Here is a 113,840-nt window from a genome sequence, read left to right on the forward strand (position 1 = left end):
CGACGACGATGATATCGACGCCCGCTTCGATCAGCGCCTCGGTGCGCTCGAAGCCGCCCTCGCCAACCGTGGTCGCCGCAGCGACGCGCAGGCGGCCTTGCGAATCCTTGCTGGCCAAGGGATGCGCGACCGCCTTTTCCATGTCCTTGACGGTGATCAGGCCGACGCAGCGATATTGATCGTCGACGACCAGGAGTTTTTCGATGCGATGCTTGTGCAGCATCCGCTTGGCTTCGTCCTGGCTGACGCCCTCGCGCACCGTGACCAGATTTTCATGGGTCATCAGTTCGGAGACCTGCTGCGACGGGTCGGTTGCAAAGCGGACGTCGCGGTTGGTCAGGATACCGACCAGCTTGCCGGGGATGCCCTTGCTGGCGCCGGTCACCACCGGAATCCCCGAAAAGCCATGCTGGCTCATCAGCGCCAGCGCGTCGGCGAGCTGGGCGTCGGGGCCGATCGTCAGCGGATTGACCACCATGCCGGATTCGTATTTTTTGACCTGACGGACTTGGGCGGCCTGGCCGTCGACGTCGAAATTGCGGTGGATCACGCCGATGCCGCCGGCCTGCGCCATCGCGATCGCCATCCGCGCCTCGGTCACGGTGTCCATCGCCGAGGCGATAATCGGAATATTGAGCGGAATTGCGCGGGTGATGCGGGAGCGGATATCGGCCTCTGACGGCAGGATGTCCGACGCGCCTGGTTTCAGCAGAACGTCATCGAACGTAAAGGCTTCTCGAAATCCCTGAAATCCGTTCACTAACGCCATTGCCAACTCCGTTCAGCGGCTGATCTGCCGCGCTGGACCTCATGCAATGGGCGGATCGTTCGGCGCCGCGAAGGCGTCGCCGTCGAATCAAGGCCCATCGATGGGGTTGGCGGTGGTCGATAGCATGAGGATATGACGAATCAAAGCGTTTGATCGCCCAGCACCGCGATTTGAGCGGTCCACGCCGGATCAGGCGCGGACCGCTCGTGATGCAATCAATCGCTGGCGTCGGTCGACAGCGCGATCGCCTGCTGCGCGTCGAGCGCGGCGATCCGCTCTAATAATGCCGCGCGGATCGCCGCGTAGCTGCTCGACCCCATCACCAGCCGCCGCGGCGCCGGGGTGACATCGACGCATTCGATCATGGCCTGCGCCATCTTTCGGGCATCGCCCGGCAGCGTGAACGCGCCGCTGGCGATCGCGCGGCGAACCTCGCCGGCCGGTGTGGCGTCATAGATCTCCATCTCGGGTGGCCGCACCAGGCCCCGGCCGAAATCGGTCTTCGACGCCCCCGGTTCGGCAATGGTGAAGCTGATGTTGAAGGGCGCGACCTCTTGGGCCACCGCCTCGACGAAGCCTTCGATCCCCCATTTGGTCGCGTGGTAGAGGCTGAAATTCGGATAGGCGATCTGCCCGCCCTCCGACGACACCTGCAGCACGCGGCCGCCGCCCTGCTGGCGCAGATGCGGCAGCGCCGCGCGGATCACCTGGATGGAACCGATCAGGTTGGTGTCGATCTGGCGCCGGATCTGCGCGTCACTGAGTTCCTCCGCGGCGCCGAACAGGCCATAGCCGGCATTATTGACGACGACGTCGATGCGGCCGAGCTCCGCAAAGGCGCGATCCAGCGTGGCGCGAACCGCCTCGGTGTCGGTGACGTCGAGCTTGGCGATCCACAGCCGATCGCCGTGCTGCGCCTTGAGGTCGTCCAGCGCGCCGTCCCTGCGCAGAGTTGCAGCCACTCGATCGCCGCGGGTCAGCAAGATCTCGGTCATCGCCCGGCCGAAGCCGGAGGACGTCCCGGTGATGAACCAGGTCTTCTGCATTGGAACCTCCAAATTAGCCGCCGGCGGCGGCGTCATCATGGGATATGGGAGGTCCAACTCATGCTATAATGACGTCATTCTTGCATGAACTGATGAGAAACAGCCATGAATGATCGGCCGGATCTGAACGACCTCACGGCCTTCGCGGCCATCGTGGCGCATCGCAGTTTTCGCCGGGCGGCGGACGAGCTCGGCCTGTCACCGTCGAGCCTCAGCCACATGATGCGCGCGCTGGAAGCCAAAATCGGCGTCCGCTTGCTCAACCGCACGACCCGCAGCGTTTCGCCCACCGAGGCCGGCGAGCGGCTGTGCGCGCGGCTGCAACCGGTGCTGCGCGAACTCGATGCCGCGCTCGGCGAGGTCGACGCCTTCCGCGACCGGCCGAGCGGCACGCTGCGCATCAACGCCAACGAGCCCGCCGCGCGGCTGTTGGTCGCCACGGTGGTGCCGAGCTTTCTGGGGCGCTATCCGCAGATGGCGCTCGATCTCGTCACCGAAGGCCGGCTGGTCGACATCGTCGCCGAGGGGTTCGACGCCGGAATTCGGCTGGGCGAAGCCGTGCCGCAGGACATGATCGCGGTGCCGATCGGCGGCGAGGCCCGCTTCGTGACCGTCGCCTCGCCGGACTATCTGCAACATCACGCGGCCCCGTCCACGCCCGACGATCTGCGCCATCACCCCTGCATTCGCGTACGGATGCCGAGCGGCAAATTATATCGCTGGGAGTTCGAAAAGCGCGGCCAGGACATGGCGCTGGAGGTCACCGGCCCGCTGATCCTCGACAATATGGAACTGATGGCGCAGGCCGCGGTGGCCGGCATCGGCATCGCTTATGTGCCGCAGCAGGCAGCGCAGCGCTTTCTCGACAGCGGCGCGCTGGTCATCGTGCTCGACGACTGGTGCCCGCCGATCCCCGGCCTGTGCCTGTATTATCCCGGCCATCGCCACGTGCCGGCGGGCCTGCGCGCCTTTATCGACGTGGTGAAAGAGCTGAGCTAACCCGGTCGATCTCGCGAACCGCCCGCGCTGGACGCCTCCACATCCGCTTCGCCTGCCATCGGCACCGCGACCAGCGCATAGGCCCTCGGCGCCACAGCATGGGGATTTGGCCGGCCGCCGGCTTTCCGTGATAGTCGCCGCCGATCCGGGGTGTTACAGCGCGAGTCCCGCCCCCCGCTGCAAAATCATAACATCGCATGACCAAACAACGCCTGATCCCGCTGATCGTCGCCGCAGCCCTGTTCATGGAAAACATGGACGCCACGGTGATCGCGACCTCGCTGCCGGCGATCGCCGCCGATATCGGCACCAGCCCGCTCACCCTGAAACTGGCAATCACCTCCTATCTGCTGTCGCTGGCGGTGTTTATTCCGGCGTCGGGCTGGACCGCCGACCGCTTCGGCGCCCGCACCGTGTTCTCGGTCGCGATCGCCGTGTTCCTGGTCGGCTCGATCGGCTGCGCGCTGTCGTCCTCGCTCACCGATTTCGTCATCGCGCGAATCGTCCAGGGCATCGGCGGCGCGATGATGACGCCGGTCGGACGATTGGTGCTGATGCGCTCGGTCGACAAGAGCGCGCTGGTCGGCGCGATGGCGTGGATGACGATGCCGGCGCTGATCGGGCCGGTGATCGGCCCGCCGCTCGGCGGCTTCATCACCACCTATTTCTCCTGGCACTGGATCTTCCTGATCAACATCCCGATCGGCCTGCTCGGGATCTTCCTGGCGCTGCGCTATATCGACCCGATCCGCAGCGAAGTGCGCCAACGCTTCGACCTGGTGGGGCTGGTGCTGGCGGGAATTGGCCTGGCCGGGATTGCCTTCGGCCTGTCGGTCGCCGGCCTCAATCTGCTGCCCTGGCCGGTAGTCGCGGCCCTGATCGGCGTCGGCAGCGTCTCGATGACGCTGTACGTGTTCCACGCCCGGCGCACCGCCTCGCCGGTGCTGGATTTCTCCTTGCTGCGGCTGGCGACGCTGCGCGCCGCGGTGATCGGCGGCTTCCTGTTCCGGTTCGGGATCGGCGCGCTGCCGTTCCTGCTGCCGCTGCTGATGCAGATCGGCTTCGGGCTGACCCCGTTCCAGTCCGGCATGGTGACGTTCGGCTCCGCCGCCGGGGCGATGGGTATGAAGACGCTGGCGGCGCGGATCATCCGCACCTTCGGCTTCCGCAACATCCTGACCATCAATGCCGTGGTCAGCTCGGTGTTTCTCGCCTCCTGCGCGTTGTTCACCCCGGCGACGCCGCTGCTGCTGATCCTGATCATCCTGGTGGTCGGCGGCTTCTTCCGCTCGCTGCAATTCACCGCGATCAACACCGTGGCCTATGCGGAAATATCCGACGCCCAGATGAGCCGCGCCACCACGCTGCTCAGCGTCAATCAGCAATTGGCGATCTCCGCCGGCGTCGCGATCGGCGCGTTCTCGGTGGAATCGACGATGGCGTGGCATCACGCGACCGAGCTGAGCGCCCGCGATTTCAGCCCGGCCTTCATCGTCGTGGCGATCTTCGCGGCGATCTCGGCCTATTTCTTCTGGCAGATGCCCGACGATGCCGGACACGAGATTTCAGGCCGCAAGGCGCTCGAGATGTCGAGCCGCAAGGGCGCCGCCACGGCGGCCACCAAGGCGGCCAGCGAAGGCACCCAGGACGCCCGCGATCAAAGGCTGTGAAATCGCCGCGACCGCGGCGTGCCGCCGCGGATCAGGAGCTCGGCGGGTCGGTGTCGGCGCCGCGGGCCACGCCGCGAAATCCCATCGCCAGCACGTAACGCTCCGAGGAATCCTTGCGGCTGGCGGCCGGCTTGACGTGTTTGACCGAGGTGAAGTCGCGCTTGAGCTGCATCATCAGGGTGGCGTCGGCGCCGCTTTGGAACACCTTGGCGACGAAGGTGCCGCCCGGCTTCAGCACGTCGGCGGCGAAGGCCGCAGCCTCCTCGACCAGCCCGATGATGCGCAATTGGTCGGTCTTGCGGTGGCCGGTGGTATTGGCGGCCATGTCGCTCAGCACCACGTCGGCCTTGCCGCCCATCATCGCCAGCAGCTTGGCGGGTGCGCCGGTCTGCAGGAAATCCAGCTGCGCGAAGTCGACGCCGGGGATTTCCGGCATTTCCAACAGATCGATCGCCACCACCTGGCCACGGCCGTCGGCGGCGCCGATCCGCTTGGCGGCGATCTGGCTCCAGCCGCCGGGCGCGGCGCCGAGATCGACCACCGAGATGCCCGGTTTCAGGAAGTGGTGTTTGTCGTCGATCTCGATCAGCTTATAGGCCGCGCGCGAGCGCAGGCCGTCGCGTTTGGCCTTTTGCACGTAAGGGTCGTTGAGCTGGCGCTCGAGCCAGAGCTTCGACGACAGTTTCAGCCTGCCGGCGCTCTTGACCGTGACGCGCAGCCGTCCGGTGGTGTCTTTTGCCATGATCTCTTGCTTGTGAACGGGAACCGGCGCGAGGCTTAGCACAGACGCAAGCCCAGCGGGCGGCTTTAAGCGTCCCCCATCACCCCGTCTTCGCGCATCATTTCCACCAGCATGCCCTCGCGCAGCCCGCGGTCGGCAACCCGCAGCCGCGGCAGCGGGAACGCGGCACGGACGGCGTCGAGAATGGCGCAGCCCGCCAGCACCAGATCGGCGCGTTCGCTGCCGATGCATTGGTTCTGGGCGCGGTCGTGATAGCTCATGCCGAGCAGCCGGGCGATGGTGGCGTCGAGTTCGGCGGCGCTCATCCAGACCCCGTCGATCCGGCGGCGGTCGTAGCGCACCAGATCGAGATGCAGCCCGGCCAGCGTCGTCACCGTGCCGGAGGTGCCGAGCAGGTGCATCCCGGCCAGATCGCCACCATGCCGGGCGGCGAACGGCGCGACATGGGTGGTCACCGCGTCGACCATGGCCGCATAGGAGTCGGTGGTCACCACCCTGCCGCCGAACCGTTCGGCCAGCGTCACCACCCCGAGCGGGATCGACATCCAGGCCGCGATCCGCACCGTGCCGTCGGGATCACGCGCGATCCGCACCAATTCGCTGGAGCCGCCGCCGATATCGAACAGGATCGCGCCGCGCCCATTGTGATCGATCAGCGGCGAACAGCCGATCACCGCCAGCTTGGCCTCGGTCTCGCGATCGATCACTTCGAGCGCGATCCCGGTGGCGTGCTGCACATTGTGACAGAACTCGTCGGCATTGGAGGCCGAGCGGCAGGCCTCGGTGGCGATCAGCCGCAGCCGCCGCGCCCGGCGCGAGCGGATCTTGTCGCGGCAGATGCCGAGCGCGGAGATGGCGCGCGCCAGCGCTGCATCGGAGATCCTGCCGGTCGCGGCCATGCCCTCGCCGAGCCGGATGATCCGCGAAAACGAATCGACCACGCGAAAGCCGTCGCTGGTCGGGCGAGCGATCAGCAACCGGCAATTATTAGTGCCGAGGTCGAGCGCCGCATAGACACCGGTGCCGATCGGCGCCGCCATCGGCTGCTCATCCTCAGCGATCGTCACAATCGCTTGTTGCGGATCTTCGCGCGGCGCCAGGTCGCCGCGAAGCCGCGTATCGTCTTTCATCAAAATCTGTCTTTCGGTGGCCGGCGGCCGACGTCAAAAATCCATTCACGGAAAGTTTAGCAGCGCATCGGCGCGGCGCAAGTCATCGCACACGCCGCATGCCCAATCGTCCGTTGTCGTCGCGGTGCTGCTGCGTTATCTGGAGACAACAGTAAAAACCGCCGAATGACACGGCTTTTCGTAGAATTCCCAGCTTTTGGATTTGACCATGCAGGATCACACCTCGGCTTCGTCCTTGGATAACGCCATCGCGCTGCAAAAATTCGGCGTCGGACAACCGGTTCGGCGCAAAGAAGATGATACGCTGGTGCGCGGCAAGGGCAAATACACCGATGATTTCAACCTGCCCGGCCAGCTCTACGCCGCGATCACCCGCAGCCCGCACGCCCATGGGGTGATCCGCGGCATCGACACTGCGGCCGCTTTGGCGATGCCCGGCGTGCGCGGGGTGTGGACCGGCGCCGATCTGGCGGCGGCAAATTACGGCCCGTTCACCTGCGGGTTGCCGCTGAAGAGCCGCGACGGCTCGCCCTTGAAGCAGACCAATCGGCTGCCGCTGATGACCGACAAGGTGCGATTTGTCGGCGATCCGGTCGCCTTCGTGGTCGCCGACACCATGGCGCAGGCCCGCGACGCCGCCGAGGCGGTCGAGCTCGACATCGAGCCGCTACCGGCGGTGACCGACGCCGCCGAAGCCGCACAGCCCGGCGCGCCGCAGCTCTATGACCACATCGAAAACAACGTCGCGCTGGATTATCACTTTGGCGACGCCGACGCGGTCAACGCCGCTTTCGCTGCGGCGGCCCATGTCACAAAACTCGACATCACCAACACCCGCGTCGCGGTGGTGCCGATGGAGCCGCGCGCGGCGCTGGCCGCCTATGACAAGGCCTCCGAGCGCTTCACCATCCAGGTCCCGACCCAGGGCGTGTCCGGCAACCGCAACAATCTGGCCAAGAATCTCGGCGTGGCCAACGACAAGGTGCATTTGCTCACCGCCAATGTCGGCGGTTCGTTCGGCATGAAGAACGTCAACTATCCGGAATATATGTGCCTGCTATTCGCCGCCAAGGCGCTTGGCAAGCCGGTGAAATGGACCGACGAACGCTCCACCGCATTTCTGTCCGACAGCCACGGCCGCGGCCAGCAGATCCATGCCGAGCTGGCGCTCGATGCCAACGGCAAATTCATGGCGGTTCGGATTTCCGGCTATGGCAATCTCGGCGCCTATATCACCGGCGTATCGCCCTCGCCCTTGTCGCTCAACACCGGCAAGAACATCGCCAGCGTGTATCGCACGCCGCAGCTTTCGGTCGACATCAAATGCGTCGTCACCAACACCTCGCTGATGGGCGCCTATCGCGGCGCCGGCCGTCCCGAGGCCAATTACTTCATGGAGCGATTGATCGACCGCGCCGCCGAGGAAATGAAGATCGACCGGCTGACGCTGCGCAAGCGCAACTTCATCAAATCATCGCAGATGCCGTTCCGGGCGGCGTCGGGCGTGACCTATGACAGCGGCGATTTCGCCGGCGTGTTCGCCAAGGCGCTGGAATTGGCCGACCATGCCGGCTTCGCCAAGCGCAAGAAGGACAGCCGCAAGGCTGGCAAGCTGCGCGGCATCGCGATCGGCTCCTATCTCGAGGTCACCGCCCCGCCCAGCCCCGAACTCGGCAAGATCGAATTCGAAGCCGATGGCGGCGTCAAGCTGATCACCGGCACGCTGGATTACGGCCAGGGTCACGCCAGCGCCTTCGCCCAGGTGCTGTGCGCCGAGCTCGGCGTGCCGTTCGACAGCGTCCGGCTCGAACAGGGCGACAGCGACCTGGTGCATGCGGGCAGCGGCACCGGCGGCTCGCGCTCGATCACCGCCACCGGCCAGGCGATCGTGGAATCCGCCGCGCTGGTGATCGCCAAGGGCAAGACCGCCGCGGCGCATCTGCTGGAAACAGCCGAGGCCGACATCGAATTCGCCGGCGGCCGCTTCACCGTCGCCGGCACCGACCGCAGCATCGACATTATCGAACTCGCCAAGCGGATGCGCGAGGGCAAGATGCCGGACGGCGTGCCGTCGTCGCTCGACGTCGACCACACCGCCACCGATATTCCCTCGACCTTTCCCAATGGCTGCCACGTCGCCGAGGTCGAGATCGATCCCGACACCGGCGTCACTTGCGTGGTGCGCTACACCGGGGTCAATGATTTCGGCACCATCGTAAACCCGATGATCGTCGCCGGCCAATTGCATGGCGGCGTCGCCCAGGGCATCGGCCAGGCCTTGATGGAAAAGGTCAGCTACGACGAATCCGGCCAGCCGATCACCGGCTCGTTCATGGACTATGCGATGCCGCGCGCCGAAGACATTCCGATGATGGCGATCGGCGATCATCCGGTGAAGGCCTTGTCCAACCCGCTCGGCACCAAGGGCTGCGGCGAAGCCGGCTGCGCCGGCAGCCTGTCCACCGTGGTCAACGCCGTGATCGACGCGCTGTCGGATTACGGCATCAACCACATCGACATGCCGCTGACCTCGGAACGGGTCTGGCGCGCGATCCAGGACGCCAAGCAAAAGGTGGCGTGAGGGGCGGCATCCGTGCAGCTCCGTCATTGCGAGCCGAGGCCGGCGCGTAGCGCCGGACGACAGCGAAGCAATCCAGGGGCGTCATGTGCCGCCCTGGATTGCTTCGTCGCTACGCTCCTCGCAATGACGACATCGTGTGGCTGCGCGTAACTCGACCGTCAGGCCGCCGCCAATCGCAAACGCCGCGGTCCCTTACGCCGCCGCCTGCTCGCGCGGCTGGACGATCGCCACGTGATGGCAATGCGCCACCGCGCTGCCCTCACCGTTGACGATCAGCGCGTCGAGTTCGACGAAGCGGTGACCCTTCTTGTCGTAATTGCCGACCACTTTGGCCCGCGCGCTGAGCTGGTCGTCGCAGCTCGCGGCCGACAACAGCTGCATCCGCGAGCCGACGTGAATCCAAGGCCCCAGGATCGCATTGTCGACCAGCACCTTGTTCATGATCCGTTGCAGCATGCCGGGATGCACAAGGTTGTCCGTGGCGAACAGCGCGTCGTCCTCGCGCACTTCCCACAGATAATCGCGCGCCGCCTGCCCGGCCCAGTCGCGCGGCGCGGTGCCGAGCCATTGGCCGAGCTCAAAGGAGGAGGAATCGACCGGCCGCCTGGTCGCCACCGGCGCGGTCGCGATGTAATCGGCGACGCGAATCTGCGGCGCCTGCCCCGGCAATGACGCTGATCCGCTGGCGCAGACCTCGCGCCGGCTCTCGACGCCGAGAACGAGCCCGTCGCCCACTTCAGCGCCGGTGACCAGCGCCTCCTCGCCGTCATAGACCGGCTTGACGAAGCGCGCCTCGATCAGCCCGCGCTCCAGGAACGCCCGGCCCCAGCGCTTGACCGGCAGGTGCATCATATAGGCCATCACGTCGACCCCAGGCACCAGCCCGCCGGAAAAGCCGAAGCGCCGCGCCACGGTATCGTCATGCATCTTGTTTTCGGACTGTTTGGCGGTGTTGTAGGCGCTGACGCGATAGGGTTCGAGCCGGACGGTCATGGTTTCTCCCTGAAGACTGCCAATGTTGTTGATCTTGCCGCAAGATGGTACGCAACGGCGCCAGCTTGAGCAATTGGGTGGACCTCATGGTGAGGAAGCGCGTCTGCGCTGTCTCGAACCATGAGGATGCCTGCCTCATCCTGCGAGACGCGACCCGACCGGCCGCCCTCCGGAGACCCTGTCGCAGCAACAACGGAACGCGCTCCTTGAATCCACCCCGCATCTACGTCGACGCCGACGCCTGCCCGGTCAAGGACGAGATCTACAAGGTCGCGGATCGCCACCGGCTGCCGGTCAGCGTGGTCGCCGGCAATTTCATCCGGGTTCCGCAGCATCCCTTGATCGAACGGATCGCCGCCGGTTCCGGCATGGACGCCGCCGACGACTGGATCGCCGAGCGGGCCGGCCCCGGCGACATCGTCGTCACCTCGGATGTTCCCCTGGCCAGCCGCTGCGTCAAGGCCGGCGCCGAGGTGCTGGCGCCGAACGGCAAGCCGTTTTCCGAACAATCGATCGGCATGACGCTTGCGGTTCGCAACCTGATGACCGATCTAAGGTCCTCGGGCGAAGTCACTGGCGGACCGCGATCTTTCGCGCCGCGCGACCGCTCCGCGTTCCTCTCGGCCCTCGACACAACGATCCGCCGCATCCTGCGCGGACGCGCGAACACCATCGCGCAACAACCAGATTGAATTGAGCAATTATGGCGCCTCCGCTGATCCAGTTGAAGGATATCTCGCTGACATTCGGCGGCACGCCGCTCTTGGGCGGCGTCGAATTGTCGGTGTCGGCCGGCGAGCGGGTCTGCCTGATCGGCCGCAACGGTTCCGGCAAATCGACGCTGCTGAAGATCGTCGCCGGGCTGGTCGAGCCCGACAAGGGCACCCGCTTCGTGCAGCCCGGCGCCACCATCCGCTATCTGCCGCAGGAGCCGGATTTTTCCGGCTTCTCGACGACGCTGGCCTATGTCGAGGCCGGGCTGCATGCCGGCGACGAGCATTACCAGGCGGCCTATCTGCTGGAACAGCTCGGCCTGCGTGGCGACGAGGATCCGTCGAATCTGTCCGGCGGCGAGGCCCGGCGCACCGCGCTGGCGCGGATGCTGGCGCCCGATCCCGATATTCTGCTGCTCGACGAGCCGACCAACCATCTCGATCTGACCACGATCGAATGGCTGGAAGGCGATCTGGCGGCGCGGCGTTGCGCGCTGGTGATCATCAGCCATGACCGCCGCTTCCTGTCCAACCTGTCGCGCGCCACCGCCTGGCTCGACCGCGGCCAGATCAGGCAGGTCGATCGCGGCTTCTCGGCCTTCGAGCAATGGCGCGACGACATTCTGGCCGAGGAAGAGCGCGACCAGCACAAGCTCGACCGCAAGATCGTCGCCGAGGAGCACTGGCTGCGCTACGGCGTCTCCGGCCGCCGGAAGCGCAACGTCAAGCGGCTCGGCAATCTGTTCGAATTGCGCGAGCAGCGCCGCGACTATCGCGGCGCCGCGGGCTCGGCCAACCTCGCCGCCTCCGAGGCGGACAAATCCGGCAAGCTGATCATCGAGGCCAAGGGCATCGGCCGGGTCTATGGCGAGCGCAAGATCGTCGACGATTTCTCGATCCGGGTGCAGCGCGGTGACCGCATCGGCATTGTCGGCCCCAACGGCGCCGGCAAGACCACGCTGATCAACATGCTGACCGGCGCGGCGCCGCCGGATTCCGGCACCATCCGCTTCGGCGCCAATATCGAAATGGCGACGCTGGACCAGAGCCGCGACAGCCTCGACCCGCGCTCGACGCTGTCCGACGCCCTGACCGGCGGCGGCAGCGACAGCGTCATGGTCAATGGCAAGCCCAAACACGTCATCAGCTACATGAAGGACTTCCTGTTCTCGCAGGAACAGGCCCGCACCACGCTGGAAGTGCTCTCCGGCGGCGAGCGCGGCCGCCTGATGCTGGCCCGCGCGCTGGCGAAGCCGTCGAACTTCCTGGTGCTGGACGAGCCGACCAACGACCTCGACCTCGAGACCCTCGACGTTCTGGAAGAGATGCTCAGCGATTACGACGGCACCGTGATCCTGATCAGCCATGACCGCGACTTCCTCGACCGCGTCGTCACTTCGGTGATCGCCCCGGAAGGCGACGGCAAATGGATCGAATATGCCGGCGGCTATACCGACATGCTCAACCAGCGCGGCGCCGATCTGAAACGCGAGGCAGTCAAGACCGCCGCCACCGACAGCGCCAAGGCGCAGAAGGCGGGCGCTCCGCCGCCGCCGAAGAAGAAGCTCAATTTCAAGGACAAGCACGCGCTGGAGACGCTGCCGAAGACCATGGCGCATCTGCAGGCCGAGATCGCCAAGCAGCAGCGCCATCTCGACGATCCCAATCTGTACAAGAAGGATCGCAAGAAATTCGACACCGCCTCCACTGCGCTGGCCAAGGCGCAAAAGGAATTGCAGGATTGCGAGGAACGCTGGCTCGAACTGGAATTGCTGCGCGAGGAAATCGAAAACGCGTGAGCTATTTGCCGAGAAGCGGTGAGACAACGTGTCCCGGGCGCGGTGCAGCACGCAGTGCTGCTCCGCAGAACCGGGACCCCGGTTTTGCCACCGACAAAGCGGGACCCCGGATCAGCAGCGCACCACGCCGCCACGGCGGCGCGCTGCGCTGCATCCGGGGAACGCCGCGGCGTACCGCGTATTTTCAATTGCAAGCTTGTTGAGGATGACCCCGCATGACCACTCCCCTCGCCGCCAAGATCGCCCGCGACATCGGCACGCCTTGCGTGGTGATCGACATGGACCGGGTCGAGGCCAATATCGCGCGGGTTCAGGCGCTGTGTGACGCCGCCGGCGTCGCCAACCGGCCGCATATCAAGACCCACAAATCGCCGCTGCTGGCGCAGATGCAGATCGCCGCCGGCGCCCGTGGCATCACCTGCCAGAAGCTCGGCGAGGCCGAGGTGATGGTGGATGCTGGCATCGACGACATCCTGATCAGCTACAATCTGCTCGGCGAGCAGAAGATGGCGCGGCTCGGCGCGCTGCAGGCCCGCGCCAATATCATTGTGGCGGCCGACAATTCGGTGGTGATCGCCGGCCTGCCGCAGGCCGCCGCGATCGCCGGGCGCCCGCTTTCGGTGGTGGTCGAATGCGACACCGGCCGCAAGCGCGCCGGCGTCGAAACCCCGGCCGAGGCGATCCAGCTGGCGCGCGAGATCGCCGCCGCACCGGGCCTCTCCTTCGCCGGCTTCATGCTGTATCCGACCGAGGCCGGCTGGCCCGAGGCGCAGCGCTTCTTCGACGAAGCATTGGCCGGCATCCGCGCCGAGGGGCTCGACGCCGCCATCGTCTCCACCGGAGGCTCGCCCAACCTGCCCAATGTCGGAAGCCTCAAAGGCGCCACCGAACATCGCCCCGGCACTTATATCTATAACGACCGCATGCAGGTCAAAGCCGGCGTCGCCAGCTGGGACGATTGCGCGCTGAACGTCTATTCAAGCGTGGTCAGCCGCGCCGGGCCGCAGCGCGGCATTCTCGACGCCGGCTCCAAGACGCTGACCTCCGATAGCGGCGGCGGGCTCGACGGCTTCGGGCTGATCCTCGAGCACCCCGAGGCCAGCATCGCGCGCTTCGCCGAGGAGCACGGCTTCCTTGATCTGGCCCGCAGCAACACCCGCCCCAATGTCGGCGACGTGGTGCGCATCGTGCCCAACCATGTCTGCGTCGTCGTCAACATGGTCGACGAGGTGGTGATGGTGCGCGGCGACGAGATCGTTGGAATTCTGCCCGTCGCGGCGCGGGGCAAGCTGCGCTAACGCAGCCGAACGGCTTACGCCGCGATCAGATCGTCGTCGGCCGCGAAGGCGGCGTCGGCGATCAGCTCGTCGCAGAACAGGCTGGCCTCTTCGCGCGCCGATTCGGTGGCGAAGCGGCGCAGCAGCACCAGCAGCGGGCCGGCGGATTCGGCGCTGGTCTCGCAGCGCGTCAGCACCCGCTCGACCATGCGCCGGCGCAGCCTTGCGGCGCCGTTGACGGTGCCGATGAAGCCGGCCTCATGGACCACCTCGAGCGCGGCGCGGAACGCCGGGAATGTGGTTTCCGGCAGCCCGGCGCGCGCCAATAACGCGGTCAGGCTGGCGCCGCCGCGATCATAGAGCAGCGCCGAGACCCTGGTCTGCGGCAGGCCCGACAATTCCACCAGCGATTGTTCGAACAGCTCCATATTGCCCGACAGCAGCGCGCGCAGGATCAGCCCGGCATTGAGCTGCTCGGTGGCGCGCAGATGCCGCATCAGATCGACCATGTCGTCGCCGCGCGAGCGCGCCGCGACATTGACGGTGGAACGGTCGAGCGCCTCGCCGACCGCGCGCGCGGCGCGGTCCGGGCTGAGCCAGCGCCGCGCCACCACGAATTGCGCCAGCGTGTCGGAGAGTTTGGCGATCAGCGCCAGCCGCGTCGCGGGCGGCAGATCTTCCAGCACCAGCATCGACTCGCGGATCGCCGCCAGATGGCCGTGGCGCTCGACGATGCGGTCCCAGGAAAACGGCGCGAGCTCGGCGTGCGGATTTTCGATCAGTTCGAGCGCCGCCGCCGGCGAGCCGACTTCGGCGATCGCCGCGCAGACCGAAGCCGGCAGCCGGGCGCGGCGCGCGATCGCGCATTGCGTGGCGCATTCGCCGGTGGCGACGATGTCGACCAGATCGGCGTCGATCAGCAGCGGGGAATGTTCGAGCACCGGCAGCGCCACCTGGGCCTGGTCGGTCGACAGCGCGCGGACGATCGCGGCGGGGGCGTCGACGCTGCGGGCGAACACTTCGGCCATCGCCTGGCGCACCAGCGGCGAGCGATCGTCGAGCAGCATCAGCAGCGCGCCCTCGGCGGCGGCGCGATCGTCTTCCGACAGATCCGACACCAGCCAGGCCCGCGCCAATGAACGGGTGGCTTCCGCCCGCTCGCTGGCGGGCGCGGTCCGAACCCAATTAATGAACTGCCGAACGATCATGTTTAAGCCGGCTTACGCAACGTGGAACGACACCGTGACGCGATGCCACTGTCAGACAAAATAAACCATGACGCTTAACAAAGGGTTCACCATAACCGATTGGCTTTGTTGACGTTTCGTTAACGCCAAAAAGTGCGTAGCAAGATCCGAAGAACTACGCGCCTCTGTGCAGCCCGCCGGCGCGGCCGCAAATGATACGATTGGCTACCAATGCAGCCCGTTCCCGGATGCTGCAAAACGCGCCGCACTGGCGGCGTGGTGCGCTGCTAAGCCGGGGCCCGCTGTCTTGTTGAGGCCGACAGCGGGGTCCCGGTTCTGCGAAGCAGCGCTTCGCGCTGCATCGCGCCCGGGACACGGTGCCGCTGGCTCCGCGTGAATGAGACTTGCGACGAACGATGGCCCGTGCCCCGGATGCTGCGCAACACGCCGCGCTGGCGGCGTGGTGCGCAGCTGAGCCGGGGCCCCGCTATCTTGTTGAGGCCGAAAGCGGGGTCCCGGTTCTGCGAAGCAGTGCTTCGCGCTGCATCGCGCCCGGGACACGAAGTCAGCCGACTACGCGCAACGGGATCAGCCGCTGAAGGCGCCGCTGCGGTCGCTGAACAGGTCGGGCGTGGTGGGCGGGCGCACGGTCGGCGCGGTCTGCAGCGCGCCCACGGCGTTGGTCTTGACCCACAGGTCGCGGACCGCGGCCGACACCGGCTCGGAGCGGTCGCCGCCGAGAAACAGCGTGCGGAAGATCGGCTCGCTTTGCTGCGCGACAGTCGGCGACGCCGGGCTCGGCGATGCCGCAAATTGCAGCGCCGTGGTCTCGGTCGCGGATCGCGGCGCGCTCGACGATGACGCCATCCGGACATTGCGGATATCGGGGAAGCTCGACAGATAGGCGGCGTTGTCGATCGGCGCCGCCGCCGCGCTGCCCGCGCCGCCGACGGCGGCCATCGCGGTCTGGGTGGCGGAGGATTGCGACGCGGCCTCGTAGCGCCGCGACAATTCGACATAGACGCCGGAGACGCTGCGCGCGGCGCCGCTGCGATCGTAGAAAATCGACTGGTTCGCCGCCGCGGCGCTGGGAAACAGCGCGGCGCCCGAGACGTTGGGCGTATCGACGGCTGCATTGATCAGCTTCGAGGCGCCGCCGACGCCCATGAAATGCGCCATATAGAGTTCGGCGTCGTTCGGCCGGCGGCCGATATTGCCGATCAGCTTGAAACTGTTGGACTGGGTCAGCACCCCGGCCATCGCGGAGGCGGCGGCCGGATCGTCGCGCAGCTTCATGATCTCGGCCTTGGCCGCCGGATCGGCGACCGAATAGCTGCCCGAGGCCGATTTCTGGATCGCGGCGGCATATTGGCCATAGCCGAGCGCGGCCCCGGCTTCCTTGACGGTGCCGAGCCAGGTCTGGTCGATGAACTGAAACAGCCCGCCCGCCGACGAGGTCGAGGCCTTCGCCGAGGGATCGAAATTGGATTCCATCTTGGCGGTGGTCAGCAGATATTCGAAGCTGGTGCCGGTCTGGCCAGCCGCCTGCTGGATCGCGCCGGCGATCTGCGTCCGCGCCGAATCGGGCGAAACGGTTCGGTTCGTGATCATCTCGACCGACATCTGTGGGTGCCCCGCTCCCCGCGAAACGCGCCTTGCGGCCTCAAGGGCACCGAGCGCCCAAGCTTTGGTCATCCTGGACGATCATGGTTAATCCGGCGTTAACGATTGCGCCAAGCCGCGACGCGCCATGCTCGTGCCGGACTGCTCATTAGCACCGCCTTAACCCTTGGTTGTTTCAATCGCCAACTGCATCCGGCGATTCACCCGCCCCGGCCCGAGACATCGCCCAGAAATTCGCCAGAGGCCATCTGCCATGTCCGCCATTGCGACCAATCCGACGAAACCAGCCGCGACGAGTCTGCCCGCCATCATCGCCGGCACGGCTTCAACTCCAACGACCGGCACCAAGCCGGCGAATGCGACGGCAGGCCAGCCGACCGACAGCGTCGAATTGTCGGACCGCGCCAAGGCGATCCTCGCCAAATCCGCCGCCGACAAGGCCGCCACCGCCGATCTGTCGCTAACCTTCGACGAGATCCTGCAGAAGCGCAGCGACGCGCTGAGCAGCAAGCTGACCAAGGCGTTTCAGGGCCTCAACGTCAATCTCGACGAGGCCGTCCGGCTGCAGGTCGACAAATTCGGCAATGTCACCACCGAAGGGCCGTGGAAGAAGAAGATCGAGAAACTGTTCGCCGACGACCCGGAACTCGCCAAGGAGTTCAAGGCGGTCGCCGGACTGAACGCGCTGAAAGCGGCTAATACCGCGCTCGAACTCTACAACAAGGAAAAAGGTTCGGTCGCCGGCAGCAAGGAGCAGCAGCAGGCCTGGACCCAATACAACATCCGCTCGATCAACATCCAGACGCTGTCGGGCGTGATGAGCCTGAAGGACGGCAGCCTGCGCTCGGCCGCGGTGGATTATATCGACACCATCGCCAAACCGCACGGCGACGGCAGCGTGGCGTCGCAAAAGGACATCGCCAACCGGCTGGCGTGAGCACCGCCGGTCGGCGTGAAGCCCGGCCACGGTCCCGCGTCATTCCGGGGCGCGAGCCCGCAGCGCGTTTACGCGCGTCTTCGTCGCGCTAGAGCAATTCCGGTTCTGATAGAATCAGAACCGGAGCTCTAGATTCTTGCTTTGACGCGTTTTCTTCACGCGAACCGGTATCCACTTCGCTCGAAAACGCGCTATGGGGCGAGCGAACCCGGAATCTTGCACAGCATGATGGGCAGCGATCGACCGCGAGATTCCGCGTTCGCTCACGGCTTCCCCTTCGCGCCCCGGAATGACCGCCGAGGCGATCGCTTACTTCTGATACATCTTCGCCGGATCGAACAAGCGCTCGGCATCGACCGGCGTCAGCAGCGGATGGCCAGCGGCATCGCGGTCGACGCGGCGATAGAAGCAGGATTTGCGCCCGGTGTGGCAGGCGGCGCCGACCTGCTCGACCCGGATCCACAGCGCGTCCTGATCGCAATCCATCCGCATCTCGACCACGCGCTGGACCTGGCCGGAGCTCTCGCCCTTGCGCCACAATCGGTCGCGCGAGCGGCTGAAATACCAGGCCTCGCCGCTGTCGATGGTCTTGCGCAGCGCCTCGTCGTTCATATGCGCGACCATCAGCACCTCGCCGCTGGCCACATCGGTGGTGACGCAGGTGATCAAGCCGCTGGCGTCGAATTTCGGACGCAGGTCGAGGCCTTCCTCGATCTCGGCGACGGCGTCTGCTGAGAGTTTTGAATCGGACACGGCAAATCCTCGGACAGACCTGATGCTGCAAATCGTGTGGCGAACATCCCTCCCCGCAAGGGGGAGGGAAAGAGCGGCGTCACGCGAACCGCGTCAGCGATGCCCCCGGACCATCGACATGAAGCGGGCCTGCTCGGCCGGATTGTCGCGGAACATGCCGGTGTAGCGGCTGGTGAAGGTCATCGCGCCCTGCTTGCCGATGCCGCGCACCGACATGCAGGTATGCTCGGCCTCGATCATCACCGCGACACCGCGCGGCTTCAGGACCTCGTCGACCGCCGCGGCGATCTGCGCGGTGAGATGCTCCTGGGTCTGCAGCCTTCGGCCGAAAATATCGACCAGCCGCGCCAGTTTCGACAGGCCGACGACGCGCTCGACCGGCGTATAGGCGATATGGGCCTTGCCGTAGAACGGCATCACGTGATGCTCGCAATGCGAGGTGAATTCGATGTCGCGCACCAGCACGAAATCGTCATAGCCGGCGGTCTCGCCGAAGGTGCGGTTGAGCACCTCGGCCGGGCATTGGTGATAGCCCTGGAACAATTCGTCGTAGGCCTCGACCACGCGGCGCGGCGTATCCACCAGGCCCTCGCGTTCGACATTCTCGCCGATATAGGCCAGCAGCGTCTGCACCGCCTGCTCGGCCTCGCTGCGCGACGGGCGCGGCTGGTCGGGCGTAACGGCAGCGGCGAGGAATTCCGACGGATCGAGCTCCGCGGGCTGGAATCCGGCTAATTTGGCGTCAGAGGCCTTGCCATCGGACGATTTTGTTTCGGGAGAGAGGCCCGCGCGAAGCGGCTTGATCACTGCGTCCATCTTTACTCCGTTCGACCGGCCTTGCGAGACCGGAGTGTCACCGGGCAGACGGGGCAGCCATCGCCACCGGTCGCCTGACGCTTGTTAACGCTGCATCCGGCCGGGCTGTATTTCGCCCGGCACCCCACCTATATAAGACGACCAACCGGAACCGCCAAGGGTGGGGTCCGGATCGGCCGAATTGGCTCAAACACCGTGAGTCCCATGCTGAACGACATCTATAACGCGCGCATCATCGAATTGGCCGGCAATATCCCGCGTCTCGGGCGGCTGCCGGACCCCGATGCCACCGCCACCGCCCATTCAAAACTCTGTGGCTCGACCGTGAAGATCGACCTCAAGATGGACGGGCCGGTGGTGACCGATTTCGCCCATGAGGTGAAAGCCTGCGCGCTCGGCCAGGCCTCGTCCTCGATCATGGCGCGGCATGTGGTCGGCTCCACCGCCAGCGAATTGCGCGAGTTGCGCGAGGCGGTGCGGCGGATGCTGAAAGAGAACGCCGCCCCGCCCGACGGCAAATGGAGCGAGATCGCGATGCTGGAGCCGGTACGCGACTACAAGGCGCGCCACGCCTCTACGTTGCTGACCTTCGACGCCGTGGTCGATGCGATCGACCAGATCGAGGCCAAGGAATCCGAGAAGGAATGCGACAAGGCCGCCGGGGAAGACGCATCGCCGCAGGCGGCCGCGCGGGGCTGAGCCCGCTTGGGCGCGGACCGACCCCACCGCGCAATGAACCGCGCGGCGCCATTCCGGCCGCCAGATATGCAGATACGAACGCCTCGCCTTGTGAGGCGTGGTCGTGCTAGGAAGGCTGATCACCGCTCCGCCCTCGGCAAACGTCGGTGACTGAGAGCCCGGTCATGCTCCCGCCCACCAGGACTGGAGCGGCAGTGGAAAATTTCATCCGGGACGAGAACATCAAGCTCTATCGCCTCGCGCTGCTATCAAGCACCGACGACGGGCAGAAAGACGTGCTGCTGACCTTGCTGGGCATCCTGATGGCCAACGTCCCCGCCGCCGGGGCGGCAGCGGCAACCCCGGATTGGTCCGAAGCCCTGCCGACAGCGCAACCGCCAAGCCGGCAATGCGATGTCTGCCAGCGCGACATGAGCTATCTGGCCGAATTGCCGGCGACCCTCGCCCACGGCGTCACCTGCGTGTTTCGCTGCATGAATTGCAACGCCGTGGTTTCCACCGCGAAACCGCGCTGCAGCTGCGTCGACGAATGTCTCTCGCAGACCTATTGCGTTACGCCGGCGCACGCCGCCACGATCACCTGATCGGTTCGGCTTCGCCCGCAATCGCGCCGCGTCGGCATCGGGCCTCCATCGAGCGCCGCGGCGAACCGGCTAGCGCAGGATAACTTATCTTCGAATCGTCATCCCGCTCCAGCATCTTGTTTGAGCATGATCTTTTCCGAAAACCGGGATCCACTTTTCGGGATCATGCTCTAGCGCTGCGCCTGAACGGTCGGCGCCAGACCGGACGGCAACGCCTCCGCCGTCTGGGTGGGGGCATTGGACCGCACGGGCAATCGCATGCCGATCATGTCGGCCTTGCCGCTGAGGAAGCGCTCCTGCAGCGGTTTGCGGTCGGCCGCGGCCACCGCCTTGGTGCTCGGCGCATTGGGCGGCGGCAACAGATCGGCGATGGTGGTGGTCGTCACCAGATTGGTCAGCCGCAATTCATGCGCCGACAATTCGTGTAGATCTTCCCATGGCGGCACGTTGAGCGCGAGCGACAGCAGATCGCCGGTGCCGCCCATGTCGAATGTGTATTTGGCCAGCCGGCCGATATCGCGCTCGACGATCATCATGTCCTGCGCGGTGTAGTTCGATGCGCGGGCGTCCTCGGCGCGATCGCCCATCCAGATCTGATGCACCCGCACATGGGCCTGCCCGGGCACGTAGCGCGCATTGCCGGCCAGCAGCAGGAAGACACACATCGATTCGCAATAGGCATCAGGCGAGATCGACGCCTGCGGTCCAATCGGCGTGGCGGTCTCGATGCTGGCGCCGACCGTGGTGGTGAGTCCCATCTGGCGCCAGCGCCGGCCCAGCGTAATGGCGTCATTGACCGAGCCGCCGCTGGAATCCAGCACCACGGCGGCGCCGCTCAAATGCCGGCCGCGGGCGAAATCGTCGAAATCCTTCGGGGTGTTGGCGGTGACGATGCCGACCGCTCCGATCCAGCCGCGGCAATTGGGCTCGCAGGCGATCCAGCTGAAGCGCATCGGCAGTTTGCGTTCTTCGAGACTGCCGCCGGCCTGCGCCATGGCGGGAAGAACCGTCTGCATCAAGCCGGCGAGTGCGACGCCGAGCGTCGCCGTGCGCAACAGCGCCGATCCGATTCCTCTTGGCGAAATCATCAGTCTCACTTTGGTCCCTTCTTCCTCCCGGCACGGGCGGCGGTCACGGTTCCCAGCTCAACGATCCGATTCTGTCATTCATCCGTTATCTATTCGTTATCAAAATGGTAACTTTGATTAAACGCAAGGGTCTACAGGTTCTTGCTGCAGTGCAGTCACATTAGTGCGATATTTCGGGCGCTGTGGCTCATTGCCCACACAGCAGCCGGGGCATTGCACCGGAACCAGGCAAACGTTCGCCCACGATTTTAGCAAGACGCCCATGAACCCATCAGAGCTCTGCGCCGATTGCGCCCGGATGCTGCAGCGCGCACCGCGCAACGCCGGCCGCGGCATGATCTGGCTATATCGGCACTCACTGTCGCCGCTGGTCGGCGCCAATTGCCGGCATCTGCCGAGTTGTTCGGTCTATGGCGACGAGGCCATCGGGCGATTCGGGCTGTGGCGCGGCGGCTGGATGACGCTGGCGCGGCTGCTGCGCTGCAATCCCTGGGGCACCTCGGGCATCGACAATGTGCCGCTCACCGCCCCGCCCGGCGCGACCTGGTACTTGCCCTGGCGCTACGCACGCTGGCGCGGCGTCAACGGCCCGGACGGCCCCTCCGCGCCGGCGTCCTGATCGCGCCAGCGCGTCGGCGAGACGCCGAACTCCCGCTTGAATGCCCGGCTGAAGGCCTCCTCGGAGTCGTAGCCGACCTCGTGGGCGACTTGACTGACGCTCCTGCCGGACTCGCGCAGATTGAGCTTCGCGGTGCGTAACCGCCACATCGTGAGATAGCGGATCGGCGGCATGCCGACCAGCGTCCGGAATCGATCCATGAACGCGCTGCGCGACAGCGCCACCTCGCGGGCGAGCGAGTCCGCGGTCCACGGCGCCGCGATCGTCCGGTGCATCAGCGCCAGCGCCCGGCCGACTTGCGGATCCCGCAGCCCCTTCAGCCAGCCCAGTTCGTCGCTGCCCAGCGTCGCGGAGTAGTGGCGCACGGCTTCGACGAACAACAGCTCCGACAACCGCGACATCACGCTCGACGACGCCAGTCGGCCTTCGACCAGTTCGCCGGCGGCAAACCGCACCGAGGCTTCGATCCAGTCGCGCGCGGTGCCGTCGCGGATATCGAGCTTCATCACCCGCGGCAGGGTTTCGATCAGCGGATTATAGGCGTCCTCGCTGGCGAGAAAGCCGCAGACGATATGCGTCGCCGCGCCGCCGCCGCCGTGTCGAATACGCATCAGCCCGCCGTCGCCGGCGGGCAGGATCAGGTCCTGGGCGTTCAGCGGCTTCAACCCGGTCACGCTCGACAGCGTGTGCACTTCGTTGCGCGGCACCAGCACGATCTCGCCGGCCATCACCTCGATCGCCGCCTCGCCTTCGACCGACAATTGCAGCCGGCCGGCGATCACCACGTGATAGGCGATAATTTGCGCCGGCGCCGCCAGATAGGGCTCGCAATATTCAGCCGTCGTCTGCGAATTGATCGACCAGGGCGCCGTGAACCGGGCGTCGAGAAACACGCCGCCGGTCAGGCGCACCGAGCGAAGCACATCGGACAGAGCATCCATCGTGGTCGCCACCCTGGTGATTTGGACGCGCGGTCAGGTGATCCGGCGGCACGGTCATTCATCGAACCGCCGCCCGCGCCTACAAACAGCAGCACCGGACGGCAGCATACTCGCCGCCGGCGCGTTGCGGCAGCGGCATTTTTCCGCGCCGGCAACGGATCTCCACCGACGATATCCAACAGGTCATTTGAAAGGGCACCGCCATGGATATGATGACAGGAGTACAAAATAAAGGCAGCGCGCCGGACTACGCGGCGATCAAGCAGCGGCAACAAGCAACTTGGGCGGCCGGCGACTACGCCGTGATCGGCACCACGCTGCAGATCGTCGGCGAGCGGCTTTGCGAGGCGATCGATCTGCGCCCCGGCGAGCGGGTGCTCGACGTCGCCGCCGGCAACGGCAACGCCACGCTGGCCGCGGCCCGCCGCTTTGTCGACGTGACCTCGACCGACTATGTCGGCGCCCTGCTAGCTCGCGGCAAGGAGCGCGCCGACGCCGACCGGCTGCCGGTGACTTTCCAGCAGGCCGACGCCGAGGCACTGCCGTTTGCGGACGGCCGTTTCGACGTCGCGGTGTCGACCTTCGGGGTGATGTTCGCGCCGGACCAGGACAAGGCGGCGCAGGAACTGACCCGCGTGGTCCGCGGCGGCGGCCGCATCGGGCTCGCAAACTGGACGCCGGACGGCTTCATCGGCCAGCTGTTCGGGATCGTCGGCAGCCACGTGGCGCCGCCGGCCGGGGTCCGCTCGCCGGGGCTGTGGGGCACCGAGCCGCGGCTCGGCGAGCTGTTTGCCGGCCACCGCGTGACTGCGACCAAACAGGTCTTCATGTTTCGCTACAAGTCGCCAGCGCATTGGCTGGAGATCTTCCGCAGCTATTACGGCCCGGTCAACCGCGCCTTTGCCGCGCTCGACGCCGCCGGCCAGGCGGCGCTGGAGGCGGATATCACCGAGCTGCTGTGCCGGATGAATCGCGGCGGCGGCGAGTCGCTGCTGGTGCCGGGCGATTATCTCGAAGTGATCGTGACCAGACGATAGCGACATTCGATCGACCGATGGCCCGATTGCGCAGCGCCGCCCGGTGCGGCCGGCGCTGCATTCTTCATTATGGAGCGTGTCATGTTTGGAGATATCAATTTATTGCTGACGCTGTGCCGCGCATTGGCGGTCTATATCCGAACATCCTGGCGCCAGCTGTGAGCGCCGCGATGCTAGAAGCTGACGCAAGCGCTGCGCAATGTGGTCAGCACCGATTGCTGTTTGAACCGCGCCTTGTAGGCCTGCGCGATCGCGGCCAGCGCCGCGCGCTTTTCGGTGCTGTCGTCGAAGGCGATCAGCACCAGCTTGCTCGGCTCGCGCACCAGCGCGCCGCGCTCGGTATCGCGCCACTGTCCGTTGGCATCGATCACCGTCAATCCGTCCGGAAACCGCGGCGTGATCTCGCGCGCGGTGAAATCCGCGAAGGCCTTGTCGCTGACGCCGAGGCGGTCGGCGATGTTGCGGCCGAATAATAGTTCGGCCGAGGCCATCAGCCGCGCCGGCGGCACGCAGGCTTGCGGCAGGCTGGCGCACCCGGATAGCGCGACCGCCAACAGCGCCGCGACGGCCAGCGATCCCCTCAAGTTTGATCTGCCGTCCACCTTGCTACCGGACAATGACGGTGAAGTAATCCGTCACCGATCTTCTCGGCAACGTGTATTCGATGACAAAGCTGTCCTCGCCGCGATAGCCAGGCTCGGACCGATAATTGACCCTGAACCCGTTCAGCTGGGCGCCGACGCAAGCGTCCTCCGGATTGAAGCGATTGCGCTTCAGGGTCGAGACCTCGCGGCCTGGTATCAGCCTGCCATGTTGCGGTTTGGTGACCACCCTGATCACGCCGGCCTTCTCGCTGCAGTCGCGCCGATGCGCGTGATACGAAAAGACCTTGGTTTCAACACCCGACCTGACATTCCGAACGAAGGAATCGGCGCTTGCTGCATTCGGGAGAAACACAAGCAGGAGGACGATCCCATAGCGAGAGAACGCCCTGCCCCACCCGGCCGCATCTGCCATTCCGCAATCCCCCGATCGCAATCGACGCCTCGAGCGTAGCGCACGATCCTCGTCTTGCTAAGCGGAATTTCGCCCTGACCGCCCAGATGCGCTTCGGGATGGCCCTCAGCGCTTGAGCAGGTTCTCCTCGGATTCCGGCGCCTTGCCTTCGGATTGCTCGCTGACCTCGATGGTCTCGTTGCGCAGATTGCCTTCGCCGACACTGACCGGGCTGCGCTCGTGGTCGACGACGGCCTCGCCGAGCCCACCAGGCCGCGCGCTTGTCGCCGCGCGATCGTCGTGGCGGATGATCGGGACGCCGTGGGGAAACACCACTTCGCGGGCGGCGTCGGGCAATTCGATCCCGCCGCTGAGCAGCGCGTCCTTGGTCAGGCGCAGCAGCGCCGAATTGATCTTGGCCGGCGAATAGGTGGCGCTGGCGAACCAATAGAATACCCGCAGATTGACGGTCGCAGCGCCCAGCTCCTCGACCAGCACCAGCGGTTCGGGCGTATCGAGCACGGCCGGATGCTGCGCCAACACATTGGCGATCAGCGACTGCGCCTTGGTGGTGGAAGAATCATAGCCGATCCCGACCGCGAAGGTCGCCTGCCGGCTTTGCGAGGCGCTGTAATTGGTGATCGTGCTCTTGAACACGATGGCGTTCGGGATCTGCACATAATTGCCGGCCAGCGTCAGCAGCACGGTGGTGCGCACATTGAGGTTCTGGACGATGCCGGTGTTGCCGTCGACCTCGATCAGATCGCCGGTGCTGAACGGATTGCGGACGCTGAGCAGGATGCTGGCGAGAAAATTCTCGGCGATGTCGCGAAACGCGAAGCCGATGATGATGCCGAACAATCCGGTGCCGCCCAGCACGGTGATGGCGAGCCGCGTGAGGCCCGCCACTTGAAGCACGAAGTAGATGCCGAGCAGAAACACGGGAATTGAAAACGCCTGGACAACGACGCTGGCCAGCAGCGACGACGACACCCGCCGCGCGACCAGGCGTCGAACGACGAACGCGACCAGCCGCGCCAGCAGCCAGGTGACGAAGATGATGACGCATGCCAGCAGGATCCAGGGCCATGTCTGCAGCGCCTGGCGATACAGCCGGGCGAATTCGTCGCCGGCGCGACCGAAGGTCGATCCGACGTCGGCCTCGACCTCGATCCGGTTGACCACCGCGACGGTGCCTTGGGTGTTCTGCGCCAGCGTCCCGGCCCAGCGCAGATGCTCCTGGGTCTGGGTCTTGCCGTCCATGAAGACGATGCCGTCGCGCACCGCGACCTTGGGGCTGACAAACCAGTTTGTCGACTGCAGAATGCGCTCAATGCGATTGGCGATCGCCGCGTCATCGGCGGTCGGCTTGACCTCGACGGGCTTCGACACCGCGTTGTCGCTTTGCTGGCTCGGCAGCGCGGCGGGTGGCGCGGTCTGGGCCAGAGCGTCGGGCACCGCGACGCTCAGCAGGACGAGCCACAGCACCGCCAGGAGCGACGCGCGCGACGTCGCCGTCCGGATTGCGCGGCCGCCCGCACCGCGCGTGGCAAACCGCACCGCGTGGCGCAACAGCGAACGAATCATCGAGGTCCTTACGCGCAACGAGAGAGCTTCCTTCGCCAACCCAGCTGGAACCGGTTGGTTCCATTGCGGCAGCCGCAGCGGCGCTGTCGCGGGTCGTTGCGGCCAACGATCGGTTCTCGCCCTGCCCGGCCGACATCCTGCGGCTCAGAACAGCCCGGGCAGCAGCATCGCCACCTGTTCGCGATATCTGCGGTAGCGATCGCCGAACACCGACACCAGATCGCGTTCCTCGAGCCGGATCCCGACGAAAATGTAGGCCGTGGTGACCGCGGCAAACAGCAGATGTCCCACGGTCATGACCGGCGTCGACCAGAAGGCGATGATGAAGCCGAGATAGATCGGATGCCGGATCAGCCGATACAGGCCCGGGGTCTTGAATTTGGCCGGAGCCGCGAGGCGTCCGGCAAAATGCGCGATCACCTGGGTCAGGCCGAACAGCTCGAAATGGCTGATCAAAAACGAGCTATAGACCACCATCAGCCAGCCCGACATCCCGGACGCAGTCGCGAGGGCGGCGAGCGCCGGGGTTTCAATGCGCCATACCACGTTCGGAATCGGCACCCACTGCCACAACAGCAGAAGCAGCGTCAGGCTCGCGAGCAGAATATAGCTCGACCGCTCGATCGCCGCGGAGGCATGCCGCGCGAACAGTCGTTTGAAGCGCTGCCGCGCCATGCCGCTGTGCTGAATCGCGAAGATCGACAGCAACAGCAGATCGATCAGCAATGCCTTCGACATCGGCGCGGCCGCGCCGTCGTTGATCGCCTTCGGCACGATATATTCGGCGACGAAGCCGAATGCATAGAGCAGGGTCGCGAGGCAGACCAGGTAGGCCGTGCCCCCATAGGCAACGACCAGGCCCCTCATGATCCGCAAATGCCACGAAATCAGCTCAGCGCTCCGGTCATCTTCCATTGCAGTTGGCATGCTCGCCTCTTGACGGTTGTGTCGGGTTTCCATTTCGGTCTGCATCGCATCACGATTTCGGCAGGCAGCGCAGCCAGGACCACGCCGCCCGTTCGGCAGCGCTGTCGACCTGGCCGTGATGGGGGGTGATATCCTGCGGTCCCCGGCTAACCCACCGGCGCAGCGCCGCGCGGCGTTGGTGGCGGACGATGGCGGCAGCGACCCGGCCGTTCACCAGCCGTCTTAATCCAGCCGCGATCAGCACAAGCCGCCCGCAGGCGGATCGCGTTGTCGGCAGTAACAGCAACGTCAAAAATATGGTCATGGAAATTTCCTCGCTTCGGCGCTCGATTGCGCGTGGTCATTTCCTAAATGTCAGGGGTCAGCAGGCCGTCAGGGCGGGCGTGAAAAAATCGTCAAAATGCCCGCTTCGAGTTGATAGGATGGACGCCGCTTCGACATCGAGAGGGATGCAATGCCGCGATTGGGGTTGCTCGGCGGATTCTCCGTTGAACGGATTGGACCTGTCGCCTTGCGCAGCAGGAAACCGCAAGCCCTTGTGGCATTTCTGGCGTTGGCGCCCGGCGTCGCCCATGTCCGGGAGCGGCTGGCGACGCTGCTCTGGCCGGATAGCAGCGACGACGCGGCGCGACAGAGCCTGCGCCAATGCATCAGCAAGCTGCGCCGCGATGTCCCCGAGCTGCCGCTGTCATCCGAGAGCGATCTGATCGGCTTCGAAATCGGCGCGATCTCCACCGACGTCGCGGAGTTCGGCGCCGCGCTCGCCGATCCCACCCTTGCCAACCTCAGGCGCGCGGCCGCGCTCTATCGCGGCGACTTGCTGGAGGGGTTCGACGCAAGATCCGACCTGTTCGAGGAATGGCTGCTGGGCGAGCGGGACCGGCTGCGCGCCGCCGCGATCTCCGGCTTGCGCGCCTTGATGCTGGAATTGCAGCGCGGCGGGGCGCAGCAAGAGGCCATCGCTGTGGCGCTGCGCCTGCTGGCGATTGATCCGTTGCAGGAGGACGTCGAGCGCGCGCTGATGCGGCTCTATGCCGACCAGGGCCAGACCGCGCTCGCCCTGCGACGCTACAAGCGCTGCGAAGCGTTGCTGCGCAAGGAGCTCAATGTCGAGCCCGATCAGGCGACCAAATCGCTGTATCAGGACCTGCTGCGCTACCGGACGCGGCGCAAGGCCAGCGACCAAAGCGCCATTTCGTCAGCTTCGGAACCGGCGCCGCCGTCGCTGCGGCAGACGGTGCGGACCTGCACCACCCAGGACGGGGTGCGGATCGCCTATGCGTCGGTGGGGTCCGGGCCGCCGTTGGTGAAGGCCGCCAATTGGCTCAACCATCTGGAGTTCGATCTCGAGAGCCCGGTGTACCGACACTGGATCGAGGCGCTGAGCCGCGACCATACCTACCTGCGATACGACGAACGCGGCACCGGGCTGTCCGATTGGGACGTTTTCGATTTCTCCTTCGATGCTCTGCTACGCGATCTCGAAACCGTGGTCGAAGCCGCGAGGCTCGACCGTTTTGTCCTGCTCGGCGCATCCCAAGGATGCGCGATTTCGATTGCCTATGCGGTGAAACATCCCGAGCGCGTCAGCCATCTCGTGCTCTATGGCGGCTATGCCAAGGGTTGGATCCATCTCGACGATCCCGCCGAAAAGGCGCGACGCCAGGCGCTCGCCACATTGGTGCTCGAAGGCTGGGGACAGGAAAACCCGGTATTCCGCCAGATCTTCACGTCGCTGTTGATTCCCGGCGCCAATGACGAGCAGATCCGCTGGTTCAACGATCTGCAGAAGCTCACGACGTCACCGGAAAATGCCCACAAGCTGGTCCAGGAATTTGGCGCGATCGATGTCCGTCACCTGCTCAAGGACGTTCGTGTGCCGACGCTGGTGCTGCACGCGCGCCAAGACGCGCGGGTGAAATTCACCGAGGGACAGGAACTCGCAGCCGGCATCAAGGGCGCGCGGTTCGTGCCGCTCGACAGCAGAAACCATGTGATTCTGGAAAACGAACCGGCATGGTCGGTGTTTGTCAGCGCAGTCCGAGCCTTTCTCGCAGGATCGGATCGACCACAGCCGCCTCTCCCGCCGGGCTCGGCCTAATCGAACCCGACGAAGCGGGCTGCCTCGTCGACGGTTTTGCGTTCCGAGACCACCGCATTGGCGGGGAAACTGTCATCCGGCCAGCCCAGCGCGATGCTTTTCATGATGATCTGATCGTCGGGGATTTTTGCGTGCTCGCGCACCACCGGCGACTGCATGATGCCCTGGCTGTTGATCACGGCGCCGAGCCCACGCGACCAGGCGGCATTGACCAGAGCGGTCGCCACCGCGCCGCAATCGAATGGCGTATCGTCGCTGCCGTCGAGCACGCGGTCATAGGTCACGATCACGCAGACCGGGGCGTCGAATTGGCGGAAGCCGCGCAGCACCCAGTCCTGGCGCATCTCCTTGTCGTCGCGCGCGATCCCCATCGCGGAAAACAATTGCTTGGCGACGCCGACCTGACGGTCGCGATGCGCACCTACAAAAGCCTGGCCGGTGCGGAATTCGCGCGATTGCGGCACGCCCGCCACCATCCGCTCGGTATTGCCGGCGCGGATCTTGTCCAGCGGCTCGCCGGTGACGACGGTGAAATTCCACGGCTGGGTGTTCATCGACGACGGCGCACGCATCGCCAGCGCGATAATTTCCTCGATCAATTTCCGCGGCACGGGATCGGGCTTGTAGCCGCGGATACTGCGTCGGCCAAGAATGACGTCATCGAACTGCATGTGGTTGGGATTCCCCGTTCGTTTCCTCGATCGGACAATCGCGGTTTAGCGGCCTTGGCGCAAGACCTCGGGATCTGTCACGCGCCTTCCCCGGGCGCGCGCCGCACGGCCCGCGTCATCACCACCACCGTCGCCAGCGCCAGCGCGATGAAGGCCATCGCCACATAGCCGGTCTGGCGCAGATAGCCGGCCGCGAACAGCGTGCCGCCCAGGGCCGAGCCGACCGCCTGGCCGATATAGAGGACCGAGGTGTTGAGCGAGACGGTGGCGCTGGCAAGAAGCGGATCGGCGCCGACCAGGCGCACCTGCTGCATCGAATTGGTGGCGGCGAAGCCCAGCCCCCAGATCCCGACGCCGGTCGCCATCACCGCCAGATGCCCGGCGCCGAGCGCCCAGACGCTGGCCCCCAACAGCAACACCGAGATGAACAGCAGCGAGGTCCGGTAGGCGCCCCACAGATCGACGATCCGGCTGGCGATCATGTTGCCGATGAAGCCGAACACGCCATAGACCGCGAACACCAGGCCGATCACCTGCGGTCCGGCGTCGGCCAGCCGCTTCAGCAACGGGCCGAAGTAAGTGAAGACGGTGAATTGTCCCGAGGTCAGCAAGGTCGAGACCAGCAGCAGCATCAGGATCAGGCGGCTGCGCCCGATGGCGGCCCAGGTCTTCAGATTGACCGGCACCCCGGTCAGACCGCGCGGCAGCCACCATACCAGCAGCGCGAAGCTCACCGCGCCGATCAGCGCGACGCCGCCATAGGCCGCGCGCCAGCCATAGTGGCCGGCGATCAGGGTCACCAGCGGCAGGCCGAAGGCGATCGCCAGCGACCAGCCGAGAAACACATAGGCCATCGCGCCGCCGCGCTTGTCCACCGGCACCACCAGCGCCGCGGTGCCGGCCGCCTGCGGGGTATAGAGCGCGCCGACCGACAGCATGATGAGCCGGATGATCAGCAGCACGGCGTAGCTCGGCGCGAAGGCCGAGGCCAGATTGCCGAGCGCCAGCACCGCCAGCGTGGCGCCGAGCAGTGTGCGGCGTTCGATTCGGGAAGTCAGCCACGCCGACAGCGGCGAGCCGATGCACAGCACCACGGCGCCGAAGGTGATCAACAGCCCGGCGTCACGGATCGTCACGCCGAGGCCGGCGGATAATTCGCCGAGCATCCCGGCCGGCGCCAGAATGGCGGTGCCGGTGACGAAATTGCCGAGCATCAAAGCGGTGGGGGCGAAGGCGGGGGCGGCGGGACGGGACATCGCCTCGTGTAACACGAAGATCATGCACTTGCATTTAATTTCGCGCCCCCCGCGGATCGCGATCGCAAGGCGGCGATCCGCGCGCGCGATCGGCGCTGGCGCGGCAAAAACCGGCCGCGATCGCCGCAGCGCGACGTTTTCCGCCGTTGCAACGCCCGATTCCGCTGCTATACCGCTGCAATCCGCTTACCTGCGCTCGTTCGCAGGAGTGAGCCACAGGAGACCAAAATGCCTGACAAATCGACGCCCGCATCGGGATTCCAATTCGGCCTGTCCAATCTGAAGCCGGTCACGGCGACCCACATCTCCCTCACCTTCCCCAATGGCGACCGTCGCGATTATCCGCGCGGCTGCACCGGACTCGAGATCGCCAAGGGGATTTCGCCGTCGCTGGCCAAGCGCACCGTCGTCATGGCGCTCGACGGAATCGTTACCGACCTCGCCGATCCGATCGATCATGACGCCAAGATCGAATTCATCAGCCGCGACGACCCGCGCGCGCTGGAGCTGATCCGCCACGACGCCGCCCATGTGCTGGCCGAGGCGGTGCAGGCTTTGTGGCCCGGCACCCAGGTCACGATCGGCCCGGTGATCGAGAACGGCTTCTATTACGACTTCTTCCGCAACGAGCCGTTCACCCCGGAGGATTTCGGGGCGATCGAAAAGAAGATGCGCGAGATCATCGCCCGCGACAAACCCTTCACCAAGGACGTCTGGGACCGCGAGAAGACCAAGCAGGTGTTCGCCGACAAGGGCGAAAGCTTCAAGGTCGAGCTGGTCGATGCGATCCCCGGCACCGAGCCGATCAAGATCTATTACCAGGGCGACTGGTTCGATCTGTGCCGCGGCCCGCATATGACCTCGACCGGCAAGATCGGCAACGCCTTCAAGCTGATGAAGGTGGCCGGCGCCTATTGGCGCGGCGATTCCAACAACCAGATGCTGACGCGGATCTACGGCACGGCGTTCGCCAAGCAGGACGAGCTCGACGCCTATCTGCACCAGATCGAGGAGGCCGAGAAGCGCGACCACCGCAAGCTCGGCCGCGAGCTCGATCTGTTTCACTTCCAGGAGGAAGGCCCCGGCGTGGTGTTCTGGCACGCCAAGGGCTGGTCCATCTTCCAGGAATTGATCGCCTATATGCGCCGCCGTCTGACCGGCGATTACCAAGAGGTCAACGCGCCGCAGATTCTCGACAAGTCGCTGTGGGAGACCTCGGGCCATTGGGAGTGGTACCGCGAAAACATGTTCGCGGCGCAGTCGGCCGGCGACGAGGCCGAGGACAAGCGCTGGTTTGCGCTGAAGCCGATGAACTGCCCCGGCCATGTGCAGATCTTCAAACACGGCCTGAAAAGCTACCGCGACCTGCCGCTCAGGATCGCTGAATTCGGCATCGTGCATCGCTATGAGCCGTCCGGCGCGATGCACGGGCTGATGCGGGTGCGCGGCTTCACCCAAGACGACGCCCATGTGTTCTGCACCGAGGCGCAGCTCGCCGACGAATGCCTCAAGATCAACGATCTGATCCTGTCGACCTATGCGGATTTCGGCTTCGAGGGCGAACTCACGGTCAAGCTCTCGACCCGGCCGGAAAAGCGCGTCGGCACCGACGAGATGTGGGACCATGCCGAGCGGGTGATGGCCACGGTGCTGTCGCAGATCGAATCGCAGGGCCACAACAACATCAAGACCGCGATCAATCCCGGCGAAGGCGCGTTCTACGGGCCGAAATTCGAATATGTGCTGCGCGACGCGATCGGCCGCGACTGGCAGTGCGGCACCACCCAGGTCGACTTCAACCTGCCGGAACGGTTCGGCGCGTTCTACATCGACGCCGACGGCTCCAAGAAGGCCCCCGTGATGGTGCATCGCGCGATCTGCGGCTCGATGGAGCGCTTCATCGGCATCCTGATCGAGCACTTCGCCGGCAACTTCCCGCTGTGGCTGGCGCCGACCCAGATCGTCGTCACCACCATCACCTCCGAAGGCGATGACTACGCCAAGGTCGTGGCGGCCGCCGCGCGCCGCGCCGGGCTGCGGGTCGAACTCGATCTGCGCAATGAGAAGATCAACTACAAGGTGCGCGAACATTCGCTGATGAAGATCCCGGTGATGCTGGTGGTCGGCAAGAAGGAAGCCGAGAACCATTCGGTCTCGATCCGCCGCTTCGGCAGCGAGGGCCAGACCGTGATGGCCACCGCCGAGGCGCTCGCCGCTCTGGTCGAGGAAGCCACGCCGCCCGACGTCAAGCGGGCGCGGGTGGAGGTGTAAGCAGTCGATCGTGTCCCGGGCGCGATGCGGCATCCTTCATGCCGCATCGCAGAATCGGACCCCGGTTCACGACCTGCAAAAAGCGGGGCCCGGCGCTGCAGCGCACCACGCCGCAAGGCGGCGCGGTGCGCTGCGTCCGGGCACGGGACGAATTGCAGCCGACCATGCCTGACGAAGTCGCCGCGTCGCGCCTCGGCGCGCGACGAGGCCGCCTGACGCCTATCGACATTGCCGCGTCGGAGTGCGAGACCCGTAGGACGAAGCATTCACTCAAGGAAAAGAAAGAAAATGCGAAGATTGGCCGCGGAATTTGTCGGTACGTTCTGGCTGGTGTTTGGGGGATGCGGCAGCGCCGTGCTGGCGGCGGGCTTTCCGCAATTCGGCATCGGCTTTGTCGGCGTCTCGCTGGCGTTCGGCCTGAGTGTGCTGACCATGGCCTATGCGGTGGGGGGCATCTCCGGCGGCCATTTCAACCCGGCGGTATCGCTCGGATTGGCGATCGCCGGCCGTTTCGAATGGCGCGACGTCATCCCCTATTGGATCACGCAGGTGATCGCGGGATTGTGTGCGGCGGGGATTCTTTACGTCATCGCATCCGGTGCGCCGAATTTTTCTGCCGGCGGCTTCGCCTCGAACGGATACGGCGACCTGTCACCAGGCAAATATTCGATGACCGCCGCGCTGGTCGCCGAAACCGTGCTGACGGCGGCGTTCCTGATCATCATCCTCGGCTCGACCTCGCGCGCGGCACCGGCGGGTTTCGCACCCATCGCGATCGGTCTCGGCCTGACCCTGATCCACCTGATTTCAATTCCGGTGACCAACACGTCGGTCAACCCTGCCCGGTCGACGGCGGTGGCTTTCTTCGCAACAACAGGGGCGCCCGGACAACTCTGGTTGTTCTGGGTTGCGCCGCTGTTGGGCGCGGCGATCGGCGCGGCCATCTACAGGTTTGTGCTGTCACCGGGTGAATCACCCGGACAGATCGGCCGCGAGCCGAAATAACCTATCCGCCCGCCGCCGCCGCGCGCGGCGGGCACTCTCGCCAATGCACCGGCGAACGCGTTAAGACCAGAACCAAAATAGAATCAGCAACGTCCAAGGATGACAGATGACCGACGAACAGGAATTGCCGGCCTATCCGATCCGGGCCTATCAGCTGATCCCGGACCCGAACCAGCCCCATGTGGTGGCGCTGGCGATCGAGACCGATCTGGGCCACAGCCTGTTTCTGGCGACCCGGCAGATCCTCGAGGATCTCGGCAAGGATCTGCTGGATCGCGCCGGCAAAATGCCGGCGAAGGGATAGCCCGCCATCAGGCCGGCTCGACCGGAGTCAGGACCGGACGCCCGGCAAAATGCGCCGCGAGGTTTTCGATTGCCAGCGTCGTGGTGGCGGCGACCGCCTCCGGCGAGCGACCGGCGATATGCGGCGTCAGCACCACATGGCCGAGTGACAGCAGGCCCTCCGGCACCACCGGCTCGCCTTCGACGACGTCGAGCGCCGCGCCGGCGATCCGGTGCTGCCTCAGGGCATCGATCAGCGCCACGGTATCGACCACGCTGCCGCGCGCAATGTTGACGAGAAAACCGTCGGGGCCAACCGCGGTCAGCACCGCCGCATCGACCAGATGTCGTGTCGCCGGCCCACCCGGCGTGGCGATGATCAAGTAGTCGCACCAGGCGGCAAGCGCGGCCGGCGATGGCCGATAAAGATAATCGACGTCGTTGCGCGGTTTGCGATTGTGATAGGCGACCTGCATCTCAAAGCCGCGATGAGCGCGCCTCGCGATCTGGTCGCCGATGTTGCCGAGACCCAGAACGCCGAGCTTCTTGCCGAACAGCAGCGGCCGCGGCGTGCGAATCTCCTTCCATCCGCCACGCCGCAGCGTGGCATCCGCATTCGGAATGCCGCGCACCACCGACAGCAACAGCGCCATGGCGTGATCGGCGACCGAGGCATCATTGGTGCCGGCACCATTGGTGACCACGATGCCGCGCGCGCCTGCCGCCACCAGATCGATGTTTTCGTAGCCGGCACCGAGCGCGCAGACGATCTCGAGACGGGGCAGCCTCGCGATCTCCTCGGCCCGAAGCCCGGTCGATCCATTGGTCAGCACCGCGCGGATGTTGTTTCCCGCTTCGGACATCCTGGCGGCGCGCTCGGCCGGCGTCAGCGCCAGATCAACGTGAAACCCGGCGGCCTGAAACCGCGCGAGATTTTCCGGCAACAATTCGACGAGAACCAACAATTCGCATGCCATGTCGGCGACCTCGTCCGGAGATGAATTTCATCGTATATCGAGCGGTGCCGCACCGGGCGCAAGTATTTGGCCCGCAATGCAGCGTTGCGATCAGGCGTTTCGCATAATCAATCCAAAGTCGCGCCGCCGGCCTCGTGGCGGTGAGGCTTGCATGCTAGGTTGGGCAACATCGCAATGGACAACGAGATCGCCGTGCCCGACACCATCGAATTCCTGAAAACCCGCCGCTCGGTGAAGCCGCGCGAGATGACCGAACCCGGCCCCTCCCCGGCCGATCTCGACACCATTCTGACTCTGGGCGCGCGGGTGCCGGATCATGGCAAGCTGGCGCCGTGGCGCTTCATCGTATTTGAGGGCGAGGCGCGCGCGCGGGCCGGCGAGTTGATCGGCAAAGTGTTCGCGGCCAAAAACCCCGCCGCGCCGCAGGCCGATATCGACGCCGAAAAGGGCCGGCTGCTGGAGGCGCCGCTGGTGATCGCGGTGGTCAGCTCGATCAAGCCGCACCCGCAAATTCCGCCGTGGGAGCAGGAATTGTCGGCCGGCGCCAGCGCCTCGGCGCTCGTCACCGCCGCCACCGCGCTCGGCTACGGCGCCAACTGGCTGACCGGCTGGTTCGCCTATGACCGCGAGGTCCTTGCCGGTCTTGGCCTGGCGCCCGAGGAGAAAATCGCCGGCTTCATCCATATCGGCACCAAGTCGCGCACGCCCAGCGAACGCCCGCGTCCGACGCTGGCAGATATCGTCACGCGGTTTTAGGTTCGGCGTCTTGGCGAGCCGAGGCCGGCGCGCCGCGCGGTCTTTTGCGTCAAACTCCGAGAGCCAAAACCGCGCTAGCGCGCCAGCACTTCGACTTCGCCGTCGACGCCGTTGACGACATTGAAGCCGCGCTCGAACATCTTGCCTTCGTTCTTGGCGATGGCGCGGTATTCGCCCTCCGACAGCACCACGCGGGGAAACGCGCCGATCGATTCTTTGATGACGTCGCCGCCCGGCGTGATCACCGACCAGGCGGTGTTGGCCAGCGCCTCGCCGCCCTTGTCGCTGACCAGCTTCAGGGTGATGACGGCGGCGCGGTGGGTGACGATCACGTCGGTCAGTTTGCCGGCCTGAACGCGGATGTCGGAGCGCACCACCGAATTGGCGTCGCCATAATTGGAGACGATGTAATAGGTCCCCTCCGGCACCAGCACGACGTCGCCGGCCGCAACATTGGGCACCAGCGGCGGACGCTGATTGCCGTCGAACTGGCTGCCCTTGTAGATGGCGAATGAAATCTGGTTCTGCGGAATCTTCGAGGTGCCGACCCGCCCCTCGAGGCGCAACCCGCCGGCGGGCAACACGAAGGCTTCGCGTTCGGTCTCGGCCTTCAAGGTCACCGGCCGCACCGCGCTGACCAGACCCAGAGCGACGTGAACCACATAGTTTCCCGGCGGCAACACGATGTTGGGGGTCGCGCCGTGATCCTCGCGGACCAGCTTGAAGGCACCGGTGGTGTCCGGGCGATCGGAATAGACCCGCCAGATCAGCCCGCCATTGATGACCGGCAGATCGTTGCCGTAGCGCGCGGTCAGCGCCAGCACGCCCTGGCTCGCCGGCGGCGGCGTGGTGGTGAGCGGTGGCGCGGCCGGCGGTGTCACCGCCGAGACCGGCGGCTGCGTCAGCGGCGCCGGCAAGGTCGGGGACGACGCCGCACCCGATGGCGGAGCCAGGCTGATCGCACCGCCCGACGGCACGTCCGGGACCAGGCCTGGCGGTACCGGGGGCGGACGATCGCCGAACAATTGCGCCGATGCCGGATTTGTGACGAATGACAGCGCCAGCAAGGCCAGCGCAAGCACCAGCTTCAGGCCGCCTCGCTGCCCCTTTTTGTTGTCATCGTTACCGCTCGAAACCATGGCGATGGTTTTCACTGAAAACGAGGCAAATTCAAGCCTATGGTCGAATATGTCGAAGCCGGAAACTGGCCGTGAATCGGACATCGCGCGATCGATTCGCCGCACCGTCATGATTCCCGCGTAGGTGGACAGGTATCCAAGGAGGGTTTGGCGCCGCCATGGCATTAATCAAGCGTTTGAAGCGATGTGGCACGATCCCCGCAAGCGCGCTTAAATCGTTCCCTGGTGTGCGATTCTCGGCGCTGGCTTCGGCGAGATTCTTCGCAATTGCCGAATATCAGGCCGAGGAGGCCCGCAGTGCTGGATAATCTGATCGGACGCAGTCCGAACCAATCGCCCGCTCGGGCCAATGTCGGGCTCGACAGCATCCGGCGGCCGGTGATCGGCCTGGCGCTGGGCGGCGGCGCCGCGCGCGGCTTCGCCCATATCGGCATCATCAAGACCCTGCTCGCCAACGGCATCGTGCCCGACGTCGTGGTCGGCACCTCGATCGGCGCGGTGGTCGGCGGCGCCTATGTGGCCGGCCATCTCGACACGCTGGAGCAATGGGCCTGCAGCCTGCAGCCGCGCAATATCCTGAGCTATCTCGACATCCGCCTCAATGGCTCCGGCCTGATCGGCGGCGGCAAGCTCGCCGCCCAGCTCGAGGCCACGCTCGGCCAGGTCCAGATCCAGGACCTCACCCAGAAATTCGCCTCGGTCGCCACCGAGGTTCGCACCGGCCACGAGATCTGGCTGACCCAGGGCCGCGTCGTCGACGCGCTGCGCGCCTCCTACGCGCTGCCCGGAATTTTCGCCCCGGTGCTGATCGGCGATCGCTGGCTGGTCGACGGCGCCCTGGTCAACCCGGTGCCGGTCTCGGCGGCGCGCGCGCTGGGCGCCGAAATCGTCATCGCGGCCAATGTTTCCAGCGATGTGTTCGGACACGGCACGACCATCTTCGCGCATGGGACACCGATCGAAGAAGAGGTTGAGCCGGTGGTCGAGCCTGCGCCGGCAAGACGCGGAATTGGCAGGTTTTTTTCGCCTGAGCGAATCGTCAAGCAGGAGATTTTCGGCAGCAATGGACGGCCCGGGATTTCCAAGGTGATGATGGATGCGTTCAACATCATGCAGGATCGCATCACCCGCGCGCGGCTGGCGGGCGATCCGCCCGACCTGCTGATCTCGCCGCGGGTCGGCAAGATCGGATGGTTCGACTTCCATCGCGCCGAGGAAATGATCGGTCACGGTGCCCGCGCCGCCGAGCGCGCCATCGAATCGATCCGCGAAGCCATCGAGATCGTGGGCCCCGAAGCCGGCGAGCCGAACGCCAAGATCGAGTCCGCGGGGTAGCGGGCGCACCCGCATTCCCCGCCCTCGCAAACCCGGACGCAGTCAGCCGCGACGCGCCGCCGCGATCGCAGCGACGTCGATCTTGCGCATCGTCATCATCGCATCGAACGCGCGCTTGGCTTGGTCGCCACCGGCCGCCAGGGCCTCGGTCAGCACACGCGGGGTGATCTGCCAGGAAATGCCCCATCTGTCCTTGCACCAGCCGCACGCGCTCTCCTGGCCGCCGTCGCTGACGATGGCGTTCCAATAGCTGTCGGTCTCGGCCTGATCCTCGGTGGCAATCTGAAACGAGAACGCTTCATTGTGCTTGAAAGCCGGACCGCCGTTGAGGCCGAGACACGCGACCCCGGCGACGCTGAATTCGACCGTGAGCACGTCTCCCTCCTTGCCGGATGGGTAGTCACCCGGCGCACGGTGGATCGCCCCCACGCTGCTGTCTGGAAACGTCTTTGCGTAAAACCGGGCCGCCGCCTCGGCCTCCTTGTCGTACCACAGACAAATCGTGTTCTTCGCCATTGCATGTCCTATCGTTTCGACCGCGTTGCTCATTGTCGTCCGCCGCCGCAGCGGCCGCACGCGGCGATCACATGCCGCCCATCGGCTTCACCAGCATGACTTCGATCGATGACTGCGGAATTTGCAGATGCGGGTGATCCTTGAAGGCCAGCGCTGCGGCCTCGTGGGACTGAGCTTCGACGAATGAATACAGCATGATGTCGTTGCTGATGTCCGAGACCCCGCTCGCAGTGATGCGCTTGGTCTTGCCGCCGACCTCCGTGCCGACGATCATGGCGGCATGTTCGCCCATCCATTTTCCCCACGCGGCCTGCATCTTCTGTTCTTCGGGTTCCCTGATCGCAGGGTCGGTCTTCACCCAGTCCGCCACGACCGCGGCGGGAATGAGATAGAGGACGAGAAACTTCTGTTTGGTCGCGTCGGTCATGGTTTTTCCTTCGGCTCGCACGCTGGTTTCGATCATGCGCGAAGGACGAAGCACGCCGAGGCCAGCCGACATCACCCCAAGTTTTTTTCGATACGATCGCCCGGCGGTCAGGACCGGCGGGCTTGGTCCTGCCGCGACCGACTCCGCCACGCCGTCAACCGCGGTCACAGCGCAGCGGCGCCACCGCCGCCGGGATCGGAAAACAGGCGCGGGTCGCGACCGCGCGCCGCAGACCAGCCGCTCAGGCCGATTTGATGTAGTCGTGCAGCGCCTGCTGCTCGCTCTCGAATTCGCGCAGCCGCCATTTGACGACGTCGCCGATCGAGATCAGCCCGATGATGTTGTCGTCTTCGATCACCGGCAGATGGCGGAATTTACCCGACGTCATCATCTCCATGATGGCGCCGACGCTGTCGCCCGGCCGGCAATTGATCACCTTGCGGGTCATCACCGCGCTGACCGGCTGCTCGAGCACCGCGGCGCCGCGTTCGCCGAGCACGCGCACCACGTCGCGTTCCGACAGGATGCCCTGGATGCGCCGCTCGCTCAGCACCAGCACCGCCCCGATCCGACGCTCCGCCAGGATCGTCACCGCGGCCGACAGCCAGGTATCCGGCTCGACACTGACGATGTGGTGGCCCTTGGACTCAAGAATGGCACGGACTGTCATGGTCGCCTCCCAAAGTTCGCACGCCCGTTGCGGGCACGGTCTCTTATTGTCGAGTCGTCAACCAACTGATCAGTTTCAAATTCGGCTGCGCGTGCGATCCGGCGCATTCGGCAGGCGCACGCGGCGCTGGGTGCGATCACCCCAGATGCAAATGATACCGATTAATGATGACTGAAACCGGTCCGCGCCGCAAGCGCCGCGGAGTTCGGACCTACAATCCCGGCACGGGGCGGTCGTCGTGGTTGGCCGGGACCGGGTCGAATAGCGAGAACAGCAACAGGCCGGCGACAAACCCGCCGATATGCGCCTGCCAGGCCACGCTGACGCCCTCGGTGCCGATCGCAATCGAGCCGATCCCGAACACGATGTTGATGCCGAACCAGACCGCCAGAAACCCCAGCACCCGCGGGTCGCGCAGCGCGCGCGACAGCGACAGCGCTGGCACCCGGGCCGCCGCGTCGGCGTCGCCGCGGCGCAGCGACAGAAAACTGCCCTTGACGAAGGCAAAGCGGATCGCCGCCGCCATCGCGCCGGACACCGAGGCCGATGCGCCGATCATCGGCGCCATCGCGTGTTCATGGGTCAACAGATGGGCCAGCGCGCCGGCGGCCGCCGTCACCGCCATGAACAGGAAGAACCGCACCGCGCCGAAGCGGCGCGCCAGCGCGCTGCCGAACGGCAGCAGCCACAGCACGTTGAACACGATGTGGCTGAGATTGGCGTGCAGCAGCGAATAGGTCAGAAAGGTCCAGACCTTGGCGCCGTCGCCGCCGGGAAACGGCAGCGACAGCAGGGTGGTATCGTAGCGTTTCGGAATGAAGCCGAACACTTCGATGGTCCAGTATTCCAGATCGGGCGGCAGCAGAACGCGCAAGTGAACGACGGCCAACAGCGCCACATAGGCCGTCAGGGCGCCCGGAATGGTCAGGATCGGTTCGCGCGGCGGCTCCGGGGGCAATTCGAGCGAAGATTCCAAGGGCCACGACCTGATACGAGCGGCTCACGCGAGCGACACGACCAAATAGGCGGCTTGGCAGGGCGGCGCAAGCCAAGGATCGGACCGGGTGCGGGTTCCAGGACCACCGACCCGCCCCCACGAAAAAGGGGAAGGCTCTGAGAAGCCCTCCCCTGGTCGATACCGGTCTTTCGCGCAGGAGTCCCCACCCCTCCCCTCGCGACGACCAGCTTGTTTTGCAGCCACCCTGTATTAGCGGCGTCGATGCCTGGAGAACACCGGCGCCGTGGACCCGCGCAACCTAGCCGCCCGGCGACGGCTCGCAAAGCTGATAGTTAATTTAACGTTAACGCCATCCAGTCGCGGCCGCCGGGGGCAAAACCCGCTTGCGGCATGGACGGTGCAAGTCCCGTTGAGCAAAACTGCATTGCGGACCAAAGCTGCGCAAAACCGGGACACACCTGTCCCCAAAACCGCGCTGCCAGGTCAAGGGCGAGTAACGGGTCATGAAACATCCCTCCAACCGCGCATTTTTCGCCTATTGGGACGACAAGCGCTGCGGCGGCGCCGCGCCCGAGCGCAGCGAGATCGAACCCAGCGAAGTGCGCGACCTGCTCGCCGATATTTTCGTGCTGTCCTACGACGCCGACACCTACCCGTTCCGGGTGGCGGGCACCCGGGTCTGCGCCCTGCTCGGCCGCGACCTCAAGGGCCAGGGATTTGCCGCGCTGTTCGCGCCCGACAGTCGCAGCGAGGTCGCGGATATTCTGGGCATCGTCGCCGAGGACACGCTCGCGGTCATTGCCGGCATCGTCGCCAAGACGACGCGGGGAGACACCGTCAACCTGGAATTGCTGCTGCTGCCATTCAACACCCGCCCGCACACCCCGCTCAGCCTGACCGGCTTGCTGGCGCCGTTCGGCGAGCCCGGCGCCGGGACGCTCGGGGAATTCACGCTGACATCGTGGCGCACGATCGGCCAGCAACCGCGCCGCTTCACGCCGCGGGCACTGCGCAAATGGTCGGTGGTGCAAGGCCTGACGGTCTATGAGGGGCTGCGCTGAGCCAACCCATCGTCGAAACGGGAATGACGTCGCGGCTGCGGATCGTTGCAAACGAGATCGTGGCTGATGTGATCGGCCATGGAGCACTCGCATGAGCGCCGGATCAGACCGGCCAGATCGGTGATTTCGAGATCGCCCCGGCTGTAGCGGATCACGCCTGCGCGCCGCAACGCATGCGCGACCAGCGAGATCGTATTGCGTTGCACCGCCAGCATCTGAGCCATCGCCTCCTGGGTCAGCGTCATCCGCCCGCTGCGGGACAATTCGCGCAGCTGCAATAGCCGGCGGCACAGCCGGGCCTCGACGCCATGCGAGGCATTGCAGGCGGCGATCTGCTCGGCCTGCATGATCTGGGTAGATAGGTGCTGCATCAACGCGGCGCGCAAGGCCGGGCTGCTGTCAGCCGCCGCACGAAAATGCCCGACATCGATCACCGACGCCCGTCCCGGATAGCGCATCATTGCCGACGTCAACGACAGCTCGCCGAACAATGCGGAGGCGCCGAACACCCCGTCGCGGCCGATCATCGCCACCTCGACAAGGTCGCCCTGGCCCACACTGATCATGCTGGAGATGACGCCCTGGTGGGGGAAATAGACCCGCTGCAACGGCCGCCCGGCCTCGATCAGCACCTGCCCGCACAGCAGATCGATCGGCCTGAGATGCCCGAGCAACAACGCGTAATCCTTCGCCGGCAGCGAATCCAGCAAGCCATTCGGTGATTGGCGGATCATCGGCATGACATCCATTCCGGCCAAAATGGCGGGGCTATCGAAGATCGCGGTGGCGGCTAAGTCGTCAGAGCTGAGGCGCCGGGCGCCGAACCCACAAGACGCAAAACTCACGAGTCCGTCACGGCAAAACATCGCGCAGGTCGCGGCAACTAATCTACTTGGTATTACTACGCGGTCCTTCGCTATATTGATCAATATTGCTCATTTCATTATCAAGCCGATCGCCGTGCACCGATCCGATTGCCGCGGCGGACACAGGCGTTGAATGGCAGAGCGGCTGAATATCAGAAGCGTTGAATGCGAGAGGTGACGCCGGCTCCCAGCAGCGCGCCGTGATCCGGTTCGACGGGCTGATAACATGTGCAGGATCGCTCGGTCAGTCCGTCGACATCGAGGATCTCCAGATGGCCGCGGCTATAGCGCAACAGGCCAGCCTGCTGAAGCGCGATCGCGACCAGAGAGATGCTATTGCGCTGCACACCGAGCATCTGCGCAACGACGTCCTGGGTCAGCGGCAATTTATCGCTGCGGGCCCGCGCGCGGAACATCAGCAACTGCCGACAAAACCGGGCTTCGATGCTGTGCGCCGCATTGCACGCCGCGGTGCGCTCTGCCTGCATCAGGTATCGCCATTGGCACTGCATCAACGCCGCGCGTAGCGGTTCGCTTTGCGCGCAAATCGCCTGAAACCGCTCGACCTCGATGACCGAGGCCGTTCCGGGAAAGCGCACGATCCCCGTGGTCCGCGACAATTCGCGCTCATCGCCGGCAGCTGCCCCGAACACGCCTTCGCGGCCGATCATCCCCACCTCGACGGAATCGCCTTGCGCCAGACTGACAAGCTTGGAAATCACGCCGCTATGCGGAAAGTAGATCAGCCGCAGCTGCGCCCCCGCCTCCACCAGGATATCGCTGAGGACAAGGTCGACGGTACGGCAAGCCGCGCCGAGCTGCTCGAACGTGGCTTCGGGGAGCGAAGCCAGGAGGTCATTGGGTGACTGCCGAAACGAAGCCATCTGCTCTCTCCCAACCCGCGTAACGGTGGCCGGACCCAGCAGCGGCGTCACCCGATCAAACGTGGGCGCCTAGCAGGCGCGGTCGAAGATACGATCTGACGACGCCACAACAAACATAAAACACCTACCATGACGCGCAACCTCGCCGGTATTCCCGAATTCTGGCAGACAAGTCTCGCTGATCGAGCGGAGGATCGGCAGCGGGTGGCGATTCGCGAGCCATTGAAAGGTCAGCAGCAAATCCAAGGGTGGAATATGCCGAGAATTCTTCTTGTCGACGATGATCCACTGATCAGAGGTGCGGTAAAGATCTGGCTGGAGAACAATGGTCACGAAGTGGTGACGGCGGAATGCGGCGTGACCGGATTGAACGCCCTCCAGCGCGCCACCTTTGACCTGATGATCATCGACATCTTCATGCCGAACATGCGCGGCTTCGAATCGATCCGGGTCTTCCATCAGAACGCGCCGGCGACGCCACTGATCGCCATTTCCGGCTATGTCTTCGCCGAGAACAGGGCCCCGGCCCCCGATTTCCTGAGGATGGCCCTGGATTTGGGCGCTTCGCGCTGCCTTCGCAAACCATTCACGCCTTCCACGCTGATGACGGTGGTCGACGTCTGCCTCTCGGAACGATCGGTCCCGGCCGCCAGTAGCGCCATTGCGAGGTAGTGTGTTCACATGATCCAAGAGCAACCTGAAGCCAACTGGCTGCAGGCAACCCCATCGGCAACGATCGACGGGATACTGCTGATCGATTCCGATGAATCCATCCAGCTGTTCAATCAGGCCTGCGAGAAGCTGTTCGGCTATGCCCCCGAGGAGGCGATCGGCCAGAACGTTCGGTTGCTGTTGCCAGCCTGGAGCCCCGACTGGCTGGAACGCATAGCCGACTATCCCACCTCGACCGAGCATGGGCGACGCAAGGACGGCACGATCTTCCCGATGGAACTATCGATGGGACGGACCAGGCTCGACGGCAAGCCGGTTTTCGTCTGCGTCACCCGCGACCTGACCGAGGGCCACCGTGTCCATCAGGCGACGCGCGAAAGCGAGCGCAACTATCGGCTGCTGGTCGAAGGCGTCACCGACTATGCCATCTACATGCTCGATGTCGGCGGCCACGTCACCAGTTGGAACAGCGGCGCCAAACGCATCAAGCAATTCGGCGCCGAGGAAATTCTCGGCCAGCACTTCAGCAGATTCTATACTGAGGAGGCGCTGCAGCGCGGTGAGCCGGAAGCCAATCTCGAAATCGCCAGACGCACCGGACATTACGAGGCGAAGGGCTGGCGGCGGCGCAAGGACGGCAGCCAGTTCTGGGCCCACGTCGTGATCGAGCCGCTGATGAACGAATACGGCGAGTTGATCGGCTTCGCCAAGGTGACCAGCGACATCAGCGAAGGCCGGCGCGTCGAACTGGCCGTCAGCGAGGCCGACGAACGGATCAACGCCCTGATCGAAACCATGGTCGATGGCGTCATCCTGATCGACGCCGAGGGCACCATCCAGACCTTCAACCGGGCCTGCCAGACCCTGTTCGGCTACGCCAAGGAGGAAGTGATCGGCCACAACGTCAAGATGTTGATGCCAACAGAATACCGCGAAGCGCACGATGGCTATCTCGGCAATTATCATCGAACCGGGGTCCGCAAGATCATCGGTATCGGCCGCGAGGTGAAGGGCCAGCGCAAGGACGGCTCGGTCTTTCCGATGGAGCTATCGGTGGGCGAAACCCGGCGCGACGGCGAGCCGCTGTTCGTCGGGGTGATTCACGACCTCACCGAACGCAAACGAATCGAGGCGCAACTGGTCCAGGCGCAGAAAATGGAGACCGTCGGGCAGCTCTCGGGCGGCATCGCGCACGACTTCAACAACCTGCTGACCGTGATCGTCGGCAATGCCGAATTCCTGAGCGAACAGCTCATGGCGCGGCAGGACCTGCGCAATTTGGCCAACGATATCGGCCGGGCCGGCGAACGGGGTGCCGAATTGACGCAGCGGCTGCTGGCCTTCAGCCGCCGGCAAAACCTGATGCCGGTCGGAATCGACTGCAATGAATTGCTGGATTCGATGCACAAGCTGCTGCGGCGGACCCTGCGCGAGAACATCACGGTCAAGGCCAACTATGAGCCCGCGCTGCGCACAACCTTCGCGGATCGCGTACAGCTGGAATCCGCGATCATCAACATTGCGCTCAATGCCCAGGACGCCATGCCGAACGGCGGCATACTCGGCATCGCCACATCCAACGTGTCGCTCGACGATCCCTATCAGTTCCAGCACCCGGAGGTGCGGCCGGGGCAATATGTGCTGCTCGCCATTACCGACAACGGCGACGGCATGTCGCAGGAGACCCTCAACCACGCCTTCGAGCCATTCTACACCACCAAGGACGTCGGCAAAGGCAGCGGCCTCGGGCTCAGCATGGTCTATGGATTCGTCAAGCAATCCAACGGCCACGTCGCCATCTATAGCGACCCCGGCTTCGGCACCACGATCCGGATCTATCTGCCGGCGCAGCGCGGGGACGCGGAGGCGTCGCCGGGGCAGGCCCCAATTGCCCAGAGCTACGCCTGCGGCGACGAGGTGGTGCTGGTGGTCGAGGATGATCCTTTCGTGCGGTCTTACGCGGTGATGTGCCTGCGCAGCCTCGGCTACATCGTGATCGCTGCCACCGACGGCGTCGATGCGCTGCGAAAGCTCGGCGCCGACGTCAATATCGACGTGCTGTTCACCGACGTCGTGCTGCCGGGCAGCATCGACGGCTTTGAGCTTGCCAATCTGGCGCGCAGCCAACGCCCGGATTTGCGTGTGCTGCTGACCTCCGGCTATGCCCATGATAGCACCGCCACCAGCTTGCGGACCGACGATGCGGTGCTGCTCAATAAGCCCTACCGCAAAGAGGATCTCGCCCAGCGGATGCGTGATATCGTCGATAGCGGCAGAGCACCGCAACCGGTCGGGCCAGCGCTAACCGGCCGTTAACTGTACGCGCCGTAGGGTGAGGGTGACTACGGGCCCGGCCGACCGGCGGATATTGATGGCGTTACACAATCTTTCAGTTCAGCCGACCGCGGTGGAGCGACGACGCTTCCAGCGGGTGAAGGTTCATCTGCTCGGGCGCTATATGCTGCCCGACCGCCGTGAGTTTCCCTGCCAGATCATCAACATGTCGCCCGGCGGCCTGGCTATGCTGGCGCCCGGGATCGGCAATGTCGGCGACCGGGTGATCGCCTATCTCGACCATATCGGCAGGGTCGAAGGCAAGATTACCAGGATCATCGACAACGGCTTTGCGATGAATCTCGGCGCCACGCCGCGCAAGCGCGACAAGCTCGCCGCTCAGCTGACCTGGCTTGCCAATCGCGACATTCTCAACCTGCCGGAAGACCGCCGTCACGATCGAATCGTGCCGCGCAATCCGATCTGCGTGCTCACGCTGGAAGACGGCAGCACGATGAGTTGCCGGATCATCGATTTGTCGCTGTCGGGCGCGGCGATCGCCGCCGAGCGCCGGCCGCCGCTGCAGTCGCAGGTGGCGCTCGGCCGGGTGCAGGCCCGCGTGGTCCGAAATCTCGAAGACGGCTTCGCGCTGGAGTTCGTGCACGAGCAGCTCGCCGAGACACTCGAAGACAGCGTTACCGCCCGGTAAAGCGTTTTCTCCTGCCATCAGCCGATTTCCGACCGATCAGCACGCCTCCCCCCGCGCGCGACGCCGCGTCGTCGCCCCGCGCCGCGCACCGTTCGCGGTTAACGCGCCCGGCATTCGCGGCAAAACTGCGCGTCCCGCAGGCCTTGCGGCGTTAACGCATCAAATTTGAATCAATTGCCGATCATTCAAATTTTAGACGAATTCGATTCAATCAAGATTCAAATCGCGCGGCGTTTTTACTTGTATTTGCTTCAATTGTACTTGTGCCACTTAGCGGCCGCGAAAATTCCCTGTGCAAAACATGGTCCCAACAAGAAGCGGGGACCACAATGTTTGGTAGCAGGGGATTTGTTAGCAGCGGCTCGGGGTTCGCAGTTGCCGTTGCAATGCTGACGATGGCGGCGACGGCCCAGGCCGGCCAGCCGGCACGCTACGCCAGCGTCGGCGAGAATACACGGGCGCCGATCGGCTGGATCGAACTCTGCGCCGAGACGCCTGGCGAATGCCGCGGTGGCGACACTCAGCCGCGCGACATTGTTTTAACGCAGACCGCATGGACCGATCTGCTACGGATCAACCGCTGGGTCAACGACCACATCAAGCCGATGACCGACATGGATCATTGGGGCGTGGTCGAAAAATGGTCGCTGCCGACCGACGGCTACGGCGATTGCGAAGACTACGTGTTGTTGAAACGCAAGATGCTGATCGACTCCGGTTGGCCGCGCGAGGCGTTGCTGATCACCGTGGTCCGCGACAAGCAAAATGACGGCCACGCCGTCCTGACGGTGAAGACCGACAAGGGCGAATTCATTCTCGACAATCAGAACGAGGAAGTCGTGGCCTGGACCGAAACCGGCTACCGCTTCGTCAAGCGCCAGTCGCAGAGCAATCCGAATATCTGGGTCGCCTTGGGCGACGCCAAACCGTCGATGGCCACGGCCACCGCACAACGACGCTAATAGCGGCACCAATCAGGAGCTACGCGACCCGGTCGAATCCCCACCCCTCCCCGTCCAGACCGGATCGTGCGCGGCCAGCTCTCCCCCAAGAGCTGGCCGCAACTTTTTGCGCGGCCGCGTGGCGAATGCCGTGGCCACAGGCGGCCTGGTTTGGATGGTTCGGCTCAGCTGTCGTCGGTGACGCGCTGAATCGCGACCTTGGTTCGCCGCTTCAGCGCCTCGAGCTTGTCCTTGACGTCGTGCAACTCATCGCGGTCGAAGTCGCGAAAGATGAAGCTGTGCAGCGCGTTCCAGCGCGGCCTCAACTCGTCGATCCGCTGCCGCGCGCGATCCGACAGCGACATCAGCACCACCCTGGCGTCGGTGGTCGAGGAAACCCGGTTGAGCAGACCGAGACGCTCCAGGATTTTGGTCTGGGTCGTCACGAAGGTCGAGACCGCGTGAACCTTCTGCGAGACGTCACTGACCGAGACGCCCTCGCCCTGATCGAGATCGCTGATTGCCATCAGAATCAGCCATTGCGAACCGCTGATGCCAAACATCTTCGCCCAGCAACGGCGCATGTCCTCCAGATTGTTGCTGATCGACACGAAATCCCAGATGATTTGATGAGAAATCTCGAATTCGTGGTGAGATTCGGGCGCCGCGCCGGCGTCGGCCGCGGTCCCGGCGACTGCGCCTGTGTGCTGTGCTGTGGCGTCGCGCCGATCCGACATTCCGCGTCCTCTCCCTTTCGCATCAGAGGCCGCTTTCGGCACTCGATACTCACCCAGACCGTCACTCCCCAACAGCCGCGTGTTCTTTTATTATCTATTTAGCAGACAAGTCCCCGGCATCGGAAGTAAAACCCGCACCGCTGGATTTCCCACCTCCGCATACCGCGGCCAAATTCTCACAAATTCAACGCGTTGGCTGGCTTTAACCGGTACGGCGCGGGCTTCTATTACATCCCGGGCACCGATACCTGCATCAAGCTCGGTGGCTATCTCCGTGCCGAAGTCAACTTTGACGCCGGTGGCAGCCACACCCCGTATTGGAGCGGCACTGGCGGCTTGAATAACCGTCTGGGCAACGACTACACGTTCCGCACCCGCGCGCTGACCTCGATCGACACCCGCACCGCCACTGAATATGGCGTTGTCCGCACCTATGCCGAGCTGGTCAATCAGTGGACCACTGGCACCGACGGCGTCGGTGGCGGCACCACCGCATTGTACAATGCCTTCATTCAGTTCGCCGGCTTCACCTTCGGTAAAGCGCAATCGACGTTCGCAGCGCCGTGGAACAACTATCCGGGCAACCTCGGCGGCTTGCTCGGTGGCGACGACAGCTCCACCGCCCAGAACCAGATCGCCTATACCGCCCAGTTCGGCAACGGTATTTCCGCGAAACTGGCCCTGGAAGATCAGTCCGGTTACCGCTCCGCCTCGCTCTACAACGTGGACGTGGTCGGCACGAATGCCGCCACTGCGTTCTTGAGCCAGTCTCAGACGTCTGCATACGGCGGCACGTCTATTCCCGATATCGTCGGCCAGGTCCGTGTCGATCAGGCCTGGGGTCTGTTCCAAGTGACCGCCGCGGCGCATGACATCCGTGCCAGCTACTACAACCCGGGCGACGAGACCACCGGTCATCCGGATGACAAATACGGCTTTGCGGTTCAGGCCGCGTTGTCGCTGAAGAACCTGCCGACGGGTCCTGGCGACAGCCTCAACGTCAGCGCAGTCTACACCGACGGCGCAACCAAGTACGCGGTGTTCGCCGGCGGGCCGTTCGTCCATTACAATTCCAGCGACGTCGCCTACCAGGGCATCGCGTCTCTGTCGAATGCGGACGGTATCTTCCAAACGGGCGGTGACATTAAGACCGTCACGGCTTGGGGCATGAACGGCGCCTTCAACCACAACTGGAATCCGTACTGGACCACGTCGCTGTTCGGTTCGTACACCAAGGTTGATTTCGGCGATGCTGCCGGCATCTATACCGCCGCACTTCGTCGCGCGGTTGGTGGCACCTTTACTGGCAGCCCGAACTACAACATCGCCCAGATCGGTACCCGTACCTCCTGGACGCCCGTCAAGAACCTGACCTTCACCGGTGAAGTCACCTACACCAACCTCGATCAGGATTACAGCGGCCTGACCGGATCGGTTAAACCCACCGGCAAGCCTACCGCTACTTACGAGTTCAAGGATCAGCAGATCTGGAGCGGCATCGTCCGCGCTCAGCGCAACTTCTGATCTAAATCACCACGAAAGGAGACTTTCCTCTCTTCTGTAAACCTCCAAGGAACCTCCGGCGATGCCCCGCCGGAGGTTTTTCTTTGTCTGATTGACGTCGCCGGGAACGATCGTCGGCCCTGATGATTGACGTCACGCAGAACCGGGATCATTGATGCGAAAACTGATCGCATTCGACGACGACACTTTGGATCGGCTGAAACTGCTGGGCCGCGATCGCATGGCGACGCTGCAGGAGCTGGCAGACGAAGCCTTCGCCGATCTGCTGAAGAAACACGGCGTTCCGATCGATCTCAAGGACGCATTGCGCAAAAGCGCCAGGCCGGCGAGTTCCCCGCCCAAGCCGGCGACGAGCAGCCGTTCCCGACGCCCTCCGACCAGAAAGGCCAGTCATGCCAGCCGATCCGTTTGAACAGGGTGAAAGCGCCGCCCGCAAGTCGATCCCCGCCGAGGCCAATCCGTATCAAGACGGCAGCGAAGAACATGCCTTGTGGGCCGCCGGACATGAGCGCGTCGCCACTGCGATCGAGGCCAGCCAGTCCGAAGGCACCTGACGTCGATCGCCTACGCCGCTGTTTGGCCTTCCGACGAGCTCAGCCGATCTTCTTCAAGCCCTTGGCGAAGCGCGGCCCGTTGAGGATATAGAATTGCGCGCCCCGCCCCATCGCCGCGACCTGTGCCGGCTCGAGCGTGCGTACGACCTTCGCCGGCGCTCCCATGATCAATGAGTTCTCGGGGAACTGCTTGCCCTCGGTGATCACCGACCCGGCGCCGACCACGCTGCCGCGGCCGATTCGCGCGCCGTTCATCACGATCGAGCCCATCCCAACCAGCGCGCCGTCCTCGACGGTGCAGCCGTGCAGGATGACATTGTGGCCGATGGTGCAGCCCTTGCCGATGGTCAGCGCAAAGCCCGGATCGGTATGGCAGGTGCAATTGTCCTGGATGTTGGAGCCCTCGCCGATCTCGATCCACTCATTGTCGCCGCGCAGCACCGCGCCGAACCAGATGCTGGCCTGTGGCAGCATGCGGATTTTGCCGATCACCGTCGCGGTTTCGGCAATGAAATAATTGCCGTCAGCGGGAAGATCGGGGCCCTGCCCGTCGAGCTCATAGATCGCCATGTCGGTCTCCTGTTACCCCTACACGCATGACAATGCCGGGCCGGCAACGCAATGGTTTTTGCCGGGACGCGGTCAGCCGACCAGACCGATCGCCTGCAACATCATCAGCACAAACGTCCCCGACATCAGGCTCCAGAACCCCGACAGCACCGTGGCGGCCATCACGAACTGGGCGCGGCGGCCTTCGATCGGCTCAGCGCGCAGCGTGTTGCGCATGATGATGAAGGGGGCGGCGAACATCAGGAATGGCAGCGCCACAAAGGTTTTCGGCGCCGCGCCCTGCTGCAGCAGCGCGAAACCCGGCGGACGCCGCAGCATCGCGTGGTAGCCACTGGCCAGCGCGCCCGCCAAGGCAAAGCCAATCAACAGCGAGAACAGGTTATTCAACGCATCCGGTGACATCGGGGATCTTTCGCTACACAGCTCAATGCCCCTGATGTCGCAAAATGCGGCGACGCCCGCCACCAGATCCTTAATAAGAGGTTAACGCCACAATTCGGAACCGCGTCCCGTGCACGGCTCCGCGGATCGCCATCCGGCAATGTCGTTCGGGATGGCGCCGCGCCGTGGCATATTCGGCGCTGATTCGGCCGCCCTCGTACCGTCTGCCCGCATGACCCTGCTTACACCTGCGCATACCATTCGCCGCCGCCGCAAGGCCCGGCGCGGCCAGCGCGTCTCGATCCTGCTGGCCAGCCTGCTGACCGCCAGTTCGATCGGGCTGATTATCTATCTGTTATGGCCGACCTGGCACGCGCAGAGCACCGACCTGCCCTACCGCACCCCGGTCAGCGTCGGCGACACGCTGTTCAACGTCCCGACCGAGGCGTTCCGGGTCAAGCTGCAGAAGCATTCCGGACCGCAGGAGCGGGTCGATCTGAGCTTTCAATATCCCTCGCTGGCCGCTGCGGACCGGCCCAGGCATGTCAGCGCCGCGACGGTCGAGCGCAATCCCGAGGCGATCGACAGGATCTTCCTGTCGATCGAGGCGCATCACGACGCGCTGTCGCCGGAGACGCGGCTGCGCACGATCTATCCGCGCTATCTGGCGGAGGACAATGCGCCCGCCACCGACGGCCTGACCCAGCAGGCGTTTCGCGACGGGTCGCCTTATGCCAATGAGGATCTGTTCACCGCCACCGCACCAGAGTTGACGGCGCGCTGCACCCGCGACGGCGCCACGCCCGGCATGTGCCTGAGCGAAAACCGGATCGGCGGCGCCGACCTGATTTTCCGGTTTCCGCGGCAGTGGCTGACGCAATGGCGCGGCGTAGCCGGCGCCATCGATCGGCTCAGCCGGCAACTACACGCCCAGCACGATTAGAACGTCGTCGAGCGAACTGGGCACCGGTTCGCGTCACGAAAACGCGTCAAAACAAAAGTTTAGAGCTCCGGTTCTGATCGATCGAACCGGAATTTCTCTAGCCGTCGTCGACCAGATCGTCCTCGAGGATTGCCATCTGGAATTGGAACGAGCGGTCGTCGTCCTCATCGTCGACGAACAGCACGCCGATGAATTCCTCGCCGATATAGACCTCGGCCGAATCGTCCTTCTTGGGCCGCGGCACCACGCGAATCTTCTGATTGCCGAACAATTTCTTCAGATACGCGTCGAGTTTTCTGACTTCCTGAACGTCCACAGCCGTCTCCAATTCAATCAATAATCACCGCAGCCGTCGGACGATATCGCCGCTATTCGGGGATGGGTCCGCCGAACCGAAAGCCGCAGCGTGAGTACTTTTTCGGCGCGCCCGCCGCAACCCCCCGCGATCAAATTGCGGCCACCGATCACAGCCCGGTGGCGTTGAGCATCTGGTTCATGGTGCGCGACGGCTCGGCGCAACCCGCCTCGCCGACCACCTTGGCCGGCACCCCCGCCACGGTGACGTTATGCGGCACCGGCTTGACCACGACGGAGCCCGCCGCGATCCGCGCGCAGTGACCGATCTCGATATTGCCGAGGATTTTCGCGCCGGCGCCGATCAGCACGCCATGGCGGATTTTCGGATGGCGATCCTCGTGCTCCTTGCCGGTGCCGCCCAGCGTCACGCCGTGCAGGATCGACACGTCGTCCTCGATCACAGCGGTCTCGCCGACGACGAGGCCGGTGGCATGGTCGAGGAAAATCCCGCGGCCGATGGTGGCGGCGGGATTGATGTCGGTCTGGAACGCGGCGGAGGCGCGGCTCTGCAGATAGAACGCAAAATCCTTGCGGCCCTGATGATACAGCCAATGCGCCAGACGATGGGTCTGCAGCGCGTGAAACCCCTTGAAGTACAGCAGCGGATCGATGAAGCGCGAGGTCGCGGGGTCGCGGTCGAACACCGCGACCATGTCGGCGCGAAACGCATTGCCGAGATCGGGTTGCTCGCGCAACGCTTCCTCGAAGGTCTGCCGGATCAGATCGCCCGACAGTGCCTGGTGATCGAGCCGCTCGGCAACGCGATGGACCACCGCGTCCTCGAGCCGCTCATGATGCAGCACGCTGGCATAGATGAAGGACGCCAGCTCCGGTTCGCGGCGAACGATGTCCTCGGCCTCGGTGCGGACCCGCTGCCAGATCGGATCGAGCGACGCCAGTTGCGCATTCTGCGGATTGACCTGATGCACCGTCATGATGTTCTCGCCAATTCGAGGTTCTGCCGCCATCCTAGCACGACCGGGCGGCGGCTGTCGCGGCGCGGTTTGGCCGCGTCACGGGCGCGGCTGTCATCGCGTTCCGACGGCGGACGCCGCCGGCAGCGGGCAGTCTCCAGTCAACGTGGGCGGCGGCGCGGCTTTATCAAGCCGCCGCGGCGAAGAAATTCTCAAGGCCCGCCCCGAACCGCAGGACGGGAGCCGAGGTCAGGGCCGCCGCGCCAGAAAATCCAGCACGCCTTGCTTGTAGACCCGGTCGCCGACCGCGCGCATGTGATCGCGGTTGGGGATATCCAGCACCTCGGCGCCGGGAATGACGTCGCCGAGCGCATGCGCCGAGCCTGCGACCTCGTCGACCGTGCCGACCGCGATCAGCACCGGCACCGCGATCCGCGCCGCATCCGCCGCCGACATCAACTGCCGGGAGCCGCGCATGCACGCCGCCAGCGCCTTGCGGTCGGAGCGGGTCTGCTCGGCGAAGGTCCGAAACGTCCGCCCCATCGGATCGCTGACGTCGTCGATCGAGGCCGCCTCCAGCGCCTCGGCGACGTTCTCGCCCGGACCGCCGCCCTCGATCAGGCCGATGCCGAGGCCGGCGAGAATCGCCGAGCGTACCCGCCCAGGCTGATCGAGCGCCAGCCGCGCGGTGATCCGCGCGCCCATCGAATAGCCCATGACGTCGGCGCGGGTGATCGCCAGATGATCCATCAGCGCCATCACGTCGCCGGCCATGATGGCGATGCCATAAGCATCGGGCTGATACAGTTTGGTGGAGTCGCCATGGCCGCGATTGTCGAGCGCGATCGCCCGACGGCCATGTTTCTTCAATTCGGAGACCCAGGTCGGGTACACCCAGTTGACGTTCTTGCTCGACGCGAAGCCGTGGATCAGAACCACCGGCTCCCCCTCGCCTTCATCGAGATACGCAATGTCTACACCGCCGTGGTCAAAGCTCGGCATCGGTCAGTCCTGGTTGGGTTTGGAAGTTGGGAGTTGGAGTTGGGATCGTCGCGAGACGGTCGCGACGGATTAGCAGGCCGCGCCGAGGGGCTGCAACCGCGCCGTGGGGGCGATCGCATCAGAGCTGGCGGCGGTGGCTTGGGCAAATTTGCCTTGGACAGGATTGGTATGGAAAGGATTGGGTTGGGTAAGATTGGATTGGGCAAGATTGGCTTGGGCAAGATTGCCTTGGATAGTTGCGGCTTGAGCAGCGGCGGCTTGCGCTGATGCAGCTTGGGCGTCGGCCAACAGCTTGCGCGCGCGCTTGGTCTTGCGGCGATCGATCCAGCGCTGCGTCATCCGCTCGGTGCCGGTCTTGATCGAGACGACGAAGCCGAACAGCGCCATCACCGCGCCGAACACCCACCAGGTGAAATTCAGCGCGCCGAAGCTGAGAAACAGCGCGCCGCGCCCGAGCAGCTTGAGAATCCCACGGGTCTTGCCGCCCTTGGCTTCCGCCAGCGCCGCGGCGCGCGCGACGTCCTTCGGGCCCTCGGCGATCTTCAGCGTATCCAGCGCGCCGCGGGTGCCGGCTTTCTCGCCGATCCGCCCGACATCCTTGGCCAGCCGCACCAGCCCGCCGGCTTTTTCGGCGCGGAACGCGGCCTTCACCGCACGCACGGTCTCGCCCGGGCGACTGAACGATCCGCCGGCGACGGCGCGCTGCAGCGCCGGTGCATCAACCACCTCGCGCGCCGATCGACTGGCCCACCGGGTCAGCCCCTTGCCGATCCGCCCGACCTTGCTGGCATCCTTGACCAGCGTCAGCCCGGCCCGGACTGGGGCCGCGCCGCCGACGGTGACGAAGGTCGCCGCGGTGACCGCAAGGCCCGCGGTGGCGAGGCCCAGCACCAAGCGGTCGGTGTCCTCACCCATCGCCAGATTCTTGCCCTCGCGCACCACGTCGCGAATATCGCCGAACACGAACAGATCGCCCGCCACGGTGCCGGACAGGCTGCCGACATCGTCGGCATTGCCGGTCACCAGACCGGTGGCAAATCGCTGGGCGAAATAAGCGGGCGAATTTTCCACCGCCACCGCCTCGGCAACGCGTCGCGTCAGATCCGCAGGCAGCGCCACCTGCTTGGCGGCGGCAAGCTCGACCAGACTATTAGCGAGATCGGCATCCTTGGCATCGAGGGCGGCGCTGATGTTGCGCGCGATCAAGTCACCGTCATTTCGCAAGGCGGAATTCAGTTGCAGATCCGACAGCGCCACCGGGTCGTCCTGCGCTGCCAGGATCGCGCCGCCTTCGCGGGCGTGCGGCAGCGCCAACACGAAAGCCACGGCGCAAACCGCCGTGCCGACTTTCGCCAAGCCGAGTTGCCGCCGCATCCGCACTATCCTCTGCTGTCGACTGTCCGTTGCCGTACGATCGTGGCCTTACTATGTGGTGCGTCATCTTTCAGACACAACCGACTCGACGAAAGGAGGGCTTCTCCAACACCGGTGGATTGTGTCGAATTTCCCCGACCCATGCGTAACCGGTCGCTCTAGGAATCAAGAGCCGGTATCGGTATGGTGCGCCGCACCGTGATGATGCCATCTCCGCTGCCACCAAAGGTGAAACTTATGTCCGACCATCTGGTTCCGCATTTTCACAATGATGCCGGCGTGGCGATCATCGAAATCGGCTCGAAGGAATTCATGTGCGTGGGCGCCAATCCGCCGTTCGACCATCCGCACGTCTTTCTCGATCTGGGTAACGACAACGAAATCATCTGCCCCTATTGCTCGACGCTGTATCGATTTGCCGCCGACCTTGCGCCGGGCGAAGCCAGGCCGCCGGAATGCGTGTTGAAGGACAAGGTCGCCTGATCTTTTCGTGGCAACATCACGCCCCATAGTCGTGGCCGGCGCCGGCATCGGCGGATTGACTGCGGCGCTGGCGCTGGCCGCCAACGGGTTCCGCGTTATCGTGCTGGAGAAGGCCGAACGGCTTGAGGAAGCCGGAGCTGGCCTGCAGCTGTCTCCGAATGCCAGCCGGGTGCTGATCGATCTCAACCTGATGCCCCGGCTGGCGCCGCGGGCTATCGTGCCCGAATCCGTCGCCATGATGAGCGCCCGCAGCGGCGGCGAGTTGGTGCGGCTGCCGCTCGGCGACGCCGCGACGGCGCGCGCCGGCGCGCCCTATTGGGTGATCCACCGCGCCGACCTGCAGGCGGCGCTGCAGGCCCAGGTCAACGCCACGCCGGCAATCGAGCTGCGGCTCGGCCACTGCTTCGAGGACGCCTCCAGCCATGCCGAGGGGATGTTGGTCGGGCACCGCCGCCACGCCGTGCGCCGTCAGGACTCGGCGCTGGCGCTGATCGGCGCCGACGGGATCTGGTCGAATGTGCGCGGCCAGCTGTTTCCCGCGGCCCAGCCGAGCTTCAGCGGGTTGATCGCCTGGCGCGGCACCATCGACGCCAATCAGATGCCGCGCGGCTTTCCGGCCGGCGGCGTGCAGTTGTGGATGGGATCGAACGCCCATCTGGTGACCTATCCGATCTCGGCGGGGCGGCAGATCAACATTGTGGCGATCGTTCCCGACAGCTGGAACCGGCCGGGCTGGAGCGCCCCCGGCGAGGCGGTGGAGATCCAGAGCCGTTTCCCCGCCACCCGGTGGCCCGCGGCGGCGCGGATGATGGTTGGCGCCGTCGGCAGCTGGCGCCGCTGGGCGCTGTTCGCGATGCCGGATGACGGGGTCTGGAGCCACGGCGCCACCGCTCTGCTCGGCGACGCCGCGCACGGCATGCTGCCATTCGCCGCGCAGGGCGCCGGCATGGCGATCGAGGATGCCGCCGTGCTAGCCAAATGCCTCGCCCAGAGCCATGGCCCATCGGCGGGCGGCGATGCCGTCGCGGCCGCGCTGCAGCGCTACGGCCAATTGCGCAAGGCGCGGGTCGGCCGGGTGCAACGCACCGCGCGGCAGAACGGCCTGATCTATCATCTCGGCGGCCCGGCGGCGCTGGCGCGCGACCTGGTGATGAAGCAACTCGGCGGCGCCCGGCTGCTGGCGCGGCAGGACTGGATCTACGACTGGCGGGTTTAGGCCGCTGACCGGCGCGCGGCGCTCAGCGCCCGGATCGCCGCGCCGTCGCCGGAGAGGCCGGCCCTGGCTGACCGAGTTTGGGTCCGCCCGGTTTTGCCGCGGAAGCGGCCGCCGCGGCGGCATCCGACGCGGCCTGGTCGGCGTCGGTGCATTTGTTGTCGCGCCAGGCCTGTTCGGCGAGCCGGGCCTGGGCGCGAACGTTGATGTAATCGTTGCCATAGGCCACTTCCGCCACCACCGTTCCCCCGGTGCCGGTCTTGGCCTTGTCGATCAGCCCCTTCAAGTCAGCGGTGCGCTGATCCAGCACCTTGCGCGTGGCGGCGAGCCGCTTGCAGTCATACAGATTGAATTGCGCCGGATCGACGAAGGCGGCCGAGGCCGCGCTGTCGCCAATGGCGGCGCAACCGCCGAGCCCCAGCGCAACACCGAGCACGCTGGCCAACAGGACCGCCGTCGCGAGCCGACGCGGCGCGAAAGAACAATGGCGAAGAGAATCGATCATGTCGCTCGCTAGCCGAACGGGGTGAATTGGCGTGAGACCACGCCTGGATGACCGCATTGAGGCCAAAACCGGCCGCAAGACAAGGGGCGGCTGCAATCGACCCGATGGACCGCTCGATTGGCGCCCCGCCGCAGCCATGACCTTCGGGCAATTGCCGCCTTGGCGACACTTCGCCGCCGCCCGCTTGGTGCGGCATCGACGGCGCCCCGTCCTGGTGGCGGCCCCCACGGGCTCGCTCACCGCAAGCACGCCGCGCCCGAGCCCACCGTGGTGTTGTTGATCGCGTCCGAAATCCTCATTACCTTCGCTCGCGTCCAGCCCGACCAGAGACCCGACCACGCAGCCGCCCGTCCGCCGATCCCGCCCGCCTCCGATAGGACCGACGCAATGCACAAGATCCTCGTGGCCTATGATGGCTCCGCCAATGCCAACCGCGCGCTGGACTGGGTCATCGGAATGGCCGGGGACAAGGTTCCGATCGAACTGGCGCTGGTCTACGCCCACCCCGAGCCGGCGCTGTATGGCGAGATCGCCGTCTATGTCTCAAAGGACAAGATGGACGAGCTGCAGCGCAACCACGGCAAGGACATCCTGCAGCCGGCGATCGACAAGCTGAACGCCGCCGGCCTCCCCTTCACCACCGAGGTGCTGACCGGCGACACCGCGCAGCGCATCGTCACGCGCGCCGACGAACTGCACTGCGACTCCATCGTGATGGGCACCCACGGCCGCAGCGCGATCGGCAATCTGGTGCTGGGATCAGTCGCCAACAAGGTGGTGCATCTCAGCAAGCTGCCGGTGACGCTGGTGAAGTAACTGAAACATCCATCGCGGCACCCCCGACACAGGAAGATCCCGGTCTGGACGTTGCAGAGCCGCCACGGAGGTTGGGTAAGCTGCGCTCTCAGATCCGTGGCAAACAATCCCGAATGTGGTATGCTTCAGCCATGCCAAAGCAAGAACGACCAGCCGGGAAGAGTGGCGCCAGAAAAGTCGCCAAGGCTGGCTTTGTGCTTGGCCACGCGCGTTTTAGCAAGATCAGCGCCGTCGAAGGAATCCGGCTTTCGCCCGCGATGAAGGAGCGCGCCGCCGACGCCAAACAGCAAGGCCTATCGGCTGACGAATACCGCCGCACGATCGTGCAGAGCCACCGCAAAGGCTAAGCGGCAATCGCATGTACGATGCGGTTGACGATCCCTACACTTACGAGAATTCAACGGTTGGCTTGACCCTGATGCGATGCTCCAGGCCATGATCGCGAGTTTCAACGGCGACGAAAAGCAACTAACAGCGATCATCAGAGAGCTGGCTGAATGAGTCGGGAGTGGTGCGGACGGCGGGAATCGAACCCGCACGACGTTGCCATCGAGGGATTTTAAGTCCAAATGCGCCTAGCACCTCGGTAAAATGACCGTCGTTTTAAAAGGTACGCGGTTATCCTTTTGCCTAAGCTAGCAGGCTGTCGAAAACGAGAACAATGTTCACGGCCCGATTCCATTTCATTCTCGCCATGATTCCGATGTATTCACGTCGAAATCGACTTTTCAACAGCCTGCTAGTCAAATACCGGACAACTCTCAGGCCAGTCCTTGGTGATAGCTTTGGTCGCAGCCAACTTTGCTCCATCCTTCGGCACGGAAACGCCAAGATCGAGCCAATGAACTACATTATAGTAACGGTGGCCGTCGCTCCCCACATATTCTTTAAGAAGTTGAGCCAGACGCGTCTTTGAGAAAGTGCGCACGGCTTTGAGTGCGCATGCCTTTCGTACACTGTCATCCTCATCAAGAAAGAGTTTTTTGAGTTGAGCGTCGGTGAGATTCCTATAGCTCGACTCTGAGATTTCAATGATCAGGCGTGCCAGCAAGCTCTTGGGCATCTGCTGCTCGAGCAGTTCTGCAAGCCTTTTTTTGCCGATGGCGTACATCGCTTTTGCGGCTGACCGGTATTTTGCGCCATGATCTGCGCCGAGCAGCGAGGTACCAGCCTCGCTCCTCCCGGCAGCAGCAATAATAAGCGGTATATCCTGCCATTCGCCATGTTTTTGCAAATATTCCACATCGTGACGGGAATAATCGACGAAATTGCTTTCAAGCGCGTTGCGGACCAGCTTCAGGTGCTCCGCACCACCTGCTTTGCAGACAATATCAAGGGCCTGCCGCGTGAACCCCTTACGGAGAAAATCTCCGAGCCCCTGGGTATCTTTGACCAGTTGATTGTCCTCTCCATAACGAGAGGCCATTTCAGCAACCGCTTTGGCAAAATCTCGATGGAACTGATCTTCGATTAGACTCGTCAATTGTTGTGGCTGGCGGGCGAACTGCCTCTGCAGCAATGCCAACCGAACATCCCGCTGAAAAACCGACTCGTTTGCCGCAAGAACCCCAAGCTCTGCGTCAGTTTTCGCTGCCAATATGGTCTCTCTGAACTTTGCAAACTGGCGTCCGCCGGATTGCGCGCCGGGACCGCCAAGGATTCCGCTGCCCGTCTGCCTCAAGAGTATCGATTGGGCCTGTTCCTCTGTGAATGTCCTGCCGCTATCTGCCAAAGCTCTCAGAGCGACATACCGGACGTCCTCATCCGTATCGGAAAGAAGTCGTTCGGCATCGCTTACGGTGAGTTTGCCGCGCTTCGCCAGAATCGTCGCGGTAATCCTTCGGACTGACGCGCTGCGGTGGCTAGTCCCTTCAACAAGAATCTCCTCGTCAAAAGCGACATCTTTCTCAAATACGCACGCTAGAAGTTGTCGATCGACGGAATCCGGCTGTAGCTCGTAAAGGGCCCTGATGGCCTGCTCGCGCCCCTGCCGCAGATTGATTCGAAGGATGGCGTCAACGCTTGCGCTGCGCGTCTGATAGTTGGTGCGGTCGAATTCTTCTTTGATGCTAGGAACATCCTCGGGAAGGCCGCAGTCAGCCAGATAGGCTAAAGCGGCGCTCTTTTGCTCGCTCTGCGTATCCTTGTTGAGCCATCTTTGCAAAAAAAACTCGCGCGGCCATTCCTTGGAAATTGGCAGCGGCTCCTCGATCAGTCGCGCGGCCAATAGAGCGTTCGCCTGAATACGATGTCCATCCTTGAAAATAGAAAACAAGCATAACAGGCCTCGCTCGAAGCCATCGACATCCATATACCAGTGCCAGAGAGGAACGTTTTCCGAAGTTAAATTTTCAAGGCCGCTGCGAACAAGCCCGAAATTCTCACGACGGTCGAGGGTCAGCACGGAGCGTTGCGCGAAGAGCAAGTTCGCATCGTGCGCCCCGATAGTCGTATCATCATTTCCCGGTTCCTTGACCGTGGTCGCTACAAGTCGGAGGCGCGCCACCTCGATCGCAGTGTAGTTGTCGGCCGACGATTCTGCGGCAGTCAAAAATGTGCGCAAAAATCGCGCGGTTTCGCCCGCGATGGATGGATCGCGCGCGGGCTGTTCTTCGTCCTGCATCACCTGTTGCGGTTCGGTCGGCGTTGCTTGCGTCTCGTTCGATAGTTTTTGCGATTCGGCATTGCGAAGCTTCTGAACGTAGGAGGTAATGCTGGCACGCACCTTTCCTTCAAACTCGCTGAGGTCTTTGAACGGTACGAAGAGAATTTCCTTCTCCGCAATCACCTTCTCCCGGAATGCGACGACCTTCTTCAGTTCCTCGCCGGGATCACGAAGCAATTCCTTGTCGACCTCCTTGAAAAACAGTGCGAGTTCGGGCCGACCAGCCGAGCGGCGGCTTGTGAGGGAAGTTTCAAATTCTTCTTCGAAGCCAGAGGTAAATGGTCCGGATTTGCTGGGCGGCGTCCCCCAGCGTTTCCAAATCATGCCGATGACGAGTTCACAGCGTTCGAGGTCTTGATTTATGGTCGCCTGCGGGCGACCGTATTGGGAAATGGTGTCTTCCCAGCCGATTAGCTCCACATGGTAGCCTAAAGAATCGGCCCAAAGCTTGTTGAACTCATCGACGACTGCCTTTGCGGCGCGCCGCTCGTCCTGTAGATCACCGGGTGATGCTAAAAAGACTCTTATAATCTTGCGGGTATCAGGCATCCAAGGCCTTTGCAAAGTGATAGTGGTGCGGGCGGCCGGGATCGAACCGGCACAGGCCTTTCGGCCCGAGGGATTTTCTTACCAACCACGGCTTTCGCCGCCTCGCCTCGTGCAAGCGCTGCATGTCGGCGCGTTTGGGGTCTGGACTATACCTTCACCGTAGCGTTCGCGCCTTAGGTGCTGCCCGTCTAGTCTCTACACCTTCCCAAGGCGAATTCATGCCTGGGGCTTGGCTCGGGATTGCCTGTAACCGGTTTCCCCGAATTTGAGCAGTTCTACGCCATGGATTTCCCCATGGGCACTCAAGTCGTTCAAGTCCCTTGCGTCTACCAGTTTCGCCACGCCCGCACTGTGGAGCACCCTAGCAACCGAGAGGTAGTGCGCCAATGGAAACCTTGGCGCCTACTCTTGCCGCCCGCTCCCATCCCCGGCCAGCGGCCGGCAATGCCCGAACCGGCGCCAGGATGCTGCTTTCATAGTCGAGTGTGCCGCGCAAAGCAAAGCGGCCCTGCGCCGGCGCGCTTTGACAAGCGCGCCGGAATTCAGTTCGATGCCAATTATTCGCAGCAACGGCCGGCTGTCCCGGTCGCGCCGCGCCCGCCAGCCGTGATCCCGCAGCCGTCGCTGCCACCGAGAGGCCCCATGCCCAATATCGACCTGATCGACAGCTATGCGGACGAATTGACCGCAATCCGCCGCGACCTGCATGCCCATCCGGAGATCGGCTTCGAGGAGGTGCGCACCTCCGGCATCGTCGCCGACAAGCTGACCGGATGGGGCATCGAGGTGCATCGCGGCCTCGGCGGCACCGGCGTGGTCGGCGTGCTGAAGGGCAAGGGCTCGGGCGGCAAGCGGATCGGCCTGCGCGCCGACATGGACGCGCTGCCGATGGAGGAAAAAACCAATCTGAAATGGCGTTCGACCATTCCGGGCCGGTTTCACGGCTGCGGCCATGATGGCCACACCACGATGCTGCTCGGCACCGCGCGCTATCTCGCCGCCACCCGTGATTTCGACGGCATTGTGCATTTCATCTTCCAGCCGGCCGAGGAAGGCCTCGGCGGCGCCCGCGCCATGATCAAGGACGGCTTGTTCCAGCAATTTCCCTGCGACGAAATTTACGGGTTGCACAACGCGCCCGATCTCAATCATGGCGAGGTCGCGGTCCTGCCCGGACCGGCGATGGCGGCGGCGGATTTCTTCGACATCACCATCACCGGCTATGGCGCCCATGGGGCGATGCCGGAGCGCTCCAAGGATCCGGTGGTGATCGCGATGACGCTGGGCCAGGCAATGCAGAGCATCGTCAGCCGCAATGTCGATCCGCTGCAGGCCGCGGTGCTGTCGATCACCCAGATCCATTCCGGCTCCGCCTATAATGTGATCCCCGGCGAGGCCAAATTGTGCGGCACGGTTCGCTGCTTCGATGAAAAGATCCGGATGCAGATCCGCGAGCGGATGCACAAGCTCGCCGCCGGCATCGCGCTGGCCTTCGACGTCGAGATCAAGGTCGAGATCCGCGACGGCTTCAGCGTGCTGATCAACGAGCAGGCGCAGAGCGACGTCGTCGCCGAAGTGGCCAAGACCGTGGTCGGCGCCGACAACGTCATCACCCGGACCCAGCCCAAAATGGGCTCCGAGGATTTCGCCGACATGCTGCTCGCGGTGCCCGGCGCCTATTTCTGGCTCGGCCATGACGGCTCGGTGCCGGTGCACAATCCGGGCTATGTGCTCGACGACAAGATGCTGCCGATCGGCGCCTCGATGTTCGCCCGCATCATCGAAACCCGGCTGCCGATCGGTGCCCGGATCTGACGGCGACCTGCGGCCTCATTGCCGCGACGCCACCCGGTTCTTGATCGTGAACCGCGATGTCGTACAACAACCACCGGCGTCATTCCGGGGCGCGCCCAGCGCCAGCTGGGCGCGAACCCGGAATCTCGCGGTCTGACCGCAGCGCGCGAGTCCGGGGGCGCTTGGCCTGCGGACGCGCGCCCCCGGACTGACGAACTTCAACGACAACAAACAACAAACAAGAAACCCAGGAAGGAAATATCGATGGCGTATGAGACGATCAAATACGAGGTCGCCGAGCAGATTCTCACCATCACGCTGAACCGGCCCGACAAGCTCAACGCCTTCAACGCCACCATGCAGAGCGAGCTGATCGACGCCTTCGACAAGGCCGACGCCGACGACGACGTCCGCGCCATCATCGTCACCGGCGCGGGCCGCGGCTTCTGCGCCGGCGCCGATCTGTCGTCGGGCGCCGACACCTTCGATCGCGACGCCCGGCGCGGTCCGGTCAAGCGCCTCGACAATGGCGAGGTCGATTACAGCGACCCGATGGTGCGCGACGGCGGCGGCCAGGTGACGCTGCGGATCTTCAAATGCCTCAAGCCGGTGATCGCCGCAGTCAACGGCGCGGCGGTCGGCATCGGCGTCACCATGCAGCTGGCGATGGATATCCGCATCGCCTCGGCGGACGCCCGCTTCGGCTTCGTGTTCTCGCAGCGCGGCATCGTGCCGGAAGCCGCCTCGAGCTGGTTTCTGCCGCGCATCGTCGGGATCTCGCAGGCGCTGGAATGGTGCTATACCGGCAAGGTGTTTCCGGCGCAGGAGGCGCTGGCCGGCCGGCTGGTCAGCCGCGTGGTGCCGGCCGACGAATTGCTGCCGACCGCCCGCGCGCTGGCCAAAAGCTTCGTCGACAAGACCGCGCCGGTGTCGATCGCGCTGATCCGGCAGATGATGTGGCGGATGCTGGGCGCCGACGATCCGATGGAAGCCCACAAGGTCGACAGCCGCGGCATCTACGCCCGCGGCCGTTCCGATGACGTCAAGGAAGGCGTGGTGTCGTTCCTGGAAAAGCGCCCGGCGGAGTTCAAGAACAAGGTCTCGGCCGACATGCCGAACTACTTCCCGTGGTGGGACGAGCGCGATTATCAGTGAGGCGAACAGCTGGGATTTTCACATTCGCTTCCTCGCCCGTGCCCCGGATGCGACGCAGCGCGCCGCACTTGCGGCGTGGTGCGGCGCTGAGCCCGGGCCCCGCTTGACGGCGCCGAACAAAATAGCGGGGTCCCGGTCTGCGGCTCAGCGTTTCACGCTGCACCGCGCCCGGGACACGGACAACAACCAACACGACCCATTCCGATCGCCCGTGCCCCGGATGCGACGCAGCGCGCCGCACTTACGGCGTGGTGCGGCGCTGAGCCGGGGCCCCGCTTGACGGCGCCGGACAAACATAGCGGGGTCCCGGTTCTGCGGCGCAGCGTTGCACGCTGCACTGCGCCCGGGACACGGACACTACCAACAAGCAATACGGCGTCCTTTTGCTCTTGATCGTCAATTCGATCGCCCGTTCCCCGGATGCGGCGCAGTACGCCGCGCTTGCGGCGTGGTGCGGCGCTGAGCCGGGGCCCCGCTTGACGGCACCGGACAAACATAGCGGGGTCCCGGTTCTGCGGAGCAGCGTTTCACGCTGCACCGCGCCCGGGACACGGACAGCAGGATTTAGTCAGTCGCACCCAGCCACGTGAGCGCGCCCCGGCCCGCGGTCGCGCCGGTGGCGAAGGCGCCTTGCAGCAGATAGCCGCCGGTCGGGGCTTCCCAGTCCAGCATCTCGCCGGCGGCGAACACGCCGGGCAAGCGCCGGATCATGAATGACGCGTCGAGTTCATCGAAGGCGATGCCGCCGGCAGTCGAGATCGCGCGGGCGATCGGCGCGACGCCGTTCAACGGCACCGGCACCGCATTGATCAGCGCGGCGAGTTTTTGCGGCGACAGCGCCGACAAGGCCACGCCTTTGGCCAGCGTCGCCTCGTGCAACAGGCCGATGCCAAGCGGCGTCAGATGCGCGGCCTTGCGCAGGACGCTCGCCAGCGATTGCTTGCCCCGCGGCGCCGACAGTCTGGCGGCGAGATCGGCCTCCGCCAGATCGGGCCGCAGCGCGATCCGCAGCACCGCTCGGCCGCCGGCGCGAATCGCCTCCCTCAGCGGCGCCGACAGCGCATAGACCGCGCCGCCCTCGATCCCCGCGCTGGTGATCATCGCCTCGCCGCGCACATGATGGCCGCCGAACGACAGCGCGACGTTCTTCAACGGCTGGCCTTCGAAGCGGGCGCGAAACACCGCCGACCACGCCACCGTGAACCCGCAATTGGCGGGCCGCAGCGGCGCAATCGCGACGCCCTTCCCGCTCAAGATTTCGACCCAGCCGCCATCGGAGCCAAGCTGCGGCCAGCTGGCGCCGCCCAGCGCCAGCACGACGGCGCGCGCCGCGACGCGGTGCGGCCCGTCGGGGGCGTCGAATGTCAGCTGACCATCCTCGTCCCAGCCGCTCCAGCGATGCCGCAGCACCAGCCGCACGCCTTGCTGATCGAGCCGGCGCAGCCACGCGCGCAGCAAGGGCGAGGCCTTCATCGCCTGCGGAAACACCCGCCCGCTGGAGCCGACAAAGGTCGGCTGCCCCAGCGCCTCGCTCCACGCCCGCAGCGCGTCCGGCGTCAGCGCCGCGATCGCCGGCGCCAGAAGCGGCTGCGCCGCGCCGTAACGCGCCAGAAACGCCGGCAGCGCCTCGCTATGGGTGAGATTGAGCCCGCCGCGCCCGGCCAGCAGCAATTTGCGGCCGGCCGAGCGCATGCCGTCGAACACGGTGACCCGCGCGCCGCCCCGCGCCAGCGTCTCGGCCGCCATCAGCCCGGCCGGGCCGGCGCCGATCACAGCCACGTCGATGGTTTGAATGTCTGCCACGGCGCAACGCTATGCACGCTCAGTGGCGGCTTGTAAAATCGCAGCGCGCGCTCACGCCAATACCCGAGATCCTCATGGCGAGGAGCGCGCCGTTGCGCGCGTCTCGAACCATGAGGTTTGTCGCCCATCCTTCGAGACGCCCGGCTGCGCCGGGCTCCTCAAAGCCTGACCGAAAACGAAACCAATAAACCAACCTCGATTTCGTCATTGCGAGCCGAGGACGGCGCATAGCGCCGTCCGACAGCGAAGCAATCCAGGGGCGCCAAGCACAGACTGGATTGCTTCGTCGCTGCGCTCCTCGCAATGACGAGCTCGAAGGCTTGATTCCATTGATCCCTCTTACAGTCAGACTCTCAGGATGAGGCAGCCGTGCGCGTCAAGGCCGCGCTGATGTTACAGCTTCACCCCGGCCCGTGCGGCGGCTTGCGCCACGTATTTCTGGGTCTGCTGGAACGCGCCTTCCAGCGCCTGCGCCTTGCCCATGTCGTCGATCGCGGCGAAATGCGCGGCGATGGCGTCGGGGGTCCAGTCGGCTTCGGCGAGGTTGATGCCGTCGCTCTCCAGCACCTTGACCACCGCGAAGGAGCCGGCGCCGGCGCCCATGATGGTGCGGGTCGGTGCGTCGGCGCCGAGCAGATACAGCACCGCCGGCGTGATCGATTCCGGCTTGAGCAATTCCAGCGCCTGCGGCGGCAGCAATTCCTCGGTCATCCGCGTCGCCGCGGTCGGCGAGATGGCGTTGACGCGGATGTCGTTCTTGCGGCCCTCGATCGCCAGCACGTTCATCAGCCCGATGATGCCCATTTTGGCCGCGCCGTAATTGGCCTGGCCGAAATTGCCGAACAGGCCCGACGACGACGTCGTCACCACGATGCGGCCGAAATTGCGCTCGCGCATGCCGTCCCACACCGCCTTGCAGCAATAGAACGTGCCCTTGAGATGCACGTCGATCACCTTGTCGAAATCGGCGAGCTCCATCTTGGCGAAGGATTTGTCGCGCAGGATGCCGGCATTGGCGACCATCAGGTCGACGCTGCCCCACTCCTTGGTGGCCTTGGCGACCATCGCGGTGACCTGCTCGAAATTAGAGACGTCGGCGCCGTCGGCCATCGCGGTGCCGCCGGCCGCGCGAATTTCCTCGACCACGGTCTCGGCCGCGGTGAGCGAGCCGCCGCTGCCGTCGCGGGCGCCGCCGAAATCATTGACCACGACCTTGGCGCCGCGCGCCGCCAGCCCCAGCGCATGCGCGCGACCCAATCCGTTACCCGCGCCGGTGACGATGGCGACGCGTCCGTCAAACTTGATAGTCATGAATGTCGTTCCTGAAGGTTACGCGAAATAGATCAGGCCGAGCCAGTCGGCGACCAGCGCCGGCTTCGACTCGCCTTCGATCTCGACGCTGACGCTGGTGCGCGACAGCAGCTCGCCAGGCTTGCGCATCGTCGCTTCGGTGAGGGTGAAGCGACCGCGAATCCGCGCGCCGGCCTTGACCGGGGAGATGAAGCGCAATTTGTCGAAGCCGTAATTGACGCCCATGGTGGCGCCGCTGAGCTTCGGCATCGCCTCGTAGGAAAACACGGAGAGCAGCGACACCGTGAGAAAGCCGTGCGCCACGGTTGAGCCGAACGGCGTTTCAGCCTTGGCGCGCGCCGGGTCGATATGGATGAATTGCCGATCCTCGGTTGCTTCGGCGAATTCGTCGATCCGCTTCTGATCCACCAGATGCCATTCCGAGACGCCGACCTCGCTGCCGACCATCTTGATATATGCGTCGCGTTCCACCATTGAGTTCATGCAGTCCTCTTCTTGCTTTTCTTGTGCGGCGCACATTCCACATCGCGCGGTCCTTCGCCAAGCGAAAATTTCGGTTGCAATCGCCGCTCAACGCGTCATCAGCACCACCCGGCCGATGGCGCGGCGGTCGATCAGCAGCCGCATCGCGTCGGCCCATTGCGCCAGCGGCACCCGGTGCGAGATATTGGGACGCAGCTTGCCCTGCTCGGCGAGATCGAGCAGCGCCGCGATCCGCCTGACCCCGAGCGCCGGATTTTTGCGCACCGCCTCGCCGGCGCGCACGCCGAGCACGCTGGCGCCCTTCATCAGCACCAGATTGGTCCGCGCCATGCCGATGCCGCCGGTGAAGCCGACCACCAGCAGCCGCGCGCCCCAATTGATACAGCGCAGGCTCTGCTCGAAGATCTCGCCGCCGACCGGATCGAACACCACATCGGCGCCGCGGCCATCGGTGATCCGCTTGACCGCGTCGCGAAACGGCTCGGTGCCATAGAGCACGCCGTGATCCGCGCCCTTGGCGCGCGCCACCGCCAGCTTCTCTTCGCTGGACGCCACGGCAATCACCATGGCGCCGAGATGCTTGCCGAGCTCGACCGCGGCGAGGCCAACGCCGCCGCCGGCGCCATGCACCAGCAGCACCTCGCCGGGCTGCAGCTGCCCGCGCTCGACCAGCCCATGCCAGGCGGTGCCGTGGCCGGCCAGATAGGTCGCGGCTTCCGCATAGTCGAACGCACGCGGCATCGGCGTGAGCTGGGTCGCCGCCACCACCACCTCGTCGGCATAGCCGCCGAAGCGCAATTTGGCGATCACCCGGTCGCCCAGCGCGACGCCCTCGACGCCCTCGGCGATTTCGATCACGTCGCCGGCGGCCTCGACGCCGGGAATGAATGGCAGCTCCGGCTTGAGCTGATATTCGCCGGCGCACATCAGAATATCGGGAAAATTGATCCCGGCGGCATGCACCGCGACGCGAACTTCGCCGGCTGCCAACGGCCTGCGTTCGAAGCTTTCAAGCCGCAACGTCTCGGGTGGCCCGAGTTCGCGGCAAACCACGGCGGTCGGCATCAGGCCGCACTCGCCCGGCGACGCACCAACGCCTCGCGGATGAGCGGGAGGCGATCATTGCCGAAATACATATCGGTCTTGTCGACAAAGATCGTCGGCGAGCCGAAGCCGCCGCGGGCCATCACCTCGTCGGTATTGACCTTGAGCTGGTCCTTGACCGCCTGATCAGCGATCCCGGCGAAGAACGCCGCCGGATCGACGCCGACCTTGGCGCAGATCTCGCTCAGCACCTCGTCCTTGGAAATGTCCTTGTCGTCGCCCCAATAGGCCTCGAACACCGCGGTGGCGAACGGCACCATGTTGTCGCCCAGGAAAATGCAGCCGCGCATCGCCCTGACGCTATTCACCGGGAACACCGACGGCGGCATCTTGATCGCCAGCCCCGCCGAGCGCGCCCAATCGGCGAGATCCTTCTTGGCATAGCGCGCCTTCAGCGGCACGGGCGCCTCGCGCTGGGCATAGACGCTGGGATTGACGCTGTTGAAAATCCCCCCGACCAGAACCGGCCGCCACGAAATCTCCTCGGCAAATTCCTTGGCCAGCGGCTGGATGTTGTGGAAGGCGAGGTAAGTCCAGGGACTGGAGCAGTCGAAGAAGAATTCGATCATCGGGGTTTCCTCGGTTGTTGTTGGGCGGGTTGTTATTTCGACGGCGTTGTTATCATTGCTGGTATTGTTGTCGTTGCAGGCAGCGGCTGCATTTTTCCGCCGTCATCACCCGCGAAAGCGGGTGACCCAGCATTCCAGAGCATCAGCGTTCCACCGCAAGCGCTCTGCAATACTGGGTCGCCCGGTCAAGCCGGGCGATGACGATCTTTGTTGGAGCGCCTCGCCTCATGCCGCCGCTCTTCATCGCCCCCCTCACTGCTGCGCCTGCACATGCGCGGGCGCATCGACGCCGAACATGATCTTGCGGGCCTGCTCGTCCATCGGCTGCTTGTCCTGCTTGCCAACCGCGAGCCCGGCCTGCAATTGCGGCCGCGCGCGCAGCGTTGCGTACCAGCGTTTCAGATTGGGATAATCATCGAGCGAAAGCCCCTGCGCCTTGTGGGTCATGATCCAGGGGAAACACGCCATGTCGGCGATCGAATATTCGCCCGCGATATAGTCGCGCTCGGCGAGCTGAGCGTCGACTACGCTATAGAGCCGCCTGGCCTCGCGGCCGTAACGCTCGATCGCGTAAGGGATCTTTTCCGGCGCATAGAGCAGGAAATGGCCGTGCTGGCCGAGCATCGGGCCGAGGCCGCCCATCTGCCACATCAGCCATTGCATCACCTCGAAGCGCGGCCGGGGCGCGGCCGGCAGGAAGCGGCCGGATTTTTCCGCCAGATAGATCAGGATCGCGCCGCTTTCGAACAGGCTGACGGGCGCGCCGCCATCGGCCGGGGCGTGGTCGACGATCGCCGGCATCCGGCCGTTCGGGCTCAGTTTCAGGAATTCCGGTTTGAGCTGGTCGCCGCGGCCAAGCTGCATCGGATGCAGCGTGTAGGGCAGAGCGCATTCCTCCAGCATGATCGAGATCTTCCAGCCGTTCGGCGTCGGCGCATAATAGAGATCGATCATGGGGGCTCCGTTGGCGAGGCTCGTTTTGCCCGATCCTAGCCCGGCAAGCGATCCAACGCCAATCCCATCACTGCGCCCATGTAAACCGCGCCCATGTACGCCGCGCCGCGAACATGGCAGACAGGGCCAAATTCCACCGGAGAGAACGCCATGCTGTTTCCCACCACGATCGCCGGTTCCCTGCCGAAGCCCGAATGGCTGGCCGAGCCGAACAAGCTCTGGGCGCCGTGGAAATCCGCCGGCGACGAATTGTTGCGCGCCAAGCGCGACGCCACGCTGCTGGCGATCAAGGTCCAGGAAGACGCCGGCATCGACATCGTCACCGAGGGCGAGATGGCCCGGCAGCATTTCGTCCACGGCTTTCTGGAGAATATCGAGGGCATTGATTTCGCCCATAAGGTCGAGATGGGAATCCGCAATGATCGCTACAAGGCGATGGTGCCGCAGGTGGTGGCGCCGTTGCGGCTGAAGGGCCGGGTCCACGCCTTCGAGGCGCTGGCCGCCCGCGCCCATACCAAGCGCCAGCTGAAATTCACCCTGCCCGGCCCGATGACCATCATCGATACCATCGCCGACAGCCATTATGGCGACCGGGTCAAGATGGCCTTCGCCTTCGCCGAATTGCTCAATGAGGAAGCCCGCGCGCTGCAGGCCGACGGCGTCGACATGATCCAGTTCGATGAGCCGGCCTTCAACGTCTATATGGACGAGGCCGCCGATTGGGGCGTGCAGGCGCTGCAGCGCGCCGCGCAGGGCCTGACCTGCGCCACCGCCGTGCACATCTGCTACGGCTACGGCATCAAGGCCAACACCGACTGGAAGGACACGCTGGGCAGCGAGTGGCGGCAATACGAGCAGATCTTCCCGGCGATCGACGCCTCGCCGATCCAGCAGGTCGCGATCGAATGCCGCAACTCGAAAGTGCCGCTGGAATTGCTCGGCCTGCTGCAGAACAAGATCGTGCAGGCCGGCGTGATCGACGTCGCCTCCGACACCGTCGAAACCGCCGAGGATGTTGTCGCCACCATCGAGGCGGTGATGCAGTTCGTGCCGAAGTCCAACATCATAGCCACCACCAATTGCGGCATGGCGCCGATGCATCGCGACATCGCCGAAGCCAAGCTGATGGCGCTCGGCGCGGGTGCGGCGCTGGCGCGGCAGAAGTTCGGCTAGGCATCGCGGCGCGTCGGGGGCGCAAGCGAACGCACAACCACAGCTATCAAGAATAGCAGCTATCAAGGATGTCATTCCGGGGCGCTAGGCCGCAGGCCGAGCGAACCCGGAATCCTGCCCCACGATGAAACGTTGCCAATCTGAGCGAGATTCCGGGTTCGCTCGCAGCTGACGCTGCGCGCGCCCCGGAATGACGTCGTCTTGTCTTCAGTGCTTGTCTTCAGCGCTGCAAGAACGCCCGGCGCTGACTAACCGGCCGTTGCACGCGCGCTCGGATGCAGCACCGGAGCATAGCCTGCGCCAAGCGCGCGCAACGTCGAGGGCGGCGTCAGGAGCAGGGCGTCGCGTGGCGCGTCGGTTTCGTGGTAGCCGTCGAACGACCAGCGCCACGCCCTCCCCTGCACGATGAGATAGCTGTTCGTTTGAATGCGACTTGCTTCTGCGCCATCAGTGTCCGGCGCCTTCGCCTGCACCATCGCGCCATCCGGCAAATCACCGATCGCACAGGGTAGCAGATGCAAGCGCTTGGTTCGGCCGTCGAGCCGCTCGCGATGCAGCACGGCGTCGATCGCCTTGGCGCTCACTTGCGCGCCATTGCCGCGCGCCCAGGCGGCGCGGAACGCCTCGGCGTCGGCGCGGCGGCAGTAGAAGCAGGGCCGGTGCCCGGCCGCCAAGGCGGTGGCCTCATCGAGGAAGAACAATTCGGTCCAGCTGCGCGTGCCCATCACATCGCGGCGGCGGCCGCGGAATTCGCAGACGCAGACGATCCAGGCCGGGTTAGTCCAGCGCCGGCGCAGCAGCGTTTTCGTCGCCGGATCATGGATGATGCCGCGATTGCCGGTGAACAACCCGCGCTGCGGCACCGCCACGATCTCGCCCGATGGCGTGACGCGGTTCTGCAGGGGATCGCGCATTGCAATGCAATGTAGCATATAAAAGAACACACGCTCAAAGCGTACACGGATATTGGAAATGATAATAGTTATTATAATTGCGAAGATTGCAGCTTATACATTCGTCTTGAACGTCGTGTTGCGCCAGACTTACAATTTCGTTTTTCTTCTATGGAAGAAGCCGGTCGTCTGGGCTGGAGTTGTCGCGAGTCTTTCGATCGCAAACATGTTAATTGCTTACGGATTATCTTGGAATCCGGGCATCGTATCCTCCGCTGTCATCTTCGTCCTTATACTCAATTGGCCGCCGACAATTCCGAAAGGGGTATCGAAGGCCGATGCCAAAAATCTTGTTAATCAAATCTACGAAGAACTGGGTATCAAGAAAGGCCGTGCAAAATATCGATTTGGGTTATTGTTATTCATGCTGTTTTCTCTCGTTAGCTACGCTTTCCTATTTGGGGAGTTTTGCACTATCGACGGAAAATGTACCCCTCTATTGCAAAGCGCAGACTAAATACAAATTTAAGCCGCGCCATCGCGGATCGGCGGCTGGAATGACAGCGCGGTGTCCCAGGGGAAGAAGATCCAGGTGTCCTGCGAGACCTCGGTGATGAAGGTGTCGACCAGAGGCCTTCCCTTCGGCTTGGCGTAGACGGTGGCGAAATGGGCGTCGGGCAGCATGTCGCGCACCAGCCGCGCGGTGGCGCCGGTGTCGACCAGGTCGTCGACGATCAGCAGCCCCTTGCCGGTGCCGCCGCCGAGCGCCGCGGTCGCTTCGGACACGCCCTTGAGCACCTGCAATTCGCCCTGCTTGTCGTGGTCATAGCTGGCGACGCAGACCGTATCGATCACCCGCAGGCCGAGTTCGCGCGCCACGATCGCCGCCGGCACCAGGCCGCCGCGGGTGATGGCGATCACCGCGTGAAACGGGCCGACGTCGTTCAGCCGCCAGGTCAAGGCCCGGCAGTCGCGGTGAAACTGGTCCCACGACACCGGGAACGGCCGGCCCGCCCGTTGCTTCGGGCTTGGTTCCGAATCCGTCATGCACTCTCCTAAATTCTGCGAATCACCGCGGTCGCCGTGGCGGTCGCCACGAGCCGGTCGTTCTGCATCAATTCGCCGCTGAGCTGGCAAACTTCCTTGCCCCGCAATACCACGCGGCCGATGCCTTTCAACGATCCGACTTTCGCCGGCCGGTGAAATTGCACATTGAGACTGACCGTGGGGGCGAATTCGTCGGGCTCGAGCGTCGCCACCAGCGCCGGGCCCATAGTGTCGTCCAGCATCGCGGCGAGAAACCCGCCCTGGACATGGCCGGCGAGATTGAGAAACGCCGAGATGGCCTCGAATTTGACCTCGATGCCGCCGCGCTCGCTGTCGATCCGCAGGAATTCGATGCCCAGCGTCTTGGCGCATGGCGGCGGCGGCAGGCGGCCGTCGGCGATCTTCCAGAACACAGAATCCTTGCTCATCCTGTCCGTCCCCCGGAGCCTGGCGTTCTATCGCGGGATGCTGAGCCCCTCCAGCATCGCTTTGACCGCGCTCATGGCTTCCCGCAGCTTGACCGGATCGCGCGAGCGCACCACCAGATTGGTGTTCGGCTTTCGGTTGTCGTCGAGGAACGGATAGCTGCCGATCATGGCGTCCGGATGGGCCTTGGCGATCTCGCGCAGCGGCCCGCCGATGTCGCCCTCGCGGCTATTGGCCAGGACGGTCTCCGACAGCATCCGCACCCCGGATTTCAGCTTCGGCGCGATGATATCCATCATCGCCTGCATGATCGAAGGCACCCCAGCCATCACGATGACATTGCCGATCTTGAAGCCGGGCGCCAGGATGGTGGCGCTCTGGATCAGTTCGGCGCCGTCCGGAATCCGCGCCATCCGCAGCCGCGCCTCGTTAAGTTCGGCCTCGGAAAACCGTTCGCGGAACCGGGCCACCACTTCGGGATGCAGGTCGATGCCGACCCCGAATGCCTTGGCCACGGCGTCGGCGGTGATGTCGTCATGGGTCGGGCCGATCCCGCCGGTGGTGAAGACATAGGTGTAGCGGTGCCGCAGCGTGTTCAGCGCCTCGACAATGGCGGGTTCGTCGTCGGCAACGATCCGGACCTCGCAGACGTCGATGCCGAGATTGGTCAGGTATTCGGCGATGAAGCCGATATTGATGTCCTTGGTCCGTCCGGACAGGATCTCATCGCCAATCACCACAATACCCGCCGTAACAATGTCGCTCATGGCCGTCCCTTGTCCTTGTTCGATCTCGCTTAACACGCGAATATCACGGAATGCCCTGCATTTGTGAGGCTTGCCACTGAAATAAGCAGGCGATCGCCCGTTTTTCGGGCAACTGCAGCAAGCGCGTTAGTCAAAAGTCTTCGGCCATTGCATATCGCGGTGGCGTGGGCCTTGCTACCATCCTATTCCGTGCTGCACTCTATTGCAGGACCACTTGGAAGCAGTCAGGTTAAATGGCAGTCGCGTTCGACGAAATGAATGGCCCCGATGGCGAGTTTCGCTCCGCCTATCAGGAATTGTCCCGCTGGCTGGCCGATACGCCGCCTGACGCTTTGGAACATCGGCGCCACGAGGCGGAATTGCTGTTCCGCCGCATCGGCATCACCTTCGCGGTCTATGGCGACGCCGAGGCCCAGGAGCGGCTGATCCCCTTCGACGTGATCCCGCGAATCATCTCCGGCAAGGAATGGACCTTGCTGGAATCCGGGCTGAAGCAGCGCACCCGCGCCATCAACATGTTCCTGCGCGACATCTATCATGGCCGCGACATCCTGCGCGCCAAGCTGATTCCCGACGATCTGATCTTCCAGAACCCGGTGTTCCGGCCGGAAATGAACGGCCAGGACGTGCCGCACGACGTCTATGTCCATATCGCCGGCATCGACGTGGTCCGGGTCGACGCCGAGAATTTCTACGTGCTGGAGGACAATGCCAGAACCCCGTCAGGGGTGTCCTATATGCTGGAAAACCGCGAAATCATGATGCGGCTGTTTCCGGACCTGTTCTCGCGGCACCGCGTCGCGCCGGTGGAGCGCTATCCGGACGAATTGCTCACCACGCTGCGCTCGGTGGCGCCGGTGCATGCGTCGTCCGAACCCACCGCGGCGCTGATGACCCCCGGGATCTACAACTCGGCCTATTACGAGCACTCGTTCCTGGCCGACAAGCTCGGCGTCGAGCTGGTCGAGGGCCGCGACCTCATCGTCAAGAACGACGAGGTGTTCATGCGCACCACCGAGGGGCTGAAGCGGGTCGATGTGATCTACCGCCGGGTCGACGACGACTTCCTCGATCCCTTGACCTTCCGCCCGGATTCGGCGCTCGGCGTGCCGGGCCTGATGTCGGCCTATATGGCCGGCAATGTGACCCTGGCCAACGCGGTCGGCACCGGCATCGCCGACGACAAGGCGGTCTACAGCTACATGCCGGAGATCGTGAAATTCTATCTCGGCGAAGAGCCGATCCTGAAGAATGTGCAGACTTGGCGCTGCCGCGAGCCGACTGATCTGGCTTACGTGCTCGATCATCTCGGCGAGCTGGTGGTCAAGGAAGTCCACGGCTCGGGCGGCTATGGCATGCTGATCGGCCCGGCCGCCACCAAGGCCACCATCGAGGCGTTCCGCGACAAGCTCAAGCGCGAACCGGAAGGCTTCATCGCCCAGCCGACGCTGGCGCTGTCCACCTGCCCGACCTGCACTGCCTCCGGCCTCGCCCCGCGCCATGTCGATCTGCGCCCCTTCGTGCTGACCGGCAGCAAGCACGTCACCGTCGTCCCCGGCGGCCTGACCCGCGTGGCGCTGCAGGAAGGCTCGCTGGTGGTCAATTCGAGCCAGGGCGGCGGCACCAAGGACACGTGGATTTTGGATGAGTAAGTTCGCGGCGATGACTCGGATGCGCGGCACCCACTGCCGGCTCCCCTCCCCTTTGCGGGGAGGGGTCGGGGGTGGGGGTCGACATCCGATGCATTGCTTGTTGCCACCCCCCACCCCAACCCTCCCCCGCAAGGGGGGAGGGAGAAAAAGCTAACATGCTGTCGCGCACCGCTGAAAACCTGTTCTGGCTGGCCCGCTATGTCGAACGCGCCGAATATCTGGCGCGCACCATCGAGGCGACGTTGCGCGTCGCCGCGCTGCCGAATGCCTATACGGGGAGCCAGGGCAATGAATGGGATTCGGCGCTGCTGACCGCCGGCGTCAGCACCGGCTTCTACAGCCTCTATGACGAGGCCAGCGAAGCCAATGTGGTGGAGTATCTGTCGTTTTCCACCGCCAACCCGTCCTCGATCCGCAATTGCATCGAGAACGCGCGGCAAAATTCGCGCGCGGTGCGCACCGCGCTGACCGGCGCGATGTGGGACACCATCAACGGCGCCTGGATCGACCTGCAGGAGACTTGGGGCAAAGGCGCCAAGACCCGCGAGGAGCTGACCAAGTTCCTGCGCTTCGTGCAGGAGATCTCGCTGCGCTTCGACGGTTCGGCCTACCGCACCATGCTGCGCAACGACAATTACTGGTTCTCCCGGCTCGGCCTGCACCTGGAGCGCGCCGACAACACCGCCCGCATTCTCGACGTCAAATATCACGTCCTGCTGCCCGAGGAGGAGCATGTCGGCGGCCCGCTGGATTATTATCAGTGGACCTCGATCCTGCGCTCGGTCTCGGCGTTGACGGCCTATCACTGGGTCTATCGCGAGACGCTGAAGCCGTGGCTGATCGCCGACCTGCTGATCCTCAACGACACGCTGCCGCGCTCGCTGGCCTCCTGCTATGGCAATCTGGTGCGCAATCTTGACAAGATCGGCGTCGCCTATGGTCGCCAGGGGCCGGCGCAGCGCCACGCCCGCGGCGTCCGCAACCGGCTGGAACACAGCCATCTGGATGACATCTTCCAGCGCGGCGTGCACGAATTCATCCAGGAATTCATCCTGGATAACAGCCGGCTCGGCGAAATCATCGCCAAGCAATATCTGATCTGAGCTAAGCTGACACACCCCAACCGGATTGCCGACGCCATGCGCCTGCGAATTGCCCATACGACGACCTATCGGTATGAGCCGCCGGCCACCGGCGTCATCCAGATTCTGCGGATGACGCCCGGCAGTCACGACGGCCAATACATCGCCGACTGGCAGATCGACGTCTCCACCGATTCCCGGCTCGACGTCCATGACGACGCCTTCGGCAACATCACCCATGTGCTGACCATCGGCCCGACCAGCGACCTCACCATCAGCGTCGAGGGGCTGATCGAGACCCAGGACACCGGCGGCATCCTGAAGGGCACCGAGGAGCGGTTTCCGCCGCGATTCTTTCTGCGCGCGACGCCGCTGACCGAACTCAATCCGACGATGGCGGCCTTTGCGCGCGACCTGCGCGCCGCGACCGGAGACGACGTGCTCGGCTTCCTGCACGCGCTGATGATGCAGATCAACGAGCACATGACCTTCGACGGCGACCCGACCAATTCCGGCACCTCGGCGGCCGAAGCCTTCGCGCTGCGTCGCGGGGTGTGCCAGGACTACGCCCATATCTTCATCGCCTGCGCCCGGTCCGCCGGCGTGCCGGCGCGCTTCGTCGCCGGGCATTTCCTGCGCGCCGACGGCATGGTGGATCAGCAGGCCGGCCACGCCTGGGCCGAGGCCCATGTCCCGGTGCTGGGCTGGATCGGCTTCGACCCGGCCAATGCGATCTGCACCACCGACGCCCATGCCCGCGTCGCCATCGGCCTCGATTATCTCGGCGCCGCGCCGGTGCGCGGCACGCGCTATGGCGGCGGCACCGAGACCCTGACGGTGACCGTCAAGGTCGATCAGGCCAGCGGCCGGCCGGGAAAATGGCAAAGCCAGTCGCAGAGCTGACGCCGGACCACGGCGCCCGGCCCGCGCCAGCGCGCGGGCTGTGGGGGCTGGACGACTCCGGCGAATTGACTAGTGTCGCCAAGCTGGCCGACCGACGCAGGTTGCGGCCCCCATCCCCCATCATCGCCGCGTTTCGAGGACCGACATGACCTATTGCTGTGGAGTTCTGGTGCGTGACGGGCTGGTGATGATCGCCGATACCCGCACCAATGCCGGGCTCGATAACGTCTCGACCTTCCGCAAGCTGCACGTCTTCAGCAAGCCCGGCGAGCGGATCATGGCGGTGGCCAGCGCCGGCAATCTGGCGATCAGCCAGTCGGTGCTGTCGACGCTGATCGAGGGCATCAAGGACGAGACCAGCGGCGAGGTCGAGACCCTGATGAATGCGCCGACGATGTTTCAAGGCGCGCAGCGGATCGGCCGAGCCATCCGCCACGTCAACGCCACCGAGGCCGAGGCGTTGAAGGCCGAGGAGATCAATTTCGAGGTTGCGTTCCTATTCGGCGGTCAGATCAAGGGCGGCCGGATGCGGCTGTTCATGATCTATCCAGCCGGCAATTTCATCGAATGCACCACCGATACGCCCTATCTGCAGATCGGCGAGCACAAATACGGCAAGCCGGTGCTCGACCGCGCGATGCATTACGACGTCGAATTATATGAGGCGCTGAAGACCAGCCTGATCTCGATGGATTCGACGATGCGCTCCAATCTCGGCGTCGGCATGCCGATCGACGTGCTGGTGGTGCGCACCGACGTCTACGACGCCGATCTCAACCACCGCATCGAGGCCGGCGAGCCGTATTTCCACGATCTGCGCTCGCGCTGGTCGGCGGCGCTACGCCAGGCCCACAAGAACATCCCGCGCCCGCCCTACAAGAAGGACGACTAGGACTCCGTCGTTCGGGCGGAGCGACCTATCCCGCCGTCATCCGGGGCGCACATAGCGAAAACACCGCGGCTTGTTGAAGCGGTTGCCAGCCATTACGATCGCGCCAAGCAAGACGGCGCATCAAGCAAGAAACACCGGGGAGAGACACCATGGCAGCGGCCACCAGAATCGCAATCGTCACCGGCGCCGGCACCGGGGTCGGCCGCGCCGCCGCATTGGCGCTGCTGCAGGCCGGCTTTACGGTGGTGCTGGCCGGCCGCCGGCTGGCGCTGCTGCAGGAAACCCAGAAGCTCGGCGAGGCCTTCGGCACCAGCCTGCCGGTCACCGCCGACATGGCCGACCCGGCCTCGATCGCCGCGCTGTTCGCCACCACGGTGGAGAAATTCGGCCGGCTCGATCTATTGTTCAACAATGCGGGGATCGGCGCGCCGCCGCTGCCATTCGAGGATCTGACGTTGGCGCAATGGCAGGCCGTGGTCGACACCAATCTCACCGCGCCGTTTCTGTGCACCCAGCACGCCTTCCGCATCATGAAAGACCAGACCCCGCGCGGCGGCCGCATCATCAACAACGGCTCGATCTCGGCGCATGCGCCGCGGCCATTGTCGGCGGCCTACACCTCGACCAAACACGCCATCACCGGGCTGACCAAATCATCCAATCTCGACGGCCGCGCCTATGACATCGCGGTCGGCCAGATCGATATCGGCAATGCGGCGACGCCGATGACCGACCGCATGGTTGACGGCCCCGGCGTGCTGCAGCCGGACGGAACCAGCAAGCAGGAGCCGCGGATGGACGCCAAAGCCGTCGGCGACGCAGTGGCCTATATGGCCGGCCTCCCGCTCGACGCCAACGTGCTGTTCATGACCGTGATGGCGACCAAGATGCCATTCGTCGGGCGCGGCTGAGCCATCGCTGCGGTCGTCAACGAACCCGATCCGGCGGCCCGGCCGCCTGATCCGATCGGCTGACTTGCCTGCCGGGTGATCGTGTCATACTCGTCCTCCGGCCTCGGGGGACTCATGCTTCAGCTGCAATCGGCGTTTGGCGTATTCGCGCTGTTGATGCTCGCCTGGACCTTCGGCGAGCATCGCAGCCATGTCTCGGTCAAGCAGGTCGCGATCGGCCTTGTCGTCACCTTCCTGACCGCCGCGATCCTGCTCAAGCTGCCGATGGTCGCCCACGCCTTCGGCGCCATCAACGACGCCGTCGGCGTGATCTCGCAGGCCAGCCGCGCCGGCACCAGCTTCGTGTTCGGCTATCTCGGCGGCGGCGCGCTGCCGTTCGACCCCAAGGCGCCGGGCGCTGCATTCATCCTCGCGTTCCAGGCGCTGCCGATCGTGCTGGTGATGAGCGTGCTAACCACGCTGCTGTTCTACTGGAAGATCCTGCCGCCGATCGTGCACGGCATGGCCTGGCTCTTGGAACGCACGCTCGGCGTCGGCGGCGCGGTCGGGCTGTCGACCGCTGCGAACGTGTTTCTCGGCATGGTCGAGGCGCCGCTGTTCATCCGGCCCTATCTCGGCCAGCTCAGCCGCAGCGAATTGTTCCTGGTGATGACCGGCGGCATGGCGGGGATCGCCGGCACCGTGCTGGTGCTCTACGCCACGCTACTGGCGCCGGTGCTGCCCGACGCCGCGGCGCATTTCGTCATCGCCTCGGTGCTGGGCGCGCCGGCCGCTATCCTGATCAGCCTGATCATGGTGCCGGAGACCGCGCCCAAGCGCACCGGCGGCGCGCTCGACGATCCCGGAATGATCGCCTCCAGCACCATGGACGCCATCGTCAAGGGCACCACAGCCGGGCTCGAATTGCTCCTCAACATCGTGGCGATGCTGATCGTGCTGGTGGCACTGGTCTATCTCGCCAATGCGGTGCTGGGCCTGCTGCCGGATTTCCATGGCGCGCCGATCTCGCTGCAGCGGCTGCTCGGCTACGCGATGGCACCGGTGTGCTGGATGCTCGGCCTGCCATGGGATCAGGCGGTCACCGCCGGGTCGCTGATGGGGATCAAGACCGTGCTCAACGAGCTGATCGCCTATGTGGAATTTTCGAAACTGCCGGCCGACGCGCTCGATCCGCGCTCGCGGCTGATCATGCTCTATGCGCTATGCGGCTTCGCCAATTTCGGCAGCCTCGGCATCATGATCGGCGGGCTTTCAACGATGGCGCCGCAGCGCCGCGAGGAGATCGCGGCGCTCGGCCTCAAATCGATCGTGTCCGGCACGCTGACCACCTGCCTGATGGGCGCGGTGGTCGGCGTGCTGACATAGCGCCGGCGCTATCCCATCCGTTCCCACAATTGCCGCACCAACATGCCGGCCCGCTTCTCGATCGTGGCGGCGGCGTCGAGCGCCAGATCCTCGCGATAGCGCCCGGCGATCAGCTGCACGCCGATCGGCTTGCCGTCGTGTAGCCCCACCGGCACCACGGCGCCCGGCAGGCCCAGCACGTTGATCGCCGAGATGAAGCGCAGATCGTTCCAGAAGATCTCGCGCACGCGCTCGGCGCTGATGGCGTCTTCGCGCGGGCCCGGCGTCGGCTTCACCGTGGTCGGCGCCAGCACCACCGGATAATCCTCGAAGAACATTTGCCAGGCGCGGATATGGCCGTTGCGCGCCGCGGTGGCGCGCATCCAGCCCGCCATGTCGAGCACATTGGCCTTGGCCTTCATGCCGGTCCAGGCGGTGCGGAAATCCTCGGAGGTCACCGCCAGCATCCCGGCTTCCTGCATCACCATGACTTCATTGGTGATGATGTCGCACCAGTTCTGCCACACCCCGTTGATGTCCGGGACCTCGACCTCGCTGACCCGATAGCCGCCGCGCTCCAGATGATCGGCGGCCTGCCGCAGCGCGGCGCGCACCGAGGGATCGACGTCCATATCGGCCGGCAGTTTCGCCAGCGCGACCTTGATCGGTCCCTTCGGCTTCGGCCCCTGTAGCGGCGCCGGCACCCACCACGGATCGCGCGGATCGCGCTGGCTCATCACCTCGAGCCCGAGCCGGACATCGCCGACGCTGCGCGCCAGTGGGCCCTGCCCGGACATCAGATGCGACAGCATCGGCCGCTCCGCCGCGGCACTCTCGTTATAGGCCGGGATGCGGCCCTGGGTCGGCTTGATGGTGGCGATGCCGTTGCAATGCGCCGGCCAGCGCAGTGAGCCGCCGATGTCGTTGCCATGCGCGATGGTGCCGATGCCGGATGCCACCGCGGAGCCGGCGCCGCCCGAGGAGCCGCCGCAGGTGATGTCGGCACTCCAGGGATTGAGCGTCAGCCCGTGCAGCGGATTGTCGGTGAAGGCGCGGAAGGAAAATTCTGGCGTGTTGGTCAGGCCGAGGACGATGGCGCCGGCCTTTTTCAGATTGCGCACCACCGGGGCGTCCGATGGCGCGATGATCTGCATCTGCGCGGCGACGCCATTGGGGTTGGGCCGGCCGTCATAGTCGACGTTCTCCTTGATGGTGATCGGCACGCCGTGCAACGGCCCGAAGCCGGCCTTCCCCGGCCTGGCGCGGTCAGCGGCTTTGGCCGCCGTGAGCGCCTGCTCCGACAGATCGACCACGACCGCATTGAGCGCCGGATTGACCGCGTGCATCCGCGCGATATGGGCCGAGACGACCTCGACCGAGGAAATTACGCCGGCGCGAATCGCCGCCGCGGTGTCCACTGCCGACCATTGCCAGACCGGCCCCTTCGGCGGCCGCAGCTTGGCGGCACGCGGTGCGGCCCGTTTGGCTGTGCTGGCGCGGCCGACCGGCGCTGCCCGTTTCTTCGCCGCCGGCGTGGCGCGGGTCTTCTTCGTGCTCACGGTGTTTTTGGCTGAGGCCTTCTTGGTCGAAAGCTTTTTGGCTGAAGTCTTTAGGGCTGAAGCGTTCTTGGCTTGAGTCTTCTTGGCGACAGTTCTTTTCGCGACAGTCTTTTTGCTCACATCACACCTCTCGTTACCGGCGCTGCACGGTAAGGGCGCTGGGCCACGGTGTCGAGGTGGATGGGACAGCAGCACTCGCCTTCGAAACCGGCGTCGCGCCTATTTGTTCGCCGTCAATTCCACGGTGTCGAACTCCGCCGGCAGGATTACTTCCAGCAATTCGCAATCGTCGGAGTAATCATTGATCTTGTGCCGGATCCGCGGCGGCTGGGTCCAGCAGCTGCCTTCGCGCATCAGGATCTCGCCGTGGCCTTCGAGATCGGCCTTCACCCAGCCGCTCAGCACATAGACCATCTGGAAGTCGACATCGTGGAAATGCAGCTTGGAAACCTCGGCCGGGTTGCACGGTCCGACCAGCCGGATCACATGGGCCTGGACCATGCCATGGCTGGCGCGGGCGATGCCGAGGTCGCGATATTGCGCATAGGCGCGCAGACCATTGGCGACGAAGGAATCCTCGCGCAGATGGCTGATCGCGACGCGCTGCTTCAGACGCGCTGGCGCGGCTGCGGGCTTGGCTTCGGAGTTGGCGGCGGTTTTGGCCGCAGGCTTCGCGGGAGTCTTGGCGGCCGATTTGGCCTGGGGAATGGCCTTCGAGCGGACCGCCGACTTGCCGACCAGCTTGGCCATCGATTTCACGGCTGCCTTGGTGTTGGGATTGATCTTGGAATTGGCCTTGGACTCGGACTTGGTCTTTGACCTGGCCTTGGCGGCCGACGCCGAACCGGATCTGGCCGGGCCCGTCGCTGCCTTGGTCGCGCGAAAACCTGCGGATGCCATCTGTTTCTCCCCCTCGCGGCGCGCCCCCGTTGCTCGGGATGCTGCGCCGCTTGGTGAGGTTAGCCGCTGGCGATGACGACGGCAATTCGTCAGATCGGGGATCGCCCTCAATGCAGCCGGAAGACGCCGTCAATGGCGCGCAGCTCGGCCGGCTTGATCAGCTTGCTGTGCGCCACGGTGACGGAGACCAGCGGCCCTTCCAGCTCCTTCTCCCAGAACGCCAGAAAATCCTTCAGCGCCGGAAATTTGGGAAACAGATCGTAATTCTGCCAGACATAGCTTTGCAGCAGCCAGTGCCGACCGGGGCGGCGGTACAGAATCTCCGCCGTCGTCAGCCCATAGCCGAGCACCTGTTTCCTGAAATCTTCAGAAACTTCACCCTTTCCGACCATGCCAACCTCCGTGGGTCGAGCGCATTCAGCAAAAGTGGTGTCCGGTCTTGCCGTTCGAATGAGCCCGATGCCGTTGCCCGATCGCGGCGGGGCGAACCGGAAGCCACCTCGCTCCACCCGCGATGTTCCAAATGTGACGCAGCCAAGTAACCCATCACAAGCCTAAAAGTTTAACGATGTGTTGAATAATTCAGCGTTAGCAGCGACTTAGCGCCAGTGCTAATACCAGCCGGGTGGCATTAAGAGTGCCGGCGAAATCTGGCAGCCGCCCTATTTGAGTGCTAATTTTTCTGCTATCAGGGCTTGTTCCCACCTCAACTCTGGCTTATCTCCAGACCATCGCCCTGGCACTCGCCGGGCGCGACTGCCAATTTCAAAAACTCGAATATCTTCAGAAACTTAGGAGGACTTGCATGAAATTCCGTCCGCTGCACGACCGCGTTGTAGTCAAGCGCATCGACGCCGAGGCCAAAAGCGCTGGCGGTATCATCATCCCCGACAGCGCCAAGGAAAAGCCCTCCCAGGGCGAAATCACCGCTGTTGGCCCGGGCGGCCGCGACGAAGCCGGCAAGCTGATCCCGATCGATCTCAAGGTCGGCGACCGCGTGCTGTTCGGCAAATGGTCCGGCACCGAGGTCAAGCTCGACGGTGAAGAGCTGCTGATCATGAAGGAAAGCGACATCATGGGCGTCCTCACCGACGTCGCGCCCGCCAAGAAGAAGGCGGCCTAAGCGCCACACGCGCCCTCATCCTGAGGAGCCGGCGCAGCCGGCGTCTCGAAGGACGAGGGCAGATGTTTTGAACTCTCATCCTTCGAGACGCGGACCAAGAGGTCCGCTCCTCAGGATGAGGCATCCAAGTCGAACCCAAGGAAACACATATGTCAGCTAAAGAAGTCAAATTCGGCGTCGACGCTCGCGATCGCATGCTGCGCGGCGTCGACATTCTCGCCAACGCCGTCAAGGTGACGCTCGGCCCCAAGGGCCGCAACGTCGTGCTCGACAAGTCGTTCGGCGCGCCCCGCATCACCAAGGACGGCGTCACCGTCGCCAAGGAGATCGAGCTCGAGGACAAGTTCGAGAACATGGGCGCCCAGATGGTGCGCGAAGTGGCCTCGAAGTCCGCCGACCTCGCCGGCGACGGCACCACCACCGCGACCGTTCTGGCCGCCGCGATCGTCCGTGAAGGCGCCAAGTCGGTTGCCGCCGGTATGAACCCGATGGATCTGAAGCGCGGCATCGACCTGGCGGTGGAAGCCGTGGTCGCCGACCTCGTCAAGAATTCCAAGAAGGTCACCTCGAACGAGGAGATCGCCCAGGTCGGCACCATCTCGGCCAATGGCGACAGCGAAATCGGCAAGTTCCTCGCCGACGCGATGAAGAAGGTCGGCAACGAGGGTGTCATCACCGTCGAGGAAGCCAAGTCGCTTGAGACCGAGCTCGACGTCGTCGAAGGCATGCAGTTCGACCGCGGCTACATCTCGCCCTACTTCGTCACCAACGCCGACAAGATGCGCGTTGAATTCGACGACGCCTACATCCTGATCAACGAGAAGAAGCTCTCCAACCTGAACGAGCTGCTGCCGCTGTTGGAAGCCGTGGTGCAGACCGGCAAGCCGCTGGTGATCGTTGCGGAAGACGTTGAAGGCGAGGCGCTTGCCACCCTGGTGGTCAACCGCCTGCGTGGCGGTCTGAAGGTCGCCGCCGTCAAGGCGCCGGGCTTCGGCGATCGCCGCAAGGCCATGCTGCAGGACATCGCGATCCTGACCGGCGGCCAGGCGATCTCGGAAGATCTCGGCATCAAGATGGAGAACGTCACCCTCGCCATGCTCGGCAAGGCCAAGAAGGTGATGATCGACAAGGAGAACACCACGATCGTCAACGGCGCCGGCAAGAAGGCCGACATCGAAGCCCGCGTGGCGCAGATCAAGGCGCAGATCGAGGAAACCACCTCGGACTACGACCGTGAGAAGCTGCAGGAGCGTCTTGCCAAGCTGGCCGGCGGCGTGGCCGTCATCCGCGTCGGCGGCGCCACCGAAGTCGAAGTCAAGGAGCGCAAGGACCGCGTCGACGACGCGATGCATGCGACCCGCGCCGCTGTCGAGGAAGGCATCGTCCCGGGCGGCGGTGTCGCTCTGCTGCGCGCTTCCGAGCAGCTGAAGAAGATCAAGACCCAGAACGACGACCAGAAGACCGGCGTCGAGATCGTCCGCAAGGCGCTGTCCTGGCCCGCTCGCCAGATCGCCATCAACGCAGGCGAGGACGGCAGCGTCATCGTCGGCAAGGTGCTGGAGAAGGACCAATATAATTACGGGTTCGACAGCCAGACCGGCGAATATGGCGACATGGTCAAGAAGGGCATCATCGACCCGACCAAGGTCGTCCGTGCGGCGATCCAGAACGCGGCTTCCGTCGCGGCTCTGCTGATCACCACCGAAGCCATGATCGCCGAACTGCCCAAGAAGGGCAACGCCGGCGGCGGCATGCCTCCGGGCGGCGGCATGGGCGGCATGGATTTCTGATCCAGGCCACCTTCGCGAAAGCGAACTATCAAATGCAAAACCCCGGCGGAAACGCCGGGGTTTTTGTTTGGAGGAGACGAGGCTGTCGTCGTTACCATCCATGGCCGCAACGAAGCGCTGCGCGCGACACAGTCAACTCACCTTGCGAGCAACGATCCATAGGAAGCGGGCGTCTTCATTGTCTTGCTGAACGACCTCCGCCCGAACCATCTGAAGACCGGCCTGGCGCACGAAATCGAACGTTACCGCATCGCTGTTGTGACTAAAGAACATCTCCGTACCGAGCCATTTACCAACCCAGTCATGCGCACTCCCCGTACCAAAACTGCCGACAAACAGCCCGGCCGGTTTGAGCCATTCGCTAATTCGCCTCAGCAGTAACCCTTGCTCAGTCGCCGCAACGTGCGTGATCGAATAGAACGCCGCAACCCCATCAAATGACGAGACGGGCAAGTCCACCGTCATCATATCGCTTTGCAGGAAAGCGGCGCGATGAACTCGCTCCCGCGCGATCTCAATTTGCCGAGCAGAACTGTCCACCCCAGTTACGGCGTGACCGGCGAGGCACAATCGTTCGGCGACAGGAATCCCGGCGCCACATCCCAAGTCCAGGACTTTTGACTTTGGTGGCAGGGCCGCAATAAGTTCGTTTAACCACGCGTCTCGCACGTTGGATGATGAGAAGCGGTCGAGATAGGTTTCGGCAATCGCGTCATACCCTCGCGCTACCAAGTCTTTCGGATTCGTTGTCATTGATCAACTGGCCGGTTACCCGCAGCGATGGGTGGATCTTTTCGCGAAACCCATCACATCGCAAGCCCCTCGCGCGGGTATCGCGCCGCTCAACCCGTTCTGCAAGACAGCGCAGCCCGTAAGTCGGATTAGCGGAGCGCAATCCGCCTTACGATGGCCGTCCGCTCCCTTTCCGCGCAGCGCGGCGTGAGCGCAGCGGCGGCATAGCGTTGCGCCGGCCGGCGCAATTAGCTTCGTTGTTGCGTCGGGCTCTCCCCTACCCCTTCGTCGCGCCGTGCGCGCAGAGGCAATGCTGGATTCGATTTGGATTCATCCTCGACAGCACCACATCGCCTTCCCGCATCGCAGTTTCGCCATGGTTCCTTCAGTCTCAATTCATCCGCCACGCCCCAAGGTCCTCGCATGGCTTTCGCATCGAAACAGCCAATGCAAGGAGAACGCTCGTGAAGAACATTGCTTTTGGAATGGCAGCCGCGGTGCTGCTCGGGCTGGCGTCATTTGCGGCGCCGGCGTCGGCTGCCCCGGTCGCGGCGCCCGGAATGGTTGCCGCGCCGATGACCGACGTGTCGGCGGCGCGCCGCGTGGTGCGCAAGACCGTGATCCGCCGCGGACGGGTCTGCACCATGCGCAAGGTGGTGCGCCGCGGCCCGATGGGCCGTCGCGTCGTCACCAAGACCCGCGTCTGCCGCTGACGAATCTGCCGGGCTGTCCGCGTCAGCGCACGGCCCGGCGCTCCCCCCGCCACGGCGGGGCGGCCAGCCCCGCAATCGCCGCTACGCGCCCGAGTCCGCCGGGACAGGCCGGCTAATGCGCCCGGCCGCGCCTGTGTCAGGCCCTCCTCAGCTCAGAACGTCACGCGCAGGTTCGCGCGGACACCATGGTCGGAGATGCCTGAACCCAATTGGCCGACATAGTTGAAGCTGATCGCCGTGCTCTGGTTGAGAGCGGTGCCGAGGCCCGCTTCGAACACGGCAACATCCTGCGCCACCGGCACGCCCGACACCGTGAATGCGTCTCCGCCCGAAAACGCATTCGTGGCCGTCGCCGTGACGTTGCTGAGCAGATGCCGCCAGCCGATCATGCCGTTGGCGGTCACCGCCGCAGGGCCGAGATTGATGTCGGAGTTTGCCCGCAGGCCCAAAGTCGTGAACGTTGCGTCGACCACATCGCTCGCACTGGTAAGTGCCGCCGCGCCACCCTTCTCGGTGAAGCCGGAGGTGTTAAGGCTGACATAAGCGAGGCCCGCGAAGGGCTTGAAGCTGGCGCGTCCGAGGTCGATCTGGTAGCCGACATCACCATAAACTTGGGTCGTGCGCGCATTGTAGTCGGCCGAGAGCCGATCCGCAAAACCGGGCAATGCAACATTGCGGTTCGATGACAGATTGTGCCAGGCATGGTTGACGCCCAGGCTCAGCGCAACGGCATTCCAGTTCCCGCCACCATAAACGCCAAGGCTGTAAGTATCACCCGACACCGCACCTCGCCCGCCATTGAGGCTGATGCTGGAATATCCATAGCCTCCGACGACACCGAGCCGGAAGGCATGGAAGACTTCACCATCGGCACCATACAGGACACCGCCGGCGCTTCGGTTGAAATCGGCGGCGTTGCCGTTGCCGTTGAACTTGCCCCACGAGCCATAGCCCCGCGCCCAGACCGCGCTGTCGGAACCGGCCGCACTTGCCTGCAGCTGGCGATCCGTCGCGTCGCGCACAAAACGGCTGTCGTCGAGCAACGCCGTCTTGGCCGAGGCGTAGGCTTCGCCCGACGCCTGGTCGAACCCAACGCGCGCCGTCGCGTCGAACGCGGACGCCGAAATCGCGGAGCGCAACCCGTTGCCGATCGGCACGCTCTGCAGGCCGTCGGCCGTGGCGCGTTGATTGAAGGTCGCCGCCGCATCGGCGAAACCGCGGGTCTGCTGCGCATCCACATACACATGCGTGGGGTCGTAATTGGCGATCAACGCGTAGAACGCCGACACATAGGTATCCCCGGTCAGCGTGTACCTGCCGGTGACCCCGCCGGTCGCCGTCAGAACGGTGTAGTGCGCATCCGGTGCATAAGCGGCCGTGCCGTAACGAGAGACGCTCAGAATCGCGCCGGCGTCGATCGTGGCGGTGCCATTGACCGCGATCTGATCCGAGACCGCGCTTCCGGGCACCAGTTCGGCATGATAGGTCGCGCCCGACGCCTGATGGTAGTTGCCGGCCACGGCCAGCGTGCCCGGACTGTTGCCGGGCGAGATCGTCGACCCTGACAGCAACTCGGTGGTCCCGACCGTGCCCGAACCGGACAAGACAGCGCCGTTGTAGACAGTCACAGCGGATGCACCGCTGTCGCTGTTAACGACCATTTTTCCGTCCTTGACGAGGATGCCACCGGTATAGCCGCCGCCGCTTCCGGACAGCGTCAGCTGGCCGTCACCGGTCTTCTCGATATAGTCGAAATCGCGGTATTGGCCGGTCGAACCCACCGACAGTAGCGCAAAAGACGCCGCGCGGGTGGTATTCAGCACGAGGTAATTGTCTCCCGTTCCCGCCTGGACGATACCCTGAATGGTCGACTTCTCGGCATCGAGCTCCAGCCGGTTGGTGCCGCTTCCGAACTGAATCGCTTTGCCGCCGCCGGTATTCGAGATCGTGCCGGCATTGCTGATCGTGCTGTTGCCACTGCCGGTGACGATCGCAGCATCGCTGGCCGAACTGGTCGTGACCGTGCCCGAATTCACCAGAGAGTTGGTGGTGCCGTTCAGATTGACGCCCACAGCGCTCGCAGTGACTGTGCCGTTGTTCGTGACGCTGACGGAACCGCTCGACGTGGACGCGACGATGCCTTGCGCCGCGGTGACGGCCCCAGCCTGAGTGATGGTAATCGCTCCGGATGGGGTTGTGGCCAGAATGCCGGTCTGATTGGCCTGAACGATGCCGCGTTGCCGGTTCTCGATGGTGATTTGTCCCGCTGTTGCGATGTCCGCGTAGAGGCCATGATGACCCGTGCCCTGGTCCACCTGACCAGTGTCGTCCTGCGAGATCGCGGTGCCGCTGTTGACGATCGTGACGTTGCCGATTTCCGCGAACGACGCGATGGCGGAATCGTCCTTCGCGGTCACGGTGCCGGAATTCGCGATCTCCGACGAACCGTTCGCCGACCAGGCGACGAGGCCCTGACGCAAGCGGCTTTCCACGGTGCCGCTGTTGTCGATCGAAGACAGGCCATTGTAATTGATGGACCTGGCGCCGGCCTGCGCGGAGGTGACCAGGCCCGAATTGACGATGCTCACCGTCACCGGATCGATGCCGTTGTAGTTTCCGTCGGCATAGAGGCCGCGGGCGAAGGCGGAGGTGACCCGACCGCTGTTGATGACGCTGGAACTGCCGAGATTCGTCGTCAGGGTGATGCCGTCCTGGTCGGCGCCGGTGGCGGTGACGGTGCCTGCCGAGTTGATCGACAGATTGCCCGAAACGTCGTTCCGCAACCAGATGCCGCCCATATTCAGGTCCGACACCAGCGTCACGCCCGAACCGACATTGACCGACAGATTGGCGTTGCTGCGGTTGGTCTGCCAGGCGATCGCCGGATAAGTGGGCCGATGGACGGTCATGGTGCCGAGAACATTCACCGTCACGTCCAGCGGGGTGGCAAAACCATTGGAGGGATAGATGTCGATACCACCGGAACTGACCGAATCGATAGTGATCAACGAGTTGCCTTCGGTCGGCACCGCCGAAATGAGCGAACTGTCACATTGGGTGATGGTCGCATTGCCGGAAGCCGAACAGGCCGCCTGAGCGGCCGTCCCGCACACCGCGCCGAAAAAGACTTGGCTCAGCGCCGTCGTCATCAACAAGCGGCGGGCAGATGCACGCGCGGCGGATTTCGAAACGGAATTGCCGCGGGCGTTCATATCAACCTCCTTAGCGTTTTCTTAACACCTCCCTCTGTGTAGTTTGAGCAAATGCAATTCACAATCAATTAATGTCCGGAACCGCACTTTTGCCGCATCGGACGAGCGATAGTTGGGATTTCGAATTTCGATAACTGGGGCCGGCGCGCCAAACGATATCGAGCGCACGCGCAATCTCACAAGCGGGACGTAGAGACGAGCTGGATATCCAGCCGCGACGAGCGCGGCCGCCCGTGAGGCGGGATGGCGCAATCTGTTTCGCCCGGCGCGGCTGAAGACAACCAATTCGTCGCGCTTGACCGCGAGCCGCGCTATCGCTCCCGCCTGTGCGCGCGGCGATCCTGTTCGGGCGGATTGAATACGGCATAGCAGGCGGGGCTGAGCTTCGGGCCGGCTTGGCGCAGGCAGGACTCGACGCGCCCGGCATCGGGGATCGCATCGCCGCATAACCGCATCGCGTCGGGGGTGCAGGCTTGGCGCTCGGCCTCGGTACCCTGCGCCACGGCCGGCAGGCTGAGGCAGCACAGCGCCGCGGCCACGCCCAGCATCTTGATCGAAAACATCAATTCATTCTCCTGACCGGGAGAGAACCGCCCAGCCGCCAATGGGTTCCGGCATTTCTGTTACCCGAGGCCGGCAGGGCCAACGCCCTGGCCGGACCGGCCTTGCCGCCGCGGCGATCACCGATCACAGAATGCCGGCCGGTTTTGCAATTTTTCCGACCTATTGAACTTTGCTGCATTGCGGAATAAGGACACTCGTAATCATTTGCATCTATCGGTCGCGAAAGCGTGGCGGCGTGGCCGGGTTCAATTGTTGTGATCGGAAATCGAAATGAGCTTGTTGATCCAGGGCTTTTACGCCGTTCCGGTGGTTGGCTGGATGGCCAAGGACGCCGTTAAGGGCCATTCTGACGCCAAATACTATTTTGGCTTCAATGCCGCGGTGATCCTGGTCGGGCTGACCTACTTTATCGGCTATCCCTTCGTGATCTGCGTCGCGCTGGCCGGGGCGGCCGCCGCGCTTGTTGGGCTGATCGTGCTGACGTCGTTCGATGCGATGGGCCGCCCTCCCGAAAAAATCAGCGAGGATGCCCGCCGCGCCCGCAACAAGGCGGCCCGGGCCGCCCGCAAGGTCCGGCAACGGGCCTGAATCGCGCGCTCCCGCAACGTCATTGCCGGGCACTCGCCTCTGGCGACACTGACGCAGGATTGACGACCTCCTAATCAGGGGCGTGCCCCAGATGCAGCGCAACGCGCCGCGCAGCGGCATGGTGCGCTGCTAAGCCGGGCCCCGGTTGAGGCGGCGCGCAAAGCGGGGTCCCGGTTCTGCGACGCAGCGCTGCGCGCTGCATCGCGCCCAGGACACGTCGCACCAAGAAAATTTAGCCTCTACTTATCCCTGCTCGCAAAACCTCGCTTATCATCCGCGTGTCCCGCCCCACTGAGGGGCGCTCGCGATCGTCACGGACGCGGGGCGGGATGCGGTGGGCGCGCGTGGCGTTCGATATCTCGGATCGCGCAGGGGCAACCTTGCGAGTGAGATCGGGCTGACGACGGCGCCAGGCGCGAACGGCCCAGCGCGGGATATCCCGGCGCATCGCCTTGCGCCATGAGGCAGAGCCGCGGCCGTCCAGGACGGCGGCGGGTCGCAAGTCCCCTGCAGTGGCCGTCACCTCAGGCTCGGCGGTCGGGGGTTTTCGCGCTTCAAGCCGTTAACACCATCGCGTGCGGAACGCCGGACGATGCCGGCGTGACCGTGGTGACTAACTCGTGTGCTTTTCACCTTGCACACGAGGTCGCGGACGCGTCACGCGTCCGGCGTTCCGCGCGCCCTCTTGGCAAGAGGGCGGAACGTTCACCGCAAAACCCGGGCGCGCCGCGCCGCGGGAACGCGAAGGTGTATCCGAACTTCGCGGGCTGTTTGACAATCAAATCCAACTTCGTGTCCCGGGCGCGGTGCAGCGCGCAGCGCTGCTCCGCAGAACCGGGACCCCGCTTCTGCCGCCGACAACACCACCGGGGCCCCGGCTCAGCAGCGCACCACGCCGCTGCGCGGCGCGTTGCGCTGCGTCCGGAGCACGGACCGGGACCGCAACAAATGCAGGCAGCCGTGGTGGCCTACTCGAACCGCCATTTCGCCGTCATGAACGGGCCGTGGGTGGTGAAATTGCTCTGCAGATGTTGGGCCGTGGCGAGATAGACGCCGTTCGGCGGCAGCACCAGCGAGGTCGGCACCTGGGTCACCGCATATTCGCCGACCGCGTCGAAATACACCGCGGCCTGATAGCCGAGCTCGACCTGGAACTGGCCATAGGCGGTCGGCGCGAAATTATAGGCAGCGGCCAGTCTTGCATCGATGCTGGGGATCACCCGGGTGGCGTTGGGCGATTGCAGATATTGCACCGTCGGCTCGGCCAGCGCCGGCTTGGTCGTCAAATAATCGACGCGGCTTTGCGTGGTGCCGATCAGCGCCGCGCCGGCGACTTCGCCGGAGAAGTCGAATTGACCGAGCGCATACTGGCCCTTCACGCCGACGCGGGGACCGGCGCCGGTGAAGCGCGAATGGTTGGTGTAGGAGCTCGAGGCCGCGCCGTCGCGGCTCTCGGCGGTGCCGGTCAGGTCCTGGCCGAGCCGGGCGAATTCGACGCCGCCGAAGGCGCGCAGCTGGAAGTCGCAGTCGTTGCAGAAGGTGTGGCCGGCATCGAGCTTGACCGAGTCGAGCTGGGTCTGCACCGAGCCGCGGCCGCGCTTGTACAGCGCCGATTCCGGCCCGATCAGATAGGGCGGGCCGATCATCTGCGTCGGCGTCGCCTCAAACGAGGCGTTGGTGGTGTCGTTGAGATGCGTCCATCGCAGCGCGATGTCGTTGGCGCCGCTGAAATAACGGGCGCCGACATCGAAGCTCGGGGCGAAACCCGGCGCCAGCGACTGATTATTCCAGTGCGGCGACACCAGCGGCAGCGGATTGATCAGCGTGGCATATTCGAGATTGCCGGCGACCGTCTGCAGGAACAGCAACGATCCGCTGACCTCGAAACCGGATCTCGCGGGGCCGGCGACGGCCAGCACCGGCGCCTTGGCGTAACCGTCGCCGCTTTGCCGCGCCGGCATCGCTTGCATATCGCCCCGCTCCAGGCGCGCCATCGCCGGCCGCAGCGCTGGCTTTGAGGCTTCGAGCCGGTTGAGCCGCGCCCGCAGCCCGGCATTTTCCCGCTCCAGAGCGTTGAGCCGCGCGGTGATCCGCTCCTCGGCAGTGGCCGCAAAGGCGACGTGGGGTATCGCCGAACACGCTAGGATCAAGCCGAACAGCACCGCAGGTCTGGTGAATCGGGTCATGGGCCGCACTCCCTCCGCATGAGTCGCCCGAATCATCCGGGGCTCATTGCGAGAAGCAGAGCACGTTGATGCTGCCGCGATGAGCAACATCGCTCACCGCGCGGAGTTGGGTGCCGATAGCGACATCCTTGCATCACTGGCACAACTACCAGGACGGAGCCGTGCGCCGCTCGCCCTGCCCGCTATGCGTCGTTCAGGCTGCCGACCACGACCAGCTTCTTGATCTCGCCACGGCGGAACGCCTGCAGGAACTTGTTGTAGTCCTTGAACGAGATGCAGCCATTGGAATCGCCGCGCGGCCCCAGCATATAGGTGTGCGCCAGCAGCCCGTTGCGACCGAAGATGACCTGATCGCCGCCGACCGGATTTAGCCGGATCGCCGCGACGCCGTGGAACAAGGATTCGCGCATCTTCAGATTGTAGATATGCGGCGGGGTGGCGCCGCGCATCCGGACCTTGACGTAGCGCGGATTATCCAGCTTGTCGCCGAGCCCCGAATGGGCTTCCAGCTTGGAACCGTCCGGCATGTAGACGGTCGCGGCGCTGATGTCATAGACCGCGGTGACCCGATCATCGGGCGAAGCCGTGAAGGCGCCGCTGCGCGCCGAACCGGTGAGATCACCATCGGCCGAGGCATAGGCCAGGCCAGGCGCCTCATTGTCGGATCCGCCGAACAGCTTCTCGAAGATGCTGGACTTGCGCGCCGCAGCCGATGCCATGATCGCCGCCTTGGCGCGCTCCACCAGCGCGGTGTGGCGCGGCGCGCGCGGCGTTTCCGGCAATCGCGCCAGCGACGGTCGCGCCGGCGGTACGGGCACGTTCAGGGCGAGCTGGACCGGCGCGGTCTTCGGCGCGGCCGGTTTCGGCGCGGCTTCCTTGGCGGAGGCAACTTTCGTCGGCGCGATTTTCGTCGCCGCAACATTATTGGACGCAATTTTCGTCGATGCGGCCTGCGGCGACGCCTCGGCCACCGCGCTCGGCGCCGCAGCGAGGGCCTCCGGCTGCCGGAAGCTGTCGGGCGCCATTCCCAGCGAATAATTGGAATCCATCAGGGCGAAATATTGATTCTTCTGTTTCGATTCAGCCGGCGCGGCGATCACCGCTGCGGTCTTGATCGTCACAGCCGACGCCTTCGCGGCGAGCTGCTTGCCGAGCTTGGCAAGATCCGACGCCTTGGCGGCCAGCACCACCGGCCCGCTCTTGGCGGCGTCGGCGAGCGGCGCAAAGCGCGCGGCGAAGGAGAGTCGCTCGACATGGCGCAGCGGCGCCGGCGGCACATATTCGACGACGCCGACGCTCGGATAGATGCTGGCGGCGAACACATTCGCATACACCGTCCAGACGCAGCCCACGACCAGCGCCGACACCGCCGCTCCGCCGATGAGGTTCCTGGAGCCGGCCTTGCGGCTTCCGCGATGATTGGGCAAATGACGCGCCCCGTGACTCACACTCATAAGCTTCGCATCCACACTGGTCCCCTCGCCTGCGGAGCTTCACGGAACGAATTTCCGTTATGCCTTTCGCAATGCAGGGCAGCGTCATTAAGGCGAGTTTTAGTTAAATGCAGATTAAGTGCGGATGGAACCCGGGCCCGTGCGAGTACCAGCCGCGCGACGCCCACAAGCGCTTGGGCTTGCAGGACAATCTTGACCGGACCGAGGCTCCGCGCGGGAACCCAATTGCGGCGAGAATTAGGTGTTTTGGACCGCGCGCATGAAATCGAAGTCGCAGCCGTCATCGGCCTGCAGGATCGTGCTGTGAAACAGCCGCGCATAGCCGCGCTCGGCCCAATCCGGGGCGGTTGGCAGCGCCAGCGCGGCGCGGCGGCGATCGAGTTCAGCTTCCGCGACCAGGAGCTCGATGCGGCGCGCGGCGACATCGAGCCGGATGCTGTCGCCATTTTCGACCAGCGCCAGCGGACCGCCGACGGCGCTTTCCGGCGTGATGTGCAGCACGATGGTGCCGAACGCGGTGCCGCTCATCCGCGCGTCGGAGATCCGCACCATATCCTTGACGCCGGCGCGCGCCAGCTTCAGAGGGATCGGCAGATAGCCGGCCTCCGGCATCCCCGGGGCGCCCTTCGGCCCGGCATTGCGCAGCACCAGCACGTCGGAGGCTTCAACATCGAGCGCAGGATCGTCGATCCGCAACGTCATGTCCTCGACCGAGTCAAATACGACGGCGCGGCCGGTGTGTTGCAGCAGGTTCGGCGAGGCCGCCGAATGCTTGATCACTGCGCCGCGCGGCGCCAGATTACCGGTCAGCACTGCCATCGCGCCCTCGCCCCGGATCGGATTGTCGCGCGGGCGAATGACGTCCTGGCCCGGCACCTCCTCGGCCTTGGCCACCACCTCGCGCAATGTCACGCCGGTGATCGTCCGGGCATCGAGGTCGATCAAGTCGCCGAGCTGCGCCATCAGCTTCGGCACGCCGCCGGCGTGATGGAAATGCTCCATGTAGTGATCGCCGGACGGCTTCAGATCGACCAGCACCGGCACCTCGCGCGACAATTGATCGAACGCGGCCAGATCGATGTGATGAATTGTGCGGCCCGCGATCGCGGTGAGATGGATCAAGCCGTTGGTCGAGCCGCCGATCGCCTGCAGCACCATTTGGGCATTGCGGAACGATGCCGGCGTCAGCAGGTCGCTCGGCTTCGGCCCCTTCGCCTTGGCCATTGCGGCCGCGACCTGGCCGCTGTGTTCGGCCGAGCGGAAACGCTCGGCATGCGGCGCCGGAATGGTGGCGCTCATCGGCAGCGACAGGCCCAGCGCCTCGGTGATGCAGGCCATCGTCGACGCGGTGCCCATCACCATGCAGGTGCCGACCGACGGCGCCAGCCGGCCGTTGACCGCCTCGATCTCGACCTCGTCGATCTCGCCGGCGCGGAATTTGCCCCATAGCCTTCGGCAATCGGTGCAGGCCCCCAGCACTTCGCCCTTGTGATGGCCGACCACCATCGGCCCGACCGGGATCACCACGCTCGGCAGATCGGCCGACACCGCCGCCATGATCTGCGCCGGCAGCGTCTTGTCGCAGCCGCCGATCACCACCACCGCATCCATCGGCTGGGCGCGGATCATTTCCTCGGTCTCCATCGCCATCAGATTGCGCAGATACATCGAGGTCGGATGCGCGAAGCTCTCGGCGATCGAAATGGTCGGAAACACCATCGGCAGCGCGCCATTCAGCATCACGCCGCGCTTCACCGCCTCGATGATCTGCGGCACGTTGCCGTGGCAGGGATTGTAGTCGCTGTGGGTGTTGGTGATGCCGACGATCGGCCGATTCAGCGCGTCGTCGGAATAGCCCATCGCCTTGATGAAGGCTTTGCGAAGGAACAGCGAGAAACCGGCATCGCCATAGCTGGTCAGTCCCTTGCGCAATCCATCGGCCATCTTGTTTCCTCACCCCAACCGCCATTGCCTGGCTCGTGCCAGAAGCGCGTTCACGCGTCTTCGACGCACTATGGCTGCGCCTGAGCCCGAAATCCACAGCCGCGAGAGGGGTATTGAGTTCAGACCCGCGCCGCAAGCGCGGCACGACGACGGCGAGCTCGTTCAGCCGAATGAGGACGAAGACGCGATCGGCCTCTCGCCGATCAGGCCAACTGCCGCAGCGATTGCCGCGACGCGACGCCGTCCCTGACACAGTTGCGTCCGGACTGTTTGGCCAGATACAGGGCGCTGTCGGCCGCCTCGACCAATTCGTGCGGGTCAAGATTGGTCCCGGCTGCGGCGATGCCGACACCGACGCTCACGGTCAGCGGCGCACTGAGCTGCGACAACGCCGCGCGGTCGATCGTTTCAACGGCCTGTCGGACCTGCTCGGCAACCGCCAGCGCGGCGGTTCTCGTCGTGGCGGGCAGGATGACCGCGAATTCCTCACCGCCATAGCGCGCCGTGAAATCATCGGACCGTCCCGCCGTTCGAATCGCTCCCGCCACGAGCTTGAGGCACTCATCGCCGGCCAGATGCCCGTATGTGTCGTTGAATTTCTTGAAATGATCGACGTCGATCAGCAGCAAAGCCAGCGGCGCCGCGGAAGCCGGCTGGCTCTGCAAAAGAAGCTTCAGTCTGTGGTCGAAATCCCGCCGGTTGCCGACGCCGGTCAAGCCGTCGGTGAGCGCGATGGTCGACAGCCGCGCGTTCACCAGCGCAAGATCCGAATTGTAACGCGTCACCTGCCCCAGCAATGCGACCCGTTGATGATTGGCCTTCAACATTTTTGTCCGCAGGGCCACCAGCTCGAATACGAAGCCGATCTGATACCATAAATAGAGCAGCGTCAGCGGCATGGCGATCGCGATCCCGAAAGCCGTGGCGGAGATCCCGACGATTCCCAGCACGATGCTGATATGCATGATGACAACGGCCGGTATTGCATAGGCGCGCGCGCTGGCGCCCTGAATCGGCGCAGTGATCAAGGCAAAGACCGCAAATAGCGCCGGCCCCTCGGTGGTGTAGATCAGAATCGACAGGCTACTGCCCCAGCCAAGCGCCGCGATCAGGCTGGATTTCGCGCAGAGGCGAATCCAGCGGGAGACCAGCGCGTCCGATCCGCGCTCGCGAAACCGTCGCGCGAAACTGACGCGAAGACCGAGGGTCGCCAAAACGATGGCGGCGGCCGGAACGGACGCCCACGAGTTTTGCGCATACCAATTATACCAGACGATGAGCACGATCGCGCTGGTCGTCAGGGCGTGGGCGAACGGACTGAACAGCCCATCCAGCATCTCCCACGCCTGCTCGGTGGTGGCGTAGTCCGAGCCGACCAGTCCCGCCGGCGACGACAGCACGCGGCGCATCGCGACAAATTCGGCGCGCCCATTCTCCATCAACCGACTGACGGCTGACCACCCCATGCCCGACCTCAATCGCCCAAAGCCCGAGCCGGGATCATGCTGCGCGATGTCTAATGGAGTGGTAAGATTCCGGCACAGCTGCCGATAGTCTTAACGACGCGTTACCGGCGCGCGATGATCCACCGATGGGTGAACCGCTCGGCGCCAATGGAAAGACGGCGCGATCCGCGGTTTTGCGAGCTAGGCAACCAGCGAAGCGACGCAGAGCGCCACGAAAATCGCGATCGCCGCAAAGCCGATACTGAGGAATTGCCGCGCGGCGGCGTTCGACATCGGTGCGTTCATCACTGGCCTCGGACGGGCTTGGCATGGGTGGCCGGTTGCACAAACTCAGCCTCGGCGTCGAACGCACGCCGGATCAATCGCGCTTCTAGCCGCGCAGCCACGGGCCGGCTAGCTCGGGTGATTACGCGGCTACCAAACGCAAACGCCGGAGCGGATTTGCATCCGCCCCGGCGCAGCAATCATCGCAGAGTTAAGCGGCGTTGAAGCCGGCGATGGCCTTGACCTCGAGATATTCCTCGAAGCCGAACTGACCCCATTCGCGGCCGTTGCCGGACTGCTTGTAGCCGCCGAACGGCGCGGTGCGTTCGTTGGGGGCTCCCTGCAGATTGACGTTGCCGGCGCGGATCTGGCGGCCGACCTTGCGGGCACGCTCGACGGTGCCGGCCGAGACGTATCCGGCCAGACCATAGGGCGTGTCGTTGGCGATCTTCACCGCCTCGGCCTCGTCCTTGGCGCCCATGATGACCAATACCGGCCCGAAGATTTCCTCGCGCGCGATGGTCATGTTGTCGGTGACGTCGGCGAAGATCGTCGGGCGGACATAGAAGCCCTTGTTGACGCCTTCCGGCAGGCCGGGACCGCCGGCGACCAGCGTCGCGCCTTCCTCGATGCCCTTCTGGATCAGGCCCTGGATCTTGTCCCACTGGCCGCGATTGACCACCGGGCCGATCGTGGTGCCCTCGGCGCGCGGATCGCCCGCCTTGGTCTTGTCGGCGACGCCCTTGGCGATGGCGGCGACTTCCTTCATCTTCGACAGCGGCACGATCATCCGGCTCGGCGCGTTGCAGGACTGTCCGGAATTGTTGAACATGTGCATGACGCCGCCGGCGACGGCCTTTTGCAGGTCGGCGTCCTCGAGGATGACGTTCGGCGACTTGCCGCCGAGTTCCTGGCTGACGCGCTTGACGGTCGGCGCCGCGCGCTTGGCGACGTCGATGCCGGCGCGGGTCGAGCCGGTGAAGGAGATCATGTCGATGTCGGGATGCTCGCTCATCGCGGCGCCGACTTCCGGGCCCATGCCGTTGACCAGGTTGAACACGCCCTTCGGCACGCCGGCCTCATGCAGGATTTCGGCGAAGATCAGCGCCGAGGTCGGGGTGAACTCCGACGGCTTCAGGATCATGCAGCAGCCGGCGGCGATCGCGGGCGCGACCTTGCAGGCGATCTGGTTCAGCGGCCAGTTCCAGGGCGTGATCATGCCGACCACGCCGACCGGCTCGCGCACCACCATCGCAGAGCCCAACGGCTCCTCGAACTGATACTTCTTCAACACCTCGAGAGTCGACATGATGTGGCCGAGACCTGCGCCGGCCTGCATCTTCTCCGCCATCGGCAATGGTGCGCCCATCTCGTCCGACACCGCGGCGCCGATGTCCTTCATCCGGGTCTTGTAGACCGCGATGATCTTCTCCATCAGCGCGACGCGTTCCTCGCGGCTGGTCTGCGAAAACGTCTCGAAGGCGCGGCGCGCGGCGGCGACCGCCTTGTCGACATCGGCCTTGGATCCCAACGCAACCTCATACATCGCCTCTTCGGTCGCCGGATTGACGACCGGCGTCGACTTCTTGACGACGGGATCGACCCATTCGCCATCGATGTAGAATTGCATGCGGTTGACCATCGTGAACCTCTTTGATTGCGGGTGGTTTGATCTATTGAGATGGGAGACGTCGGCGAATGCAGCGTCCGGCGAGCATCCTCGCACGAAAGCCGCAACCACGAAAGGCCGGGAACCACGCCATATGCGGGGCCGCCACACTTACATTTTCACATATAAAATCACCGCCGCGCCGGGGCAAGGCTGCCAAGCACAATTGCCCGTGTTGGTGCGCACCATCATATCGCCAGATGTGCAGCCAAGTGGCCTCGGCGGAACGCGCGCCGGCTCCATATCGCAACGCAACACGCGCGACATGACACCACGCGTTGGCCAACTCCGACATTACTGCGACGCGGCGCAGCCGCCGCGAAGTCAACCGAAACGCGCCCCGGCCATGACCCGCTCGATCGCTTCCGGACCGCCGCTGGTCACCGCGCGATAATGCGCAATCGGCTGCGGCCGTCCGATCAGATAGCCCTGCACCTCGTTGCAACCTGCCCGAGCGAGAAAATCGAGCTGGCCGGGCGTCTCGACGCCTTCGGCGATGACCGGCAGATCGAGCGTATGGCCAAGGCCAAGCACCGCCTTCACAATGGCGGCGGAATCCGCATTGGTCTCGAGCTCCGAAATGAAGGCCTGGTCGATCTTGATCTTGTCGAACGGAAACGATTGCAGATAGGACAATGACGAATAGCCCGCGCCGAAATCGTCCATCGCAACCCGCACGCCGAGATTTTGGATCCTGCGCAGGATCGCGACCGCCCCGGCGAAATCGTCGATCAGCACGCCTTCGGTGATCTCGACCTCAAGCCGCGCCGGCGCGAGCCCGGTTTCGAACAACACGGCGAGAATCAGCGCCGGCACGTCGGTGCGCCGGAAATCGAGCGGCGAGAAGTTGATGGCGACGCCCAGCGGCTTCGACCATGACGCCGCCTCCGCGCAGACGCTGCGCAACACCCATTCGTCGATCGCACCGATCAGCCCGGTTTCTTCCGCCAGCGGAATGAAGATCGCCGGCGACACCATCCCGCGCACCGGATGATGCCAGCGCAGCAAGGCCTCGAATCCGACGATCTCGCCCTGCGCCGTCGCCTGCGGCTGGTAGTAGATCTCGAATTCGTCATTCTTGAGCGCGACCGCGAGTTCGCGTTGCAGCGCCCGCCTCTCCCGGATCTGCAGATCCATCGATGCCTCGAACAGACAAACGGTGCCACGCTTGTCCAGCTTTGCGCGGTACAAAGCGGTGTCCGCATGGGCGATCAGCGTCTCGATATCGTTGCCATCGCGCGGAAACAGACTGACGCCGCCCGTACAGCCAACGCGGATCACCTGGCCGTCGACATCGAATTCGGAATCGCAGATCGCCGCCAGCTGCTCGCAAATCTGTTGCGCTGAATCCGTCCCCTGCTGCGGCGTGGTAACAATCGAAAATTCGTCGCCGCCCGGCCGTGCCAGAAAGCCCCAGTGGCAAATCTCCGCGAGCCGCTTGGCCATGGCCGCCAGCACCGCATCGCCCGCGGACTGACCGAAGACGTCATTGATTTCCTTGAATTTGTCGATCCCCAGACGGATCACCGCAAAACTCGCGTTTTGCTCGGCGGCTAGGCTCAGGCTCTCCGCGATCCTTTGATTGAGGGCTGCGCGGTTGGGCAGTCCGGTCGCGAGGTCGTGCAGGGCCAGATAGGCAAATCGCGCTTCGGCCTGCCTGTGATCGGTCACATCCTCGTGCTTGCTGAGCCAACCGCCATTGGCCATCGGCCGATGGTCAACCTTGATATGCCGCCCATCCTGCAATTCGAAACTGAGACTTGCCGGACTTCCGCTTGCGATGGCGCTTTGCAATTCGGCGAATTGTCGACGATCACTGATGATATTGCCAGACAAATGAGCGATCGCCAACGCTTCCATGAAGGTGCAGCCGGCGATAGCTTGCCCCGGCGGGATCATGTAAATTTCGAGCAGTCTTTCATTCCACAATTGCAGCCGCCCGTCGGATCCGAACATCGCAAAGCCATGCAAGTCGGCTTGGATAGCCGCCTCGAGCTGCATATAGCGCTCGTTCGCGCTTCGCCTGCTGCGCTTGTCGGCCGCGATGCCAAGCCATGTGACCGCGGCCGCCACCAGGGTGATCGCGGCGATCGTCAGCGCCTGTACGGGATGCGATACGTTGTGCTGCGTGGCGTCAGTGGGTGTGGCAGCAAGGATCGCGACGACATAGGTCGCCCAGCATCCCACGCCTGCCGCCGCGGCCGCAGCGCCTAACCAGACGGTTCGCGCGAGCCCATCTTTCGCCCGCGCCATCTGCAGCAGTCTAAATGCCGCCAAGCCGACCAGAACAAGGACCGTCCCTGCAAGCACCAACAGCCAAAGGTCAGTGCTCCCCGGACCGTCCAAAAAACCAGTCATGACAATTCCGTAATTGCTATCGACTGGCGTTCCTACCAGTCAAATTTTGATCAATGCTTAAAGCACTGGTGCGCACGATGGCGTCTCATTTGGTGGACCGAGAGATGTTCTATCGGATACGGGCCTGATTGCGGGCGGGCGCGTCCAGATGATCGTCGACCGCTGCTGCAGCGACACAAACCGTTAACTATCTTGGTCGCTCACACCGCCATCTTGCGGTGCAGAACCGGGGCGCCGCGGACCAGGCCTTCGGCGGCGTCAATGATCGCGTTGGCGTCGAGCCCATAGTGCCGGTAGAGGTCGCCGATGCTGCCGGTCTGGCCGAAATGCTCGACGCCGAGCGCTTCCATGCGATGGCCGCAGACCGCGCCGATCCAGCCCAGCGTCGCCGGGTGGCCGTCGAGCACGGTGACGATGCCGCAATCGCGCGGCAACGGCGCCAGCAATTGTTCGATGTGGCTGGGCTGGTGCGCGCCGCGCCGCTCGCGGCGCAATCGCCGCGCCGCGGTCCAGCCGGCATGCAGCCGGTCGGCCGAGGTGATCGCCAGCAGCCCGACATCGCGGCGGCTGTCGCCGAGCAGCCCGACGGCCTCGATCGCCTCGGGCGCCAGCGCCCCCGTATAGGCGATCACCAGCTCGCAATTCGGCCCCGGCGGCCGCAACCAATAGCCGCCGTCGGTGATCGCCTGTTGCAGCTGCGGCGTCATCACCCGTTGCGGCTGTGCGATGCTGCGGGTCGACAGCCGCAGATAGACCGAGCCCCCGGCCCGCATGCCGCTGCGCGCATCACCGCCCTCGGACGCCTCGCGCTGCATATGGGCAAAGCCCCAGCGCATGATCACCGCGAGTTCGTCGACAAACCCAGGCTCGAACGCGGCCAGACCATCCTGGGCGATGCCGATCAGCGGCGTGGCGATCGACTGGTGCGCGCCGCCCTCCGGCGCCAGCGTGATGCCGGACGGTGTCGCCACCACCATGAAGCGGGCGTCCTGGTAGCAGGCGTAGTTCAACGCATCGAGGCCGCGCTGGATGAAGGGGTCGTACAGCGTGGCGATCGGCAGCAGCCGCTCGCCATTGATGGCATGCGACAGCCCCAGCGCCGACATCAGGATGAACAGGTTCATCTCGGCGATGCCGAGTTCGAGATGTTGGCCCTTGGGGGAAAAATCCCAATTGAAGGTGGTGGGGATCTTCTCGCTGCGGAACAGATCGGCCTTCTCGGCGCGCGCGAACAACCCGCGGCGATTTACCCAGGCGCCGAGATTGGTCGACACCGTGACGTCCGGCGACGCGGTGACGATCCGCGCCGCGAGATCGCTGTCGCCGCGCGCCAGTTCATTGAGGATCAGCCCAAAACCCTGCTGGGTCGACATCTCCGCCGCCGGCTTGAACGAAAGTTGCGACGGCACCTCGATCACGGGCGCGGTCAGCTTGCGGTCGCCGCCGCGATTGATCGGGGCTGCGTCGAGAAAGGCTTGCAGCGTGGCCTCATCCTGCTCGAGCCCTTCGAAACGGTCCCATTCATGGCCGGGCCGGATGTTCTGGGCGGCGCGCAAAGTTTCCATCTGGGTCGGGGTCATCAGCCCGGCGTGATTGTCCTTGTGGCCCTGGAACGGCAGGCCGACGCCCTTGATCGTATAGGCGATGAAGCACACCGGGCGGTCGTGATCGATCGCCTCGAACGCCTCGACCATGCTGGCCATGTCGTGGCCGCCGAGATTGGACATCAGCGCCAGCAATTCGTCGTCGCTGCGCGCGTCGATCAACCGCGAGACCTCGCCCTGATCGCCGATCTCGTCATTGAGCCGCTTGCGGAACGCCGCACCGCCCTGAAAACACAGCGCCGCATACATCTGGTTCGGGCAAGTATCGATCCAGTTGCGCAGCGCGGCGCCGCCGGGCTCGGCGAAGGCCGCCTGCATCAGCCGGCCGTATTTGACGATGACCACGTCCCAGCCGAAATTGCGGAACATGGATTCGAATTTTTCCCACAGCCCTTCGCGGACCACGGCGTCGAGGCTCTGGCGATTGTAGTCGACCACCCACCAAGTGTTACGCAGCCCGTGCTTCCAGCCTTCCAGCAGCGCCTCGAAGATGTTGCCCTCGTCCATTTCGGCGTCGCCGACCAGCGCGATCATCCGGCCCTCCGGGCGATCCTTCATCCAGCCATGGGCGGTGACGTAGTCCTGCACCAGCGAAGAAAACAGCGTCTGCGCCACGCCGAGCCCGACCGAGCCGGTGGAGAAATCGACGTCGTCGACATCCTTGGTGCGCGACGGATAGGATTGCGCGCCCTTGAAGCCGCGGAAATTCTCCAGCCTGGCCCGGCTCTGGCGCCCGAATAGATATTGGATGGCGTGGAACACCGCGCTGGCATGCGGCTTCACCGCGACGCGATCCTGCGGCCGCAGCACCGAAAAATACAGCGCCGACATGATGGTGACCAGCGACGCCGACGACGCCTGATGGCCGCCGACCTTGAGCCCGTCGGCATTGGGCCGAATGTGGTTGGCATGGTGGATGGTCCAGGACGACAGCCACAGCACTTTGCGCGACAGCGCGCTCAACAATTCAAGACGATTCGGCGCTTTGGGCATGGCAATCACCTGCTCGGAGATTGCCCATCCTAATCCGCAACCGAGCGCGACACTTCTCAATTCTTGGCGACATTCCGGACAAAATTGGGATAATTTCTCCTTCCGGGGTTCTTGAAAGTGAGTTCATTCCAATGACGACGCTCGACGCGATCGACCGCAAGATTCTGGCGGCGCTCCAGGCCGACGGCCGCACCACCATGCAGGAACTGGCCGACAAGGTCGGGCTGTCGGTGTCGCCGTGCCATCGTCGTGTCAAGCTGCTGGAAAAGAGCGGCGTCATCAGCCGCTATATGGCACAGGTCGATCAGACAGCGGTCGGCCTGCCGGTCAGCGTCTTCATCTCGATCAAGCTGGCACGGCAGAAGGAGGAAGACCTCACCCGCTTCGCCCGCGCCATTTCGAAATGGGACGAGGTGCTGGAATGCTATCTGATGACCGGCAACCGCGACTATCTGCTGCGCGTGGTCGCCGCCGACCTTGCAGCCTATGAGGCGTTCCTGAAAAACAAGCTGACCCGGCTCGACGGCATCGCCTCGATCGAATCCAGCTTCGCGCTGAGCCAGGTGAAATATTCGATCGCGCTGCCGGTATAGTGGCTGGTGCGGCGTGGCAAACTCACCCCTCATCGAAGCCAAACTACCATTTTGCGGTGCAGCCCGGGATGGCTGGCAACCCGGCCTACGGCAGTGTCGATGATGGCGTTGGCGTCGTGGCCGTGGTACCAGTACAGTTCTCAAAACCCGCGGGTATGGCCATAAATGGTCAGTGCAGGGAAACATGCTACTCACTAGGGCTGTATTTAACACCGATCAAGTGAACCGTCAGCGTATGTTATGCCCCGCATCTGAATTGATGCGGGCAGATGAGAGACATTATAAAGATTGCCTGCGTCACGGCGGCGCGCTCGGCTTGCCTGCAAATATGCAACACGACATGGATAGGCTGATTGGATGGAGCCGTCCACTCGGCCTCTATATCGATAGTGAGATGGTTCGCGTGCTTGGCTTGATCGAAGAGCCACAAACCGAGCAGGAAAAGGAAGTTCTGGCGGCGCGCGCCCAAGCCCATTGGGGACGTCACCACCGCGAGGGTACAGAGGAATATCGTGAAGAACTCATTGCTCGGGTCGCCCCCGCCGACATCAGCGACGCCCACTTTCTTCGGATAGAAGCGGCTGTCGTCAAGCGAAAAGGAATCGCATCAGACCTCTATCCCGATTTATTCGATCCTAGAACGGGCTCCGTCGACAAGGATGGCCTGGTGGACTACCGAGAACTCTTGGAACGCCTAGATCCAGTGCAGCCAGGCGTATTTCACGATCGCAGCCGTCAACTTCTGTTGTTCGCTCATCGCTTCTTCCGTCGCAGCCTTTCCCACTCAAATAAACTCAACAGCAACTTCCTAGAAACCTTTGACTCAACTGCCCGAGGGAACGGGAGTCTACGTGTTCGCCTTAGATTGGACCCTGATCTGGTCGGCCATCCGGCCAGTGCTCGCAGTTTGATCGAACTGGAACATTGGCGTGGCCCGCTCTATAATGATGACATCGCAAATATTCCGAAAGGCGTTTCAGAGCACAAGGCGGATGAGCGGACGAGGCTGTACGAGGGGGTGGATAGAACTCAGATCTGGTGGAAAGCGCCAGAGTCTCGCATGGTGAATGGCCTAGGCGTCGACTATCGCACCTTCGAAATTGAGGAGCTTGTTGAAAATTTTTCAACCGGCCTCGGTGAGCAAAGATTCGGGTGCCGATATGCGCACGCAGAATTCTCTGTTGTTGAGGCGACGATTACACATTTCGACGGCGCCATTCGTGCATATGAACCAGAACAGTACCTTGAACGAATAGATACCTCCATTGAGAGGGCGGGTAAGCGCGCCGACTACACAAAGGTCTTTCGCTTTGACGGACCTTTGCCGACCCCAAGTTGGAAGCGACTTCTCAGCGACTTCTTTCGAGGCAACAATCTTATCCCAGAATACCTCGGCGCGCCTAATGAAGTCCCTGAGGGCCCTGATGTTGATGCATCGCCCCTTCCTTCGGAGCAGGCCAATGAGATCAACTTGGCGGCGTTGATCTCGCTTGCGTCCGGCTCATTGGATGGACCGTCGAAATTTTGCGCAGAACTCTACCAAGAAATCGCCGACGAAGTTTTCCCGTACATAGAAATCGGTGTCGGTGAAGTGGCTAGTTATCTCCGCACACGCTTTGACCTGAAGGACATAACATCCGTCGGGTTTGGGGATGGAACACTGAATTTGTCACGTCTTTACATCGGCGCTTCGGATGATCTGAAATCCGAGTTCAAGAAAGAAGTTTCAGGCCTCGCAGAAATGATTCAACGGGATAACGAGGCGGGTATCACGAACCGAGCTGCAATACCGCTAGCATGGGGCAACGATGGGCTTTTGGTAACGCTGACCATCGCAGGTGAAGCAAGCAAGGTTGCCTCGGTGCTCCGAGAGCTTCCTTCGAAAATCGATCCCGAACAGCCGCCATCTGAGTGGATCGAACTGCTCTCAAGCCTCGTTAAAGCGACTGAACCGCGTCAACATTCGCCCGTTTTCTGGGATGGCATTGATCGAGGTGTTCTAAGCATTAGCCGGACGGGCAACGTGGAGCTGCAACTTGAGATGCCTGACGCGCTAATGCAAAAGATACTATCGAACGGCAAACCGAAGATCAGCAACACCGATCATATTAGCTAGCGAATTATGGGCGACGCCCTCGACGCGATCGACCGCAAGATTCTCGCAGCATTGCAGGCCGACGGCCGCACCACCATGCAGGAACTGGCCGAAAAGGTCGGGCTGTCGGTGTCGCCGTGCCATCGCCGGGTCAAGCTGCTGGAAAAGAGCGGCGTGATTAACCGCTACATGGCGCAGGTCGATCAGACGGCAGTCGGCCTGCCGGTCAGCGTGTTCATCTCGATCAAGCTGGCGCGGCAGAAGGAGGAAGACCTCACCCGCTTCGCCCGCGCGATTTCGAAGTGGGACGAGGTGCTGGAATGCTATCTGATGACCGGCAACCGCGATTATCTGCTGCGCGTGGTCGCCGCCGATCTGGCCGCCTATGAGGCGTTCCTGAAAAACAAGCTGACCCGGCTCGACGGCATCGCCTCGATCGAATCCAGCTTCGCGCTGAGCCAGGTGAAATATTCGATCGCCCTGCCGGTGTAAGAGGGGAAACGCAATGCCCGCTGGATTGATTCAGACCTATCGCGCCTTCGCCTTCAACAATGCATGGGCCAATCACCGACTTCTCACCAGTTGCGCAAAGCTGCGCCAGCAGGAATTTGAGGCCGAGCGGATCGGGTTCTTCCCAAGCCTGCAGCGCACGCTCAACCACATCTATGTAATCGATCTGTTTTATGTCGACGCTCTCGAGGGCGGGACGCTCGGCCCAAGAGCCTGGGCGAACGAGGTCCCGCACCGCTCCGTGTCAAAGCTGCGCTCCGCCCAAGCGGCCGTCGACAAACGGCTGATCGCGATCTGCGATGCGCTGACGCCGGATTCGCTCGACGCCACCGTCGAGGTCAATCGCGATACGCACGTCAAGGCCGAACGATGCGACCGCCTGCTGATGCATCTGTTTCAGCACCAGATCCATCCATCATCGCGGTCAGGCCCATGCGATGCTCTGCGGAACGAATATTGAACCGCCTCAACTCGACGAATTCTTTGCCGCTGCGGAGGCCCCACTCCGGGCGAAGGAATTCGCTGATCTCGGCTGGACTGAAGACCAAATATGGGTCTCGGACGGCCCCCGCTGAGCAGCGCCGGCCGCGCGGCGGCCATCCGAACTCACGCGCTGGGATAGGGCTCGGTGGCGAGTTGCTGCAGCCGGCGCATCCGCTCGCGATGCGCGGTGTAGATGCCGCTGGCGATGATCAGCGAGGCGCCGACAAAGGTCCAGACAACCGGAATCTCGGCGAACACCAGGAAGCCCAGGATCGAAGCCCAGAGCAATTGGGTATAGGAAAACGGCGCCAGCACCGAGGCATCGCCATAGCGGAATGCCAGAACCACCAGCCATTGTCCGGTGGTCGAGGCGACGCCCACGGCGATGCCGATCATGATGTCGTGCCAGGTCGGTGCGATCCAGACCAGAGGCGCCAGCGCGCTCAGCAGCAGGAAGCCGACCAGCGCGGAAATCGCCATGGTGGTGATGGCGCGATCGGCGCCGCTGATCAGCCTTGTCATGATCAACGTGCAGGCCCAGGCCAGTGCCGACATGATCGGAAAGATCGCCGCCGAGTTGAACGAGGCAGTGCCCGGCCGCACCACGATCAACACGCCGATCAACCCGGTCAGTGTTGCCGCCCAGCGCCTGACGCCGACCTTCTCGCTAAGGAACACGATCGACAGCGCGGTGACGAACAGCGGCGCCACGAAGGACGTCGCCGAGGCCGCTGCGATCGGCAGATAGCGCAACCCCGAAATGAACAGGATCGACGACAACACCAGCGCCAGCCCGCGCAGCGCCTGCAGCCCGGGCCGGGTCGAGCGCAGCACCCTCGACGGCTGCGGCGACATCACGACCACCGGTATCATGATCAGCACGAATACCAGAAAGCGGATCCAGGC

At 64.3% G+C, this 113,840-nt stretch carries 105 protein-coding genes and 1 pseudogene (2 of these 106 only partly in view); 47 read left to right on the top strand and 59 right to left on the bottom strand.

Annotated features, from left to right (window positions below; translation table 11 throughout):
* Together guaB and RBJ75_RS08735 are read right to left on the bottom strand one after the other, a co-directional pair.
* Positions 1–769, bottom strand: partial view of an IMP dehydrogenase gene (gene guaB, locus RBJ75_RS08730; protein WP_044414817.1) — the 5' portion only. The gene continues 728 nt to the left of window position 1, outside the view; the window shows 769 of its 1,497 coding nt (coding positions 1–769); its start codon is at positions 767–769; its stop codon lies beyond the left edge, outside the window.
* A 215-nt stretch (positions 770–984) separates the two neighbouring features.
* The gene (locus tag RBJ75_RS08735) at positions 985–1,815 is read right to left on the bottom strand and encodes an SDR family oxidoreductase (RefSeq protein WP_044414819.1); all 831 of its coding nucleotides are present in this window, start codon (positions 1,813–1,815) and stop codon (positions 985–987) included.
* 105 nt (positions 1,816–1,920) lie between these two features.
* Here RBJ75_RS08735 and RBJ75_RS08740 point away from each other — a divergent pair, with 105 nt between their 5' ends.
* Together RBJ75_RS08740 and RBJ75_RS08745 are read left to right on the top strand one after the other, a co-directional pair.
* The gene (locus tag RBJ75_RS08740; protein WP_044414821.1) at positions 1,921–2,814 is read left to right on the top strand and encodes a LysR family transcriptional regulator; all 894 of its coding nucleotides are present in this window, start codon (positions 1,921–1,923) and stop codon (positions 2,812–2,814) included.
* Between the two features lie 197 nt (positions 2,815–3,011).
* On the top strand, positions 3,012–4,484 hold the full coding sequence (locus tag RBJ75_RS08745) for a DHA2 family efflux MFS transporter permease subunit (protein WP_044414823.1): 1,473 nt from the start codon (positions 3,012–3,014) through the stop codon (positions 4,482–4,484).
* Between the two features lie 31 nt (positions 4,485–4,515).
* On the opposite strand, the gene RBJ75_RS08750 is transcribed toward RBJ75_RS08745, so the two are convergent.
* Both RBJ75_RS08750 and RBJ75_RS08755 read right to left on the bottom strand, forming a co-directional pair.
* The gene (locus tag RBJ75_RS08750) at positions 4,516–5,226 is read right to left on the bottom strand and encodes an RlmE family RNA methyltransferase (RefSeq protein WP_044414825.1); all 711 of its coding nucleotides are present in this window, start codon (positions 5,224–5,226) and stop codon (positions 4,516–4,518) included.
* 65 nt (positions 5,227–5,291) lie between these two features.
* Positions 5,292–6,356: a Ppx/GppA phosphatase family protein gene (locus tag RBJ75_RS08755; RefSeq protein ID WP_044414827.1), complete on the bottom strand. Its 1,065-nt coding sequence runs from the start codon at positions 6,354–6,356 to the stop codon at positions 5,292–5,294.
* A gap of 208 nt (positions 6,357–6,564) precedes the next feature.
* Here RBJ75_RS08755 and RBJ75_RS08760 point away from each other — a divergent pair, with 208 nt between their 5' ends.
* Positions 6,565–8,937 carry a xanthine dehydrogenase family protein molybdopterin-binding subunit gene (locus RBJ75_RS08760; RefSeq protein ID WP_276156429.1) on the top strand — a complete coding sequence of 791 codons (2,373 nt, stop codon included), beginning with the start codon at positions 6,565–6,567 and terminating at the stop codon, positions 8,935–8,937.
* Positions 8,938–9,129: 192 nt separating this feature from the next.
* Here the strand turns inward: RBJ75_RS08760 and RBJ75_RS08765 are convergent, their stop codons facing one another.
* Positions 9,130–9,930: a hypothetical protein gene (locus RBJ75_RS08765; protein WP_044416968.1), complete on the bottom strand. Its 801-nt coding sequence runs from the start codon at positions 9,928–9,930 to the stop codon at positions 9,130–9,132.
* A 206-nt stretch (positions 9,931–10,136) separates the two neighbouring features.
* Between RBJ75_RS08765 and RBJ75_RS08770 the strand changes: the two genes are divergently transcribed.
* The 3 genes from RBJ75_RS08770 (at position 10,137) to RBJ75_RS08780 (ending at position 13,740) form a co-directional block, all read left to right on the top strand.
* Positions 10,137–10,622: a YaiI/YqxD family protein gene (locus RBJ75_RS08770; RefSeq protein WP_044416966.1), complete on the top strand. Its 486-nt coding sequence runs from the start codon at positions 10,137–10,139 to the stop codon at positions 10,620–10,622.
* An 11-nt stretch (positions 10,623–10,633) separates the two neighbouring features.
* Positions 10,634–12,442: an ABC-F family ATP-binding cassette domain-containing protein gene (locus RBJ75_RS08775; protein WP_276156428.1), complete on the top strand. Its 1,809-nt coding sequence runs from the start codon at positions 10,634–10,636 to the stop codon at positions 12,440–12,442.
* A 215-nt stretch (positions 12,443–12,657) separates the two neighbouring features.
* Complete coding sequence (locus RBJ75_RS08780) at positions 12,658–13,740, top strand: D-TA family PLP-dependent enzyme (protein ID WP_044418331.1); 1,083 nt, start codon at positions 12,658–12,660, stop codon at positions 13,738–13,740.
* 14 nt (positions 13,741–13,754) lie between these two features.
* Here RBJ75_RS08780 and RBJ75_RS08785 read toward each other — a convergent pair whose 3' ends face one another.
* On the bottom strand, positions 13,755–14,927 hold the full coding sequence (locus RBJ75_RS08785) for a DUF2336 domain-containing protein (RefSeq protein ID WP_044418333.1): 1,173 nt from the start codon (positions 14,925–14,927) through the stop codon (positions 13,755–13,757).
* Positions 14,928–15,494: 567 nt separating this feature from the next.
* The gene (locus tag RBJ75_RS08790; RefSeq protein WP_044418335.1) at positions 15,495–16,529 is read right to left on the bottom strand and encodes a transglycosylase SLT domain-containing protein; all 1,035 of its coding nucleotides are present in this window, start codon (positions 16,527–16,529) and stop codon (positions 15,495–15,497) included.
* 253 nt (positions 16,530–16,782) lie between these two features.
* On the opposite strand from RBJ75_RS08790, the gene RBJ75_RS08795 reads away from it, so the two are divergent.
* Positions 16,783–17,466: a hypothetical protein gene (locus RBJ75_RS08795; protein WP_044418337.1), complete on the top strand. Its 684-nt coding sequence runs from the start codon at positions 16,783–16,785 to the stop codon at positions 17,464–17,466.
* Positions 17,467–17,775: 309 nt separating this feature from the next.
* On the opposite strand, the gene hisI is transcribed toward RBJ75_RS08795, so the two are convergent.
* Both hisI and folE read right to left on the bottom strand, forming a co-directional pair.
* The gene (gene hisI, locus RBJ75_RS08800) at positions 17,776–18,219 is read right to left on the bottom strand and encodes a phosphoribosyl-AMP cyclohydrolase (RefSeq protein ID WP_044414672.1); all 444 of its coding nucleotides are present in this window, start codon (positions 18,217–18,219) and stop codon (positions 17,776–17,778) included.
* 93 nt (positions 18,220–18,312) lie between these two features.
* A complete protein-coding gene (folE, locus tag RBJ75_RS08805; RefSeq protein ID WP_044414673.1) occupies positions 18,313–19,035 on the bottom strand; it encodes a GTP cyclohydrolase I FolE in 723 nt (240 codons plus the stop codon).
* A gap of 204 nt (positions 19,036–19,239) precedes the next feature.
* On the opposite strand from folE, the gene RBJ75_RS08810 reads away from it, so the two are divergent.
* Entirely contained in the window at positions 19,240–19,734 is a 495-nt protein-coding gene (locus tag RBJ75_RS08810) for an iron-sulfur cluster assembly scaffold protein (protein WP_044414674.1), read from the top strand.
* Positions 19,735–19,928: 194 nt separating this feature from the next.
* The gene (locus RBJ75_RS08815; RefSeq protein ID WP_044414675.1) at positions 19,929–20,318 is read left to right on the top strand and encodes a hypothetical protein; all 390 of its coding nucleotides are present in this window, start codon (positions 19,929–19,931) and stop codon (positions 20,316–20,318) included.
* 170 nt (positions 20,319–20,488) lie between these two features.
* On the opposite strand, the gene RBJ75_RS08820 is transcribed toward RBJ75_RS08815, so the two are convergent.
* Complete coding sequence (locus RBJ75_RS08820; RefSeq protein WP_080901143.1) at positions 20,489–21,406, bottom strand: hypothetical protein; 918 nt, start codon at positions 21,404–21,406, stop codon at positions 20,489–20,491.
* 262 nt (positions 21,407–21,668) lie between these two features.
* Here RBJ75_RS08820 and yidD point away from each other — a divergent pair, with 262 nt between their 5' ends.
* Entirely contained in the window at positions 21,669–22,025 is a 357-nt protein-coding gene (yidD, locus tag RBJ75_RS08825) for a membrane protein insertion efficiency factor YidD (RefSeq protein WP_044414680.1), read from the top strand.
* Here the strand turns inward: yidD and RBJ75_RS08830 are convergent.
* Entirely contained in the window at positions 21,968–22,966 is a 999-nt protein-coding gene (locus tag RBJ75_RS08830) for an AraC family transcriptional regulator (protein ID WP_044414682.1), read from the bottom strand. The genes yidD and RBJ75_RS08830 overlap by 58 nt on opposite strands.
* 209 nt (positions 22,967–23,175) lie before the next feature.
* On the opposite strand from RBJ75_RS08830, the gene RBJ75_RS08835 reads away from it, so the two are divergent.
* Positions 23,176–24,003, top strand: coding sequence for a class I SAM-dependent methyltransferase (locus tag RBJ75_RS08835; RefSeq protein WP_411194520.1), 828 nt, complete (start codon positions 23,176–23,178; stop codon positions 24,001–24,003).
* A 173-nt stretch (positions 24,004–24,176) separates the two neighbouring features.
* Here RBJ75_RS08835 and RBJ75_RS08840 read toward each other — a convergent pair whose 3' ends face one another.
* The 5 genes from RBJ75_RS08840 to RBJ75_RS08860 form a co-directional block, all read right to left on the bottom strand.
* A complete protein-coding gene (locus tag RBJ75_RS08840) occupies positions 24,177–24,587 on the bottom strand; it encodes a DUF3574 domain-containing protein (protein WP_234707429.1) in 411 nt (136 codons plus the stop codon).
* 22 nt (positions 24,588–24,609) lie between these two features.
* Positions 24,610–25,020: a hypothetical protein gene (locus tag RBJ75_RS08845; protein WP_044412716.1), complete on the bottom strand. Its 411-nt coding sequence runs from the start codon at positions 25,018–25,020 to the stop codon at positions 24,610–24,612.
* A 105-nt stretch (positions 25,021–25,125) separates the two neighbouring features.
* Complete coding sequence (locus RBJ75_RS08850; RefSeq protein WP_052628955.1) at positions 25,126–26,586, bottom strand: mechanosensitive ion channel family protein; 1,461 nt, start codon at positions 26,584–26,586, stop codon at positions 25,126–25,128.
* A 144-nt stretch (positions 26,587–26,730) separates the two neighbouring features.
* The gene (gene mddA, locus RBJ75_RS08855) at positions 26,731–27,513 is read right to left on the bottom strand and encodes a methanethiol S-methyltransferase (protein ID WP_080901069.1); all 783 of its coding nucleotides are present in this window, start codon (positions 27,511–27,513) and stop codon (positions 26,731–26,733) included.
* Positions 27,514–27,562: 49 nt separating this feature from the next.
* Positions 27,563–27,817: a hypothetical protein gene (locus tag RBJ75_RS08860; protein ID WP_044412722.1), complete on the bottom strand. Its 255-nt coding sequence runs from the start codon at positions 27,815–27,817 to the stop codon at positions 27,563–27,565.
* Between the two features lie 207 nt (positions 27,818–28,024).
* Between RBJ75_RS08860 and RBJ75_RS08865 the strand changes: the two genes are divergently transcribed.
* Positions 28,025–29,614, top strand: coding sequence for an alpha/beta hydrolase (locus tag RBJ75_RS08865; protein ID WP_052628956.1), 1,590 nt, complete (start codon positions 28,025–28,027; stop codon positions 29,612–29,614).
* Here RBJ75_RS08865 and RBJ75_RS08870 read toward each other — a convergent pair.
* Both RBJ75_RS08870 and RBJ75_RS08875 read right to left on the bottom strand, forming a co-directional pair.
* Entirely contained in the window at positions 29,611–30,285 is a 675-nt protein-coding gene (locus RBJ75_RS08870; protein ID WP_276156426.1) for a nitroreductase, read from the bottom strand. The genes RBJ75_RS08865 and RBJ75_RS08870 overlap by 4 nt on opposite strands.
* A 77-nt stretch (positions 30,286–30,362) precedes the next feature.
* Complete coding sequence (locus RBJ75_RS08875) at positions 30,363–31,499, bottom strand: MFS transporter (protein WP_080901030.1); 1,137 nt, start codon at positions 31,497–31,499, stop codon at positions 30,363–30,365.
* Positions 31,500–31,769: 270 nt separating this feature from the next.
* Between RBJ75_RS08875 and thrS the strand changes: the two genes are divergently transcribed.
* The 3 genes from thrS (at position 31,770) to RBJ75_RS08890 (ending at position 35,121) form a co-directional block, all read left to right on the top strand.
* The gene (gene thrS, locus RBJ75_RS08880; RefSeq protein ID WP_044411470.1) at positions 31,770–33,812 is read left to right on the top strand and encodes a threonine--tRNA ligase; all 2,043 of its coding nucleotides are present in this window, start codon (positions 31,770–31,772) and stop codon (positions 33,810–33,812) included.
* A gap of 288 nt (positions 33,813–34,100) precedes the next feature.
* On the top strand, positions 34,101–34,817 hold the full coding sequence (gene aqpZ, locus RBJ75_RS08885) for an aquaporin Z (RefSeq protein WP_044411472.1): 717 nt from the start codon (positions 34,101–34,103) through the stop codon (positions 34,815–34,817).
* A 106-nt stretch (positions 34,818–34,923) separates the two neighbouring features.
* Entirely contained in the window at positions 34,924–35,121 is a 198-nt protein-coding gene (locus RBJ75_RS08890; protein ID WP_044411475.1) for a hypothetical protein, read from the top strand.
* A 7-nt stretch (positions 35,122–35,128) separates the two neighbouring features.
* On the opposite strand, the gene RBJ75_RS08895 is transcribed toward RBJ75_RS08890, so the two are convergent.
* A complete protein-coding gene (locus tag RBJ75_RS08895) occupies positions 35,129–36,076 on the bottom strand; it encodes a 2-hydroxyacid dehydrogenase (RefSeq protein WP_044411478.1) in 948 nt (315 codons plus the stop codon).
* Positions 36,077–36,268: 192 nt separating this feature from the next.
* On the opposite strand from RBJ75_RS08895, the gene RBJ75_RS08900 reads away from it, so the two are divergent.
* Complete coding sequence (locus tag RBJ75_RS08900; RefSeq protein WP_044411505.1) at positions 36,269–36,832, top strand: nitroreductase; 564 nt, start codon at positions 36,269–36,271, stop codon at positions 36,830–36,832.
* Positions 36,833–36,906: 74 nt separating this feature from the next.
* Here the strand turns inward: RBJ75_RS08900 and RBJ75_RS08905 are convergent, their stop codons facing one another.
* Entirely contained in the window at positions 36,907–37,971 is a 1,065-nt protein-coding gene (locus tag RBJ75_RS08905; protein ID WP_044411508.1) for a hypothetical protein, read from the bottom strand.
* Positions 37,972–38,268: 297 nt separating this feature from the next.
* On the opposite strand from RBJ75_RS08905, the gene RBJ75_RS08910 reads away from it, so the two are divergent.
* Positions 38,269–39,306, top strand: a complete 1,038-nt coding sequence (locus RBJ75_RS08910) for a patatin-like phospholipase family protein (protein ID WP_044411481.1) — start codon at positions 38,269–38,271, stop codon at positions 39,304–39,306.
* Between the two features lie 42 nt (positions 39,307–39,348).
* Here the strand turns inward: RBJ75_RS08910 and RBJ75_RS08915 are convergent, their stop codons facing one another.
* The 4 genes from RBJ75_RS08915 to RBJ75_RS08930 all read right to left on the bottom strand — a co-directional run bounded on the left by RBJ75_RS08915 (position 39,349) and on the right by RBJ75_RS08930 (position 41,895).
* On the bottom strand, positions 39,349–39,822 hold the full coding sequence (locus RBJ75_RS08915; protein ID WP_044411509.1) for a VOC family protein: 474 nt from the start codon (positions 39,820–39,822) through the stop codon (positions 39,349–39,351).
* 67 nt (positions 39,823–39,889) lie between these two features.
* Entirely contained in the window at positions 39,890–40,417 is a 528-nt protein-coding gene (locus RBJ75_RS08920) for a hypothetical protein (protein WP_152647723.1), read from the bottom strand.
* 73 nt (positions 40,418–40,490) lie between these two features.
* A complete protein-coding gene (locus RBJ75_RS08925) occupies positions 40,491–40,919 on the bottom strand; it encodes a CBS domain-containing protein (RefSeq protein WP_044411484.1) in 429 nt (142 codons plus the stop codon).
* A gap of 211 nt (positions 40,920–41,130) precedes the next feature.
* The gene (locus RBJ75_RS08930) at positions 41,131–41,895 is read right to left on the bottom strand and encodes a rhomboid family intramembrane serine protease (protein ID WP_234707414.1); all 765 of its coding nucleotides are present in this window, start codon (positions 41,893–41,895) and stop codon (positions 41,131–41,133) included.
* A 485-nt stretch (positions 41,896–42,380) separates the two neighbouring features.
* On the opposite strand from RBJ75_RS08930, the gene RBJ75_RS08935 reads away from it, so the two are divergent.
* Complete coding sequence (locus tag RBJ75_RS08935) at positions 42,381–42,938, top strand: PAS domain-containing protein (RefSeq protein WP_044411489.1); 558 nt, start codon at positions 42,381–42,383, stop codon at positions 42,936–42,938.
* Here RBJ75_RS08935 and RBJ75_RS08940 read toward each other — a convergent pair.
* Positions 42,920–43,672, bottom strand: a complete 753-nt coding sequence (locus RBJ75_RS08940) for a Crp/Fnr family transcriptional regulator (RefSeq protein WP_234707415.1) — start codon at positions 43,670–43,672, stop codon at positions 42,920–42,922. The two genes, RBJ75_RS08935 and RBJ75_RS08940, sit on opposite strands and share 19 nt — an antisense overlap.
* A gap of 284 nt (positions 43,673–43,956) precedes the next feature.
* Positions 43,957–44,688: a Crp/Fnr family transcriptional regulator gene (locus RBJ75_RS08945; RefSeq protein ID WP_044411492.1), complete on the bottom strand. Its 732-nt coding sequence runs from the start codon at positions 44,686–44,688 to the stop codon at positions 43,957–43,959.
* A 255-nt stretch (positions 44,689–44,943) separates the two neighbouring features.
* Between RBJ75_RS08945 and RBJ75_RS08950 the strand changes: the two genes are divergently transcribed.
* From RBJ75_RS08950 to RBJ75_RS08965, 4 genes are all read left to right on the top strand, one after another.
* On the top strand, positions 44,944–45,360 hold the full coding sequence (locus tag RBJ75_RS08950; RefSeq protein ID WP_044411517.1) for a response regulator: 417 nt from the start codon (positions 44,944–44,946) through the stop codon (positions 45,358–45,360).
* A gap of 9 nt (positions 45,361–45,369) precedes the next feature.
* Positions 45,370–47,676, top strand: coding sequence for a PAS domain-containing sensor histidine kinase (locus RBJ75_RS08955; RefSeq protein ID WP_052628932.1), 2,307 nt, complete (start codon positions 45,370–45,372; stop codon positions 47,674–47,676).
* Between the two features lie 55 nt (positions 47,677–47,731).
* Positions 47,732–48,343: a PilZ domain-containing protein gene (locus RBJ75_RS08960; RefSeq protein ID WP_044411495.1), complete on the top strand. Its 612-nt coding sequence runs from the start codon at positions 47,732–47,734 to the stop codon at positions 48,341–48,343.
* A gap of 329 nt (positions 48,344–48,672) precedes the next feature.
* Positions 48,673–49,305, top strand: a complete 633-nt coding sequence (locus RBJ75_RS08965) for a transglutaminase-like cysteine peptidase (protein ID WP_044411499.1) — start codon at positions 48,673–48,675, stop codon at positions 49,303–49,305.
* Between the two features lie 164 nt (positions 49,306–49,469).
* Here RBJ75_RS08965 and RBJ75_RS08970 read toward each other — a convergent pair whose 3' ends face one another.
* Entirely contained in the window at positions 49,470–50,021 is a 552-nt protein-coding gene (locus RBJ75_RS08970; RefSeq protein ID WP_044411500.1) for a MarR family winged helix-turn-helix transcriptional regulator, read from the bottom strand.
* A 192-nt stretch (positions 50,022–50,213) separates the two neighbouring features.
* Here RBJ75_RS08970 and RBJ75_RS08975 point away from each other — a divergent pair, with 192 nt between their 5' ends.
* The 3 genes from RBJ75_RS08975 (at position 50,214) to RBJ75_RS08985 (ending at position 52,099) form a co-directional block, all read left to right on the top strand.
* On the top strand, positions 50,214–51,545 hold the full coding sequence (locus RBJ75_RS08975) for a porin (RefSeq protein WP_276156609.1): 1,332 nt from the start codon (positions 50,214–50,216) through the stop codon (positions 51,543–51,545).
* A 154-nt stretch (positions 51,546–51,699) separates the two neighbouring features.
* A complete protein-coding gene (locus tag RBJ75_RS08980) occupies positions 51,700–51,957 on the top strand; it encodes a hypothetical protein (protein ID WP_044408047.1) in 258 nt (85 codons plus the stop codon).
* Complete coding sequence (locus RBJ75_RS08985) at positions 51,938–52,099, top strand: hypothetical protein (protein WP_173427328.1); 162 nt, start codon at positions 51,938–51,940, stop codon at positions 52,097–52,099. The genes RBJ75_RS08980 and RBJ75_RS08985 overlap by 20 nt, the downstream gene beginning before the upstream one ends.
* A 39-nt stretch (positions 52,100–52,138) precedes the next feature.
* Here RBJ75_RS08985 and RBJ75_RS08990 read toward each other — a convergent pair whose 3' ends face one another.
* Positions 52,139–52,669 carry a gamma carbonic anhydrase family protein gene (locus RBJ75_RS08990; protein ID WP_044408050.1) on the bottom strand — a complete coding sequence of 177 codons (531 nt, stop codon included), beginning with the start codon at positions 52,667–52,669 and terminating at the stop codon, positions 52,139–52,141.
* A 72-nt stretch (positions 52,670–52,741) separates the two neighbouring features.
* On the bottom strand, positions 52,742–53,071 hold the full coding sequence (locus tag RBJ75_RS08995) for a DUF6949 family protein (protein WP_044408053.1): 330 nt from the start codon (positions 53,069–53,071) through the stop codon (positions 52,742–52,744).
* A gap of 211 nt (positions 53,072–53,282) precedes the next feature.
* Here RBJ75_RS08995 and RBJ75_RS09000 point away from each other — a divergent pair, with 211 nt between their 5' ends.
* Positions 53,283–53,993 (top strand): hypothetical protein, encoded by a 711-nt coding sequence (locus tag RBJ75_RS09000; protein ID WP_044408076.1) that lies wholly within the window; start codon positions 53,283–53,285, stop codon positions 53,991–53,993.
* A gap of 97 nt (positions 53,994–54,090) precedes the next feature.
* On the opposite strand, the gene RBJ75_RS09005 is transcribed toward RBJ75_RS09000, so the two are convergent.
* The 4 genes from RBJ75_RS09005 to RBJ75_RS09020 all read right to left on the bottom strand — a co-directional run bounded on the left by RBJ75_RS09005 (position 54,091) and on the right by RBJ75_RS09020 (position 57,640).
* Positions 54,091–54,309, bottom strand: a complete 219-nt coding sequence (locus RBJ75_RS09005) for a DUF3126 family protein (protein ID WP_044408056.1) — start codon at positions 54,307–54,309, stop codon at positions 54,091–54,093.
* A gap of 148 nt (positions 54,310–54,457) precedes the next feature.
* The gene (gene cysE / locus RBJ75_RS09010) at positions 54,458–55,285 is read right to left on the bottom strand and encodes a serine O-acetyltransferase (RefSeq protein ID WP_044408059.1); all 828 of its coding nucleotides are present in this window, start codon (positions 55,283–55,285) and stop codon (positions 54,458–54,460) included.
* Positions 55,286–55,513: 228 nt separating this feature from the next.
* Positions 55,514–56,266: an alpha/beta fold hydrolase gene (locus RBJ75_RS09015; RefSeq protein ID WP_044408062.1), complete on the bottom strand. Its 753-nt coding sequence runs from the start codon at positions 56,264–56,266 to the stop codon at positions 55,514–55,516.
* Between the two features lie 69 nt (positions 56,267–56,335).
* Positions 56,336–57,640, bottom strand: coding sequence for a hypothetical protein (locus RBJ75_RS09020; protein WP_234707346.1), 1,305 nt, complete (start codon positions 57,638–57,640; stop codon positions 56,336–56,338).
* Positions 57,641–57,877: 237 nt separating this feature from the next.
* Here RBJ75_RS09020 and RBJ75_RS09025 point away from each other — a divergent pair, with 237 nt between their 5' ends.
* Positions 57,878–58,123 carry a zinc-finger domain-containing protein gene (locus RBJ75_RS09025; protein ID WP_044408081.1) on the top strand — a complete coding sequence of 82 codons (246 nt, stop codon included), beginning with the start codon at positions 57,878–57,880 and terminating at the stop codon, positions 58,121–58,123.
* 7 nt (positions 58,124–58,130) lie between these two features.
* Positions 58,131–59,339: an FAD-dependent monooxygenase gene (locus RBJ75_RS09030; protein ID WP_044408065.1), complete on the top strand. Its 1,209-nt coding sequence runs from the start codon at positions 58,131–58,133 to the stop codon at positions 59,337–59,339.
* 22 nt (positions 59,340–59,361) lie between these two features.
* Here RBJ75_RS09030 and RBJ75_RS09035 read toward each other — a convergent pair whose 3' ends face one another.
* Positions 59,362–59,841: a hypothetical protein gene (locus RBJ75_RS09035; RefSeq protein ID WP_052628860.1), complete on the bottom strand. Its 480-nt coding sequence runs from the start codon at positions 59,839–59,841 to the stop codon at positions 59,362–59,364.
* Positions 59,842–60,228: 387 nt separating this feature from the next.
* Between RBJ75_RS09035 and RBJ75_RS09040 the strand changes: the two genes are divergently transcribed.
* Positions 60,229–60,657: a universal stress protein gene (locus RBJ75_RS09040; RefSeq protein ID WP_044408067.1), complete on the top strand. Its 429-nt coding sequence runs from the start codon at positions 60,229–60,231 to the stop codon at positions 60,655–60,657.
* A gap of 113 nt (positions 60,658–60,770) precedes the next feature.
* The gene (locus RBJ75_RS09045; RefSeq protein ID WP_234707347.1) at positions 60,771–61,004 is read left to right on the top strand and encodes a hypothetical protein; all 234 of its coding nucleotides are present in this window, start codon (positions 60,771–60,773) and stop codon (positions 61,002–61,004) included.
* A 392-nt stretch (positions 61,005–61,396) separates the two neighbouring features.
* Here the strand turns inward: RBJ75_RS09045 and RBJ75_RS09050 are convergent, their stop codons facing one another.
* Positions 61,397–63,871, bottom strand: a complete 2,475-nt coding sequence (locus RBJ75_RS09050; protein ID WP_044408070.1) for a DUF4062 domain-containing protein — start codon at positions 63,869–63,871, stop codon at positions 61,397–61,399.
* 642 nt (positions 63,872–64,513) lie between these two features.
* Between RBJ75_RS09050 and RBJ75_RS09055 the strand changes: the two genes are divergently transcribed.
* Both RBJ75_RS09055 and RBJ75_RS09060 read left to right on the top strand, forming a co-directional pair.
* Positions 64,514–65,686 carry a M20 aminoacylase family protein gene (locus tag RBJ75_RS09055; protein WP_044408087.1) on the top strand — a complete coding sequence of 391 codons (1,173 nt, stop codon included), beginning with the start codon at positions 64,514–64,516 and terminating at the stop codon, positions 65,684–65,686.
* Between the two features lie 243 nt (positions 65,687–65,929).
* Complete coding sequence (locus RBJ75_RS09060) at positions 65,930–66,820, top strand: crotonase/enoyl-CoA hydratase family protein (RefSeq protein ID WP_044408073.1); 891 nt, start codon at positions 65,930–65,932, stop codon at positions 66,818–66,820.
* 564 nt (positions 66,821–67,384) lie between these two features.
* On the opposite strand, the gene RBJ75_RS09065 is transcribed toward RBJ75_RS09060, so the two are convergent.
* The 6 genes from RBJ75_RS09065 to RBJ75_RS09090 all read right to left on the bottom strand — a co-directional run bounded on the left by RBJ75_RS09065 (position 67,385) and on the right by RBJ75_RS09090 (position 73,044).
* Positions 67,385–68,566, bottom strand: coding sequence for a TIGR03862 family flavoprotein (locus RBJ75_RS09065; RefSeq protein WP_044408088.1), 1,182 nt, complete (start codon positions 68,564–68,566; stop codon positions 67,385–67,387).
* A 450-nt stretch (positions 68,567–69,016) separates the two neighbouring features.
* Complete coding sequence (locus tag RBJ75_RS09070) at positions 69,017–69,934, bottom strand: SDR family NAD(P)-dependent oxidoreductase (protein ID WP_044418795.1); 918 nt, start codon at positions 69,932–69,934, stop codon at positions 69,017–69,019.
* An 18-nt stretch (positions 69,935–69,952) separates the two neighbouring features.
* Positions 69,953–70,417 (bottom strand): MaoC family dehydratase, encoded by a 465-nt coding sequence (locus RBJ75_RS09075; protein ID WP_044418797.1) that lies wholly within the window; start codon positions 70,415–70,417, stop codon positions 69,953–69,955.
* Between the two features lie 87 nt (positions 70,418–70,504).
* The gene (locus RBJ75_RS09080; protein WP_044418799.1) at positions 70,505–71,482 is read right to left on the bottom strand and encodes an NADPH:quinone oxidoreductase family protein; all 978 of its coding nucleotides are present in this window, start codon (positions 71,480–71,482) and stop codon (positions 70,505–70,507) included.
* Positions 71,482–72,090, bottom strand: a complete 609-nt coding sequence (locus RBJ75_RS09085; protein ID WP_044418801.1) for a 2-hydroxychromene-2-carboxylate isomerase — start codon at positions 72,088–72,090, stop codon at positions 71,482–71,484. The genes RBJ75_RS09080 and RBJ75_RS09085 overlap by 1 nt, the downstream gene beginning before the upstream one ends.
* Positions 72,091–72,342: 252 nt before the next feature.
* Positions 72,343–73,044: a glutathione binding-like protein gene (locus RBJ75_RS09090; protein WP_044418803.1), complete on the bottom strand. Its 702-nt coding sequence runs from the start codon at positions 73,042–73,044 to the stop codon at positions 72,343–72,345.
* Positions 73,045–73,194: 150 nt separating this feature from the next.
* On the opposite strand from RBJ75_RS09090, the gene RBJ75_RS09095 reads away from it, so the two are divergent.
* Positions 73,195–74,217 carry a methionine synthase gene (locus RBJ75_RS09095; protein ID WP_044418805.1) on the top strand — a complete coding sequence of 341 codons (1,023 nt, stop codon included), beginning with the start codon at positions 73,195–73,197 and terminating at the stop codon, positions 74,215–74,217.
* A 248-nt stretch (positions 74,218–74,465) separates the two neighbouring features.
* Here RBJ75_RS09095 and RBJ75_RS09100 read toward each other — a convergent pair whose 3' ends face one another.
* The 4 genes from RBJ75_RS09100 to RBJ75_RS09115 all read right to left on the bottom strand — a co-directional run bounded on the left by RBJ75_RS09100 (position 74,466) and on the right by RBJ75_RS09115 (position 77,350).
* The gene (locus RBJ75_RS09100; RefSeq protein ID WP_044408650.1) at positions 74,466–75,131 is read right to left on the bottom strand and encodes a hypothetical protein; all 666 of its coding nucleotides are present in this window, start codon (positions 75,129–75,131) and stop codon (positions 74,466–74,468) included.
* A 504-nt stretch (positions 75,132–75,635) separates the two neighbouring features.
* Positions 75,636–76,157 carry a xanthine phosphoribosyltransferase gene (gpt, locus tag RBJ75_RS09105; protein ID WP_044408644.1) on the bottom strand — a complete coding sequence of 174 codons (522 nt, stop codon included), beginning with the start codon at positions 76,155–76,157 and terminating at the stop codon, positions 75,636–75,638.
* Between the two features lie 8 nt (positions 76,158–76,165).
* Positions 76,166–76,585: a PaaI family thioesterase gene (locus tag RBJ75_RS09110; RefSeq protein ID WP_044408641.1), complete on the bottom strand. Its 420-nt coding sequence runs from the start codon at positions 76,583–76,585 to the stop codon at positions 76,166–76,168.
* A gap of 27 nt (positions 76,586–76,612) precedes the next feature.
* Positions 76,613–77,350 carry a competence/damage-inducible protein A gene (locus RBJ75_RS09115; protein ID WP_044408638.1) on the bottom strand — a complete coding sequence of 246 codons (738 nt, stop codon included), beginning with the start codon at positions 77,348–77,350 and terminating at the stop codon, positions 76,613–76,615.
* Positions 77,351–77,583: 233 nt separating this feature from the next.
* On the opposite strand from RBJ75_RS09115, the gene RBJ75_RS09120 reads away from it, so the two are divergent.
* From RBJ75_RS09120 to RBJ75_RS09145, 6 genes are all read left to right on the top strand, one after another.
* Positions 77,584–79,002 (top strand): circularly permuted type 2 ATP-grasp protein, encoded by a 1,419-nt coding sequence (locus tag RBJ75_RS09120; RefSeq protein WP_044408635.1) that lies wholly within the window; start codon positions 77,584–77,586, stop codon positions 79,000–79,002.
* A 155-nt stretch (positions 79,003–79,157) separates the two neighbouring features.
* Positions 79,158–80,105, top strand: coding sequence for an alpha-E domain-containing protein (locus RBJ75_RS09125; RefSeq protein WP_044408632.1), 948 nt, complete (start codon positions 79,158–79,160; stop codon positions 80,103–80,105).
* Between the two features lie 36 nt (positions 80,106–80,141).
* Entirely contained in the window at positions 80,142–80,987 is an 846-nt protein-coding gene (locus RBJ75_RS09130) for a transglutaminase domain-containing protein (protein ID WP_044408630.1), read from the top strand.
* A 145-nt stretch (positions 80,988–81,132) separates the two neighbouring features.
* Positions 81,133–81,879 (top strand): peptidase, encoded by a 747-nt coding sequence (locus RBJ75_RS09135; RefSeq protein ID WP_044408627.1) that lies wholly within the window; start codon positions 81,133–81,135, stop codon positions 81,877–81,879.
* 149 nt (positions 81,880–82,028) lie between these two features.
* Positions 82,029–82,790, top strand: coding sequence for an SDR family oxidoreductase (locus RBJ75_RS09140; RefSeq protein ID WP_044408624.1), 762 nt, complete (start codon positions 82,029–82,031; stop codon positions 82,788–82,790).
* A 114-nt stretch (positions 82,791–82,904) separates the two neighbouring features.
* Entirely contained in the window at positions 82,905–84,155 is a 1,251-nt protein-coding gene (locus tag RBJ75_RS09145; protein ID WP_044408621.1) for a NupC/NupG family nucleoside CNT transporter, read from the top strand.
* 8 nt (positions 84,156–84,163) lie between these two features.
* Here RBJ75_RS09145 and RBJ75_RS09150 read toward each other — a convergent pair whose 3' ends face one another.
* The 3 genes from RBJ75_RS09150 to RBJ75_RS09160 all read right to left on the bottom strand — a co-directional run bounded on the left by RBJ75_RS09150 (position 84,164) and on the right by RBJ75_RS09160 (position 86,985).
* Positions 84,164–85,693: an amidase family protein gene (locus RBJ75_RS09150; protein ID WP_044408619.1), complete on the bottom strand. Its 1,530-nt coding sequence runs from the start codon at positions 85,691–85,693 to the stop codon at positions 84,164–84,166.
* 219 nt (positions 85,694–85,912) lie between these two features.
* Positions 85,913–86,443 (bottom strand): cupin domain-containing protein, encoded by a 531-nt coding sequence (locus tag RBJ75_RS09155; protein WP_052628876.1) that lies wholly within the window; start codon positions 86,441–86,443, stop codon positions 85,913–85,915.
* A gap of 257 nt (positions 86,444–86,700) precedes the next feature.
* The gene (locus RBJ75_RS09160; protein WP_044408616.1) at positions 86,701–86,985 is read right to left on the bottom strand and encodes an usg protein; all 285 of its coding nucleotides are present in this window, start codon (positions 86,983–86,985) and stop codon (positions 86,701–86,703) included.
* A 413-nt stretch (positions 86,986–87,398) separates the two neighbouring features.
* Here RBJ75_RS09160 and RBJ75_RS09165 point away from each other — a divergent pair, with 413 nt between their 5' ends.
* Together RBJ75_RS09165 and groL are read left to right on the top strand one after the other, a co-directional pair.
* On the top strand, positions 87,399–87,716 hold the full coding sequence (locus tag RBJ75_RS09165; protein WP_044408613.1) for a co-chaperone GroES: 318 nt from the start codon (positions 87,399–87,401) through the stop codon (positions 87,714–87,716).
* Between the two features lie 149 nt (positions 87,717–87,865).
* Positions 87,866–89,506 carry a chaperonin GroEL gene (groL, locus tag RBJ75_RS09170; RefSeq protein ID WP_276156937.1) on the top strand — a complete coding sequence of 547 codons (1,641 nt, stop codon included), beginning with the start codon at positions 87,866–87,868 and terminating at the stop codon, positions 89,504–89,506.
* Between the two features lie 132 nt (positions 89,507–89,638).
* Here the strand turns inward: groL and RBJ75_RS09175 are convergent, their stop codons facing one another.
* Positions 89,639–90,259 carry a class I SAM-dependent methyltransferase gene (locus RBJ75_RS09175; RefSeq protein WP_044418418.1) on the bottom strand — a complete coding sequence of 207 codons (621 nt, stop codon included), beginning with the start codon at positions 90,257–90,259 and terminating at the stop codon, positions 89,639–89,641.
* Positions 90,260–90,702: 443 nt separating this feature from the next.
* On the opposite strand from RBJ75_RS09175, the gene RBJ75_RS09180 reads away from it, so the two are divergent.
* Positions 90,703–90,951, top strand: coding sequence for a hypothetical protein (locus RBJ75_RS09180; protein WP_044418417.1), 249 nt, complete (start codon positions 90,703–90,705; stop codon positions 90,949–90,951).
* Between the two features lie 152 nt (positions 90,952–91,103).
* Here RBJ75_RS09180 and RBJ75_RS09185 read toward each other — a convergent pair whose 3' ends face one another.
* Both RBJ75_RS09185 and RBJ75_RS09190 read right to left on the bottom strand, forming a co-directional pair.
* Positions 91,104–94,163: an autotransporter domain-containing protein gene (locus RBJ75_RS09185; RefSeq protein ID WP_276156938.1), complete on the bottom strand. Its 3,060-nt coding sequence runs from the start codon at positions 94,161–94,163 to the stop codon at positions 91,104–91,106.
* A gap of 311 nt (positions 94,164–94,474) precedes the next feature.
* Entirely contained in the window at positions 94,475–94,726 is a 252-nt protein-coding gene (locus RBJ75_RS09190; RefSeq protein WP_044409643.1) for a hypothetical protein, read from the bottom strand.
* Positions 94,727–94,997: 271 nt separating this feature from the next.
* Here RBJ75_RS09190 and RBJ75_RS09195 point away from each other — a divergent pair, with 271 nt between their 5' ends.
* Positions 94,998–95,315, top strand: coding sequence for a hypothetical protein (locus RBJ75_RS09195; RefSeq protein ID WP_044409638.1), 318 nt, complete (start codon positions 94,998–95,000; stop codon positions 95,313–95,315).
* Between the two features lie 968 nt (positions 95,316–96,283).
* On the opposite strand, the gene RBJ75_RS09200 is transcribed toward RBJ75_RS09195, so the two are convergent.
* From RBJ75_RS09200 to RBJ75_RS09230, 7 genes are all read right to left on the bottom strand, one after another.
* Entirely contained in the window at positions 96,284–97,501 is a 1,218-nt protein-coding gene (locus RBJ75_RS09200; RefSeq protein ID WP_044403865.1) for an Lpg1974 family pore-forming outer membrane protein, read from the bottom strand.
* 182 nt (positions 97,502–97,683) lie between these two features.
* Positions 97,684–98,868: a DUF2778 domain-containing protein gene (locus RBJ75_RS09205; RefSeq protein ID WP_234707275.1), complete on the bottom strand. Its 1,185-nt coding sequence runs from the start codon at positions 98,866–98,868 to the stop codon at positions 97,684–97,686.
* A 324-nt stretch (positions 98,869–99,192) separates the two neighbouring features.
* Complete coding sequence (locus RBJ75_RS09210) at positions 99,193–100,899, bottom strand: IlvD/Edd family dehydratase (protein WP_044403859.1); 1,707 nt, start codon at positions 100,897–100,899, stop codon at positions 99,193–99,195.
* Between the two features lie 203 nt (positions 100,900–101,102).
* Positions 101,103–102,365: a sensor domain-containing diguanylate cyclase gene (locus tag RBJ75_RS09215; RefSeq protein ID WP_080900790.1), complete on the bottom strand. Its 1,263-nt coding sequence runs from the start codon at positions 102,363–102,365 to the stop codon at positions 101,103–101,105.
* A 475-nt stretch (positions 102,366–102,840) separates the two neighbouring features.
* Entirely contained in the window at positions 102,841–104,271 is a 1,431-nt protein-coding gene (locus tag RBJ75_RS09220) for an aldehyde dehydrogenase family protein (protein ID WP_276156912.1), read from the bottom strand.
* Positions 104,272–104,622: 351 nt separating this feature from the next.
* Positions 104,623–106,656 (bottom strand): putative bifunctional diguanylate cyclase/phosphodiesterase, encoded by a 2,034-nt coding sequence (locus RBJ75_RS09225; protein WP_052629046.1) that lies wholly within the window; start codon positions 106,654–106,656, stop codon positions 104,623–104,625.
* Positions 106,657–106,856: 200 nt separating this feature from the next.
* The gene (locus RBJ75_RS09230; protein ID WP_044417376.1) at positions 106,857–109,253 is read right to left on the bottom strand and encodes a 1-deoxy-D-xylulose-5-phosphate synthase N-terminal domain-containing protein; all 2,397 of its coding nucleotides are present in this window, start codon (positions 109,251–109,253) and stop codon (positions 106,857–106,859) included.
* A 131-nt stretch (positions 109,254–109,384) separates the two neighbouring features.
* Here RBJ75_RS09230 and RBJ75_RS09235 point away from each other — a divergent pair, with 131 nt between their 5' ends.
* From RBJ75_RS09235 to RBJ75_RS09250, 4 genes and pseudogenes are all read left to right on the top strand, one after another.
* Positions 109,385–109,846, top strand: coding sequence for an Lrp/AsnC family transcriptional regulator (locus RBJ75_RS09235; protein WP_276156911.1), 462 nt, complete (start codon positions 109,385–109,387; stop codon positions 109,844–109,846).
* Between the two features lie 184 nt (positions 109,847–110,030).
* A complete protein-coding gene (locus tag RBJ75_RS09240; protein WP_276156910.1) occupies positions 110,031–111,962 on the top strand; it encodes a hypothetical protein in 1,932 nt (643 codons plus the stop codon).
* A 6-nt stretch (positions 111,963–111,968) separates the two neighbouring features.
* A complete protein-coding gene (locus RBJ75_RS09245) occupies positions 111,969–112,433 on the top strand; it encodes an Lrp/AsnC family transcriptional regulator (RefSeq protein ID WP_276156909.1) in 465 nt (154 codons plus the stop codon).
* 13 nt (positions 112,434–112,446) lie between these two features.
* Positions 112,447–113,026: pseudogene (locus RBJ75_RS09250) on the top strand (DinB family protein).
* A 31-nt stretch (positions 113,027–113,057) separates the two neighbouring features.
* On the opposite strand, the gene RBJ75_RS09255 reads toward RBJ75_RS09250, so the two are convergent.
* Positions 113,058–113,840, bottom strand: partial view of a DMT family transporter gene (locus tag RBJ75_RS09255; RefSeq protein WP_044417532.1) — the 3' portion only. 168 nt of this gene lie beyond the right edge of the window; 783 of the gene's 951 nt are visible here — the last part of the coding sequence; its start codon lies beyond the right edge, outside the window; its stop codon occupies positions 113,058–113,060.

The organism is Rhodopseudomonas sp. BAL398, assembly GCF_033001325.1.
Lineage (GTDB): Bacteria > Pseudomonadota > Alphaproteobacteria > Rhizobiales > Xanthobacteraceae > JARJEH01.

Coding starts and splice junctions, on each gene's coding strand:
- RBJ75_RS08735 (WP_044414819.1), bottom strand. CDS start 1,815: ATGCAGAAGACCTGGTTCATCACCGGGACGTCCTCCGGCTTCGGCCGG.
- RBJ75_RS08740 (WP_044414821.1), top strand. CDS start 1,921: ATGAATGATCGGCCGGATCTGAACGACCTCACGGCCTTCGCGGCCATC.
- RBJ75_RS08745 (WP_044414823.1), top strand. CDS start 3,012: ATGACCAAACAACGCCTGATCCCGCTGATCGTCGCCGCAGCCCTGTTC.
- RBJ75_RS08750 (WP_044414825.1), bottom strand. CDS start 5,226: ATGGCAAAAGACACCACCGGACGGCTGCGCGTCACGGTCAAGAGCGCC.
- RBJ75_RS08755 (WP_044414827.1), bottom strand. CDS start 6,356: ATGAAAGACGATACGCGGCTTCGCGGCGACCTGGCGCCGCGCGAAGAT.
- RBJ75_RS08760 (WP_276156429.1), top strand. CDS start 6,565: ATGCAGGATCACACCTCGGCTTCGTCCTTGGATAACGCCATCGCGCTG.
- RBJ75_RS08765 (WP_044416968.1), bottom strand. CDS start 9,930: ATGACCGTCCGGCTCGAACCCTATCGCGTCAGCGCCTACAACACCGCC.
- RBJ75_RS08775 (WP_276156428.1), top strand. CDS start 10,634: ATGGCGCCTCCGCTGATCCAGTTGAAGGATATCTCGCTGACATTCGGC.
- RBJ75_RS08780 (WP_044418331.1), top strand. CDS start 12,658: ATGACCACTCCCCTCGCCGCCAAGATCGCCCGCGACATCGGCACGCCT.
- RBJ75_RS08785 (WP_044418333.1), bottom strand. CDS start 14,927: ATGATCGTTCGGCAGTTCATTAATTGGGTTCGGACCGCGCCCGCCAGC.
- RBJ75_RS08790 (WP_044418335.1), bottom strand. CDS start 16,529: ATGTCGGTCGAGATGATCACGAACCGAACCGTTTCGCCCGATTCGGCG.
- RBJ75_RS08795 (WP_044418337.1), top strand. CDS start 16,783: ATGTCCGCCATTGCGACCAATCCGACGAAACCAGCCGCGACGAGTCTG.
- folE (WP_044414673.1), bottom strand. CDS start 19,035: ATGGACGCAGTGATCAAGCCGCTTCGCGCGGGCCTCTCTCCCGAAACA.
- RBJ75_RS08810 (WP_044414674.1), top strand. CDS start 19,240: ATGCTGAACGACATCTATAACGCGCGCATCATCGAATTGGCCGGCAAT.
- RBJ75_RS08820 (WP_080901143.1), bottom strand. CDS start 21,406: ATGATTTCGCCAAGAGGAATCGGATCGGCGCTGTTGCGCACGGCGACG.
- yidD (WP_044414680.1), top strand. CDS start 21,669: ATGAACCCATCAGAGCTCTGCGCCGATTGCGCCCGGATGCTGCAGCGC.
- RBJ75_RS08830 (WP_044414682.1), bottom strand. CDS start 22,966: ATGGATGCTCTGTCCGATGTGCTTCGCTCGGTGCGCCTGACCGGCGGC.
- RBJ75_RS08835 (WP_411194520.1), top strand. CDS start 23,176: ATGATGACAGGAGTACAAAATAAAGGCAGCGCGCCGGACTACGCGGCG.
- RBJ75_RS08845 (WP_044412716.1), bottom strand. CDS start 25,020: ATGGCAGATGCGGCCGGGTGGGGCAGGGCGTTCTCTCGCTATGGGATC.
- RBJ75_RS08850 (WP_052628955.1), bottom strand. CDS start 26,586: ATGATTCGTTCGCTGTTGCGCCACGCGGTGCGGTTTGCCACGCGCGGT.
- mddA (WP_080901069.1), bottom strand. CDS start 27,513: ATGCCAACTGCAATGGAAGATGACCGGAGCGCTGAGCTGATTTCGTGG.
- RBJ75_RS08860 (WP_044412722.1), bottom strand. CDS start 27,817: ATGACCATATTTTTGACGTTGCTGTTACTGCCGACAACGCGATCCGCC.
- RBJ75_RS08870 (WP_276156426.1), bottom strand. CDS start 30,285: ATGCAGTTCGATGACGTCATTCTTGGCCGACGCAGTATCCGCGGCTAC.
- RBJ75_RS08875 (WP_080901030.1), bottom strand. CDS start 31,499: ATGCTCGGCAATTTCGTCACCGGCACCGCCATTCTGGCGCCGGCCGGG.
- thrS (WP_044411470.1), top strand. CDS start 31,770: ATGCCTGACAAATCGACGCCCGCATCGGGATTCCAATTCGGCCTGTCC.
- aqpZ (WP_044411472.1), top strand. CDS start 34,101: ATGCGAAGATTGGCCGCGGAATTTGTCGGTACGTTCTGGCTGGTGTTT.
- RBJ75_RS08890 (WP_044411475.1), top strand. CDS start 34,924: ATGACCGACGAACAGGAATTGCCGGCCTATCCGATCCGGGCCTATCAG.
- RBJ75_RS08895 (WP_044411478.1), bottom strand. CDS start 36,076: ATGGCATGCGAATTGTTGGTTCTCGTCGAATTGTTGCCGGAAAATCTC.
- RBJ75_RS08905 (WP_044411508.1), bottom strand. CDS start 37,971: ATGGTTTCGAGCGGTAACGATGACAACAAAAAGGGGCAGCGAGGCGGC.
- RBJ75_RS08915 (WP_044411509.1), bottom strand. CDS start 39,822: ATGGCGAAGAACACGATTTGTCTGTGGTACGACAAGGAGGCCGAGGCG.
- RBJ75_RS08925 (WP_044411484.1), bottom strand. CDS start 40,919: ATGACAGTCCGTGCCATTCTTGAGTCCAAGGGCCACCACATCGTCAGT.
- RBJ75_RS08935 (WP_044411489.1), top strand. CDS start 42,381: ATGAAACATCCCTCCAACCGCGCATTTTTCGCCTATTGGGACGACAAG.
- RBJ75_RS08940 (WP_234707415.1), bottom strand. CDS start 43,672: ATGATCCGCCAATCACCGAATGGCTTGCTGGATTCGCTGCCGGCGAAG.
- RBJ75_RS08945 (WP_044411492.1), bottom strand. CDS start 44,688: ATGGCTTCGTTTCGGCAGTCACCCAATGACCTCCTGGCTTCGCTCCCC.
- RBJ75_RS08950 (WP_044411517.1), top strand. CDS start 44,944: ATGCCGAGAATTCTTCTTGTCGACGATGATCCACTGATCAGAGGTGCG.
- RBJ75_RS08955 (WP_052628932.1), top strand. CDS start 45,370: ATGATCCAAGAGCAACCTGAAGCCAACTGGCTGCAGGCAACCCCATCG.
- RBJ75_RS08960 (WP_044411495.1), top strand. CDS start 47,732: ATGGCGTTACACAATCTTTCAGTTCAGCCGACCGCGGTGGAGCGACGA.
- RBJ75_RS08965 (WP_044411499.1), top strand. CDS start 48,673: ATGTTTGGTAGCAGGGGATTTGTTAGCAGCGGCTCGGGGTTCGCAGTT.
- RBJ75_RS08970 (WP_044411500.1), bottom strand. CDS start 50,021: ATGTCGGATCGGCGCGACGCCACAGCACAGCACACAGGCGCAGTCGCC.
- RBJ75_RS08980 (WP_044408047.1), top strand. CDS start 51,700: ATGCGAAAACTGATCGCATTCGACGACGACACTTTGGATCGGCTGAAA.
- RBJ75_RS08985 (WP_173427328.1), top strand. CDS start 51,938: ATGCCAGCCGATCCGTTTGAACAGGGTGAAAGCGCCGCCCGCAAGTCG.
- RBJ75_RS08990 (WP_044408050.1), bottom strand. CDS start 52,669: ATGGCGATCTATGAGCTCGACGGGCAGGGCCCCGATCTTCCCGCTGAC.
- RBJ75_RS08995 (WP_044408053.1), bottom strand. CDS start 53,071: ATGTCACCGGATGCGTTGAATAACCTGTTCTCGCTGTTGATTGGCTTT.
- RBJ75_RS09000 (WP_044408076.1), top strand. CDS start 53,283: ATGACCCTGCTTACACCTGCGCATACCATTCGCCGCCGCCGCAAGGCC.
- cysE (WP_044408059.1), bottom strand. CDS start 55,285: ATGACGGTGCATCAGGTCAATCCGCAGAATGCGCAACTGGCGTCGCTC.
- RBJ75_RS09015 (WP_044408062.1), bottom strand. CDS start 56,266: ATGCCGAGCTTTGACCACGGCGGTGTAGACATTGCGTATCTCGATGAA.
- RBJ75_RS09020 (WP_234707346.1), bottom strand. CDS start 57,640: ATGCGGCGGCAACTCGGCTTGGCGAAAGTCGGCACGGCGGTTTGCGCC.
- RBJ75_RS09025 (WP_044408081.1), top strand. CDS start 57,878: ATGTCCGACCATCTGGTTCCGCATTTTCACAATGATGCCGGCGTGGCG.
- RBJ75_RS09035 (WP_052628860.1), bottom strand. CDS start 59,841: ATGATCGATTCTCTTCGCCATTGTTCTTTCGCGCCGCGTCGGCTCGCG.
- RBJ75_RS09040 (WP_044408067.1), top strand. CDS start 60,229: ATGCACAAGATCCTCGTGGCCTATGATGGCTCCGCCAATGCCAACCGC.
- RBJ75_RS09045 (WP_234707347.1), top strand. CDS start 60,771: ATGTGGTATGCTTCAGCCATGCCAAAGCAAGAACGACCAGCCGGGAAG.
- RBJ75_RS09050 (WP_044408070.1), bottom strand. CDS start 63,871: ATGCCTGATACCCGCAAGATTATAAGAGTCTTTTTAGCATCACCCGGT.
- RBJ75_RS09055 (WP_044408087.1), top strand. CDS start 64,514: ATGCCCAATATCGACCTGATCGACAGCTATGCGGACGAATTGACCGCA.
- RBJ75_RS09060 (WP_044408073.1), top strand. CDS start 65,930: ATGGCGTATGAGACGATCAAATACGAGGTCGCCGAGCAGATTCTCACC.
- RBJ75_RS09065 (WP_044408088.1), bottom strand. CDS start 68,566: ATGGCGGCCGAGACGCTGGCGCGGGGCGGCGCGCGGGTCACCGTGTTC.
- RBJ75_RS09070 (WP_044418795.1), bottom strand. CDS start 69,934: ATGACTATCAAGTTTGACGGACGCGTCGCCATCGTCACCGGCGCGGGT.
- RBJ75_RS09075 (WP_044418797.1), bottom strand. CDS start 70,417: ATGAACTCAATGGTGGAACGCGACGCATATATCAAGATGGTCGGCAGC.
- RBJ75_RS09080 (WP_044418799.1), bottom strand. CDS start 71,482: ATGCCGACCGCCGTGGTTTGCCGCGAACTCGGGCCACCCGAGACGTTG.
- RBJ75_RS09085 (WP_044418801.1), bottom strand. CDS start 72,090: ATGATCGAATTCTTCTTCGACTGCTCCAGTCCCTGGACTTACCTCGCC.
- RBJ75_RS09090 (WP_044418803.1), bottom strand. CDS start 73,044: ATGATCGATCTCTATTATGCGCCGACGCCGAACGGCTGGAAGATCTCG.
- RBJ75_RS09095 (WP_044418805.1), top strand. CDS start 73,195: ATGCTGTTTCCCACCACGATCGCCGGTTCCCTGCCGAAGCCCGAATGG.
- RBJ75_RS09100 (WP_044408650.1), bottom strand. CDS start 75,131: ATGCGCGATCCCCTGCAGAACCGCGTCACGCCATCGGGCGAGATCGTG.
- gpt (WP_044408644.1), bottom strand. CDS start 76,157: ATGACGGATTCGGAACCAAGCCCGAAGCAACGGGCGGGCCGGCCGTTC.
- RBJ75_RS09110 (WP_044408641.1), bottom strand. CDS start 76,585: ATGAGCAAGGATTCTGTGTTCTGGAAGATCGCCGACGGCCGCCTGCCG.
- RBJ75_RS09115 (WP_044408638.1), bottom strand. CDS start 77,350: ATGAGCGACATTGTTACGGCGGGTATTGTGGTGATTGGCGATGAGATC.
- RBJ75_RS09120 (WP_044408635.1), top strand. CDS start 77,584: ATGGCAGTCGCGTTCGACGAAATGAATGGCCCCGATGGCGAGTTTCGC.
- RBJ75_RS09125 (WP_044408632.1), top strand. CDS start 79,158: ATGCTGTCGCGCACCGCTGAAAACCTGTTCTGGCTGGCCCGCTATGTC.
- RBJ75_RS09130 (WP_044408630.1), top strand. CDS start 80,142: ATGCGCCTGCGAATTGCCCATACGACGACCTATCGGTATGAGCCGCCG.
- RBJ75_RS09135 (WP_044408627.1), top strand. CDS start 81,133: ATGACCTATTGCTGTGGAGTTCTGGTGCGTGACGGGCTGGTGATGATC.
- RBJ75_RS09140 (WP_044408624.1), top strand. CDS start 82,029: ATGGCAGCGGCCACCAGAATCGCAATCGTCACCGGCGCCGGCACCGGG.
- RBJ75_RS09145 (WP_044408621.1), top strand. CDS start 82,905: ATGCTTCAGCTGCAATCGGCGTTTGGCGTATTCGCGCTGTTGATGCTC.
- RBJ75_RS09155 (WP_052628876.1), bottom strand. CDS start 86,443: ATGGCCAAGCTGGTCGGCAAGTCGGCGGTCCGCTCGAAGGCCATTCCC.
- RBJ75_RS09160 (WP_044408616.1), bottom strand. CDS start 86,985: ATGGTCGGAAAGGGTGAAGTTTCTGAAGATTTCAGGAAACAGGTGCTC.
- RBJ75_RS09165 (WP_044408613.1), top strand. CDS start 87,399: ATGAAATTCCGTCCGCTGCACGACCGCGTTGTAGTCAAGCGCATCGAC.
- groL (WP_276156937.1), top strand. CDS start 87,866: ATGTCAGCTAAAGAAGTCAAATTCGGCGTCGACGCTCGCGATCGCATG.
- RBJ75_RS09175 (WP_044418418.1), bottom strand. CDS start 90,259: ATGACAACGAATCCGAAAGACTTGGTAGCGCGAGGGTATGACGCGATT.
- RBJ75_RS09185 (WP_276156938.1), bottom strand. CDS start 94,163: ATGAACGCCCGCGGCAATTCCGTTTCGAAATCCGCCGCGCGTGCATCT.
- RBJ75_RS09190 (WP_044409643.1), bottom strand. CDS start 94,726: ATGTTTTCGATCAAGATGCTGGGCGTGGCCGCGGCGCTGTGCTGCCTC.
- RBJ75_RS09195 (WP_044409638.1), top strand. CDS start 94,998: ATGAGCTTGTTGATCCAGGGCTTTTACGCCGTTCCGGTGGTTGGCTGG.
- RBJ75_RS09200 (WP_044403865.1), bottom strand. CDS start 97,501: ATGACCCGATTCACCAGACCTGCGGTGCTGTTCGGCTTGATCCTAGCG.
- RBJ75_RS09210 (WP_044403859.1), bottom strand. CDS start 100,899: ATGGCCGATGGATTGCGCAAGGGACTGACCAGCTATGGCGATGCCGGT.
- RBJ75_RS09215 (WP_080900790.1), bottom strand. CDS start 102,365: ATGGGGTGGTCAGCCGTCAGTCGGTTGATGGAGAATGGGCGCGCCGAA.
- RBJ75_RS09220 (WP_276156912.1), bottom strand. CDS start 104,271: ATGGTCAACCGCATGCAATTCTACATCGATGGCGAATGGGTCGATCCC.
- RBJ75_RS09225 (WP_052629046.1), bottom strand. CDS start 106,656: ATGACTGGTTTTTTGGACGGTCCGGGGAGCACTGACCTTTGGCTGTTG.
- RBJ75_RS09230 (WP_044417376.1), bottom strand. CDS start 109,253: ATGCCCAAAGCGCCGAATCGTCTTGAATTGTTGAGCGCGCTGTCGCGC.
- RBJ75_RS09235 (WP_276156911.1), top strand. CDS start 109,385: ATGACGACGCTCGACGCGATCGACCGCAAGATTCTGGCGGCGCTCCAG.
- RBJ75_RS09240 (WP_276156910.1), top strand. CDS start 110,031: ATGCTACTCACTAGGGCTGTATTTAACACCGATCAAGTGAACCGTCAG.
- RBJ75_RS09245 (WP_276156909.1), top strand. CDS start 111,969: ATGGGCGACGCCCTCGACGCGATCGACCGCAAGATTCTCGCAGCATTG.